Below are 114,489 nucleotides of genomic sequence, written 5' to 3'. Positions count from 1 at the left end.
GGAGAAGCTGCGCGACGGTCACGCGACCACGCTCGGCGTCGCCTCCGGCGCGGTGGCCGGTCTGGTCGCCATCACGCCCGCCTGTGGTTTCGTCGACCCGTGGGCGGCCGTGGTCATCGGCCTGCTCGCCGGTGTGGGCTGCGCCTACGCCGTCGGCCTGAAGTACAAGCTCGGCTTCGACGACTCCCTCGACGTGGTCGGCGTGCACCTGGTCGGCGGTGTGATCGGCGCCGTCGCGCTGGGCTTCGTCGCGGCCTACCCGTTCCTGCCCGGCCAGAACAAGGGCATCCTGATCGAGGGCGGGCAGATCAGCCAGCTCGGCCTCCAGGTGCTCGGCCCGGTCGCCGTCGGCGGCTACTCCTTCGTGATGTCCTGGGTCATCGGTAAGATCATCGACAAGACCATGGGCTTCCGCATCCCGCAGGAGGCCGAGGTCACCGGCGTGGACGTCTCCACCCACGCCGAGACCGGCTACGACCTCGGCACCGTTTACGCCTCGGGCGTGAGCTCCCCCAACGGTCCCACCACCCCGGCTCCCAAGAAGGTGGACGCATGAGGCTCATCACGGCGATCATCAAGCCCTTCAAGCTCGATGACGTGAAGGCCGCACTCGAACAGTTCGGCATCAAGGGCATGACGGTCAGCGAGGCGAGCGGCTACGGCCGGCAGCGCGGCCACACCGAGGTCTACCGCGGTGCCGAGTACCAGGTGGACCTGGTGCCGAAGGTCCGCCTGGAAGTCCTCGCCGAAGAGGATGACAGCGAGGACGTGATCGACGTCATCGTCAAGGCGGCGCACACCGGCAAGATCGGTGACGGCAAGGTCTGGTCGGTGCCGGTCGACACCGTCATCCGGGTGCGCACTGGGGAGCGGGGTCCGGAGGCCCTGTGATGGATCCGCAGCGAAGCGAGGACATCCGTCACAGGGGGGTGTCCTCGCGGAGCGAGGCCATCAGGTACGGGATGGATCCGCAGCGAAGCGAGGACATCCGTCACAGGGGGGTGTCCTCGCGGAGCGAGGCCATCAGACGCGTGATGAGCTCGGCCGAGGGTGTCCGGGTGAACGGGTTTTCCATGGATCCGCGGCGAAGCCAGGACAACGGTGTCCTGGCGGAGCTCGGCAAGGGGGCACGACAGTGAGGGGAGAGGCCCGTTCGTACGCCGCGGCCCGCAAGGAGCGGACCGCGGACACCGATCGCTGGCTCAAGGATCTCTTCCGCACGGCGAGCGACGGCGACCACGTCTCACTGGTCGCCGTCGGGAGCCTCGGCAGGGGGGAGCCGGCGCCTGGCAGCGACCTCGACCTGGTGCTGCTGCACAACGGCCGGGCCGACGTGGCCAGGATCGCCGACCGGATCTGGTATCCGATCTGGGACTCGGCGGTCAGCCTCGACCACTCCGTACGCACGGTGGAAGAGGCGGTCTCCGTCGCCAGGCAGGACCTCAAGGCCGTGCTGGGCCTCATCCAGGCCAGGCACGTGGCCGGCGACCCCGACCTGACCAGGAAGGCCAGGGAGGCGGTGCTGGCCGAATGGCGGGCCGACTCCCGGCGCAGGCTCGGCGAGCTGCGCGAGGCCGCCGACAAGCGGGCCCAGGCCAGCGGTGAGCTGGCCTTTCTCCTGGAGCCCGATCTCAGGGACGGCCGCGGCGGGCTCCGCGACGTGCAGGCGATGCAGGCCGTGGCCGCCGCCTGGGTCGCCTCGGCGCCGGGGCCGCGGGCGCGGGAGGCGTACGAGTTCATCCTGGACGTGCGGCACGCGCTGCACGTCGTGACCGCCCGCGGCACCGACCGGCTGGTGCTGCAGGAGCAGGACGCGGTGGCCGGGCTGCTCGGCCTGCTGGACGCCGAGGCCCTGATGCGCAGGCTGGCCGAGGCCGGCCGGACCATCTCCCACGCTTTCGACGCCACGTGGCGAACCGTTGACAGGCTGGTGTCAGGGCCCGCTCCGCGAGGGCGCCGCCCGCTGGCCGACGGCGTGGTCGAGCACGGCGGCGAGGTGGTGCTCGCCCGTGGGGTCGACCCGCGCAAGGACCCGGTCCTGGTGCTGCGGGCCGCCGCCGCGGCGGCCGACTCCGGGCTGCCGCTCGCGCCCGCCACGGTGTCCGTCCTGGCCGCTCAGTCGCCTCCGATGCCGGTGCCGTGGCCGGAGGAGGCGCGTGACGCGCTGGTGTCGATCCTCGGCGCCGGGCGCGCCGCCGTGCCCGTGTGGGAGGAGCTCGACCAGGCGGGCATCCTTGTCAAGCTGCTCCCTGACTGGGAGCGGGTGCGCCACCGCCCGCAGCGCAACCCGATTCACCGCTTCACGGTCGACCGCCACCTGATCGAGGCCGCCGCGAACGCCGCCAGCCACACGCGCGAGGTCTCCCGTCCCGACCTCCTGCTCATCGGAGCTCTGCTGCACGACGTGGGCAAGGGCTGGCCGGGCGACCATTCGGCCACCGGCGAGGTCGTCGTGCGCGACATCGCCACCCGCATCGGCCTGCCGCCGCAGGACGTCGAGACGCTGGCCACGGTGGTACGCCATCACCTGCTGCTGCCCGAGACCGCCACGCGCAGGGACCTCGACGACCCCGTCACGATCGAGAAGGTCGCCGCGACCGTCGGCTCGCGGGAGGTGCTCGACCTGCTGGCCGCGCTGGCGGTCGCCGACGGCAACGCGACCGGCCCCGCGGCCTGGAACGGCTGGAAGGCCGGCCTGGTCGCCGACCTCGTGCGCCGGGTCAGGTCCGTGCTGGCGGGCTCGCCGCCGCCCAAGCCCCCGACGCTCTCGCCCGAGCAGGCCGGGCTGGCCCGCCACGGCGGTGGCGCCGTGCGCGTGAACGGGGGAGCGGTCACGGTCGTCGCGCCGGATCGTGTGGGCCTGCTGTGGAGCGCGGCCGGCGTGCTGTCGGCGCACCGGCTCGTCGTGCGCTCGGCCTCCTCCGCCTCCGCCGGATCGACGGCGGTGATCGAGTTCTCGGTCATCCCCGAGTACGGTTCCCCTCCGGACCCCGCGACGCTGGAGTCCGACCTGCGTCTCGTCCTTGCTGGACGTCTTGACATCGAACAACGGCTGGCCCGCCGCACCCGCTCGGTGCGCCCGCCCCGCGTACCAGTGGCTCCACCTCGGGTGACGCTGGTCGACGACGCCTCCGCGACCGCCACCGTGGTGGAAGTCAGGGCCCATGACAGGCCGGGACTTCTGTGGCGCATTGGACGGGCGTTCGGTGAGTGTGGTCTTGACGTGAGAGCCGCCCGCGTAGAGACTCTCGGCGCGGAGGCGGTGGACGTCTTCTATGTTGTGGACCGCGCTGGTCGCCCCCTCAGCGACGAAGCGCAGAGGGCTCAAGTCCGCGATCAAGTCCTTGCCGCGCTGCGATAACCAACAACACACAACTACCGGTCACGTTTGTAACGATTGTGTCCGATATGCCTGTTAAGTCAGATGCTGCGGATACCTTGTGGACGGCTTATGACCCGTTGCGAACGGGACGAATGAGGGGTAGCGGGAGCGGTGACTACGGGGAATTCGGGCGGTGGCCCAGCCTTGCGACAGGACCGCGGCAAGCGGTCGCTGTCGCGGCTCGGCCTGAGAAACTGGCGCGTGAGGTGGCGGCTCACAGCGCTCATCCTGGTGCCGACCATCGCCGCCGTCGTGCTCGGGGGAACACGAGTGGTGGAGTCGGTCCAGAGCATCGACGTCTACGACCGCACCGCCACCGCGGCGGAGCAGGCGGGCCGCATCCGCGACCTCGTACAGGCGATCGGCCTGGAGCGTGACACCGGAGGCTGGATCGGCGCCAACCGCGCGATGCGCAAGGAGCTCGCCGCCGACTACACGCAGCGCAAGGCCGCCGTCGACACGCTGGTCAAGACCGTACGCTCCGACCTCGACGCCATGGACGACTCCTACGGCCCGCGCGTGGTCAGGGCCGCCGCCCAGGCGAGGTACGACCTGAGCCGCCTGCCGAAGATCAGGACCGAGGGTCAGACCGACACCATCCGGTACAACTTCCTCACCGACACCCTGCTCAACCTGCACGACGAGCTGGCCCTGCTGTCGGACGACTCCCAGATCGTCGGCCAGTTCCGCGCCCTGAGCGCGCTGGCGTCGGCCAAGGAGGAGATGTCCCGCCAGCGCGTCCAGCTCATCCAGAACTCCTACAACCCGAACAACGCCGACGCCAAGGACGTCGAGCAGTTCATCGCGTCGAACGCCCGGCAGCAGGCGGACATCGCCTCCGTCGGCGCCGAGGCCGGCGTCGAGTTCGGCATGGAGCTGTCCAAGGCGCTGACCTCCAAGCAGGAGTACGTCAACGTCCAGCTCACCAAGGCGCGCGCCATCGCGCTGGTCAGCGGCAGGGCGCCCGGCGCCCGCATCACCGAGAACCTCATCTCCGCCAGGGCGGAGCGCCTGGACTGGTTCAAGGAGAACACGGCCGCCATCGACGTGCTGCACGGCATCGAGAAGGATCTGGCCGGCGGGGTGGGCCTGCGCAGCCAGGAGCTGCGCTCCGCCGAGACCCGCAACGCGATCCTCGCGGGCTCCCTGATCGTGGCGCTGCTGATCGTCGTCCTGCTCCTCACCGTCGCCATCGCCCGCTCGATGGTCGGCCCGCTGCGCCGGCTGCGTACCGAGGCGCTGGAGGTCGCCGGCTTCCGGCTGCCCGACGTGGTGCGCCAGCTGCGCGTCAGCGGCGACACGAGCGTGCGCGACGTGGCGCCCATCGAGGTCGAGGGCAACGACGAGATCGGCGAGGTGGCCCGGGCCTTCGACCAGGTGCACCGGCAGGCCGTACGCCTGGCGGGCGAGGAGGCCGAGCTGCGCAGCAACATCAGCTCGATGTTCGTCAACCTCTCGCGCCGCACGCAGACGCTGGTCGAGCGGCAGATCTCGCTGATCGACGGCCTGGAGAAGGGCGAGGAGGACGGCCGCAGGCTGTCCGACCTGTTCAAGCTCGACCACCTGGCCACCCGCATGCGCCGCAACTCCGAGAACCTCCTGGTCCTGGCCGGCCACGAGGCCACCCGCCGGCGCAGCCAGCCGGCCAAGCTGGTCGACGTCGTGCGCGCCGCGCTGTCGGAGGTCGAGGGGTACGAGCGCGTCCAGGTGAAGGTGCACCGCGCCACGTCCGTGCTCGGCAGCTGCGCCAACGACCTCGTCCACCTGGTCGCCGAGCTGGTCGAGAACGCCATCCAGTTCTCCCCGAGCAACTCCCAGGTCACGGTCACCAGCGCGCTCATCGAGGGCGGCGGCGCCCTGCTGTCGGTCAGCGACACCGGCATCAGCATGACCGAGGACGAGCTGGCCGAGGCCAACCGCCGCCTGGCCGAGCCGCCCGTGGTCGACGTGTCGGTCTCCCGGCGCATGGGCCTGTTCGTGGTCGGCCGCCTGGCGCTGCGCCACGGCATCCGGGTGCAGCTGCGCAAGGGCGAGGGCGCCGGCCTGATCGCCATGGTGCTGCTGCCGCCCGCGCTGATCGCCGACGGGACGCAGCAGCCGCTGCCGCAGCGGCCCGCGTTCGGCGGCGGCACCGTGCCCAGCCAGCCCGCGGCGCCGCTCGGGCCGCCCTCGCCGAACGGGTCGTTCCGCTCGTTCGCCAGCTTCGACTCCTTCGACGCGGGCCCGGCCAGGCAGGGACCGCCAGAGAACGGCAGGCCGCGGCACGCCGGGCCCCCTTCAGGGGGCTCCCTCGACACCGGCGCGCCCGCGCAGGGCACGGGAGCGTTCGGCGGCGGTGCGCCCGCGCAGGGCGCCGGCACGTTCAGTGGCGGCGGCGCGCCCGGCCAGGGCACCGGCGCGTTCCCCAGCGGGGCCTTCAACAGCGGCTCGTTCGACAGCGGCGCCGCCAGGCGCGGACCGCGCTCGTACGACAGCACGCCCGGGCCGGGTTCGTTCAACTCCGACCCCGGCAGGGCGGGCGTCAACGGCTTCACCGCGGACACCGACGGCGGCTCCTACCGCAGGCAGCCGGCCTCGCAGGACCCCGGGTCGTACCCTTCGTTCCCGAGCGCGCCCTCCTACCCGTCTGGTAATGGCGCGTTCCAGACGCCGCCTCCGGCGTACCCGACGAACGACGTACGGCAGCCGGATCCGGCGCCGTCGGTGGACGTGTCGCCCCTGGAGCAGGAGCAGGAGGAGTTCCTGCCGATCTTCGCCTCGGTGGAGTCGGCATGGTTCCGCAGGCCACAGGGTGAGGCCGGCCGACAGCCGGCGGCCGCGGAGGAGCCCGGTGGTGAGCCCGGCCCCGTACAAGCCGTACCCTCTGGGGAGGAAGCGTGGCGAACGGCCGCGGATGCCGGATGGCAGGCGGCGGCCAAAGCCAGCGAGCCCAGCCTCGGTGGCATCACCGCCGCCGGGCTCCCCAAGCGGACCCCGAAGGCCAACCTGGTGCCGGGCACGGCGAGCCAGCCCGCGCAGCCGCAGCCGCAGCAGCAGCCGCAGCGGCAGGCGCCGATGCCCCCGGTCTCAGCGGACCGGATGCGCAGCAGGATGGCCAGCTATCAGCAGGGTGTCCGACGGGGCCGCCAGGAAGTACGTGGACAGGAGGAACGAAGTGAGTAAGCGTCCCGCCGGGGAGGATGCGTGACAACCCTTAGCCATGAGGCGCACAGGTTCGACTGGCTGATCACCGACTTCGTACGCAACACGCCCGGAGTCGCGCATGCCGTCGTGGTCTCCGCGGACGGGCTCTGCCTGGCCGCCTCGGAGGGCTTCCCTCCGGACCGGGCCGACCAGCTCGCCGCGGTCTCCGCGGGTCTGCTGAGCCTGACCGTGGGTGCGTCCAGGGTGTTCGAGGGCGGTGCGGTGACGCAGACCGTCGTGGAGATGCAGCGCGGCCTGCTGCTGGTCATGGCGATCAGCGACGGCTCCGTGCTGACGGTTCTGGCGGGTCCGGATTGTGACATGGGTCTGGTGGCGTATCAGATGACGTTGCTGGTAGACAGGGCGGGACAGGCGCTCACGCCGGCCCTGCGCGCGGAGCTGCAGGCCGCCAGGACCCGGTGATGTGATGGAACTGATGGGAGAGGGCCGTGTACGGCGCTGACGGAACCGGGGACGAAGAGCCCCTGTTCCGTCCTTACGCGGTGACAGGCGGCAGATCGGAGCCGCGCTACCACCTCGCGATGGAGACGTTGATCTCGTCCATGTCGATCCCGGACGACGAGATGGCCATGCTCACCCCCGAGCAGGAGGCCATCATGCAGCTTTGCAGGTCGTTCCGGTCGGTCGCCGAGATCTCGGCCCTGCTCCGCGTCCCGCTGGGCGTGGCCAGGGTGCTTGTGGCGGACATGTCCGACGAAGGGCTCGTCCGCCTGCACCAGCCACGCCTCAGCCAGGGACAGCCAGACCTCAACATGCTCGAAAGGGTGCTCAGTGGACTACGCAGGCTCTAGCGCCGGGCTGACGTCGACGAAGATCGTCGTCGCCGGCGGCTTCGGCGTCGGGAAGACGACGTTCGTGGGGGCGGTGTCGGAGATTCTCCCGCTCACCACGGAAGCGGTCATGACCGACGCGTCCGCGGGCATCGACGACCTCGGTCTGACGCCGCACAAGCAGACCACGACCGTGGCGATGGACTTCGGCAGGCTGTCGCTCGACCGTGACCTGATCCTGTACCTGTTCGGCACGCCCGGTCAGCACCGGTTCTGGTTCATGTGGGACGACCTGGTGCGGGGGGCGATCGGCGCGGTGGTGCTGCTCGACACGCGCCGCCTGGCCGACAGCTTCCCGGCCATCGACTACTTCGAAGAGGCCAAGCTGCCGTTCGTCATCGGGGTGAACGGCTGGGACGGGCAGTTCCCGCACTCCGACGACGAGGTCAGGGAGGCGCTCGCGCTGTCGCCCGGGGTGCCGATCGTGCGTACGGACGCCCGTAACCGCGAGTCGGTCAAGTCGACGCTGATCTCGCTGGTCGAGCACGTCGTACGCCTGCGCGCCACCGCCGTCCACTAACTTTCCCAGGGCACCTCCTCCAGGGAGTCGAGCACCGGTACGAGTCGCTCCTCCTCGTAGGCGAAGTGAGCCTCCAGCTCCGCGGCGATCCGGTCGAGCGTCGCCGCGTCGGGGGCTCCGCGTAGCTCCTCGACCAGGCGGGCGATCGCGACGTGCTCGTCGCGCAGTCGGTCGAGGGGCTCTTTCAGCTCGGGGAACAGCCGCTCCAGGTGCGGGAACGCCACACGGTCCTCGCCCGAGTGGTGAAAGGTGAGCGCCTCGCAGAAGGCCGCGCAGTGCGCCCGCAGGTCCTCACCGGCGCCCGGCTCGCCGGCGCGCAGCCTGGCCAGCTCGCCCCGCAGGTAGGCGTGGATCCTGACCAGCTCGCCCCCGATCGCCCGCAGCCGCTCCCGCTCCGGGTGCAGCGCGACGACGGGGATGACGCGGGAGGTCCCGGCCTGGTACGCGGCGAAGGCCCGGTCGAGGGCGGCCTGCCGGGCGTACATGCGCTCGCGTTCCGCTCCTTCCAGCGGCACCGCCCTGGCCGTGAACGTCTCCTCCCCGAGCTCGACCGTGACCCTCGGCTGGGCGACGACGTTGTGGTACCAGGCGGGATGCGCGTCGGCGCCCGCGTTGGAGGCGAAGACCAGGATGCGCTCGCCGTCACGCAGGTAGACGGCGGGGTTGGTGCGCCTGCGGCCGGATCTCGCGCCCACGGTGGTCAGCAGCACCAGCGGGGCGCCCTCGAACATGCCGCCCACCTTGCCGCGGTTCGCCCGGAACTCCTCGATCACCTGCTGGTTGAAGTCCGTCAACTCACTGTCCTCTGGCTAAATTAAGTTTGCTTTGCAAGCAAATCTAATTTAGCCAGCAAGCTATCAGGGATGTCAACAGGGTTCAGCGGTCCAGGCGCTGGTAGAGCCGTACCGAGAGCACGAAGAACACGACCGTGATCACGGCCGGCCACGCGACGGCCATCAGCACCGCGTGCTGGGCCACCCACGAGTCACCGCCCCACCCCGGGTTCCCGAAGAGCTGCCTGGCCGCCGCCACCGTGGACGACAGCGGGTTCCACTCCGACAGCGCCCCCAGCCAGCCCGGCATGGTGGAGGGGGCGACGAAGGCGTTGGAGAGGAAGCCGATGGGGAACTCGAGGGTCTGGACGGCCACCACGCCGCCCCGGTCCCTGGTCAGCAGGCCCAGGTAGATCCCGGCCCACAGCAGGGAGAAGCGCAGGAGTAGCAGCAGGCCGACCGCGCCGAGCGCGCCGGAGAGCGTGGCCGGGCGCCAGCCGACCGCCAGGCCGCAGGCCAGCAGGCCGGCCAGGACGAGGATCGAGTTGAGCAGGTCGGCGATGGCGCGGCCGATCAGGACGGCCGAGGGGGCCATGGGCATGGAGCGGAAGCGGTCGGTGACGCCCTTGGAGGCGTCGGTGGTGACGGCGACCATGGTGGCGCTCAGGCCGAACAGCATCGTCATGCCGTACATGCCGGGCATGAGGAAGGCGAAGTAGCCCGCCCCTTCGGGCACCCGCACCGCGCCGCCGAACAGGTAGCCGAAGGCCAGGGTGATGATGACGGGGAAGACGATCCCGAACACCACCGTCATGGGCTGGTTGGCCCAGTGGATCAGGTCGCGGCGGGCGACCGTCCAGCCGTCTGCCAGCGCCCAGCGCAGCCGCGTGAGCGGGCTCTCCGTGAAGGTCACCGCGGTCATCGGGAGCCACCTCCGGCATCGGTCAGGTCGAGGAAGACCTCGTCGAGGGTCGGGCGGCGCACCGCCACGTCCTCGGCCTCGATCCCGGCCGCCGCCAGGGCGGTCAGGACCTCCGTGAGCGCCTGCACGCGCTCGCTCACCGGCGCGCTCACGTGCCGGGTGTCGCGATCGACCTCGGCGGGCCCCGACGCCACCCGGCCGATGAGCTCGGCGGCGGTCGCCAGCAGCTCGGGGTCGTGAACGACCACGTCGAGCCGGTCGCCGCCGAGCTTGGCCTTGAGCTCGTCAGGGGTGCCCTCGGCCACCACCCGGCCGGAGTCGATCACCGAGATGCGGTCGGCGAGCTGGTCGGCCTCCTCCAGGTACTGAGTGGTCAGCAGCACCGTGGTGCCGCCGGACACCAGCTCGCGCACCGCGCGCCAGATCTCCGCCCGGCTGCGCGGGTCGAGGCCCGTCGTCGGCTCGTCGAGGAAGAGCACGGGCGGCGCGAGGATCAGGCCGGCCGCCAGGTCGAGCCGTCGGCGCATGCCTCCCGAGTACTCCTTGGCCGGCCCCTTGTGCTCCAGGCCGAACTGCTCCAGCAGCTCGGCCGCCCGCCTGCGGGCCTCGGCCGCGCTCAGGTGGTAGAGGCGGCCGAACAGCTCCAGGTTCTGCCGCCCTGTCAGCAGCTCGTCCACCGCCGCGTGCTGACCGACCAGGCCGATGGTGCGGCGCACCTGGCGGGGCTGGGTGGTCACGTCGAACCCGCCCACCTCCGCGCGCCCGCCCGACGGCCGCAGCAGCGTGGTCAGGATGCGCACGGCCGTCGTCTTGCCCGCCCCGTTGGGGCCGAGCAGGCCGCAGACCGTGCCACGGCGCACGTCCAGCTCGATGCCGTCCAGCGCCGCCTTCTCGCCGTACGTCTTGCGCAGTCCCTGCGCGAGTACCGCTGTCATGGTGTCACCTCTCGAATCGTACGCTGTACCGTACAGAATACGGATGGCGATGGCAACCGTACGGTGTACCGTACGAGGGTGACAGTTGAGTACTCGGGGAAGGGCGACCCCGCCCGCAGCCTGGCGCTGCTCTGGCGCACCAGCGAGCGCGCCAGCCGCAAGGGCAAGCCGGAGCTGAGCGTGGACCGCATCGTGCGCGCCGCCATCGAGGTGGCCGACGCCGAAGGGCTGCAGGCGCTGTCCATGCGCCGCGTGGCCGAGCGGCTGGGCGTGGGGACGATGTCGCTCTACACGTACGTGCCGGGCAAGCCGGAGCTGTTCGACGTCATGCTCGACACGGTCTACGGCGAGACCGCCAGGCCGGACGACGTGCCGGGCGGCTGGCGGGGCAGGCTGGAGCAGATCGCCAGGGAGAACTGGGCGCTCTACCTGCGCCATCCGTGGCTGCTGCAGGTGGCGGCCAACCGGCCGGTGCTCGGGCCCAACGTCACGGCCAAGTACGACTACGAGCTGCGCGCGGTCGACGGCATCGGCCTGTCGGACCTGGAGATGGACTCGGTGATCACGCTGATCACCGGCTTCGTGCACGGCACCGCCAGGGGCGCGGTGGAGGCCGCGCAGGCGGAGCACGAGACGGGCATCAGCGACGAGCAGTGGTGGGCCGCGCACGCGCCCTTCCTCAGCCGGATCGCCGACGCGACCCGCTACCCCACGGCCTCCCGGGTCGGGCAGGCGGCGGGCGAGGCGCTCAACGCCGCCTACAGCCCGGAGCACGCCTTCGAGTTCGGGCTGCAGCGGGTGCTCGACGGCGTCGAGGTGCTGGTGAACCGGCGCGGCCCGGGCGGCTGACCCTCACTTGTGCCGGTGGAACTCCACCGGCTCGGGCGGCAGCGGAGTGTTGCCGAGGATGAGGTCGGCGGACTTCTCGGCCAGCATCATGACCGGCGCGTAGATGTTGCCGTTCGTCACGTACGGCATCGCCGAGGCGTCCACCACCCGCAGCCCGTCGAGGCCGTGCACCCGCATCGTGTCCGGATCCACCACGGCCATCTCGTCGGTGCCCATCTTGCTGGTGCACGACGGGTGGAGCGCGGTCTCGCCGTCCTTGGCGACCCAGGCCAGGATCTCCTCGTCCGTCCGGACCGACGGGCCGGGGGAGATCTCGCCCCCGTCCAGATCGGCCCAGGCCGGCTGCGACAGGATCCGCCTGGCGTGCCTGATCGCCTCCACCCACTCCCGGCGGTCCTGCTCGGTGGACAGGTAGTTGAAGCGGAGCGCGGGCTTTCGGCGCGGGTCGGCGGAGGTGATGCGGACCGAGCCGCGGGCGTCGGAGTACATCGGCCCGATGTGCACCTGGTAGCCGTGCCCGCCCGCCGGGGCGGAGCCGTCGTAGCGGACGGCGATGGGCAGGAAGTGGAACATCAGGTTCGGGTACGCCACGTCGTCGTTCGAGCGGATGAAGCCTCCGGCCTCGAAGTGGTTGGTGGCCCCGGGGCCGCGGCGCAGGAAGAGCCAGTTCGCGCCGATGAACGGGCGGCGCCACATCGCCAGGGAGGGCTGCTGGGAGACCGGCCGCGTGCAGGCGTGCTGGACGTAGACCTCCAGGTGGTCCTGGAGGTTCTCGCCGACGCCGGGCAGGTCGTGCACGACGTCGATGCCCAGGGGCTCCAGCAGCGCGCGCGGGCCCACGCCGGAGAGCTGGAGGAGCTGCGGGGTGTTGATGGCGCCGCCGCACAGGACGACCTCGCCCGCGTCGATGCGCCGGCCGTCGCAGACCACGCCGACCGCGCGGGTGCCGTCGAAGAGCACCTTCTCCACGAAGGCCCGGGTCCTGACCTTCAGGTTGGGGCGGCGGCGTACGGGGTGGAGGTAGGCGCGGGCGGCGCTGAGGCGGCGGCCGCGGTGGATGGTGCGGTCGAAGGCGGCGAAGCCCTCCTGGCGGTAGCCGTTGACGTCGTCGGTCAGCGGGTGTCCGGCCTGCTGGACCGCCTCGAAGAACGCCTCGAACAGCGGGCCGCGCGCGGGCCCGCGCTCCAGCTTGAGCGGCCCCTCGCCGCCGCGGAAGGCCGTGCCCGGGTCGGCCAGGCAGTTCTCCATGCGCTTGAAGTAGGGCAGGCAGTGCGCGTAGTCCCAGTGCTTCATGCCGGGATCGGCGCCCCAGCGCTCGTAGTCGAGCGGGTTGCCGCGCTGGAAGATCATGCCGTTGATGCTGCTGGAGCCGCCCAGGACCTTGCCCCGGGCGTGGTAGACGCGCCGGCCGTCCAGGTGCGGCTCGGGCTCCGACTCGTACTTCCAGTCGTAGAACCGGCTGCCGATCGGGAACATCAGCGCCGCCGGCATGTGGATGAACACGTCCCACAGGTAGTCGGGCCGCCCCGCCTCCAGCACCAGCACCGACGTCGAAGGGTCGGCGCTCAGCCGGCTGGCCAGGGCACAGCCGGCCGAGCCGCCGCCCACGATGACGTAGTCGAACCTCAACGGGGGATCCAGTCCTTCCACACGATCTTGTTCTCTTCCACCCACCGCTCGGCGGCGTCCTCGGCGCTCATCTTCTCGTTGATCATGTCGCTGGCCACGGCGTTCTGGTCGTCGTTGGTCCAGTTGAAGTTGCGCACCAGCTCGTACGCCTGCCCGCCCCGCTCCGCGAACCGCCGGCTGACGATCTTGTCGAGCAGGTACGGCGGGTAGTCGCAGGCCACCTCGGCCGGCTTGTCGTCGCAGCCCACGGCGTAGGCCGGGAGCGCGACCTTGACGAGCTTGACCTTCGTGAACAGCCATTGCGGCTCGTAGAAATACATGAGCAGCGGTGTCCGATTCTTCGTCGCCGCCTGGGCCGCCTTGATCAGTGCTGCCTCGCTGCCCGAGTAGACGACCTTGTAATTGAGCTTGAGGTTCTTCACGAGGGCCTCGTCATTCGTCACGAATGTCGGGTCCCCGTCCAGGACTTGTCCGGCATTTCCGGTTTTTTCGGTCCGGAAGAGAGGGGCGTACTTATTGAGGTTTCGGTAGTCCGTAATGTCGGGGTACTTTTTGGCCATCCACTCCGGCACGTACCACCCGATCACCCCTTTGTTGCCGGTGAGCCCGGCCGACAGCGCCACCTTCTTCTCTTCGATGTACTCCTTCTTCCAGTCGTTGTGACCCCAGCTTTCGACGATCACATCGACCTTGCCGGACTCGAAATCCCGCCAGGACTGGTCCTCTTTCACGGCCCGCTTGTTGACCTTGTAACCCAGCTCGTGCTCCAGCAGGTACGCCAGCACGGCGGCCTGGGCCTCGTACCCGACCCAGGCGTGGATGTCGATGTTGACCGTGCCCTTGGCCTGGGCCGTGGACTCCGGCTCGCCGCTGGAGCAGGCCGCCAGCAGCAGGCTCACGACGAGCATCCCCGGGAGCGTCTTGGCGCGCGGCCCCGCCGGGCGGGGCCGCGGTAGGCGGGGGGTCACTTCGGGATCCAGGCCTGCCACTTGGCGGTGTTGGCCTCCACCCACTTCTTGGCGGCCTCCTCGCCGGTCATGCCGTTGTTGGTCATGTCGTCGGCGACGGCGTTCTGGTCCTCGTTGGTCCAGCTGAAGTTCTTGACCAGCTCGTACGCCTTGCCCCCGCTCTGCGCGAACTTCGTGCTCACGATCTTGTCGAGGTCCATCTCCGGGTAGTCGCAGGCCACCTTCTTGGGGTCGGCGTCGCAGCCCTCGGTGTAGGCGGGCAGGTTGACCCGGACCAGGTCGGTCTTGCTGAAGAGCCAGTGCGGGTCCCAGAAGTAGAACAGCAGCGCCTTCTTCTGCTCCTGCGCCTGCTGGGCGCCCTTGATCAGGGCCGCCTCGCTGCCGCCGACGACGACCTTGTAGTTCAGCTTGAGGTTCTTGATCAGGGCTTCCTCGTTGCTGACGTACGACGGGTCGCCGAACAGGAGCTGGCCCTTGTCACCCGACTCGGAGGTCTTGAACAGCTCGGCGTACTTGTTGAGGTTCTTGTAGTCGGTGATGCCGGGGTGCTCGTCGGCCATCCACTTGGGGATGTACCAGCCGATGACGCCCTTGTTGCCGGTGGAGCCGGCCACCTGCGCGACCTTCTTCTCGTCGATGAACTGCTTCTTCAGGTCGGGGTGACCCCAGTTCTCGATGATGACGTCGACGTCGCCGGTCTCGAAGCCCTCCCAGGCGAGCTGCTCCTTGATCTCGGGCAGCTCGACGGTGTAGCCGAGCTCGTTCTCCAGCAGGTACGCGACGACGTTCGCGCTGGCCTCGTACCCCACCCAGGGGTTGATCGCGATCTTCACGGTGCCGGCGGAGCCCGACGCGGAGGCGGTGGACCCGGACGCGGGGGCGGAGGTGCCGGAGGTGCTGGTGTCCACCGTGGCCCCGCCGCAGCCCACGGCGGCGAGTCCAAGCGCTACGAGGCCTGCGAGCAGGCGAATCTTCATGTGAACTTCCTCTTTCGGGGGGAAGGACGCCTGTCGGCGCCCTGCGTGATGCGGTCGAGCATGACTCCGAGGAGCACGGTCGCGACGCCCGCGACGAAGCCCATGCCGAAGTCGGTGCGCTGGGAGAACCCCGTGACCACGTCGTAGCCGAGGGCCCCCGCCCCGACCAGGCCGCCGACGACCACCATGGCCAGCGTCATCACGATGCCCTGGTTGGCCGCCAGCAGGATGGCCCGCCGGGCCATCGGGAGTTGCACCTTCCACAGAAGTTGTCCCGGCGTGGAGCCGGCGGAGACGGCCGCCTCGACGACCGTGGCGGGCACGGCCCTGATGCCGTCCTCGACCAGGCGCACCACCGGCGGCACGGCGTAGATGACGGAGGCGAAGATCGCGGTGAACCTGGTCGTCTCGAACAGCGCCAGCGCGGGCAGCAGGTACACGAACGCGGGCATGGTCTGCGCGGCGTCGAGCAGGGGCCGCTGGACGGCCGAGTAACGCGGCGAGCGGGCCGCGGCCACGCCCAGCAGCAGGCCGATGACGAGCGTGACCAGCACCGCGACGGCGACCGTGGTCATCGTCTGCATGGTGTGCTCCCACACGCCGAGCAGCGCGATCGCCAGCAGGCAGGCCAGCGCGGTGAGCGCCGGACGCACGCCGCTGACCCGCCAGGCGACGGCCAGCACGGCCAGCGCGACCAGCCACCACGGCGCCGAGGTGAGCAGCGACTCCAGGGGGTTGAGCAGGAGGTGGGAGGTCGTGTCCTTGATCCACGTGGTCACCGTGAACCAGTTGTCCTCGGCCCACCGCACGGCGTCGTTGACCTCGGCGACCAGGTTGAGCGTCAGGCTCTCCGGCCACAGCCTGGGCAGGACGGGGATGAGCGCCAGCCCCGCGACGGCCAGCGCGCCGGCCGCGGCGAGGTCGGCCCGCCCGAGCCTGGCGTGCGGGTCGCGGCGCGCCACCGCCATCATCATCCGGTCGAGCATCACCGCCATGATCACGACGGCGATGCCGGCCGGCAGCATGATCCCGACCTGCGCCCTGGACAGGCCGCGGATGATGTCGCCGCCCAGCCCGGGCGCCGAGATGAGGTTGGCGATGACGACCATGGACAGCGCCATCATGATCGTCTGATTGATCGCCAGCGCCATCGTGGACCTGGCCAGCGGCAGGTAGACCTTGAACAGCGTCTGCCGCCGCGTGGCCCCCAGCGAGGCGGACGCCTCGACCGCCGTGGGGGAGACCTCCGAGATGGCCAGGGCCGTGATGCGGATGGCCGGCGGGATCGAGTAGATCATCGTCGCGATGGCCCCGGCGGGCGCCCCGATGTGGAAGAACAGGGCGAGCGGCGCCAGGTACGCGAACGTCGGCATGATCTGCATGACGTCCAGCACCGGGGTGACCGCGCGGCGCACGCGGGCGGACAGCCCGGCCCAGACGCCGACCGGGATGCCGATTGCCAGCGACAGCAGCACCGCCACCGCGACCAGGGCCAGCGTGTCCACGCTCGACTCCCACAGCCCCAGCACGCCGAACGCGCTCACCCCGCCGACCGCCAGCAGCGCGATCCGCCAGCCGCCCGCGAGCCAGGCCAGCGCGCCCATGACGCCGGTGATGCCGGGCCAGCCGAGCGCGTACAGGACGGTCTCGAACAGGGTGTAGAGCGAGCCCACGAAGAGCCGGATGTAGTTGAGGAAGTACAGGAAGAGCGGGTTGTCGTTGCGGTGGTCGTCGATCCACTCGCGCAGCTCCGTGACGGCCAGGAACTGCGGCGCCTCCTTGTCGTGCGGCAGCGTCCCCGTGCCCCGGAAAACCAGGTACGCCGCCACGAACAGCACCGCCACCCCCGCCGGCGCCGCCCACCTCGGCAACCCCCCGAGCCGGGAGGGAGACGGCACGGCCGTGCTGCTCATGCGGCGGCCTGTCCCGACAGGAAGGCGAGCAGGTCCACCCGGTCCACCACGCCCACCAGCTCGTCGCCGTCCACCACCCTGATCGGGCGGGACGAGGAGGAGGCCACGCCGATGGCGTCCTTGATCACGGTGGTGGCCGGTAAGGCGGGCCCGTCGAGCGGCTCGCCCGGCTCGGGGTCGCGGCTGATCCAGCGCAGGGTCAGCACGTGACTCCTGGGCACGTCGCGCACGAAGTCGGCCACGTAGTCGTCGGCCGGCGCGCCCACCAGCTCCTCGGCCGTGCCGAGCTGCACGATCGAGCCGGCCCGCATGATCGCGATGCGCTCGCCCAGCTTGAGCGCCTCGGACAGGTCGTGCGTGATGAACACCATCGTCTTGCCGACCTCGCGGTGCAGCCGGATGACCTCGGCCTGCATGTCGCGCCTGATCAGCGGGTCGAGCGCGCTGAACGGCTCGTCGAACAGCATCACCTCGGGCTCCACGGCCAGCGCCCTGGCCAGGCCCACCCGCTGCTGCATGCCGCCGGAGAGCTGGTCGGGGTAGGCGTCGGCGTAGCCGTCGAGGCCGACGAGCGTGAGGATCTCCGCCGCCCGCGCGTGCCTGGCCTGCCTGGCGGTGCCCTGGATCTCCAGCCCGTACGCGACGTTGTCGATGACCTTGCGGTGCGGCAGCAGGCCGAAGTGCTGGAAGACCATGCTGACCTGGTGGCGGCGGATCTCGCGGAGGCGGGCGGGGGAGGCGGCCCGGATGTCCTCGCCGCCGATCCTGATCTCACCGGCGCTGGGCTCGATGAGCCTGGTCAGGCAGCGGACGAGGGTGGACTTGCCGCTGCCGGACAGGCCCATGACGACGAAGACCTCGCCGGGGCGTACCTCGAAGCTGACGTCACGGACGGCGGCGGTGCAGCCGGTCTTCTCCCTCAGCGCGGCGGGATCGAGGTGTCTGTCCTCGCTGTCCAGCACTTTCTGTGGCTTGGAGCCGAAGATCTTCCACAGGCCCGCAACGGTGATTGCCGCGTTGTCGGGAGAAACTCCCACACTCGCCTCCTCGCTTGACGTCGCTCAACATATGTCGCCAATAGCGAGATTCTCAACGTCGTGACTGTCAAGAGATCAGGGAGCGTCAACCGTGTTACTCGATTGGAACGCGCTAAACGCCCATAAGTGGACATTTATTCTGTTAAAGGTTTATTTCGTGCCGGGGATGCTTCCGGCATGGAGCGCCAGGTTCTATCCTCAGGAGTCACGCGAACCATCTTTTGTCGCGTTATGTTCGCTTGGCCACGAGCCATAGCATGTGTTCAAATAACCGGCACTTGCTGATTTCCCCCAGGACACAGACCTCTCAAATACGCCGATTCGGGCGAGGTGCGTTCGGTGAGTACAGAGCTGGGCGTCAAGCAGGCCAGCGAAAGCCGCTGGCGGCTGCGCAATTGGCGTGTCCGGGCGCGGCTCGTCGCCCTCATCATGGTGCCGACCGCGGCGGCCGTGCTGCTCGGCGGGATCCAGGTGCTCGCCTCGACGTCCGCGGCCTCCGACTACGCCCGCACGAACCAGTTCGCGCGGCTCTCCGCCGAGCTGGGCGGCCTGACCCACCTGGTCTCCGGCGAGCGGGCCAGGACCTCCTGGTACATCGCCCGCAACCGGCCGGCCGACGGGCTGTCCGAGGTGCAGGCCCAGATGGACCAGGTGGACCTGGCGGCCAGGACGGTACGCGGCATCGCCGGGCAACTCATGACCGAGTCGAGCGGCCGCACCGCCGACCAGCTCGAGAACCTGCTCAACCGCCTCGACGACCTCACCTCCCTGCGCAAGCAGGCGCTGGAGGCCAATCTGCTGCCCGGCCCCGCCGTCGAGCTCTACACCACCGTGGTCAGCGACCTGCTCTCCGTCCACAACGAGCTGGTCAAGGGCAGCGTGGACGACGAGCTGTTCCGCCAGACGAGCATGCTCGACGGGCTCGCCCGCGCCAAGGAGAGCGTCTCCTACCAGCAGGCGCTGGTCACCGTCGTGCTCGTCGAGGGCGCCTTCGACCAGGACCAGCTCAAGCGCTTCCTCGGCGAGCAGTCCGTGGAGGCCACCGAGCGCAAGGGCTTCGCCGCCGAGGCCACCGCCGACGAGCGCCGCTTCTTCGACGAGACCGTCAACGGCAGATCCGCCGACCGCATGTTGTTCCTGCGCGAGCTGGTGCTGATCAGAGCCACCAAGGGGCTGCCGCTGCGCGGCCTCGACCAGGCCAGGAGGGACGACGCCACGGAGTGGTTCCAGGCGGCGAACGTGGTCGTCGACTCCATGCGCAAGGTCGAGGAGCGCCAGGCCCAGGGCATCGTGACCCGCAGCGAGGCGCTCAGCTCCGACGAGCGCGGCCGGGCGTTCCTGACCGCGGGCGCCGTGCTCGCGCTGCTCGTCGCCATCCTGCTGATCACCACCGGCGTGGCCAGGTCGCTCGTCCGGCCGCTGCGCCGCCTGCGCGGCGAGGCCCTGGAGATCGCGGGCCGCCGGCTGCCCGAGTTCGTGCAGCACCTGCGGGAGTCGCGTGACGGCGAGGTCACCGCGGAGGTGCCGCCCATCGGCATCTTCTCCAAGGACGAGGTGGGCGAGGTCGCCCGCGCCTTCGACGAGGTGCACCGCGAGGCCGTACGGCTGGCGGGCGACGAGGCCACGCTGCGCTCCAACGTCAACGCCATGTTCGTCAACCTGTCCAGGCGCAGCCAGACGCTGGTCGAGCGGCAGCTCACGCTGATCGAGAAGCTGGAGCAGGGCGAGCGCGACGACACCCGGCTCGGCGACCTGTTCAAGCTCGACCACCTGGCCACCCGCATGCGCCGCAACAGCGAGAACCTGCTCGTCCTGGCCGGCCAGGAGGCGGCGCGCAAGTGGAGCGAGCCGGTCGAGCTGATGGACATCGTGCGGGCCGCGCTCGGCGAGGTCGAGAGCTACGACCGGGTCAGCATCCAGGTGCAGTCCGACGTCGCCATCGCCGGGCAGGCCGTCACCGACGTGGTGCACCTGCTGGCCGAGCTGGTCGAGAACGCCGTGTCGTTCTCCTCCCGCGACACCAAGGTGATCATCTCCAGCAGCCGGATCGACGGCGGCAGCCTGATGTTGTCGGTCACCGACCACGGCATCGGCATGGCGCAGGAGGAGCTGGCCGAGGCCAACTGGCGGCTGGCCAACCCGCCCGTCGTGGACGTGTCGGTGTCGCGGCGGATGGGGCTGTTCGTGGTCGGGCGGCTCGCGCTGCGGCACAACATCCGGGTGCAGCTCAGGCGGCAGGACATCGGCGGGCTGACCGCCATGGTGCTGATCCCGCCGATGTTGCTGACCGCGGTGCCGGGGACGAACCAGCGGGTGCAGGTGCCGCGGCAGGGAGGCGGCGGCGCGTACGGGACGCAGGACGGGACACCGGACGGGCCGCTGGACGTGCCGCGCCCGGGCTCCGTGCTGCGGCCACCGCTGGGGACGCCATCCGTGCCGCTGCCGGGGCCGCCGTCGGGACCGCTGTCAGGGCCGCTGTCGGGGCCGCCGTCGGGGCCGCCGTCGGGGCCGCCGTCTTTCGAGCCCAGCGGATATCCGTCCTTCGCCACCGGCGGCGGGTCGTCCTCCGGTCACCCGTCGTTCGACACCGTGCCGCCGGCCCCCGAACCGTCGTCCTGGTTCGGCCCGTCCCGCATGTCCCTGACCGAGCAGCCGCCCGCGGGCGCGCCGCGGGATCCGGGGACGCCGTTCTCCGACCAGGCGACGCCCGGCACGTCGTTCCCCGCCCCTCCCGCCGGCGAGGAGTACCTGCCGATCTTCGCCTCGGTCGAGGAGAGCAGCTGGTTCAGCAAGCCCGCGCCCACCGCCGACCACCGCGACACCGCCTGGACCACCCCGTCCGACCAGGCCTGGCAGGCCGCCGACGCGACGGCGGAGCCCGCCAGGAACGGCACCACGAGCTCGGGCTTGCCCAAGCGCACTCCGCGAGCGAACCTGGTACCGGGGACCGCGAGCCCGCAGCCGCCGCCGCCCGTTCCCGGGCCTCCGGTGTCCCCCGACCGTCTCCGCAGCAGGCTGGCCAGCTACCAGCAGGGCGTGCGCAAGGGACGCGCCGAGCTCGAGGAGGACTCATGAAGGAGCTGAGCCAGGCCGCCAGGGACGTCAACTGGCTGGTCAGCGGCTTCGTCGAGGAGGTTCCCGGCGTGGCGCACGCCGTCGTCGTCTCCGCCGACGGCCTGCCCATGGCGTACTCCAGAGGCTTCCCCAAGGACCGCGCCGACCAGCTCGCCGCCATCGCGGCCGGCCTGGTGAGCCTGACCGGCGGCGCGGCACGGGTCTTCGAGGGCGGAGGGGTCACCCAGACCCTCATCGAGATGGAGCGCGGCCTGCTGCTGGTGATGTCGATCAGCGACGGGTCCTGCCTCGCGGTGCTGGCCGCGCCCGACTGCGACATGGGCCTGGTCGCGTACCAGATGACGATCCTGGTCGAGCGCGCGGGGCAGGTGCTCACACCTGCCGTACGGGCGGAGCTCTCCGCCACGCGCCCGTGGTGAGTGGGGAGTGAACCATGGCATCGTGGCACAACGGGGAACAGGAGCCCGAGCGAAGTTCGCTCGTCCGGATGTACGCCGTCACCGGCGGCCGCACCACCCCGCGTACGGACCTGGCCATGGAGGCCCTGGTGTCGTCGGCGACCTCGGCGCAGCTCGGCACCACGTACGCGCGCGAGTACCGGGCGATCAGCGAGCTGTGCCGGCAGGTGCGCTCGGTGGCGGAGATCTCCGCGCTGCTCAGCGTCCCGCTCGGCGTGGCGCGGGTGCTGGTCGCCGACATGGAGGCGGACGGGCTGGTCAAGGTGTACCAGCCGCAGCTCGAAGCGGGGCTGCCCGACAGGGGACTGCTCGAAAGGGTGCTGAGTGGACTTCGCAGGCTCTAGCCGGCTCACCTCCACGAAAATCGTCGTGGCGGGCGGATTCGGCGTGGGGAAGACCACGTTCGTGGGCTCGGTCTCCGAGATCATGCCGCTGACCACCGAGGCGGTGATGACCGACGCCTCGCACGGCATCGACGACCTCGGGCACACCCCCGGCAAGACCACCACCACCGTGGCCATGGACTTCGGCCGGCTCTCGCTCGACCAGGACCTGATCCTCTACCTGTTCGGCACGCCCGGGCAGCAGCGGTTCTGGTTCATGTGGGACGACATCGTGCGCGGGGCCATCGGGGCCGTGGTGCTGGTGGACTCGCGGCGGCTGGCCGACAGCTTCCCCGCCGTCGACTACTTCGAGGACTCCAAGATCCCGTTCGTGATCGGGCTGAACGGCTGGGACGGCGAGTTCCCGCACATCGAGAGCGAGGTGCGGGAGGCGCTCACGCTCTCACCGCACGTGCCGATCGTCCGCACGGACGCGCGTGCGCGGCAGGCCGTCAAGAACACCCTGATCACGCTGGTCGAGCACGCGCTGACCGTGCGGTCGTACTGAACTGTCGTAGCGCTACTGGCCCGCCCACCAGTAGGCGGCCACCAGCTCCGCCACCAGCGTCTCCGTGAGCAGGGCGACGTCCGGGTCGTCGTCGCCCGCGTACCGGATCGCGGCCGTGGCGTCCCGCACCTCGGCGCCGACGGTGATCACCGTCGAGCCGCGCTGCCGCACCCAGTCCATGGCCTGGTCGTCGTAGCGGGAGCCGGGGAAGAGCAGCGCGCGGTAGTCGAGCGTCTTGGTGAGATACACGTCCACGTGCGACCAGTCGCCGCTCTCGCAGGCGTCGGCCGGGCGGCGCGGGCCCTCGCGGAACATCAGCGCCGACTGCTCAGCCGACGACAGCCGCTCGGCGGGCGCGATCGTGTAGACGCCGTTCGGGCCGTCGAGCAGCTCCATCGCGAGGGGCAGCCACTCGTCTCGGCGGTCCAGCAGGTCGGCCGAGGCCTTGGCGGCCCGTTCGAGCAGGGCGGGCAGGTCGCCCGTGCGGCCCGTCAGCCTGGACTCGAGGGCCAGGAGCAGGGCCAGCGTGTGCTGGAACGTCCGGCACGCGACGCCGCCGCGCTCCTCGCCCGCCCGCATGTCGATCACCAGGTCGGCGGCCCCGGCGAGCGGGGAGCCCGGCTGGTTGGTGAGCGCCGCCAGGTACGCGGGGCCGCCCGCGTACCTGGCCGTGGCGTCGAGGGTCTCCCGGCTGGAGCCGGTGGCGGAGATCGGGACGACCAGGGTGCCTTCCCTGTTCGGGAGGCTCGCGGCGGCGGAGGCGTACTCGGCGTGCGCGTCGACTCCGGCGGTGCGCAGCCGCAGGGCCGCCACGCCGGCGGCGTAGCGGGAGCTGCCCATGCCGAGGAACAGGACCCGGTCGACGCGCTCCGGGAGCTCGCGGAACGGGTCCTCGGCGCGCAGCGCGTCGGCCAGGGCCGCGAGGCGCTCCGGCTTGGACTCCAGGTCGGAGAGGTAGAGCTCGGAATTCACGCGTTGTTCTCCTTGCGAGGTTCGTCTTCTCCGTACCAGGTGCGCAGCACGCCCATGGGGGCGTAGCGCCACCGGGGCAGGTGGCGGGCGGCGTAGATCAGCTCGCGGCACTCCTGCTCCACCTCGAACGGGCGGATCAGGGTCTCGTCCAGCAGGTCCGGTCTGTTCCCGGCTGCCAGGCGCGACCTGTACGCGGCCAGGAAGGCTTGACGGGCCATTGTCGCCCATTGGGCGGCGTGGGCCGGCGGGGTGCCCCTCCTCCTGATCGCCACCTGGGCGACGTGGTCGAGGCTGGTGGTGAGCTGGGCGACGTCACGGGCCGCCGGCTGGCGGAGGTCGGCGTCGGCGACCGTGGGGTTGCCGTCGAAGTCGATGACGGCGTAGCCGTGCCGCCACCGGAGGATCTGGCCCACGTGGAGGTCGCCGTGGATCCGGATCAGGGGAGTGGCGATGCCGTTCTCCAGGGGCGCCAGCTCCTGGCGCATGGTGTCCGCCCTGGCGGCCAGCCACTCGCCGTCGTCGCCGCCGGTCAGCGCCAGCGCCTCGGCCAGCGCCCCGTACGCCCGGGCCGCCGCACCGCCGGCCGCGCTCACGACGGGGCTCGCGGCGGGGCTCGCGGCGGGGCTCGCGGCGGGGCTCGCGGCGGGGCTCGCGGCGGGGCTTGCGGCGGGGCTTGCGACGGGGCTCACGGGAGGGCTCGCGGCAGGGAAGGTGGCCAGGGCGAGGTGAAGGTCGGCGGCGAGGCGGCCGAGCTCCGCCGCGAAGGAGGAGGAGCCGGCCACGGCCTCGTCCACGCACCACTCCCAGCCGTCCCTGGCCTCCGGCAGATAGCCCGTGATCAAGGCGAGGAGGTGCTCGCGGCCCTCCAACACGCCTGTCAGGGCCGCGTAAGGCGGCGCTGTGTCGTTGAATCCTGAATCAACGAGGTGCGCGAAGATCTCCGGGGTGGGATGGGGAAGCGGGACGGGCGGGGTGAGCCACTTGACCACGACGCTCTCGCCGACCACCACCGAGTAGTTCGTCTGGTCGACGTGCGATCCGAAATCCCGTTCACCTGGGGCCCCAGTGTGGAGATCTCCAGGGCCGTGCGAGAAGGTGGGCAGCGCGCGGAAGCGTCGTACGGCGAAGGGCGGCGGCACGTCGTCCGCCAACCGCGCCAGAAGCGCGGCTGTGAACCCTCGATCTCGTGCGGTGAGGGGCCTCTCACCGAGAGAGATCAAGCGACGACTTATTGAATCCCAATTCAACAGGTGGACCAAACTTCCAGGTAGCAATGTCATCAAAAGTCTTGCTCATGTTGATTTCTGCTGCAACACTCCTGGTCTGGTCCGCTGTGTCCGGTAAGGTCGCGCGACCCCTCAAACAGCCAAATTTCAGAAGGAGTAGCGGCCGTGTCCCGTACCCGGTTCACCCGTCGTCTCCCGGCCGCCGCCGCGGCGGCCGGACTCGCGCTTGCCGTCGCGGCGTGCGGGGGTGGGTCGTCAAGCACAGATGAGGCGGCGCCGGCGGCGGCCGACCAGCTCAAGCCCAACGCGGACCTGTCGCAGCAGACCTTGGACATCACCGTCTGGGACGGTTACACGCCCAAGGAGCTTCCCGAGAAGGCGAAGGCCGAGCTCAAGATCAAGGACGTGCAGATCCAGACGCACGACACCAACGAGACGGCGATGACCAAGCTCACCGCGCCCGGTGACAGCGGTATCGACGTGGCGTTCGTGTCGGGCCAGTACGCCCAGGCGCTCAACGAGCAGGGCCTGCTGGAGCCGATCCACCACGAGCTCATCCCCAACCTGGCCAACCTCTACCCCGAGGCCACCCAGCTGTCCTACGACAAGGGCAACAAGTACTCCGTGCCCTACACCTGGGGCACGACGGGCATCTGCTATCGCAGCGACCTGGTGAAGAACGAGCCCACCAGTTGGAACGATCTGCTGAAGCCGCCGGCCTGGGCCGACAAGAAGGTCACCATGCTCGCCACCGAGCGCTGGCTGGCCCTGCCCGCGCTCAAGTCGCTCGGCTACTCGATCAACACCGACAAGGACGAGGAGCTCGAGAAGGCCAAGGAGCTGCTCATGTCGCAGAAGCAGCACCTGCTGCGCTACGACGACACCACCTTCGGTGACCGGCTCATCTCCGGCGAGGCCGTGATGGCCGAGGCGTGGGACGGCTGGTGCCCGACCACCGACCCCAAGGGCAACATCAAGTTCGCGGTGCCGAAGGAGGGCAGCGACCTCTGGGTGGACACCATGGTGATCATGAAGTCCTCCAAGAACAAGGAGGCCGCGCACGCCCTGCTCAACTACATCCTCAGCCCCGAGATCCACTCCTGGGCCGCCGAGAACATCAACTACAAGGTGCCGAACAAGGCCGCCATGGAGAAGGTGACGATCGCCAAGGGCTCGCTGCTCGGCATCACGCCGGCCGAGCTGCTCAACGGCGAGGCGGCCATCGACCTGGGCCAGGCGTCGACGAAGTACAGCCGGCTCCAGCAGGACGTCACGGCCAGCTGAGCCTTTCGCAGTGAAGTCCGAAGTCAAGACCCAGCCAGTGTCCCGCTCGCGCGGGCGCTGGCTGGGCGCGTTCGTTTTCCTGTCGCCAGGGCTCGCGTACCTGGTCGTGCTCATGCTGGTGCCGCTGGCACTGGTGTTCAGCTACACCGTCTTCCAGCGCGGCCGCTTCGGCGGGGTGGTGTACGAGTTCACCACCGAGAACTTCGAGCGGCTGTTCGACCCGCTCTATCTCAGCGTGCTGGGCGACTCGCTGAAGATCGCGGCGCTCACGACGCTGATCGCGCTGCTCGTCGGCTACCCGACGGCCTACCTGATCGCGCAGCTGCCGAAGAAGTGGAAGACGCTGGCACTGGTGGCGGTCGTGCTGCCGTTCTGGACGAACTTCATCATCCGGGTCTACGCCTGGACGATCCTGCTCAGCGGGCCGGGGCTGGTGAACTCGGCGCTGGCCAAGATCGGGCTGGGGCCGTACGAGCTGCTCTACAACCAGGGCACGATCGTGGCCGGGCTGCTGTACTCGTACCTGCCGCTGATGGTGCTGCCGCTGTACGCGGCGATCGAGAAGCTCGACCCGCAGCTGCGTGAGGCGTCGGCCAACCTGGGGGCGTCGGGGTTCACCACGTTCCGCAAGGTCACGCTGCCGCTGACGGTGCCGGGCGTGCTGACCGGGAGCCTGTTCGTGTTCGTGCCGAGCTTCGGCAACTTCGTCATCCCCGAGATGCTGGGCGGCAACAAGTCGATCATGGTGGGCAACCTGATCAGGAACCAGTTCCTGTCGGCGCGCGACTGGCCCTTCGGGGCCACGCTGTCGCTGGCGCTCATCGCGGTGCTGGTCGTGCTGCTCATCGTGCAGGCCTGGGCGGCGCGCCGTGCGTAGACCGAAGCTGCTGTACGTGCCGTTCTGGCTCACGTACGTCTTCCTGTACCTGCCGATCGTCGTGCTCGTCGTCATGTCGTTCAACTCCGGCGAGTCGGCGTACAGCTTCGACGGCTTCAGCCTCAAGTGGTACGGCGTGCTGGCCGAGGACGAGCGGATCAGGGACGGCCTGGTCAACACGCTGATCGTGGCCACCGGCTCCACCGTGATCGCCACCGTGCTCGGCACGATGATGGCCGTCGGCCTGGCCCGGTACACCAAGTCCAAGGTCATGGACGCGCTGACGCTGATGCCGGCCGTGCTGCCCGACCTGGTGCTGGCCATCGGGCTGCTGGTCTTCTACGGGACCATCCAGCTCACGCTCGGCCTGTACTCTGTGGTGCTGGCCCACGGCTTGTTCGCGATGGCGTTCGTCGCGGCGGTGGTGCGCACCCGGCTGACCGGCGCCGACACCTCGCTGGAGGAGGCGTCGCGCGACCTGGGCGCGGGGCCGGTGACGACCTTCATGAAGGTCACGCTGCCGCAGCTGATGCCGGGCATCGTGGCCGGGGCGATGCTGGCGTTCACGCTGTCGCTGGACGAGTTCGTGATCGCGTTCTTCACGATCGGCAACAACGACCAGACGCTGCCGATCGTCATCTACTCAATGATCCGTTTCGGGGTCACCCCGAAGATCAATGCGCTGGCCGCGATCCTGCTCCTCGTGAGCTTCACGGCGGTGATCGCCGGGCAGCGCCTGACCAAGATCGGGGAGACGCGTGCTCAGAATTGACGGGATCTCCCGCAGGTTCGGGGACGTCACCGCGCTCGACGACGTCTCGCTGGAGATCGGCCAGGGCGAGTTCTTCGCCCTGCTCGGCCCCTCCGGCTGCGGCAAGACCACACTGCTGCGCATCATCGCCGGGTTCGAGACGCCGGACCAGGGCAAGGTCACGCTCGACGGCGAGGACCTGCTGTCCCGGCCGCCGAACCGGCGGCCGATCAGCCTCATGTTCCAGTCCTACGCCCTGTTCCCGCACATGACCGTGGCCAAGAACGTGGCCTACGGCCTGGAGCGCGAGCGGCTGCCCCGCCAGGAGATCAAGCAGCGCGTGGGCGAGGTGCTGGAGACGGTCGGGTTGTCCGCGCACGCCTCCCGCAGGCCCGCCCAGCTCTCGGGCGGCCAGCGGCAGCGGGTGGCGCTGGCGCGTTCCATCGTCAAGCGGCCCCGGCTGCTGCTGCTCGACGAGCCGCTGTCGGCCCTGGACAAGAAGGTCCGCGCCGACATGCAGCTCGAGCTCAAGCGGCTGCAGAACGAGGTGGGCATCACGTTCGTGGTCGTCACGCACGACCAGGAGGAGGCCATGTCGCTGGCCGACCGGATCGCGGTCTTCGACAGCGGCTCCGTACGCCAGGTGGACGAGCCGATCTCGTTGTACGAGCGGCCGCGCTCGCCGTTCGTGGCCGACTTCGTCGGGGCGAACAACCTCTTCCGCGGCGAGGCCAGCGGCCTCGACGGCATCAAGAGCGAGCAGTTCGGCATGCTGGCCGGCGCCCCGCTGGCGGAGCTGGAGGCCGGCGCCGGGGCGCTGCTCGCGGTGCGGCCCGAGAAGATCGAGCTGGCCGACGGGACCGCGACCAGGGGCCTGGCCGGCGAGGTTCTCGACGTGAGCTTCTACGGCGGCGTCTCGCACGTCTCCGTGGACGTGCCCGGCCACTCCAAGCCGGTGCTCGTGGCCGTGCAGGGGGCCGCCTCCGTGCGTCCCGGCGTCAAGGTGAAGGTGCGCTGGAACGCCGAGGACGCCGTCATCATGGCGGACGATCAGTGATTCAGGTCGTTGCCCGTGGCGGCGCGGGCGTAGGACAGGATGAGCTCGGCCGCCTCGTCCGGGCCGATCAGGGGGTGCCTGGCCGTGATGCGGTAGCCGTACGCGTCCTCCAGGGCCACCAGGTTGCGCGCGATCGTCAGCGAGCCGGCGCTCAGCCTGAACACCCCCAGCGCCGCCCCGGTGTCCAGGATCGCCTGGTACATCGAGACCTGCCGGTCGTAGAGCGAGGTGAGCAGCACGCCGTACACGCGGATGCGACCGGCGGCGCCGCCCAGCTCGTTGAGCAGGCGTACGTCGGGGTCGAGCGGCCCGGTCGGCAGGCCCGACCTGATCGTGACGACCAGCTTCTCGACGGGGTCGGTGAGCGTGGCGAGCTGGCGCAGCCGCTGCTCGTAGAAACGTTCCATGCCCGCGTGCTGCGCCTCGACGAGCAGCTCGCTCAGATCGGGGTAGTGGTAGAGCACGGCGCCCGAGGTCAGGCCAGCCTCCTCGGCGACGTGCGAGAGCTGTACACCGTCGATGCCATGGCGGATGATGGCCCTGCGTGCGGCCTCGATCAGGTCGAGCCGCCGGTCGCTGCGGCTTTTGCGCTGAGCCACCCTCACCACCTTCACTCGTTTGGCTGCTGTTCAGTTAGCCGTGACCATAGTGCCCTTAAGTTGACCTTCACGCTAGATCCCGTTTTGAATTCCTCTTCAAATTGACGAGTTCCCCCGGAGTCGCGATGTCTCTCACATTCCTGTTCATGCCGGAAAGCGCCTACGGCCCCACCAACAACTCGATCGGCATCGGCGACATCCTGCGCCGCCGCGGCCACCGTGTCGTCTTCGCCGCCGAGGCGTCGTGGAAGGGCAAGCTCGAAGCGCTCGGCTTCGAGGAGGACCTGGTCGACCTGGCCCCGCCCGCCGAGGAGGAGCAGGAGCAGGACCCCGGCCAGTTCTGGAAGGACTTCATCCGCGAGACCGCGCCGGAGTACCGCAAGTCCACGCTGGAGCAGCAGGAGACCGTCACCAAGCCGATCTGGGACAGCCTGATCGACGGCGCGAAGTACTGCGAGCCGCAGCTCAAGGCCATCATCGAGCGGGTGAACCCGGACGTGATCGTCGAGGACAACGTGATCACGTTCCCGGCGCTGCTCACCGCGGGCAAGAAGTTCGTCCGCATCGTCTCCTGCCAGCCGCTGGAGATGCGCGGCGAGAACGTCCCGCCGGTCTTCTCCGGCCTGCCCGCCGGCGACCGCTCCGAGTGGGACGCCTTCCGCGCCGAGTACGAGCGCACCCACCGCGAGGTGTGGGCCGCCTTCAACGAGTGGTGCGTCGAGCAGGGCACCGAGCCGCTGCCCGACCTCGACTTCATCCACGAGGGCGACCTGAACCTCTACGTCTACCCCGAGATCCTCGACTACACGGCCGAGCGCCCGCTGGGCCCGACGTGGCACCGCCTCGACTCCTCGGTGCGCGAGACGGAGGAGGACTTCACGCTGCCCTTCGAGCGCAACGACGGCGCGCTGGTCTACTTCTCGCTCGGCTCGCTGGGCTCCTCCGACGTGGAGCTGATGCAGCGGGTGATCGACGTGCTGGCCACGACCCCGCACCAGTACATCGTCTCCAAGGGCCCGCTGCACGAGGAGATCAAGCTCGCCGACAACATGTGGGGCGCGGAGTTCGTTCCGCAGACTAAGATCATCCCACTGTGTGACTTGGTCATCACCCATGGCGGCAACAACACGACCACCGAGGCGCTGCACTTCGGCAAGCCGATGATCCTGCTGCCGCTGTTCTGGGACCAGTACGACAACGCCCAGAGGGTCGATGAACTCGGCTATGGTGTCAGGCTCTCGACCTACACCTTCACCGACGAGGAACTCAAGGGGGCGGTCGCGAAGCTGCTCGGTGACACCGAGCTGCGCGCGCGACTCGCCGCCGCGGGCGAGGAGATCCGGCGCCGTGACGGCCTGCGCAAGGCCGCCGACCTGATCGAGCAGCTCGGCCAGTAGCCACTCAGTCAGTAGGCAAACAGTCAGTAGCACGACCCCCTGAAAGATGAAGTCTTCCTGATGCGCGAACTGATCAACCCCGCCACTGGCCTTCCCTGTGCCGAAATTCCGGATACGTCGGTGGAGGGCGTGGCGTCGGCCGTCCGGGCCGCCCGTGCGGCCTTCGAGGAGTGGTCGCAGACCACGCCCGCCGAGCGCCAGCGGCTGCTGCTGCGCGTGGCCGACCTGGTGGAGGCCGACGCCGAAGAGCTGACCAGGCTCGAAGTGGAGGAGACCGGCAAGCCGGCCGCGGTGTTCAGGGACGGCGAGCTGCCGTTCGCCGTGGACAACCTGCGCTTCTTCGCCGGGGCCGCCCGCTCGCTGGAGGGCACCGGCGCCGGTGTCTTCAGCCCCGGTTACACCTCGGTCATGCAGCGCCGTCCCGTCGGGGTGGTGGGGTCGATCGCGCCGTGGAACTTCCCGTTCGTCATGGCCGTCTGGAAGGTCGGCCCGGCCGTGGCCGCGGGCAACGCCGTGGTGATCAAGCCCGCGCCCCAGACGCCGCGTACGACGCTGCGGCTGGCCGAGCTGTTCGCCAAGGCGGGCGCCCCCGGCAACCTCGTGCAGGCGATCACCGGCGACGCCGAGGCGGGCCAGGCGCTGGTCACCGACCCCGGCGTGGACATGGTGAGCGTCACCGGCTCCACCGAGACCGGCCGCGCCGTGATGAGCGGCGCGGCGGCCACGCTCAAGCGGGTCCACCTCGAACTCGGCGGGAAGGCGCCGGCGCTGGTGTTCGAGGACGCCGACCTGGCGGAGATGGCCCACGGGGTGGCGATGGGGGCGACGTACAACACCGGACAGGACTGCACGGCGGCCACCCGCGTCTACGTCGCCCGCGAGATCTACGCGGAAGCCGTGGAGGCGCTTCGGGCAACTCTTGCCGAAATCTCGGTCGGCGACCCCTGGGACCCGGCCACGGACATCGGCCCGCTGATCTCCTCGGCCCACCGGGACCGGGTGCACGGGTTCGTCTCCCGGGCGGTCTCCGGGGCCGGCGGACGGGTGCTGCACGGCGGCTCCCCAATTGGGGGCCCCGGCTTTTTCTACCCGCCCACCCTTGTGACCGATGTCGCACAGACCAGCGAGATCGTGCAGGGAGAGCTGTTCGGACCGGTCCTGGTAGCGCTCCCATTCGATGGCGAGGACGAAGCGGTGCGGCTGGCCAACGACACTAGATATGGCCTGGCCTCCTCGGTGTGGTCGCGTGACGTGGGGCGGGCCATGCGCGTCTCGCATCGGCTCGACGTAGGTGTGACCTGGGTCAACGATCACCTGCCCATCGCCAGCGAGGCGCCGCACGGCGGGGTGAAGGGCAGCGGGTTCGGCAAGGACATGAGCCAGGAAGCGGTGCAGGAGTACTCAGTGACGCGGCACCTGATGATCAAGCACGCGGCGCCGGCTGAGCGGGATTCTTTCCGGCCGGCCTGAAAACACGTACGGCGATATGCACCCAAAGTCCATCTTTGGGCGCGTGTGATGGGATATGTTCGGTTGGCCGATCTGGTACGGGTTGTGTTCCAATTACCCAGCCGGACAGAATCCCATGCGCCCCACGCGTGTCTGATTTTCTTCGAGCACGTACCGGCGAGAGGTTGCGAGACTCAGTGAGGACGAAAGACCCCAGGCACACGAGGTCAGGGGAGTACACAGGCGGACGGTTCCGGCTGGCGAACTGGCGTGTGCGCTCCCGGCTGGTCGCGCTGATCCTCATCCCCACGGTCGTGGGTGTGCTGCTCGCCGGCATCCAGCTGGCCGACGCCATCGGCACCAGTGCCGAATACCGCCGGCTCACGCAGGTGGCGGAGCTGGTGCAGCGCATCGGCGCGCTCAACCACGAGCTCGCCAAGGAGCGCACGCTCACCGCCTGGTATGTCGCCGACCGCCGCCGGGGCGGGCGTTTCGTCCAGCTCAAGACCCAGCGGCAGGCCACCGACAAGACCAAGCAGGACGTGCTCACCGCGGCCAACGCCATCGACGCCGCGCACTCCGCCCGTGTGCGCGACGGCGTCGACAACACCCGCCGCTGGCTGGACGGCCTCGACAGCCTGCGCGACTCCATGGTCGACAACGTGCCGGCGCGAGCCTCGATCAGCACGTACACCACGATGATCGAGATCTTCTCGGGCATCCAGGCCGACCTGGGCGACGGCGTCAGCGACGACGGCCTCCAGGGTGACGTGGCCGCGCTCGGCTCGCTCCAGCGCATGAAGGAGGAGGTCTCGCGGCAGCAGATCATCCTCATCGTCACGCTCCTGCAGCCCAACCGCCGCGTCGACAGCGCCGACTGGTCCGAGTTCCTTGGCTCCTGGGACAAGCAGCAGGCCGAGCTCGCCTCCTTCGAGGCCGAGGCCGGCAAGACCGACCTCGACGCCTACCAGAAGGGCGTGCGCGGCCTCCAGGTCGACCTCGCCGACGCCATGCGCCAGCGCGCGCTGGCCCAGGTGCGCCAGAACAACAGGATCGACGACCTCGACGTCACCACGCCGACCCTGACCCGTGACCTGAACAACTGGTTCGAGAGCACGACGGTGACGGTCAACGCGATGCGCAAGGTCGAGGGCAACCTGGCCGGCAAGATCGTGACCACCACCACCGACCTGAGCAACACCGAGCAGCGCGACGCCATCATCTCCGGCGCGCTGATCCTCGTCCTGCTGCTCCTGGTCCTGATCATCACCACCCGCGTGGCCGGTTCGCTGGTCCGGCCGCTGCGCCGGCTGCGGGCCGAGGCGCTCCAGGTCGCCACGACCCGGCTGCCCGACACCGTCCGCGTGCTGCGCGAGTCCGGTGAAGGCGCCCAGGTGCCCGAGGTGCCGTCGATCGGCATCAACACCCGTGACGAGATCGGTGAAGTGGCCCGGGCCTTCGACGAGGTCCACCGCGAGGCGATCCGGCTGGCCGGTGACGAGGCCAAGCTGCGGGCCAACGTCAACTCGATGTTCGTCAACCTCTCCCGCCGCAGCCAGACGCTGGTCGAGCGGCAGCTCCAGCTCATCGAAGGCCTGGAGCAGGGTGAAGAGGACGAGCAGCGGCTCGCGAACCTCTTCCGCCTCGACCACCTGGCCACCCGCATGCGCCGCAACAGCGAGAACCTCCTGGTCCTCGCCGGCACCGAGGCCGCGCGCAAGTGGAGCGAGCCGGTGCCGCTGGTCGACATCGCCCGCGCCTCGCTGTCGGAGGTCGAGAACTACGAGCGGGTCCAGATCCAGATCCCGTCCGGCACCCTCATCGTCGGCCCCGCCGTCACCGACGCCGTCCACCTGCTCGCCGAGCTGATCGAGAACGCCATCTCCTTCTCCCCGCGCGAGAGCAAGGTCACCGTCACCAGCACCCCCGCCGAGGGCGGCGTCCTGGTGACGATCAACGACCTGGGCATCGGCATGAGCCAGGAGGAGCTGGCCGAGGCCAACTGGCGCCTGGCCAACCCCCCCGTCGTGGACGTGTCCGTCTCGCGGCGCATGGGCCTGTTCGTGGTCGGCCGCCTGGCCCTGCGCCACGGCGTGCGCGTCCAGCTCAGCATGCGCGAGACCGGCGGCCTGAGCGCCCTGGTGTTCATGCCCGACATGCTCATCAGCAACGGGCAGGGCCTGCCGCAGCAGGGCGGGCAGTACGAGGCGTTCACCTCGTTCGACCCGAGCATGTTCCAGCAGCAGCCGCCGTCCCGCAACGGCTCGCACCCCTCCTTCGACGACGTTCCCGGCCAGGTCGTCGACACCCAGTGGCCCGGCTCGCTGCCGGCGCCCGGCACGGGCAACTGGCCCTCGTTCGGCGAGCAGCCCGCCGCCGCCGAGCCGCAGCCGTCGTCCTTCGGCGACCAGCCGTCGGTGTTCGGCGACCAGCCCTCGCCCGGCTTCGGCGACCAGCCGTCGCCCGCCTTCGGCGACCCCTTCGGCGACCGGCAGCCGCAGGCCGACGAGCCCCGCTGGCCGTCGTTCGCCGAGGAGCCGCCCGCCGCCGCGCCGCAGCAGCCCGCCGCCTTCGGCGAGCCGCGCTGGCCGTCGTTCACGGAGGAGCCGCCCGCTCCGTCCGCCCCGGCCGCTCCCGCCGCCGAGCCGTCGCCGTTCGCCGACAACAGGTGGCCGTCCTTCGCCGAGCAGCCGCCGCCCATGCAGCAGGACGACGAGCCGCGCTGGCCGTCCTTCGCGACCGAGCCTCCCCCGCCGCAGCCGCAGCAGGAGGAGCCGCGCTGGTCGTCGTTCTCCGAGCCGCTGCCCCGCAGGTCTCTGTTCGAGGCAGAGGAGCGGCAGCAGCCGCAGTTCGGCGACTCCTACCGCTCTCCGTTCGCCGAGGAGCCCAAGCCCGCCGACCAGTTCGAGCAGAACGGTCACTCCGCCTACAACCCGTTCGGCCCCGGCGAGTACTCCTCGCAGGACATGACCGGGCCGCTCCCCGTCGTGCGCAGCTCGCCGCTCGACGAGCAGGGCGACGAGTTCCTGCCGATCTTCTCGTCGGTCGGGTCCGACTGGTTCCGCCGGCCGGACCCCGAGGTCCTGGAGCCGCGCTCCGAGCACGAGACCGCGCACGAGCCCGCGCACGAGCCCGCGCACGAGACCACCGCCGTGCACCCGGCCGTGCCCGCCGAGCCGCAGCCGCTCGCCCCGCCCTCCGGCGGCGTGGGCACTCCGGGCAGGTCGGCGCTCCCGCAGCGCAAGCCCGGGCAGTCGGGCGTCAGCGCCCCCTCCTGGTCCTCGCCCGCCGACCCCGGCTTCCAGGCCGCGCAGGCAGCCGCCCAGCCGCAGCAGGCCGGCACGACGCCGTCGGGCCTGCCCCGCCGCGTCCCCAAGGCGAACCTGGTGCCCGGCACGGCCAGCCTCGCGGAGCCGCAGCCCACGTCACCGGCGCCGCAGATCTCGCCCGAGCGGTTGCGCAGCCGGCTCTCCAGCTTCCAGCAGGGTGTCCGGCAAGGCCGGGCGTTCACCCGCGGAGAAGAGAATCAGCAGGAGGACAAATGAGAGAAATGAGCCAGGGAGCGCGCGGCATAAGCTGGTTGATCACGGACTTCGTGAACAACGTGCCGGGCGTCGCCCACACGGTCGTGGTGTCGTCCGACGGGTTGCCGCTGGCCTACTCTGAGGGCTTCCCCAAGGACCGGGCCGACCAGCTCGCGGCGGTCGCCTCCGGCGTGATCTCCTTGACCCAGGGCGCTGCGCGGGTCTTCGAGGGCGGTATGGTGACGCAGACCGTTATCGAAATGCAGCGTGGGCTCTTGATGATCATGTCGATCAGTGATGGATCCTGTTTGGCGGTCCTGGCTGCTCCCGACTGTGACATGGGTCTGGTCGCGTACCAGATGACCTTGCTGGTCGAGCGGGCGGGTCAGGTACTGACTCCGGCCGTACGCGCTGAGCTGCAAGCGGCCCGCCCCCGATAGCGGGGCGGTGAAGGAGAAGAATGGTGTCAGGTCAGCAGGGTTGGGCTGGTGATAGCACTCCGCCGCATCCGGCGGCTCCCCGTCCGCAGAAGCCGAGCTCCCTGGTACGGCCCTATGCCGTGACCGGGGGGCGCACCGCGCCGCGGATGAAGTTCGCCATGGAGGCACTCGTGTCCTCTGTGACGTCGGAATACCAAGACATTTCCCTACTAAGTCCGGAGTATCAGGCGATCATTAACCTGACCCGGAACGTCCGGTCGGTTGCCGAGATCTCCGCGCTCTTACGCCAGCCTCTGGGTGTGGTCCGGGTGCTGATCGCCGACATGGCGTCGGAGGGCCTGATCCGCGTGCACCAGCCTGCGCTGGACGCGGGAAAGCCGGACCTCAACTTGCTCGAAAGGGTTCTCAGTGGACTTCGCAGGCTCTAGCCCCGGCCTAACCTCGACGAAGATCGTCGTGGCCGGGGGCTTCGGCGTGGGCAAGACGACGTTCGTGGGAGCGGTCTCGGAGATCCTCCCGCTCACCACGGAAGCGGTCATGACGGACGCCTCCGCCCACGTCGACGACGTCTCGCTCACGCCGAACAAGACGACCACGACCGTGGCCATGGACTTCGGCCGGGTCTCCCTCGACCGTGACCTGATCCTGTACCTGTTCGGCACGCCCGGGCAGCACCGGTTCTGGTTCATGTGGGACGACCTCGTACGGGGCGCGATCGGCGCGGTCGTCCTCGTCGACACCCGCCGCCTGGCCGACAGCTTCCCGGCCATCGACTACTTCGAAGAGGCGAAACTCCCGTTCGTCATCGGCATCAACGGCTGGGACGGCCACTTCGCGCACGCGGAGGACGAGCTCAGGGAAGCCCTGTCGATCGGCGACCACATCCCGATCGTCCGCCTGGACGCCAGGCAGCGCGAGTCAGTCAAATCCACCCTGATCACCTTGGTGGAACACGCCCTGACCCGCCACATGCACACCCCGGTCTAACCACCACGGTACGGGTGCCGCCTCCTACCTCCTCTCCGGAGCAGGTGGCCAGGCGGCGCCCACCCGTGGCCCGTGAAGACGGCCGGCCCCTGGAGCCCGCCGCGATCGGCCCTCGCTCCACTCGGGCGCCTCCCCTTTGACGCTTCGCGACGCACCCTCCGCGCTTCGCGACGCACCCTCCGCGCTTCGCGACGCACCCTCCGCGCCTCGCGGCGCCCCGCCCCCGCGCCTCGCGGTGCCCCGCCCCCGCGCCTCGCGGTGCCCGGGAGAGCCTGTCGCTTGCCCCTCGCCGTTGTGATCCCCTGCACCCGGACGTCGGTCTTCCCCGCGACAGCGATGATCCCCGAGGGCCGCGAGCTCGGCCTTTGACCGCATCGGACTGCGGGCAGAGTAACCCCTGAGACCTGTGGATCGGGCCGTGAGGGAGGGGCGACAATGAACCAAGGCACCCGCGGCGAGCTCATCAGCCGGCTGGCCGAGGCGATCGACTCCGTCACGCCCACGCCCACGCACCCGCTGCGAGTCGCCATCGACGGCCCGCCCGCCGCCGGCAAGACCACCCTGGCCGACGAGCTCGCCGCCGTCCTCCGCACCCAGGACCGCGACGTCATCCGCGCGTCCATCGACGACTTCCTCGTCCCCCGCGCACAGCGTTACCGGCGCGGCCGGTACTCGGCCGAGGGCTGCTACTTCGACGCCCACGACCACGCCGCGCTGTGCCGGGTCCTGCTCGATCCGCTGGGCCCGGGCGGAGACCGCAGGTTCCGGCACGCGGTCTACGACAGCGACACCGACACCGCGTCGTCCCCGCCGGCCACGACCGCCCCCGCGGACGCCGTCCTGCTCTTCGACGGTGTCTTCCTCCTGCGCCCAGAGCTCGTCGCCCGGTGGGACCTGCGCATCTTCGTGTCCGTCCCCTTCGAGCAGACGATAGATCGCGCCCGGGACCGAAACGCGGCGCTGGCCGGATCCGCCGCCGGCACCGCCCAGATCGAACGGTCCTGGCGCAACCGCTACATCCCCTCCCAGCAGCTCTACTTCGCCACGGCCCGCCCGGCCGACCACGCCGACATCGTCGTGTACAACGATCGGCTCCAACGGCCGGCCTGGGAAGTCCGGCCGTCGACGCACCCGCGCTGACCAAGGCCCGGAGGCGGCCTCCGCACCCAGAAGGGCAGGGGCGAGGCGACTCGGCCCCGCGGTGATCAGGACCTGCCGTACCTCCGCAGGCGTCTCCTGGGCCGGCGAAAGGCTCAGCCGGGCTCAGGAACGTGCCGCTCTTGTCTTCAAGCCGACTTGAAGGTGTTGACTGCGGGCTCATGGACACACGACCAGCGAGCCCGCCATGGCACCAGTGAAACAACGCATGATCAAGACCCTCATCGGACAGTTCGGCCACCCCAGGGGCGTGGCGGGGCGCGTCGTCGGCTGGGTGATGGCGCACCGCTCCTCCAACCGCCGCCGCAACCTCTGGGTCGCTGATCGCCTCGGCGTGCGCCCCACCGACCGGATCCTCGAAGTCGGATTCGGCCCGGGCGTCGCGATCGCCGAGCTGGCCCGCCGGATCGGTGACGAGGGCCACGTCCACGGCGTCGACCACTCCGAGGTGATGCTCCGGCAGGCGAGCCGCCGCAACGCCGCCGCCATCAGGGCCGGCCGGGTCACGCTGACCCGCGCCGCCGTCGATGAGCTCCCGTCCGCCCTGAGCGGCCCCTTCGACGTGATCCTCGCCGTCAACTCCCTGGGCCACTGGCCCGCTCCCGCCGAGCGGCTGGGAGAGCTGGGCGGACGGCTCGTTCCCGGTGGCCGCCTCGCCATCGTCTCCCAGCCGCGCTGTCCCGGGGCCACGGCGAGGACCCCGGTCAAGGCGGCCCGCGAGATCCAGGACCTCCTCGAAGGCGCGGGCCTGATCCACGAGAGGACCGAGACCCTCGATCTCGATCCTCCCGTCGTGTGCGTCCTGGCCAGGCGGCCCGCCGCCGGGGTGGGCTGACCTGGTCAGGGCGCGCGGTCCGTCACTCCGTGGGCGGGGTGTCGCCGGTGGAGGCGGGCTTGTGGGCAGAGAACGTCAGGCCGTCGCCCACGCCGAGCGTGATGTCGACGTACCCGAGGGTCTGGAGCCGCACGAGAAAGGAGGCCGGCTCCACCGGGTTGTAGGTGTCGGCCTCGTGGAACCGGTGCAGCCCATCGCTGGGCAGGCTGTCGGCCCCGACGAGCACGCCGCCGGGGCGCAGGACGCGCAGGATCTCCGCCAGCAGGCGATTCTGCAGCGCCACCGTCGGCACGTGGTGCAACATCGTGAAGGCCGCCGCGGAGTCGAACGAGCCGTCGGGGAACTCCAGCGAGGCCCCGCTGCCCTGGCGGACCTCGACGTTGGTGCCGGCGTAGCGCTCGGCCAGCAGCGATGCCGCCTCCGCCTCGATCTCCACGGCCACCAGGCGCTCGACCCTGGTGCGCAGCCACTCGGTGGCCGCGCCCGGCCCGGGGCCGACCTCCAGCAGCTCCTTGCCGAGCTCGGCCTGGGCGATGGCCTTCGGCAGCACGTTGTCCTGAAGGTGGGCGGCCCACTGCGGGCTCGCGCACAACCGTGCGTGGTCGTCGTTCATGACCGTCACGTTAGGCACCGGCCAGGGACGTCCGGAAGGACGTAGGCTTCCACATCATGTCGCTGAACGGACATGGCATCGCGCTCGTGCTCATCGGCAGGTTCGCGATGCCGGCGCGGACGCGCTTCGCCCGGCACACGCACGAGGTGCACCAGCTCGCGTGGGCCTCCAGCGGCACGCTCACGGTCGCCGCGGACGCCAGGACGTGGGTGCTGCCGACCACGCGGGCGTTGTGGATCCCGGCCGGGGTGCCGCACGAGGTGATCGCGGCGAGCCACAGCACGATGACGTCCCTGTACGTGTCCGCTCCGCCGCCGGGCACCGCGGCGCGGCGATGGGCCGAGCCTCAGGCGGTGGAGGTCACGCGGCTGATCGCGGAGCTCGTCCTCTTCCTGGACGACCCCGGCCTCGACGCCGGGCGCCGGGCGCACGGCGAGACGTTGCTCCTCGACCTGCTGGAGCCGGTGCCGATGACCACCCTCGGGGCGCCGCTGCCGGCCGACCCGCGGGCCCGCGCGGTGGCGCAGGCGCTCGTCGAGGCGCCCGAGACCGCGCTGTCGCTCGACGAATGGGGCCGCCGGGTCGGCGCCTCGGGGCGCACGCTGGCCCGGCTGTTCCTGTCCGGCGCGGGCATGACGTTCGGCCGGTGGCGTACACTCGTCCGCCTCAACGCGGCCCTGCCCGCCCTGGCCGCCGGTGAGCCGTTGAGCCGGGTGTCGCGGGCCGTCGGGTACGAGACGGTCAGCGCGTTCGTGGCGGCGTTCCGGCGCGAGACGGGCGTCACGCCGGGGGCGTACTTCCGGACCCGCCGGCCGCCGGCGGGCCGAGAGGCTCCGTGACCCGGTTCGAGGCCCGGCGAGCGCGGACGCCGCCGGCCGGCGGCACGGCCGCGCAGCCGGGTGTGGTGGGCGTTCAGCCGGTGGGGAGAACCCGCACGAGATAGTCGGCCAGCTCGCCCGGCCGCGACAACATCACCATGTGGCTCCCCGCGATCTCATCCGGGGTGATGCCCAGCCGCTCCTCGACATGGCGGCGCGCGAACTCCGGAGTGAAGAACCGGTCGTCGCGGCAGAGCAGAAATCTCGTCGGGACGTCCGGCCAGGCGGCCAGCGGCCATGGCTGGTAGTAGGCGCGGTCCATGTCCATCTTCTCGGCCAGGGCGCGATCGTGGGCCAGCACCCGCTCGCCCAGCTCGCGCGGGACGTCGTGCAGGTAGAGCTCGTACTCGTCCTCGATGCCGGACGCGGCGTGGCCGGTGCGCCCCCACCAGTCCGCCGGGGTCTCGCCCGGGCTGGGGATCATGGCGGTGACCATGACGAGCGCGTCGGCCTTGGCACGCTCGGCGACGAGGGGGCCGACGAAGCCGCCCCACGAGTGGGCCACCACCACGAGGGGCCGGCGCGCGCCGGCCGCCTGGACGACGGCGTCGGCGTAGTCCCAGAGCCCTGCCTGGGGGTCGGACGTCGGCAGGTCCACCGCGACCGTGTCGTGCCCGCGGTCGCGGAGCTCCGCCTCGACCAGGTGCCAGTCGAAGGCGCTTCCGCCGCCGCCGTGAATGAGCGCGAAGGTTGTCATGAAGGTGATGACCGGCGACGGCGCCGAAACTCATCGGCACTGCCCGCCCGCGTTCGGGTGAAGGTGCTCACGCAGGTGCTCCCACCTTTCCGCAGGCGGCTTCGGCGACGGCGAACAGCTCCACGACCATCGGCTCCACCGAGCTCTGCACCTGGCCGGCCGGCTCGCCGGCGAGGAGGCGGCGGCGGACCTCCGCGTCCAGCACCCGGTCGACCGCCGAGGCGAAGGCGGCCATCAGAGCGGGGCGCAGCCCCTCGCTCAGCGGCGGCGCGTCCTCGGCCAGCGCGGCGGCCAGCAGGCTCTCGCGTTCCTGGCGCAGCTCCAGCTCCCTGCCGCGCAGGGCTGGGCTGGCGTCCAGGGTGCGCTGATAGTCGATGGACTGCAGGAGCAGGCCGGCGACGTGATAGTCGCCGAGCAGCCGCAGGTAGCCGCGGGCCAGGGCCTGCGCGACCGTTTCGCCCGTGCCCCGGCTCCTGACGGCCCTGCTCGGCAACGACACGTAACCGTCGCGCTCCTGGAAGAAGAGGTCCTCCTTCGAGGGGAAGTGGTTGAAGACCGTCTGGACGGCCACGTCGGCCTCGCGCGCGACGTCGGCGACCGTGACGGCGTCGAAGCCGCGCTGGAGGAAGAGCCGCATCGCCGCTTCACCGATGGCCTGCCGCGTCTGCTGCTTCTTGCGATCTCGTCGCGTCGGGGTCGTCGCCTGGCTCATGGGTCAAGCGTACGGCTCGCTACAGGTTTGTCATCACACCATCGCTGTATTGACTCTATCAATGTAGTCACTATAGTCATTGCGACTACACCGAACCGATGTGAGGTACGCATGACACGGCACTGGACCCTGCCCAGAGCTCTGGTCGCTCTGGCGGCGGCCGAGACCGCCCTCGGGGCCCTCCTGTTCGACCTGGTCCTGCACGACACCGCTCACGAGCACATGTTCAACCCGGCCTGGTCCCCGCACGCGAAGTTCCACGACGCGCAGTACATCGTCACGTCGCTGGCTCTCGGGCTGCTCGCCCTCGCCCTGCTGGCCGGGCGTCGCGGGGACACGCATGCCCGCCTGCTGTGGGCCGCGGGGATCGTGGCCGTGCCGTGGGCGAGCATGTTCCCCGCGTTGTTGTTCCCCGGCACCGCCACCTACGACCCGGAGTTCGGCGACGAGACGCAGTTCGTCCTGGGCCTGCACGGCCAGATGTTCATGGCGCTGGTCACGCTGGCGATGCTCGCCGTCGCGACGTTCCTCGCGACGGCTCGGCGCAGGCGGGGGGTGAGCGCGTGAGGCTGTTCGTCCTCGGCGGGAGCGGCGGCACCGGCGCCCACCTCGTCGCGCAGGCGCTCGACGCCGGTCATCGCGTCACCGCCCTGGCCCGCAGGCCCGAGTCGGTGCCGCGCCATGCCCGCCTGACGGTCGTGCGGGGCGACGTGCTGCGGCCGGGCGGCTGGCGGCACGAGGTCGCGGAGCACGATGCCGTGCTGTCCTGCCTCGGAGGCGCGGGCCGACGGCCGACGACCGTCTACTCGCAGGGCATGACCGGCATCATCGCGGCCATGCGGGAGTGCGGGGTGCGGCGGTTGTCCTGTCTCACCTCGGCCGCCCTGGAGCTGTCCCCGGCCGCGCCGCTGGGCCGGCGGTTGCTGATCGGCGGGATGGTGCGGCCGCTGTATCGGCACCTGTACGCCGACATGGCGGAGATGGAGCGCATCGTCGCCGCCGCGGGCGACCTGGACTGGACGATCGTCCGGCCGCCGAGGCTCACCGACGGGGCGCTGACCGGCGACTACGTGACGGCGGCGGATCGGCCGTTGCCGCGCTCCCGTTCGTTGTCGCGCGCCGACCTGGCGCACTACCTGCTCGGCCACCTCGACGATCCGCAGAGCAGGCGGGCCGTGATCGAGATCTCCCGCCGCTGAAGGACGAGGTGCGTGACAGGACCGGGTGACGCTCGTCGCCGGCCGGAGTGCTCGGCGGCGCCCTGCCGGGTTAGGGGCCACCGGCGACGGGAGGCCCCTTGCCCGGGGAGGCTAGACGGTGGCGTGGCCGCGGACGAGCCGCCCCACCTCGGCGCGCAGGTGCACGAAGTCGGGGTGCTCCCGCGTCGAGATCTGGTCGCGCGGCGCGGGCAGGTCCACCTTCAGGTCGCCCACCACGTGCGCGGGCGCCTTGGACAGCACGACCACGCGGTCGCCGACGTAGACGCTCTCGTCGATGTCGTGGGTGATGAGCACGATCGTCATCTGGTGGTGGCCGCGGACCTTGAGCACCAGGTCCTCCAGGTCCTCCCTGGTCTGCGCGTCCACCGAGCCGAACGGCTCGTCCATGAGCATCAGCGTCGGCCGGTACGCCAGCGCCCGCGCGATCGCGACGCGCTGCTGCATGCCGCCGGAGAGCTGGAACGGGTACTTGCGGCCCGCGTTCGCCAGGCCCACCGACTCCAGCGCCTCGGCGGCGGCGTCGCGGCGCTGCTTCTTGTCCATGTTCCTGCGGCGCAGCGGCAGCGCCACGTTGTCGGCGACCGACATCCACGGGAACAGGGAGCGGCTGTAGTCCTGGAAGACCACGGCGAGGTTGTCCGGCGTCTGGCGGACGAGCTCGCCCTCCACCCTGACCTGGCCGCCCGTCGGCTGGATCAGGCCGGCGATGGAGCGGAGCAGCGTCGACTTGCCGCAGCCCGAGGGCCCCACGATGCAGAGCAGCTCGCCGGCGGCGACGCTCAGGTTGAGACCTTCGATGGCGTGGTGTGCGTTGGGAGTACCGCCGCCGTACACATGGGAAAGGTTGTCTATCTCGAGCAATGGAATTCCTAGGGGGGCGAGACCGCGGTCAGCACGGCAACTCTTTCGGAGTCTGAATTGACTCTAGCGGAGCGGTAAATGCTGGACATGTCAGTCAGGTAAACCTAATCTGGCGCGATCTTACTCTCGCACGAACCGGCCTGTCATGGGAGTCACAGGCTCAAACACTCCACGACTCCCTTTCGTTCAGCGTCCGCACGTCGGCGTCGGAGATGGCGCGCTGGGCGGCCTCCATGGCGGCCAGTTCCTGCGCCGTGAGCACCTCGCCGACGTGGCCGAACCCGCCGGGCGCGCGCTCGGCGACCAGCGCGATCGTCTTCTCGATGGGCAGGGACCGGCTCGCGAGCACGAGCGCCGACGTCGGCGGGCGCCGCTCCGCCTCGTACGCCGCCAGCGCGACCGCCGGGTCGTCGTGCGTGGCCAGGCAGCGGGCCAGGAACCGGGCGTCGAGCACGGCCTGGGAGCCGCCGTTCGAGCCGATGGGGTATATGGGGTGGGCGGCGTCGCCGAGCAGGGTCACGCGGCCCTTGCTCCAGCGGGGGAGGGGGTCGCGGTCCACCATGGGGTATTCGAGTATCCGCTTCGTGGCGGCGAGTAATGCCGGGATGTCGACGAGCGGGTACTTCCATGACGCGAAATATCCGGACACGTCGGCGTGGGTGCCCTCGCGGGACCAATCGGCGTCCGGCACGATCCCGGGCTCGGCCACCTTTGCCTCGGCCACCCAATTGAGCAGCCGCGGATTGCGCGCCGAGATGTGATAAGTCACGAATTTCGCGGCGGAGTTCGAGCCGCCGGCCAGCACCGTGGCACCGTCGAGCACCCGGTCGCTCTCCGCCACCCCGCGCCACATCCTGATCCCGCCCCACCGCAGCGGATCGCCGGACGGCCACAGCCGCGCCCGTACGGAGGACTGCACCCCGTCGGCCCCGACCAGCACGTCCACCCGCTCCCGAGAGACCCGATCGCCTTGCCGCAGCGTGACGAGCACCCCGTCGCCGTCCTGCTCGAAGCCCTCGAAGGCGACCCCGGTGCGCACCGGCCCGATCCGCTCCTCGACCGCTGCCAGCAGCGCCATCTGCAGCTCGCCCCGGTGCACGCTGTACTGCGGCCAGCGGTAGCCGGCCGACCGGCCCCGGGGTAAGGCCATGATGATGTTGCCGTGCCGGTCGGCGACCGTCATGAAGCTCGTCTCCACGCCCATGTCCGCCAGCACGGGGCCGAGCCCGAGCTCGGTCAGCTCGCGTACGGCGTGCGGCTGCATGTTGATGCCCACCCCGAGCGGCCGCAACGTGCGCGCCGCCTCCACCACCACGCAGCCGAGCCCGGCCGCGTGCAGGCTCAGCGCCGTGCTGAGCCCCCCGATGCCCCCGCCAACGATCATCGTCCTCATGTGCGCCCCCAGACGCGACGACGTCCCCGTGGCACGGACTCTAATCGACGAGCTGCTGCGCGGCGTGGTGCCAGCCGAGCACGCGGCGCTCGACGACCAGGAACAGCTCGTTGAGCAGGTAACCCAGCACGCCGAGCAGCACGATCCCGGCCCACATGGCGGGCAGGTCGAAGGTCGAGTACGCGTCGGTGATCTGGAAGCCGATGCCGTTGGTGGTGCCCGGCAGCAGCTCGGAGAAGACCATGACGATCAGGGAGAGCGACAGGGCCAGCCGCAGCCCGGCGAACATCTTGGGCAGCGCGGAGGGCAGGACCACGCGCAGGAGCCGCTCGCCGCGCGACAGCCGGAACGCCTGGCAGGTGTCCAGGTGCAGCGGCTCCACCGAGCGGGCCCCGTCGGCGGTGTTGAGCAGCACCGGCCACACGATGCTGAACATGATGAACGCGAGCTGCATCCGCAGCCCGAACCCGAACAGCACCAGGAAGACGGTCACCAGCGCGGGCGGCGGGATGGCGCGCAGGAACTGCAGCACCCCGTCGAGATAGTCGTAGACCCGCGCCGACAGCCCCACCGCCAGCCCGAGCACGACCCCGGCCAGCGCGCCCCCGGCGAACCCGAGCGCCATCCGGCCCAGGCTGGGCAGGATGTTGCCGATGGCCAGGTCGGTGAGGAACGCCCGCTCGACGGGGCCCGAGAACCACATTGCGTGCATCCGGCTCACGATCGTGCTGGGCGGTGGGAAGAACGGGCCGGCCGCCAGCCGGGTGGCGGCCTCCCAGAGCAGGACGAGCACGACCAGCACCAGCGTCCGGAACAAGGCGGTCCGCATCCCCCGCCTCCTCATGAGCGCTCTCCCAGCTGCGCGTGGTGCCAGCGGAACGCCCGCCGCTCGGCGGCCACCAGCAGCGCGTTCACCGCGACGCCGAACAGCCCCACCCAGAACACCCCGGCCAGGATGTCGGTCATGCGCGCGGGCACGGCGATGCCGGCGAAGAAGATGAACACGCCGATGCCCTCGCCGCGCCCGGCGACGATCTCCGTGCTGACGGTGAGGATGAGCGCCACGCCGGCGGCCAGCCGGACGCCGGTGGTGATGAAGGGCGCCGACGACGGCAGCGAGACCCGCAGCAGCACCGACAGGGGGCCGAAGCCGTAGGCGCGCAGCGACTCCTTGGCCAGGGGGTCGACGCCGCGCAGGCCGTACATCGTGTTGTAGAGGATGGGCCAGAGCGAGGCGTAGACGACCAGCGCGATCCGGTGCTGCAGCCCCGTGCCGATCACCAGGGCGACCAGCGGGATCAGCGCCACGGAGGGGATCGGCCGCAGGAACTCCACGACCGAGCGCATGGCCGCGTCGATGATCGGCACGCTGCCGAGCAGCAGGCCGAGCGGCACGGCCAGCAGGGCCGCCACGCACAAGCCGATCGCCCAGGCGAGCGCGCTGGTCAGGGCGTGCGCGCGGAAGGCCGGATCGAGCAGCAGCGCGCCGGCCCGCCCGACGATCTCGGAGGCGGGCGGCAGGAACTCGGGGTCGGCCAGCCCTGTCCTGCTGACCAGCTCGATCAGGGCGGCGAAGGCGAGAGCCCCGGCCGCCCGGCGGTACCAGCGGGACGCGGAGGACGCCGGACGGGCGCGGGGCAGGGTCTGAGTGCTCACCCGGACGTGGTGGGCGACATGAGCGACTTGACGTCGATCTCCTTCGTCAGCCACTTCGCTTCCCACATCCAGTCGGCCACCCGCTGCAGCCGGACCGGGTTGTCGTTGCTGGAGAAGTAGGGGAAGGTCACGGTGGCCGCGGTGGCGGCGTCGATCTGCGTGAAGTTCGGCAGCACCTTGGCCACCACCTCGCGGTTGTTCTCCATGAGCTTGGCCGCGTTGTGGATGGCCCGCTGGAAGGCGGCCGCCGTCTTCGGGTTCTTGTCGTACCACTCCTGCGTGCCGACGTAGCCGGAGATGGGGAACTCGGCGGCGGGGCCGGAGGCCGGGTCGAGGATCTTGCGGGCTCCCATGGTGGAGGTGGCGGCGGTGACCATGGGCTCGCCCAGGTAGGCGGCGTCGATCTGGCCGCCCTTCCACGAGGGCATGATGTTCTGGAACGTCACCTGGACGTACTTGATGGTGGCCGGATCGACGTTGTTGGCCTTCAGCACCTGCGTGAGCGCCAGCTCCTGGAAGTTGTGCAGGACGTTGACGTTGATCGTCTTGCCTTCCAGGTCCTTCGGCGTCTTGATGGGGGAGCCGGGCAGGGCCATGATGCTCAGCGAGTCGGGGGCCGCGCGAGAGCCCTCGGCCAGGATGCGCAGCTTGAGCGCCTGCTTGTCGTGTGCGGCGAACATCGACACGTAGTTGCCGAACATGGCGTCGATCTCACCCTTGACCATCATGGGGATGGCCTCGGGCGCGGCCTGGACCACCTCGGGGGTGACGTCCAGGCCCTCCTGCTCGAACAGTCCCTGGTCGATGGCGACGTAGATGGCGGCACTGTCGATGGCGGGCAGGGTTGCGATCTTGAGCTTCGTCTTCTCCAGGCCGGCTGCCGCGGCGGCGGAAGGCGGCGCGCTGGCGGTCGTTTCGGTGCCCGTGCTGCACGCCGCGGCGCCGAGTGTCAAAGCGAACCCGATGATGGCGGCTCTGGCGGAACGGCCAAGCCTCATGTCAGGGACTCCCTTCGGGTGGAGCCAGGGGGGGACCGGGTGGCTTCTGCTCCCGGGGGCTGTGTGCCTGACGCACAACAGGGATTGACCGTAGCACCAAATGGGTGGTCATTATCGCGAAGATATCACTTGTGGTTGCAATGTCCGATTGCCGCTATATCGTGAAAATTTGACGACCTGCAAGAAAGCTGATGTTTGTCCGGTTTGGGAAAGGGGGTGGCTCGCGGGGCATCGGTTGCTGGTGTGGCGTCCGCTCGGTCCTTTCCGTGAGTCAGGATGAGGCTCGCGGAATGATCAGTTGTTGCCATATTTCCCCTGGTAGAAGCCATCTTACCGATTCTGTCGGATTTTCTGGACATCTAGGGATAAACACCTCATCGGGGCACTAGTAGTGGTTGGCCCTGGTCGACCCGTGTGCTCAAATGGCGCTTATCTCGATGGACACAATTGCCCGACGTGAAACCCCGCATGTCACCGAGAATTCCCTCAAGGGCGAGAGGTTGCGAAGGCAAGTGAGAACGCAGAGCGCTGAAGCTTCCGCTGACCGCGAGCCGCACGGCCATCAGAAGCGACGGCCGCCCAATCCGCCTTCAAAGCGATTCGGATTGGGCAACTGGCACGTGCGATCGCGCCTCATCGCGCTGATCGTCGTTCCGACGGCCGTCGCCGTGGGCCTGGGCGGGCTGAACGTCGTCACCTCACTCAGTGACGCCAACACGTACCAGACCCTCAGAGAGGTCGCCGAGCTCAGCGAGCAGCTCGGGGCCGTCACGCACGAGCTGTCCTTCGAACGTGACGAGACCGCGCTCTTCATCGCCCAAGGGCGGCCGCAGGACCGCGAGGGGCAGCTCGGCACCACCCACAGCCAGGTGAACAACCTCATCGAGGACGCCGAGCAGCGCGCGCTCGCGCTCTCCGACACCCACGCCGAGGCCGTGCGGCCGGTGCTGCGCCGGCTGGAAGAGGTCCCGACGCTGAGAGAGACCGCCGTCAACGGCAAGATCCAGCCGCTGCCGATGATCCAGAAGTACTCCCAGATCATCGCGCGGCTGCTGCAGTTCCACGACCAGGTCGGCCAGGTGGCGGTGGACGACCAGGTGGCCGACAGCGCCAGCGCCATGGCCGCCATCTCGCGGGCCAAGGAGCAGGCCTCCAAGCAGCGCGGCATCCTGGCCAGCGCGCTGGACAAGAAGGGCTTCGACAGCGGCGAGCTCGACGCGCTCACCGACGCCAAGTCGCGGGAGGAGAGCGAGGAGACGCTGTTCGGCGTCCTGGCCGACCTCGACCAGCTCGAGCTCTACCGCAACACCGTCGTGGGCCGGGACGTCGACCAGACCGACCTGTTCCGGCTGCGGGCCATGGCCCAGTCGGCCGAGGGCAAGGAGCTGAGCATCGGCGTGCGGCCGGACCGGGACGTGGTCACCTGGTTCGAGGTCAGCACCGGCAAGATCGACGCGCTGCGTACCGTGGAGAAGGAGCTGTCCTCCTCCGTGATCCTGCGCGCCCGCGCCCTGGAGGAGGCCGCCAACCGCTCGGCGCTGATCTCCGGCGTGCTCATCCTGATCCTGCTGATCGTGGTGATCGCGATCATCTCGCTCATCGCCCGCTCGCTCATCAGGCCGCTGCGCCGGCTGCGCCGCGAGGCGCTCGACATCGCCGGGCAGCGCCTGCCGGAGACCGTGCAGCAGCTTCGCGAGAGCGGTGACGGCACCGTCGGCCCCGTGGTGCCGATAGGCGTGGACACTCACGACGAGATCGGCGAGGTGGCGCGGGCCTTCGACGAGGTGCACCGCGAGGCCGTGCGGCTGGCGGGCGAGGAGGCGCGGCTGCGCTCCAACGTCAACGCGATGTTCGTGAACCTGTCGCGGCGCAGCCAGACGCTGGTGGAGCGGCAGATCACCCTGATCGACGGGCTGGAGCAGGGTGAGCAGGACGAGCAGCGGCTGGGCAACCTGTTCAAGCTGGACCACCTGGCCACCCGCATGCGCCGCAACAGCGAGAACCTGCTGGTCCTGGCCGGGCAGGACCCGCCGCGCCGGTGGAGCCAGCCGGTCAAGCTGGTCGACGTGGCCCGCGCCTCGCTGTCGGAGGTCGAGAGCTACGAGCGGGTCGTGCTCCAGGTGCCCGACGGGGTGTCGGTGGCCGGGCAGGCCGTCAACGACGTCATCCACCTGCTCGCCGAGCTGGTGGAGAACGCGCTGTCGTTCTCGCCGCGCGAGACCAGGGTGACGGTGTCCGGCAGCCGGATCGACGGCGGCGGCGTGATGTTGTCCATCACCGACTCCGGCATCGGCATGACACAGGAAGAGCTGGTCCAGGCCAACGAGCGGCTGATGGAGGCGCCCAGCGTGGACGTGTCGGTGTCGCGGCGGATGGGCCTGTTCGTGGTCGCCAGGCTGGCGCACCGGCACGGCATCCGCGTGCAGCTCCGTCCGCACGCCTCCGGCGGGCTGACCGCGATGGTGCTGATCCCGGAGAGCATGCTGGGCTCCCAGGCTCCGAACTTCGCCGGGATGCCGTCGTTCTCGGGCAACCAGCCCCCGTCGTTCTCCGGCAACCAGCCGCCGTCCTTCGGCGACCAGCCGCCGTCCTTCGCCGGTGACCAGCCTCCGGCCTTCTCCGGCAACCCGACCTCGTCCTTCTCCGGTGACCAGCCGCCGGCCTTCGCGGGCGCGGCGGCGGGCGGGCCGGGCGGCGAGCCGTACTCGGGGCCGCATCCCGCCCCACCGGCCACCGACTGGCCGCAGTCCACGTTCCAGCTGGGCCCGGGACACCCGTCGTTCCCGTCCAACCCGGAGGCGGGCGGCAACTGGGGCAACCCCGACCCGCCGTGGCAGCCGGACCCGTCCGCCTGGCCGCCCGAGCCGCGCAGCGGCTTCCAGAGCGGCGACGTCTGGAGCCCGCCCCGCGGCCCGGCCTGGAACGGTGACCGCGGCCTGCCCAAACGACCCGTCCCCACGCCGCCCCCCGGCGGCTGGAGCCAGGACACCAACCCGCCGCAGCGACCCGGGTTCGACTTCCAGGACTCCGGGTCCGAGCCGGGCAACCCCATGCCGGCGGCACCGCCCGCGTCCGCCGGTGACGACTACCTGCCGATCTTCGCCGCCGTGGAGTCCGCCTGGTTCGGCCGCGACACGAACGGCGCGAGCTGGGGCTCCTCGAAGTCGGACGCGGGCTGGAGCGCGGCGGAGGCAGCGGTGGAACCGGTACGTGACGGCGCGACGGCGGCGGGCCTGCCCAAGCGGGTGCCCAAGGCCAACCTGGTGCCCGGCTCGGCCGACGCCTCCCCCTCCCCGCAAGGGGTGTCGCCGCTGCCGTCGGTCTCCCCCGACCGGGTGCGCAACCGGCTCTCCAGCTTCCAGCAGGGCTTCCGGGCGGCCCGCGACGACATCAGCGAGGGCAGGGCGCTCCCGCCTTCCGGTCCGAGACAGAGTGAGAGAGAGGAGGACATATGAACGACCTCAGCCACGCGGCACGCGGCGTCGACTGGCTGATCACGGACTTCGTCAGCACGGTCCCGGGCGTGGCGCACGCGGTGGTCGTCTCGTCCGACGGTTTGCCGCTGGCGGCGTCGGCGGGCTTTCCGGCCGATCGGGCCGATCAGCTGGCCGCCATCGCGTCGGGTCTGGTCTCGCTGACGCAGGGCGCGGCCAGGGTGTTCGAGGGCGGCGCGGTCAATCAGACGATCGTGGAGATGCAGCGCGGTCTGATGTTGATCATGTCGATCAGTGATGGTTCGTGCTTGGCGGTGCTGGCGGCGCCGGACTGTGACATGGGTCTGGTGGCGTATCAGATGACGCTGATGGTCGATCGCGCCGGTCAGGTGCTGACTCCGGCTGTGCGCGCCGAGCTGCGTGCCAGCCAGACCAGGTGATGTACGTGACAGACCCGAGATGGAACAGCGGCGGTTGGGCCCCTCCGCCTCAGCCCCAGTCCCAGTCGCAGCTGAATCCCGACCCCGCTTCGCCCGTCCGCCCGTACGCGGTGACAGGTGGACGGACGGCGCCGCGGGTCAAGCTGGCGATGGAGGCCCTGGTGTCCTCGGCGACCGCCGAGCAGCGGGAGTTCTCCCACATCACGCCGGAGTACCAGGCGATCAGCCAACTGTGCCGGCAGGTCCGGTCCGTGGCCGAGGTGTCGGCCCTGCTGCGGATCCCGCTCGGCGTGGTGCGCGTGCTGATCGCTGACATGGCCGCCGAAGGTCTGGTCCGCGTGCATCAGCCACAGCTGGACGCCGGTAGGCCGGACGTCAATCTGCTCGAAAGGGTGCTCAGTGGACTTCGCAGGCTCTAGCCCCGGACTCACCTCGACGAAAATCGTGGTGGCTGGAGGTTTCGGGGTGGGCAAGACGACGTTCGTGGGAGCGGTGTCGGAGATCATGCCGTTGACGACGGAGGCCGTCATGACGGACGCCTCCGCCGGGATCGACGACCTCGGCATGACACCGCTGAAGTCGACCACGACCGTCGCCATGGACTTCGGCCGGGTCTCCCTCGACCGTGACCTGATCCTGTACCTGTTCGGCACGCCCGGGCAGCACCGGTTCTGGTTCATGTGGGACGACCTGGTGCGCGGAGCCATCGGCGCGGTCGTGCTGGTCGACACCCGTCGTCTGGCCGACAGTTTTCCGGCGATCGACTACTTCGAGGAGGCGCAGCTGCCGTTCGTGGTGGGCATCAACGGCTGGGACGGGCAGTATCCCCACAGCGACTCCGAGGTGCGCGACGCCCTGACGCTGGCGCCGCACATCCCGATGGTCCGGCTCGACGCCCGCAAGAAGGACTCGGTCAAGAACGCGCTGATCCAGCTCGTCGAGCACGCGCTGACGGTACGGATGGCGGTCCCCGGCTGGGGCGGCTGACCCGTGGCGGGCCCCGGGTGCGTTGACGCGGGGCCGATCACATGATCACAATGGCTCCCGCCGAGCATCGCAGGAGCCCGCACCGCATGAACGTGAGGAACCCGATCACCGGGCAATCCGACAGACCGCTCGCTCCGATCCCGCCCGACCGGCTGGCCGCCGTCGCGGCCGGGCTGCGCGAGCGGGCCCCCGCGTGGCAGCACGCCGATCGCGGCGCGGTCCTGGCCCGCTTCGGGGCCGCGCTGGCCGACGACGACGCCCTGCTCTCCGCCCTGGTGGCCGACACCGGCCGGGTGGGGGAGTCGCTCCTGGAACGCCGGCTCGTGGCCGGGCTGATCGACCGGTGGGTACGCCAGGCGCCCGCGCTGCTCGCCCCGCCCGCCGAACGCCCCGCCTCCCTGCCCGGGGTGTCCGTGGCCGGTGACGTGGTGCCGTACGAGCTGGCCGGGATGATCACCCCGTGGAACCTCCCGCTCCTGCTGGGCCTCATCGACGCCGTCCCCGCGCTGGCCGCGGGCTGCACGGTGCTGGTCAAGCCGAGCGAGGTGACACCCCGTTTCATCGAGCCGCTGATGCGGCTCGTCCCCGGCGACCTGCCGCTGCGGGTGGTCGAGGGCGACGGGGCCACGGGCGCCGCGCTCGTGGACCTGGTGGACACCGTCGTGTTCACCGGCAGCGTCACGACGGGACGGCAGGTGGCGCAGGCGGCGGCCCGCGCGTTCGTGCCGGCGTTCCTGGAGCTGGGCGGCAAGGACCCGGCGATCGTGCTGGCCGGAGCCGACCTCGGCCGCGCCGCGTCGGCGATCCTGTGGGGCGGCACCGCGAACGCCGGGCAGTCCTGCCAGTCCATCGAGCGCGTCTACGTGGCCAGGGAGGTGCACGACGAGTTCCTCGACCGGCTGGTGGCCGAGGCCGGCCAGGTCGGCCTGACCTGCGAGGGCGGCCCGATCGGCCCCATCATCAAGCCGGGCCAGGAGGACCTGATCGCCGCCCACGTCGCCGACGCCGTGGCCAAGGGCGCGACCGTGCACACCGGCGGCCGGATCGAGCGGCACGGCGGCGGGCACTGGTGCCGCCCGACCGTGCTGTCCGGGGTCGATCACGGCATGCTGATCATGACGGAGGAGACGTTCGGGCCGGTGCTGCCGGTGATGGCGGTCTCCGGGCCCGACGAGGCGGTCGCTCTGGCCAACGACTCGGTGTACGGGCTGTCGGCCGCCGTCTTCGCGGCCGGCGAGGAGCAGGCCCGCGCCGTCGCGGCCCGTCTCCAGGCCGGCGCGGTGAGCATCAACGACGCCGGGCTGACCGCGCTCGTGCACGAGGGGGAGAAGAACTCCTTCCGCCTGTCGGGCCTGGGCGGCTCGCGCATGGGCCCCGCCTCCATCGGCCGGTTCCTGCGCCGCCGGGCCTTCCTGGTCAACCGATCCGACGCCGCCGACCCCTGGTGGCACAGCACGAAGGAGTAACCGGATGGGACTGCGCGCGGACATGCCGCTGCTGGCCCGGCACGAGGGCGAATGGGAGGGCGAGTACCGCCACGTCGGCCCCGGCGGCGAGCTGCTCGACCGGCACCGGGTGCGGATGACCTGCGAGATCCGCGACGACGCCGTCTACCACCAGACCAACCGCTACACCTGGGACGACGGCCGCACGGAGGTGCACGAGTTCCCCGGCGCCTACCTCGGCGGCGGCCGGTGCGGCTTCGACACCGAGCGGCTCAAGGGCGAGTTCTGGGAGCTGGACGCCAGCACGATCTACCTGAACTGGCAGTTCAAGGGGCAGGACCTGCGCCTGTTCGAGCTCATCGTGCTGAGCGAGGACGGGCGCTCCCGCAGCCGGGTGTGGCAGTGGCTGCGCGACGGCGTGTGCGTGAAGCGGACGCTGATCGACGAGCGGCGGGTCGCGTGACCGCGTACACCGCGCTGGCCCTGCAGGTCGAGACCCGTGCCGGAGCCGGGATCGGGGCCGCGATCGACCGGATCGCCGCCCAGGTGGGCGGCTCGAAGGCGTGGCTCGGGCCGGAGCTGCGCCTGGTCGTGCTGCCCGAATACGTGCTGACCGGCTTCCCCGTGCGGGAGAGCCCGGCGCAGTGGCGGGACCGCGCCGCGCTCGACCCCGGCGGCCCCGAGTACCGCGCGCTCGGCGCCGTCGCCGCCGACCACGACGTCTTCCTGTGCGTCAACGCCTACGAGCGCGATGAGCACTTCCCCGACCTGTTCTTCCAGGCCACGGTCATCCTCTCCCCGGCGGGCGAGGCCGTGCTGCGCTACCGCAGGCTGCACTCGCTGTTCTCGCCCACCCCCTACGACGTGTGGGAGCGCTACCTGGAGATCTACGGCATCGACGGCGTGCTCCCGGTGGCCCGCACCGAGCTGGGCAACCTCGCCGCGGTGGCCTCCGAGGAGATCCTCATGCCGGAGCTGGCCCGGGCGCTGGCGTTGCGCGGCGCCGAGGTGCTCTGCAACCCCACCTCGGAGGCGTCGTCCCCGGCGCTCACCCCCAAGGCCGTCGCCCGCCGCGCCCGTGCGGTGGAGAACCTGGCCTACGTGGTGTCGGCCAACAGCGGCGGCCTGACCGGCATCGCGATCCCCGGCGACTCCACCAACGGCGGCTCCGAGGTGATCGACCACCAGGGGCGGGTGCTCGCGCAGGCCGGGCCGGGGGAGACGCTGGTCGCCGCGGCCGAGCTGGACCTCGCCGCGCTGCGCCGGGCCCGGCTGCGGCCCGGCATGGCCAACCTGCTCAGCCGGGTCAAGACCGGGCTGTGGGCCGAGGAGTACGCCAGGCACGACGTCGAACGGCCCGCGAAAGGCGTGCCCGATCGGGCGGAGCTCCGGGCGAGGCAACTGGCGGCCATCGCCCGGCTGTACGGCTGACTCCGGCCTCACGCGTCGCCGGTGCGCGCGCTCGTGTGCCAGCCCAGCACCGCCCGCTCCACTGCCAGGAACGCCGCGTTGAGCCCGATGCCGAGCAGCCCCAGCAGCACGATCCCGGCCCACATGGCCGGGATGTCGAACTGGCTCTGCGCCTCCAGCATGCGGTGCCCGATCCCCTCGCTGCTGCCCACCAGCTCGGAGATGACCATCATGATCAACGCCAGCGACACGCTCAGCCGCAGCCCCGCGAAGATCTTCGGGGCGGCGGCGGGCAGGATGATCCTGGTGAGCCGCTGCCACGAGCTCAGCCGGTAGACCGCGCCCGTCTCGATGTACTGGCGGTCGACGTGGCGGGCGCCGTCCATGCTGTTGATCAGCACGGGCCAGACGACGCCGTACACGATCGAGGCCAGCTGCATCGGCGTGCCCACCTTGAACAGCACCAGGAACACCGGCAGCAGCGCGGCGGGCGGGACCGACCGGCCGAAGTGCACCAGCGGCTCCACCAGGCCGGACAGCCACGCCGAGCGGCCGAGCACCACCCCGAGCAGCACTCCCGCCGCGCACGCGATCGACCACCCGGCGAACAGCCTGGACAGGCTCGGCACCAGGTCCGCCACCGCCTCGTCGGTCAGGAAGACCCGCGACGGCGGCCCGGAGAACCACAGCTCGTGCAGCCGCGCCACGATCTGCGACGGTGGCGGGAAGTACGTCGCCTGCAGCGCCCGCGTCACGAGCTCCCAGGCCGCCACCGCCACGGGCAGCAGCCAGTACCACGCCACCCGCCGCACGACGCTCACGTGCCCTCCCCCGTCCGCGCGTGGTGCCACCGGAACAGCCGCCGCTCACCCGCCGTGAACAGCAGGTTCGCCGCCAGCCCGAGCACGCCGGCCCACACCGTGGCCGCCAGCACCCGGTCCAGCCGGTTGGCGCTGCCCGCCAGCGACTGGAACGCCCCGATCCCGCCGCCGCCGGGCGCCAGCAGCTCCACGCTCACGGCCACGATCAGGGTGACCGCCACCGCGATCCGCACCCCCGTCGCGATGAACGGCGCCGCGCTCGGCAGGCTCACCCGCAGCGCCACCGCCAGCGGGCCGAAGCCGAAGCTGCGCAGCGTCTCCTTGGCCAGCGGATCGACGTCGCTCAGGCCGTACATGGTGTTGATGAGCAGCGGCCACGAGCAGGTGTAGACGACCAGCGCGGTCTTGGCGTCGTGCCCCTCGGGGAACAGGAACACCGCCAGCGGGATCAGCGCCACCGACGGGATCGGCCGCAGGAACTCCACCAGCGGCCGCGCCGAGCGCTCCAGGAACGGCACCGTCCCGAACAGCAGTCCCGCGGGCACGGCGACCGCGATCGCGATCACCAGCCCCAGCAGGCACGGGCCGAGCGTGGCCAGCACGTCGGTCCTGAACTGCGCGTCCAGCGGCAGCGTGGCCGCCGTGGCGAGCACGTGCGACACGTACGGCAGGAAGTCCGGGATCAGTCCCGTCCGCCCGGCCACCTCGGCGGCGGCGAGAAACCCCATCACCCCCGCGAAGCCGAGCACCCCGCGCCCGGGCCCGGAGCCGAGCACCCCGCGCCCGGGCCGGGCGCCGAGCACCCCTCGCCGGGGCCCGGCGCCGATGACGCCGCGCCCGGTCCGAGGGGTCATCCGCCGACCGACGCGAAGAGCTGGCCCACGTCCACCTTGGTCTTCAGGTAGCCGTAGCCGTGCATGAGGTCGGCCAGCTTCTGCACGCTGGCCTTGTCGGGCTCCATGGTGAACGTCCCGAGCGTCATCGCCGCCGCCGTGTCCGCGGGGATCTGCGTGTACGTCGGCACGACCTCGTCGATGGCCCTGCGATCGGCGCCGGCGACCTCCTGCGCCTTGGCCAGCGCCCGGTGGAAGGCCGCGGCCGTCTTCGGGTACTTGGTCAGCCACTGCTCGGTGACGCCCCAGCCGTCGATCGGCACGCCCTCGGTGACGCCGCTCGTGGTGTCGATGATCTGGGTGGCGCCGCCCTTCTTGGCCGCGCTCAGGAACGGCTCCACCAGCCACGCCGCGTCCACCTTGCCCGTGGACAGCGCGCCGAGCTGGTCGGCGAACGGCACGGGGACGAACTTGACGTCCTCCGGCCTGACCCCGCCCTCCTGCAGGTGGGCGTTGGTCACCGTCTGCCCCAGGGCCTTCAGCACGTTGACCCCGACCGTCTTGCCCTTCAGGTCGGCGACCGCCTTGATCGGCGAGCCCTTGGCCACGACCACGCCGGAGACGTTCGGGGCCCCGCCCATGGTGTGCTGGAACAGCTTCAGCTTGGCCGCGCCCGAGTCGTTGATGGTCATGAGCACCACGTAACTCGTCATGAACGCGTCCATGCTGCCGTTAACGATCTTCGGCATGACCGCCGTCGGCGCCTGGATGATCTCGGTCTTGACCGTCAGGCCCTCCTCCTTGAAGAAGCCCCGTTTCTCGGCGATGAACAGCGACGCCGAGGACGGCACCGGCACCACGCCCACCAGGAGCTGGGTCTTCTCCAGCCCGCCGGAGGACGCGGCGCCGGTCGTGCCGGTCTGCCCCTCTCCTCCTCCGCCTCCGCACGCGCTGAGTGCCAGCGCCACTGCCATACCCGCGACTACGATCCTGGTCAGTTGCATCGCCACTGCCTTTCTGAGTCCGGTGGTCCGGCGGAGGCTGGGAAGGGGTCAGCGGCGCCTGGCCTCTATGAGGTTGGCGCCGGCTCCGAGCTCGATGACATCGCTGAGAACCAGCCCCGCCTGGTCGAGCACGGCGGCGTACTCGTCGCGGCTGCGCTCGGTGCCGCCATTGAAGATCGCCAGCATCCGCATGTCAATGTCCTTGCCGAGGTGCGGCTCCTCGCTGTCGGGAAGCACCACCTCGAGGATGAGGACGCGCCCTTCGTGGTTCATCGCCTCGCGGACGTTGCGCAGAATCCTGACCGCATCGTCATCGTCCCAGTTGTGCAGGACGCTGGCCAGCAAATAGACGTCACCGCCCGCCGGCACCCCGGCGAACATGTCGCCGGGGACCACCTGCGCCCGGTCGGCCAGCCCCTCGGCCGCCAGCGTCTGCCTGGCGTGCCCGGTCACGTACTCCAGGTCGAACAGCACGCCGCGCATCTGCGGGTTGGCGTGCAGGACGGTGGCCAGGATGTGGCCCTTGCCGCCGGCCACGTCCACCATCGTCGCGGTGGCGGGGAAGTCGTACCGCTTGGCCAGGCCCTCGGTGAGGGGGATGGCCCTGGCCGTCATGTAGTCGTCGAACATCCGGCTCACGTCCGGGTTCGCGGCCAGGTGGTCGTACAGGGGCCCGTAGCGCTCGATGAACGCCGAGCCGCCGGCGCGGACGGTGGCGGGCAGCATGCCCATGGCGTACCAGAAGCTCTCCTCGCCGAGCATGCGGATCGACGAGCGGACCGAGTCGGGCACGTCCGAGCGCAGCGGCGTGCCCTTCTCGGTCAGGTCGTACGTGTCGGGCCCGGCCACCCGCACCACGCCCATGCTCGCCAGCTCACGCAGGACCCTGCGCAGCGACGGGGCGTGCGCGCCACAGCGCCCGGCCAGCTCGGCGCCGGCCAGCGGCCCCTGTGCGAGGTGGTCGGCCAGGCCCAGCTCCGCCATGGTCAGCAGAGCCGCGAAACGGGAGATGTCTCCTATGGCTCCCCATAAGAGGTCATCGGAATGCGGCATGTGTCCTTCCAGGGGATCACGGGTTGCGGTTGGCCTGCCGGTGCCAGACGAGTACGCGCCGCTCGGCCAGCACGAACAGGGAGTTCACGACGTAGCCGAGGATGCCCAGCAGCGCGATCGCCGCCCACACCCCCGCGCCGTCGAAGCTGCGCTGGGCCTGCAGCAGCTGGTACCCGATGCCGTCGGAGCCGCCGAGCAGCTCGCTGATCACCATCATGATCAGGGCCAGCGACAGGCTCAGCCGCAGCCCGGCGAAGATCTTCGGCGAGGCGGCGGGCAGCAGCACCACGCGCAGGTACTGCAGCTTGGTCAGGTTGAAGACGGTCGCCGTCTCCGTGTACGTGCGGTCCACGGCCCTGACGCCGTCGATGGAGTTGAGCAGCACCGGCCAGATCACGCCGAACACGATCGTCGAGAGCTGGGTGATCAGGACACCGCTCACGAGCTCGGAGGACAGCCCGGCCGTGAGGACGAGGAACACCGGGATCAGCAGCGGCGGCGGGAGCGCGCGGCCGAACTCGATCAGCGGATCCACGTAGTCGGTGGCCGCGCGCGAGCGTCCGAGCAGGATGCCCGCGAGAATTCCGATCACGGAGGCCAGGATCCAGCCGCCGAACATGCGCCCGAGGCTCGGCAGGATGTTGGCGATCGCGTCCTCGGTGAGGAACACCTGGCCGACGGGGCCGGAGAACCACAGCTCGTACATGCGGGTGACGATCGTCGTGGGCGGCGGGAAATCGGTGTCCCCGATCGCGCGGGTGATCAGCTCCCACACGACGAGCACCAGCGGGACCGCCAGGAATCTGGTGAGGGTCTTCACGAGTCCGCCGCTCCCGTCCGCATCCGGTGCCAGTGGAAGAGCCGGCGCTCGCCGGCCAGCAGCAGCACGTTCGCGAGCACACCGATGACACCGGCCCAGAACGTGGCCGCCATCATGAGGTCCGTCCTGTTGCCGCTGCCTGCGACGGCCACGTAGACGCCGATCCCGTTGAAGCCTCCGGCCAGCAACTCGGCGCTGACGGCCAGGACGAGCGCGATGCCCGCGGCGATCCTGATGCCCGTCGCGACGAACGGGGCCGCGCTGGGCAGGCTCACCCTGGCCAGCACGGCCAGCCGGCCGAAGCCGAAGCTGCGCAGCGACTCCTTGGCGAGCGGGTCGACGTCGTGCATGCCGTACAGGGTGTTGATGAGGATCGGCCAGACCGAGGCGTACACGATGACCGAGATCTTCATCAGCTCGTCCACCGGGATCAGCAGGATCGCCAGCGGGATGATCGCCACGGAGGGGATCGGGCGCATGAACTCGAGCACCGGCCGGATGGCGCTCTCCAGCGGCGTCAGCGCGCCGAGCAGCACGCCCACCGGCACGGCGATGACGGTCGCCAGGAGCAGGCCGAGCACCCAGTTCGTGAGGGTCGTGCCGACGCCGGCCAGGAACTCGGGGTCGGCCAGCAGGCGCCCGGCCTCGATCAGGATGGTCGAGGGGGCGGGGAAGTCGAGCTGGTCGCCGATGCCGAAGCGGATGACCAGCTCCCCCAGAACGAGGAACCCCGCGGCGCCGATGGCGCCGCGGAGCAGGCGTGCACTGGTCATCCGTTTGAGGCGGGCGCCGCGATGACCGACTTCACGTCGATCGGGCTCTTCAGGTAGCCGTACTCGAGCATGAGGTCGGCGACCTTCTGCAGGCGGTTGGCGTTCAGCTCACTGGGGTACGCGCCCAGCGTGATCACGGAGGCCGTCTTGGCGTCGATCTGCGTGTACTTCGGCAGCATGGCCTCGATCTCCTTGCGGTCGGTCGAGGCGACCTGCTGCGCCTTGGCGATGGCGCGCTGGAAGGCGGCCAGCGTCTTCGGGTACTTCGAGGCCCACTCGTCGGTGGCCATCCAGCCGGCGATGGGCAGGTCGGCGGTCTGGCCGGTCATCGTGTCGACCAGCTTGCGGAAGCCGTGCTTGCTCTGGTTGGCCGTGATGAACGGCTCGGTGATCCAGCCCGCGTCGGCCTGGCCGCTCACGATCGTGTTGCCCATTTCGGGGAACGGCTTCTCGACGAACTTGACGTCGGTCTCCGCGAGGCCGGCCACCTTGAGCTGCGAGGTCACCGCGAGCTGGGCGATGTTCTTCAGGTTGTTGACCAGAACCGTCTTGCCCTTGAGGTCCGCCACGGTTTTGATCGGCGAGTCCTTCGGGACCATGATGTTGAAGGTGTTCGGGGCGGCCTGGTACATGTCCGCGACCAGCTTGATCTTCTTGCCCTGGCTGACGGCCATGAACGTCGAGACGTAGTTGGTCTGCGAGATGTCGAGAGAGCCGTTCTCGATCGCCGGAATGGCCGCGGCGCCACCGGTGATGATCTTCGGCGTGACGGTCAGGCCCTCTTCCTTGAAGAAGCCCTTGGCGTTGGCGATGTAGAGGGATACCGGGTCCGGAATGGGGAGCGCCCCGACCGTGATGGTGGTTTTCTCCAAGCCGTTGCTGTTGGCGGAGGTCTCCGGAGTGTCGGAGCCGCCGCAGCCGGCAAGGGTGAGAGCGACTGTGACGCCGAGAACAATGGCGTGACAGCGCAGTTTGCGTGTCATCGGGGGGTTCTCCTACCAGGGGGAAGTCTTCTGGAGATCGGCACGGGATGCCGGGCGTGAAGCGTACCGGAGGGGAGATCTCAACGGGAGCACTATGCCACGTTTATGCCGTTTATCTGCAAAATATGACTGTGCACCGCTATAGATGTAAATAGAGGTGTATATGGCGTTTAGTGACTGTATGTCCGGATTGGCGCGTTGGTTGCGCTCCGTGTCCAGGGGTTTGCCACGTGAACAATGTGTGAGTTGGAACGGTTGAAAACCGTCGAGACGTTGGCCTAAGTATGAGGTTTGTGCTCAAATTGGGCCTCGAACTTGCCTGCGATCACTCGTCCGTGTGACGAAGCCGCTGAGACCCCCCTAGAGCAGGCCATGGCGAGAGGTTGCCACCAGTGAGGACAACAACGACCGGCTCCGGTCGTGGTAGCGCTCCGGACGTTCCGGAAGAGTCTGCAGGCGGTGCGGCGCCGCCGCAGCCGCCCCGCTCGGGCAGCTCGTTCGCCCTGCGCAACTGGCGTGTGCGCACCCGCCTCATCGCTCTCATCGCCATCCCCACGATCGTGGCCGTGATCCTGGGCGCGCTGCGCGTCACCACCTCCATCAGCAGCGCGCAGCAGTACCAGCTCATCAGCGACTCGGGAAAGCTGGTCGCCCAGCTCGGCGAGCTCGCCCGCGACCTCGGCATGGAGCGTGACCTGGCCGGCCGCTTCGTCGCCGAAGGCCGGCGGGACGAGGAGAAGCTGAAGAGCCAGCAGGGCGTCGTGGACGCCAACGTCACCCGCACGCTGGCCTTCGCCAAGACCGTCGAATCGTCGCTGTCGGACCTGGGCCGCAGGACCTTCGACCGGATCGAGGTCCGGCTCAGCCAGCTTCCCTCACTGCGCCAGACGGTCGTCGGCTCGGAGCTCCCGCCGCTGCCGACCGTGGAGAAGTACTCCGAGACCATCGCCGACATGCTGCAGATCTATGACGAGCTCGGACAGGGCTCCACGGACGAGCAGCTCATCGCGACCGCCTCCGCGCTGCGGGCCATCGCCCGCGCGCAGGAACAGGCCTCCAAGCAGCGCGCGCTGCTGACGATCGCGCTGGTCCGGGGCGAGTTCGAGGAGCCGGAGTTCAACGCCTTCCTCGACGCTCGCTCCCGCCGCGAGAGCGAGCGGAGCGCGTTCATCACGGCCGCCACCTCCGCGCAGCGCCAGAACTTCGACAACACGGTCGCCAGCCGCAAGATCGGTCTCGCCGAGCTCTACATCAGCCGCGCCGTGCTGCTGAACAACAACGGCCAGTCCCTGCGCCGGCTCGACAACAAGACCGTGAACGACACCGACAGCTGGTTCGACGCCATCTCCGAGACCGTCGACCGGCACCACCAGGTGCAGAAGTCGCTGTCGGAGCAGGTGGCCACCCGAAGCGCCGACGTCGCCAGCGCCGACAGGCAGCTCGCCGCGATCAACATCGGCATCGTCATCGCGCTGCTGGTCCTGGTCCTCGCGATCACCGCCCTCATGGCCGGCTCGCTGGTACGCCCGCTGCGCCGCCTGCGCGGCGACGCCCTGAAGATCGCCGGGCACACGCTGCCCGACCTGGTCCGCCAGCTCCGCAACACCGACGTCGACCCCGACCAGCTACGGGTCCCGCCCATCGAGATCAACTCCAGGGACGAGATCGGTGAAGTCGCCCGGGCCTTCGACGAGGTCCACCGCGAAGCGGTCCGCCTGGCCGGCGAGGAGTCCAAGCTCCGCTCCAACGTCAACGCGATGTTCGTGAACCTGTCGCGGCGCAGCCAGACGCTGGTGGAGCGGCAGATCACCCTGATCGACGGGCTGGAGCAGGGTGAGCAGGACGAGCAGCGGCTGGGCAACCTGTTCAAGCTGGACCACCTGGCCACCCGCATGCGCCGCAACAGCGAGAACCTGCTGGTCCTGGCCGGGCAGGAGCCGCCGCGCCGGTGGAGCCAGCCGGTCAAGCTGGTCGACGTGGCCCGCGCCTCGCTGTCGGAGGTCGAGAACTACGAGCGGGTCGTGCTGGAGGTGCCGGAAGGCGTCTCCATCGCCGGCCAGGCCGTCAACGACGTCATCCACCTGCGCGCCGAGCTGATCGAGAACGCCCTGTCGTTCTCGCCCCGCGAGACCCGCGTCCCCGTCTCCGGCAGCCGGATCGACGGCGGCGGCATCATGCTCTCCATCAGCGACTCCGGCATCGGCATGACCGGCGAGGAGCTGGCCCAGGCCAACGAGCGGCTGACCGACGCGCCCACCGTGGACGTCTCCGTCTCACGCCGCATGGGCCTGTTCGTGGTCGCCAGGCTGGCGCACCGGCACGGCATCCGCGTGCAGCTGCGCCCGCACGGCTCCGGCGGCCTGACCGCCATGGTGCTCATCCCCGAGTCGTTGCTCGGCGCCCAGGCCCTCCAGGTCGGCACGCCCGCCGCGGCGGGCGGCGCCTCCAGGGAGGCCTTCCACACGCCGCAGCCCGCGGCCGCCAGCCCCTGGCCCGCCTCGTCGTTCCAGCTCGGCCCGGGACACCCGTCCTATCCGTCGTACCCGTCGGAGCCCGTCCCGCAGGGCGGCGGCAGCGGCTCCTGGGCGTCGGGCCCGGCCTTCCCCGCCGAGGCCGGCGGCTGGATGTCGGCCGACTCCTCCAACGACGTCTGGGTCAGCTCGCGCGGCCCCATGACCGGCGACAGCGGCCTGCCGCAGCGGGAGAGCAGCCTGCCCCAGCGCGGCGTGCTGCCCGACGAGACCCGCCCGTGGACGCGCGGTCCCGAGCAGCCGCTGCCCGCCAAGGGCAGCTTCAACAGCTTCCCCGAGACCGAGTCGGCCGCGACCGGCCCCATGCCCGCCGTCAAACCGGCCTCGGCAGGGGACGAGTACCTGCCGATCTTCGCCTCGGTGGAGTCGGCCTGGTTCGACCACAACGCGGCCGACGCCAACGGCACGTGGGGCTCGGCCAACGCCGACGCCGGCTGGAGCAGGGCGGAGGCCGTACGCGAGCCGGTGCGCGACGGCGCGACGGCGGCGGGCCTGCCCAAGCGGGTGCCCAAGGCCAACCTGGTGCCGGGCTCCGCCGACACGGTCTCGGCGCCCAAGGGCGTCGCGCCCATGCCGGCGGTCTCGCCCGATCGCGTGCGCAGCCGGCTGTCGAGCTTCCAGCAAGGCTTCAGGGCCGCGCGCGACGACATCAGCGAGGGCAGGACGTACGGGTCCGGGCCCAGGAATGACAGTAGGGATGAGGGCGCATGAGCGAGTGCACCGAGCGGCCAGTCAGACACAGCCGACTGTCGTTCATGCGATCGACGAAGGAGAGCGAATGAACGACCTGAGCCACGCGGCACGCGGGGTCGACTGGTTAATCACCGACTTCGTCAGCACCGTTCCGGGTGTCGCGCACGCGGTGGTCGTCTCGTCCGACGGTTTGCCGCTGGCGGCGTCGTCGGGTTTCCCGGCCGATCGGGCCGATCAGCTCGCGGCCATCGCGTCGGGTCTGGTCTCGCTGACGCAGGGCGCGGCCAGGGTGTTCGAGGGCGGCGCGGTCAATCAGACGATCGTGGAGATGCAGCGCGGTCTGATGTTGATCATGTCGATCAGTGACGGCTCCTGTTTGGCGGTGCTGGCGGCGCCGGACTGTGACATGGGTCTGGTGGCGTATCAGATGACGCTGATGGTCGATCGCGCCGGTCAGGTGCTGACTCCGGCTGTGCGCGCCGAGCTGCGTGCCAGCCAGACCAGGTGATGTAGGTGACGAATTCGTGGAACAGCGGCGGCTGGGAGCCCCCGCCCCCGCCCGCCAGCTCTGACCCCGCCTCCCCGGTGCGGCCGTACGCCGTGACGGGCGGGCGGACCGCGCCCAAGGTCAAGCTGGCGATGGAGGCCCTGGTGTCCTCGGCGACCGCCGAGCACCGGGAGTTCTCCCACATCACGCCCGAGTACAAGGCGATCAGCCAGCTCTGCCTGCAGGTCAGATCGGTGGCCGAGGTGTCGGCGCTGCTGCGGATCCCGCTCGGCGTGGTGCGTGTTCTGATCGCGGACATGGCGGCGGAAGGCCTGGTTCGGGTACACCAGCCGCAGCTCGAGGCAGGTAGGCCGGACGTCAACCTGCTGGAAAGGGTGCTCAGTGGACTACGCAGGCTCTAGCCCCGGCCTCACCTCGACGAAGATCGTCGTCGCCGGTGGGTTCGGGGTGGGCAAGACGACGTTCGTCGGCGCGGTGTCGGAGATCATGCCGTTGACGACGGAGGCCGTCATGACGGACGCCTCCGCCGGGATCGACGACCTCGGCATGACACCGCTGAAGTCGACCACGACCGTCGCCATGGACTTCGGCCGCGTGTCCCTGGACCGTGACCTGATCCTGTACCTGTTCGGCACGCCCGGGCAGCACCGGTTCTGGTTCATGTGGGACGACCTCGTACGGGGCGCGATCGGCGCGGTCGTCCTCGTGGACACCCGCCGCCTGGCCGACAGCTTCCCCGCCATCGACTACTTCGAAGAGGCGCAGCTGCCGTTCGTGGTGGGCATCAACGGCTGGGACGGCTCCTACCCGCACAGCGACACCGAGGTGCGCGACGCCCTCACCCTGTCGCCGCACATCCCGATGGTCCGGCTCGACGCCCGCAAGAAGGATTCGGTGAAAACCGTCCTGATCCAGCTGGTCGAGCATGCGCTGACGGTCAGGATGGCCGTGCCAGGCTGGAGCGGCTAGCGGAGCGGATAGGCTGGAGTCTTAGACGTACATTCGCTTCGAGGACTGGCCAACCACGTGTTCGAGACGCTATCCGACCGGCTGACATCGGTCTTCTCCTCCCTCCGTTCCAAGGGGCGGCTGTCCGATGCCGACATCGACGCCACCACCCGCGAGATCCGCATCGCCCTGCTAGAGGCCGATGTCGCGCTGCCGGTGGTCAAGGCGTTCGTCGCCCAGGTCAAGGAGCGTGCCCGCGGTTCCGAGGTCTCCCAGGCGCTGAACCCGGCGCAGCAGGTCGTCAAGATCGTCAATGACGAGCTGATCGGGATCCTCGGCGGCGAGACCCGCAGGCTCCGCTTCGCAAAGACGCCGCCGACCGTCATCATGCTGGCGGGCCTCCAGGGCGCGGGCAAGACGACGCTGGCGGGCAAGCTGGCCAGGTGGCTGCGGGAGCAGGGGCACGCGCCCATGCTCGTCGCCGCCGACCTGCAGCGGCCCAACGCCGTCCAGCAGCTCCAGGTCGTGGGCGAGCGCGCCCAGGTCGCCGTCTTCGCGCCCGAGCCGGGCAGCGGCGTGGGCGACCCGGTCGCGGTCGCGCGCAGGTCGCTCGACGAGGCCAGGCGCCTCAACCACGACATCGTCATCATCGACACCGCCGGCCGCCTGGGCATCGACCAGGAGATGATGCGGCAGGCCGCCGACATCCGCGACGCGGTCACGCCCGACGAGACCCTGTTCGTGGTCGACGCCATGATCGGCCAGGACGCCGTCACCACGGCGCAGGCGTTCATGGAGGGCGTCGGCTTCGACGGCGTGGTGCTGACCAAGCTCGACGGTGACGCCCGCGGTGGTGCGGCGCTCTCGGTGCGGCACATCACCGGCCGGCCGATCATGTTCGCGTCCACGGGTGAGAAGCTCGAGGACTTCGACGCCTTCCACCCCGACCGGATGGCCTCGCGCATCCTCGACATGGGTGACATCCTCACCCTGATCGAGCAGGCGCAGAAGACGTTCGACGAGGAGCAGGCGGCCAAGATGGCCGGCAAGCTCACCTCGGGCGAGAACTTCACGCTCGAGGACTTCCTCGAGCAGATGATGATGGTCCAGAAGATGGGCCCCATCAAGAACCTGCTCGGCATGATGCCCGGCATGGGGCAGATGCGCGACCAGATCAACTCCATCGACGATCGCGACCTCGACCGCATCGCGGCCATCATCCGCTCGATGACCCCGGCCGAGCGGCAGGACCCCAAGATCATCAATGGCTCGCGCCGCGCCCGCATCGCCGCCGGTTCCGGCGTGACGGTGAGCGCGGTGAGCAGCCTCGTCACCCGCTTCTTCGACGCCCAGAAGATGATGAAGCGGATGGCCGGCGGCATGGGCATTCCCGGCATGCCAGGCGGGAAGGGCAAGGCCGCCAAGGCGCAGAAGAAGGCCAAGAAGGGGCGGCGCGTCAGCGGCGACCCGCGCAAGGCCGCGCTGGGCAAGGCGTCGTCGGAGCCGGAGTCGGCTCCCTCGGCGCCCCAGCAGGGCGGCGTGCTGGGCAACCTCGGCGGGAAGCTGCCTCCGGGGATGGAGCTTCCGCCCGGCTTCGACCCGTCCAAGCTGCGCCTGCCCGGGCAGAAGTAGGACGTCGGCGGCGGGGTGGGCGTGTCCACCCCTTGCCGGACCTTTGCGGTGTGCTGTCGTGACAGGTCGTAGGCAGTGCCGTCGATCTGGCACAATGGCATGTTGGAACACCGTGGCCATGCGGGTGCCCTCTCACCTCCCGCCGGCTACGCCTGTCCCTGGAGCGTCATCCCGTCGTGCCCCACTCGGCGAGGTGCCGTTCACCCACGCTCGAATGCAGGAGAGACCACACCCGTGGCAGTCAAGATCAAGCTCAAGCGGCTCGGCATGATCCGCAACGCTCAGTACCGTATCGTCGTCGCCGACAGCCGCACCAAGCGTGACGGCCGGGCGATCGAGGAGATCGGCCTGTACCACCCGAAGGAGAACCCTTCGCGCATCGAGGTCAACGCCGAGCGTGCGGCTTACTGGCTGGGGGTCGGCGCGCAGCCGACCGAGCCGGTGCTCAAGCTGCTCAAGCTCACCGGTGACTGGCAGAAGTTCAAGGGCGAGCCCGCTCCGGCACCGCTGCTGGTGGCCGAGCCCGCGCCCGACCGCCACGCCGTCTACGAGGCCGCGGCCAAGGAGGCGCTGTCCGGTGGCGACACCGGCACGGCCGCCACCACGCCCAGGAAGGGCAAGAAGAAGGACGAGGCCGAGGCCGTCGCCGAGACCCCGTCCGAGGGCGAGGCCTGACGTGCTCGAGGAGGCTCTCGAGCACCTCGTTAAGGGCATCGTCGAACATCCCGACGATGTCCGGGTCCGCGCACGCCGCATTCGCAGCGGGCGCGTCCTGGAGGTCCGGGTGCACCCCGAGGACCTGGGCAAGGTCATCGGACGCGGCGGGCGCACCGCCAAGGCGCTGCGCACGGTCGTGAACGCCCTGGCCGACGGGAAGTACGTGCGGGTCGATCTGCTCGATCTGCACGAAGCGGTCCGTTAGCGTCAGGTTTGTGCGCCCTCATCGGTCTCGTTCCGATGGGGGCGCTCCGCGTTGAGAGAGAAGGCAGGTTCACGTGCAGCTGGTCGTCGGCCGGATAGGCCGCCCGCACGGGGTACGCGGTGACGTGACCGTGGAGGTGCGCACCGACGATCCCGAGCTGCGTTTCGCCGCCGGCAAGCCGATCGCGACCGACCCCGCCGACCGGGGGCCGCTCGTCGTCGCCGGGCGCCGGTGGCACAAGGGCGTGCTGCTGCTGGCGTTCGAGGGGGTCACCGACCGCGACGCCGCCGAGGAGCTGCGCGGCACCATGCTGGTCATCGACTCCTCCGAGGTGACGCCGTCCGACGACCCCGACGAGTTCCACGACCACCAGCTCATCGGGCTGAGCGTGCGGACCGTCGCCGGCGAGCCCGTCGGTGAGGTGGAGGACGTGCTCCACCACGGCCAGGACCTCCTCGTGGTGCGCCGCCAGGGTCAGGAGGACGCGCTCATCCCGTTCGTGCGGGAGCTGGTGCCCGAGGTCGACCTGGAGGCGGGCCGGCTGGTCGTCGATCCTCCGGAAGGGCTGCTGTGATGCGGCTCGACATCATCTCGATCTTCCCCGAGTACTTCGCGCCGCTCGACGTCTCGCTGATCGGCAAGGCCCGTGAGCGCGGCACCCTCGACGTACGGCTGCACCAGCTGCGCGAGTGGGCCCACGACGTGCACAAGACCGTGGACGACACCCCCTACGGCGGGGGCCCCGGCATGGTCATGAAGCCCGAGGTGTGGGGCGAGGCCATCGACACCGTCGCCGAGGGAGGCTCGCCGCGGCTGATCGTGCCGACACCGAGCGGGCGGCCGTTCGACCAGGAGCTGGCGCAGGAGCTGGCGCAGGAGCCGTGGCTGCTGTTCGCGTGCGGCCGTTACGAGGGCATCGACTCCAGGGTCATGGCCGAATACTCGTCGCGGATGCGCGTGGACGAGGTCAGCATCGGCGACTACGTGCTGGCCGGCGGCGAGGTGGCGGTGCTGGTCATGGTGGAGGCCGTCGGCAGGCTGCTGCCCGGAGTGCTGGGCAACGCCCAGTCGGCCGTGGACGACTCGTTCGCGCCCGGGTCGATGCAGAACCTGGTCGAGGGGCCCGTCTACACCAAGCCGCCCGTGTGGCGCGGGCACGAGGTGCCCGCGGTGCTGCTGTCCGGGCACCACGGGAAGGTCGCCCGCTGGCGGCGCGACGAGGCGATCAGGCGCACCGTGCGGAACCGGCCCGAGCTGGCGGCGGCGCTCGACCCCGAGACGCTCGACAAGCACGACAGGAAGCTGCTCGAAGAGCTCGCGTTTCGCCTCCAGCCGGAAGATGTGGCAAACTGAATCGCTGCCAACCTCCTGTGGGTTGGTCTGGCATGCCCGGGTAACGGTCCCGGGTTCATCACATCAGCAAGCGCGTCCGCCGCGAGCTCCGGCCGGGTGGACCTCCGCGTGCTCGCGAGGACTTGAGGACAGCTCTCATGCACACGAAGATCCAGGAGCTCGAGAAGGCGACCCTGCGCGGCGACGTGCCGGCGTTCCGCCCCGGTGACACGCTCGAGGTTCACGTCCGCGTCGTCGAAGGAAACCGCTCCCGCATCCAGGTCTTCAAGGGCTTCGTGCTGCGCCGCCAGGGCAGCGGTGCCCGCGAGACCTTCACGGTCCGCAAGGTCAGCTACGGTGTCGGCGTCGAGCGCACCTTCCCGGTGCACAGCCCGGTCATCGAGAAGATCGTGCTCGTGACCCGCGGTGACGTGCGTCGCGCCAAGCTCTACTACATGCGCGACCTGCGCGGCAAGGCCGCCCGCATCCGCGAGAAGCGCGAGACGGCGGCCGCCAAGTAACACAGGTGGACTTTCGAATGGCCCGCGCGTCGCGCGGGCCATTCGGCTTTACAGGGCCGTTTCCTTTATGTGGAGCGACTCGTGCACGGTGTAACGTCGGTCGAGGCTTGTCGGGCCGAAGCATCATCTAGGCTCGTCAGCGATGACTAGCGAAAGCCAGGAGCACGGCGCGGCGCGCCGCCCTGTCGAGGACGAGGTGGACGTGGTCGCCGAAGAGACTCAGAAGCCTGCCAAGGGCGAAAAACAGGAGAAGAAGGGGTCGTTCTGGAAAGAGCTTCCCGTCCTCATCGTCGTAGCCCTGGCGCTGGCCCTGCTGATCAAGACGTTCGTGGTCCAGGCGTTCTACATTCCGTCGGAATCGATGGAGAACACCCTGCTGACCAACGACAGGGTCCTGGTCAACAAGCTCGTCTACCACACCCGTGACATCGAGCGCGGCGACGTCGTGGTCTTCTCGGGCGTTGACTCCTGGGACGGCGAGTTCCAGATGGAGGAGCCGTCCAACGTGGTCGAGGGCTTCTTCCGGTGGGTCGGCACGGCGTTCGGCATCATCCCCGGCGAGAAGGACTACATCAAGCGGGTCATCGGCGTGGGCGGTGACCACGTCAAGTGCTGCGACTCCAAGGGGCGCATCACGGTCAACGGCACGCCCATCGACGAGGAGAGCTATCTCTACCCGGGTGACCGGCCCTCCGACGAGTTCTTCGACGTCACGGTGCCGCCGGAGCGGCTGTGGGTGATGGGCGACCACCGCTCGGTCTCGCTCGACTCCCGCTCGCACACCGGCGACCCGGGTGGCGGCTCCATCCCCGTAGGCCAGGTCATCGGGCGGGCCTTCGTGATCGTCTGGCCGTTCAACAGGTTCGACACGATCGACATCCCTGACACGTTCGCCCAGCCCGCCCTGCAGGCGCTGGGCGGATCGGTGCCGCTGGTCGCCGGGTTCGGCATGGCCGTACCCTTGGTGCTGGTCCGTCGCCGCCTCTGGAGGAGGCGCTGATGGCCGACACCGAAAAGGCGGAGGGCGTGGGGAAACAGAAGAAGAAGGGCGGTTTCCGCGAAACCGTGCTGCTGCTCGTCATGGGCGTCGGCATCGCGCTGCTGCTGCAGGCGTTCGTGGTCGGGTCGTTCTACATCCCGTCGGTGTCGATGGAGAACACTCTGCTCGTCAACGACCGGGTGTTCGTCAACAAGCTGGCGGGCAAGCCCGAGCGCGGCGACATCGTGGTCTTCAAGGGCTGGAACGGCGAGGACACGATCAAGCGGGTCATCGGCATCGGCGGCGACAAGGTGGTGTGCTGCGACAAGCAGAAGCGCATCACGGTCAACGGCACGCCGCTGGACGAGAAGTCCTACCTCTACCCGGACGATTTCGCTTCCGGCGATGAGTTCGACGTCACCGTGCCCGCCGGGAAGCTCTGGCTGATGGGCGACCACCGCAGCGCCTCGGCCGACTCCCGGGCCCACATGGAGGAGCCCGGAGGCGGTTTCATCTCGGAGGACGCGGTGGTGGGCAAGGCCGTGCTGCGCTATTGGCCGCTGTCGCGGGGCTATCTCTTCTCCCGTCCCGACATTTTCGACAAGGTCAAGTAGAGGCGTCTTCCAGTCGCGGTATGCGGCGAATGGGGCGTACGCTGCCTGTGTCATGACAGTTGCGTTCCGCCCTCGACCGAGCGTCGTCCGGCGCGATTCCGGACTCTACGCCTATGAGCGGGCGCTGGCCCGCCGCGGCCTCACCCCCATCGCGGGCGTCGACGAGGCCGGTCGCGGCGCGTGCGCCGGCCCCCTGGTGGTCGCGGCCGTCGTCCTGCGCAGGCAGATCGACGGCCTGGGCGACTCCAAGCTGCTGACCCCGCAGGTGCGCGAGCGCCTGTACGACCAGATCATGCGTCTGGCGCACGTGGGCATAGTGATCATCCCACCGGGGGAGATCGACGCCAAAGGTCTGCACAAGTGCAACGTCTCGGGAATGCGGCGAGCCGTCGCGCAGTTGCCCTGTGACCCGGAGTACATCCTGACGGACGGCTTCCCGGTCCCGGGGCTCCCGGCGCCGTCGCTGGCCGTGTGGAAGGGGGACCAGGTGGCCGCGTGCGTGGCGGCCGCGTCGATCGTGGCCAAGGTGACCAGGGACCGGTTGATGGTCGCGCTCGACGAGCGCTACCCGCAGTACGGCTTCGCCGAGCACAAGGGGTATGTCACACCAGGACACCGGCTGGCGCTGCAAGCGCACGGGCCGTGTCCTGATCACCGTTACTCCTTCGTCACGGTGGCGAGGGGGATGGGTGAAAATGAAATGGGGGCCGGGGTTGCCTGAGCAGGCGAACCGGGGGACCGGTACGACAGGAGGACCGCGATGAGCGCAGAGGATCTCGAAAAGTACGAAACCGAGATGGAGCTGCAGCTTTACCGCGAATACCGTGATGTCGTCGGTTTGTTCACGTACGTGGTGGAGACTGAGCGGCGGTTCTATCTGACCAACTCGGTCGATCTCGACGTCCGTACCGCCGAGAACGGCGACGTCTTCTTCGATGTGAAGATGCAGGACGCGTGGGTTTGGGACATGTATCGGCCGGCGCGGTTCGTCAAGAACGTGCGGGTGGTCACGTTCAAGGATGTGAACGTGGAGGAGCTGGCCAAGGCGGATCTGGAGATGCCCAAGGAAGGGTTCTCCGGGTAGGTGACGGTGGTGGGCCCGGGGGTGAGCGAGGGCGGGTTCTCGTGCCCCGGGGCCGTTGGAGCGTCCTTGGCGCGTTCACCTGTGCGTGGGCGTGCGGGGGGCCTGGGTGTGCGCGCCTGCGCATGTCCGGCGCTGGACCCTGGGTCAGTGCTCATCCTCGGCCTGGGCCGGTGCCGTGCTCGGCGTGAGCCTGAGCCTCATCCGTCTGAGCCTCATCCGTCTGAGCCTCATCCGCCTGAGCCATGCCGAGGCCCGAGCCGTCCCCAAGCCTGAGCCGTCCCTAAGCCTGAGCTTGGCCCAGTGCCAGACCTGCTCTGAGTCGGCGCGCTCAAGCCTCTCACCACGCGTGTGAGCCGCTGTCAGGCCCAGCGCCTCACCGGTGCCGTGCCACGGTGGTGCGTGCGTGATCCCGTCCGTGCCCGTGAGCCCTTCTCCTGCCACGGTCCTGGCGTTTGCCATGCGCGCCCACCCGCCCGTCGCCGGCCTCCGTGCCCCCTCAGCACTTCCAGACGGGTATCACCAACTCGTCGTTCAGGTGGCCACGGCAGCACATCTGTGCACTCAGGCCCGCCCAGCCACTGACACCCCGGGTTATCCACCACCCCGTCGGCCCCGGCACCTCTGTATCCACAGAACCCCGTTCGGCCCTTCACCACCACCCCACCTCCGCGAAGGTGATCCCCGGAACCGCACCGGACCGACACGACGGAGGTGGCACATGGCCAAGGAAAGCAGACTCGAGCTCGGCAAACGCGGCGAAGAGGCAGCCGTGACCTACCTTGAGGCCTCGGGCATGAGAGTGGTCGACCGCAACTGGCGCTGCCGCCACGGCGAGATCGACATCATCGCGGAGGACGGCCCCACCCTCGTCGTGGTCGAGGTCAAGACCCGTTCGGGCAGATCCCACGGCACGGCACTGGAGTCGGTCAGCCCCGCCAAGCTGGCCAGGCTGCGCATGCTCGCGGCCAAGTGGCTCTCCACGCAGCCCCGCACGTTCGAGTCCGTGCGCGTGGACGTGATCGCCCTGGAGCGCTTCGCCGGAGATCTCGCCCTCCGTCACGTACGGGGGGCGATCTAGATGGCCGTGGCCCGCACGCGCAGCGTGGCCCTGGTGGGGGTCGCGGGCCGCACGGTCGAGGTCGAGGCCGACGTGGGGAACGGCCTGGCCGGCATCCACCTCATCGGCCTGCCCGACACAGCGCTCAGCGAGGCCCGCGACCGCGTCAGATCGGCGATGGTCAACAGCAACTACCCCTGGCCCGACGCCCGCATCATCGTCAGCCTCTTCCCGGCCAGCCTGCCGAAGCGCGGCTCCCAGTTCGATCTGGCGATCGCCGTGGCGATCCTGGGCGCGGCGGGCGTGGTGCCGGCCGAGCGCATCGCGGAGCCGTTCTTCCTGGGGGAGCTCGGCCTCGACGGCCGCATCAGAGCCGTGCGCGGCGTGCTCCCCTCCGTCCTGGGCGCGGCCAAGCACGGTGACGTCACGGTCGTGGTCCCCTCGGCGAACTCCGCGGAGGCCGTCCTCGTGCCCGACGTGAAGGTGATCCCCGTGGCGGACCTGCGCCAGCTCGTGGAGTGGCTGCGCAAGGGCGACGACCCGCCCAGGCCCGAGTTCGAGGAGTACGCCGAGCCGCCCAAGACGACCGGCGCCCCCGACGTCGACCTGGCGGACGTCGTCGGCCAGCCGGTCGCCCGCCGAGCCCTCGCGGTGTGCGCGGCCGGCGGCCACAACCTGTGGATGCTCGGCCCGCCGGGCACGGGCAAGACCATGCTGGCCGAACGCCTCCCCACCCTCCTGCCGGACCTGGAGCTCGACCACGCGCTGGAGGTCACCGCCATCCACTCGGTCGCGGGCGTCCTGCCGGCCAACGCGCCGATGATGAGCCGCCCTCCGTTCGTCAGCCCGCATCACACGGCGACCGCCGCCGCGATCATCGGCGGCGGCAGTACGGTCGTCCGCCCCGGAGCCGTCTCCCTGGCCCATCGGGGTGTTCTGTTCATGGACGAGGCTCCGGAGTTCCCGCGGCATGTCCTGGACGCGCTGAGACAGCCTGTCGAGTCCGGCCGCGTGACGGTGTCGAGGTCGGCGGGCTCGGTGACGTTCCCGGCCAGGTTCATGCTCGTCCTGGCGGCGAACCCCTGTCCCTGCGCCCAGGCGGAGGACCAGACCGAGACCTGCAAGTGCTCTCCCACGATCAGACGCCGCTACCTGGGCCGCCTCTCCGGCCCGCTCCTCGACCGCATCGACATGAAGGTCACCGTCGCCCGCTCCTCGCGCCGCGAGCTCCTGGCCGACCGCCAGTTCGTGGAATCCAGCGAGACGGTGGCCGAACGCGTCCTGGCGGCCCGCGAACGAGCCGCCAAGCGCCTGGCGGGCACGCAGTGGCGCTCCAACGCCGAGATCCCCTCCTCCGTCCTCCACGCCGACTACCGCCCCTCCGACGAGGCCATGCGCCCCATGACGGCCTGCCTGGACACGGGCACCCTCACAGCCCGCGGCCTCGACCGAGTCGTACGAGTGGCCTGGACCCTCGCCGACCTGGCCGACAAGGACACCCCAGGACAGGACGAGACCAACGCGGCCCTCAGCTTCTGGCTCGGCGTGAGATGACCCGGCCCAGCCGCCGAACCCGGGCCTCGCAGCGCCGGGCCCCACTCCCAGCAGTCGTCCACGTCGTCGCAGCCCGAGCCTCGGGCACCGTCCTGGTCCACCGGGCGCAGGAAGAACACCCCCTCTCATCGCGTGCTTGATCACCGCCCTCGGTGGCGAACCGCCATCGCCCCACCCCATCGGGAGGAACTCCTTGACCACCACGCCTTCCGCATCCGCAGGAGCCGGCAGGCCCGTCATCGCCGCGATGACCTGCGCCGGCGAAACCTCAAGAGCTCTCATGCCCGATGCCTGGCCCATCGCGACCGCACTCCCCGCAGGGCCTGTGACCAGAGCGGGTCCCATGAACGGCCACCCTGATCAGGGTCTCCCGGCAACGAGAGGGCGACCGGAGACCAGTCCCCGAGCTGATGCTCACAAGGAGATCGAGGCGAGGGCCGCTCTCATGCGAGCCGCCGACGTCGGAGACGTCACGATGGGCAGTCTCGTGGCCGCGTACGGCGCCCCACAGGCGGTGGAAGCCATCCGCGCCCGCACCCTGCCCCCGGAGTTCGTAGCCGGCCAAGCCCGGCACGAACGCCCGCCCAACCTCACAGCCTGCCTGAACGCCTGGTACACCCGCATGGCGGCCGCCAATCCCGCAGCCGACATCGAAGCCGGCCAGAGATCCGGTGCCAGGCTGATCATCCCCGGCAGCCCGGAATGGCCGACCCAGCTCGACCAGCTGGGCCGCAGCCGTCCCCTCGGCCTGTGGGTGCACGGCAACGCGGACCTCCGCTTCTCCTGCCTCAGATCCGTCGCGGTGGTCGGAGCTCGGGCCGCCACCTCCTACGGCTCGCACACCGCGGCCGAGTTCGGCGTCGGTCTCAGCGAGTCAGGATGGACCGTCGTGTCGGGCGGCGCGTTCGGCGTGGACGGGGCAGCCCACAAGGGCGCCCTGGCCGCCGGCGCACCGACGGTCGTGGTCCTGGCCTGCGGGGTCGACGTCTGCTATCCGAGCGCCCACGAGCCCTTGTTCGCCGAGATCAAGGAGAAGGGCGTGCTCATCAGCGAGTGCCCGCCCGGCGTACACCCGACCAGGGCCCGCTTCCTCATCCGCAACCGTCTGATAGCCGCCCTCTCGCGAGGAACGGTGGTGGTGGAGGCCGCGCTCCGCAGCGGCGCCCTCAACACGGCCACCCACGCCCTGTCCCTCAACAGACACCTGGGAGCGGTCCCGGGCCCCATCACGTCCGCGATGTCAGCCGGATGCCACAGACTCCTCCGGGAACGCAAGGCCGTCTGCATCACCTCGCCGGAAGACATGATCGACCTCGTAGGCGTGCTCGGCGACGACCTCGCCCCGCAGATCCGCGCCCCGGCCGTCCCCCGGGACAGGCTCAACGAACCGACCAAGAGAGTGCTGGACGCGGTCCCGTCCAGAGGCGGCGCGGGCCCGGCCTCGATCGCGGTGGCAGCCGGGATGAGCCTGGACGCGACGCTGAGCGCGCTGGGCGGCCTGGCGGCCGCAGGCTACATCGAACGCATCCCGAAGGGCTGGCGCCTGCGCAAGCAGACGGCCTCCTACCGCAAGGCCCCCGACTCCACGGCCCTCGAACCCCCACCCGCCCCAGAGCCGGACCCCGCCGAAGTCCCACCACCCCCGGACGATTTCCCGGACCCGGAGGACGTTCCTCCCGCGTAGACGGCAGTCCGTCCCAGCTCAAGATCGCCGCAACGTGGACCCAGCACGAGGCCGGCACCTGACGCGCACGCGGCAGCCCGGATTCTCGACGCCCAGAAGAACAGGAGTGGAAGGACGCTCATGCGTGCACGGTGGTGGTTTGGTCGGCTCGACGCATATCGCGATCACAGCGCTCTGGAAGCGATCGGAGAAAGTAGGGGTCACCGGTGCACGATCCGCCTCACCGCCGACTGCCACCCCGCCAAACTGTGGTCTGCGGCCATCGTTCTGCTGTCCTCGGTTTCGATACAGGCCCTCCAAGGATCAAGCGATGGCCGTCACCATGCTCGGGAGTCGTGGCCTGCGGGCCAGGCCACGCCCCGCATCCCCCGCCCCCGCCCCCGCACCCTGTCCGGGCGCGGCGTCAGTGACCGGTTGCCTCGGGGACAGGAAGCCGGAGAGCGTCCGTGACACCTGTCTGGGAAGCGCCGGCGATGGGCGCGGCAACGTCCGCCCAGTTGAGCTGCCGAGCAGGCTGTAGTACTGCGACCTTGGATGCCGCCGTTCACCTTGCTCGGCTCCGCCGGCGAGGTGGGTGCCTGGGTGGCGATCTCGCGCAGGGTCGCGTCGTGGCGGCGGGCTGGCGGACACCGGGTGCAAGGACGAGACGTTGGTCAGTCGGTGTCGGTTGTTGCTTCCGTGCCGTCAGTGGAGGGCGACGGCGGCGCCTCGATCGGGAACAGGATCGGACTGAGCAGGTATTGAGTGCGGTCGGGGGCTGAGGGGTTGGCGAGTCGGGGTGCGATGGCGGCGCGTAGCTCGCTGATCAGCTCATGCAGCTCGTCGTGGCTGAGCCAGACGGCATGCTGCCGGTAGCCGACGAGGTCCGCTACCGGGTCGGCCTCGTCCCGGTCCAGGTAGGCGTTGAACTCGGCGAGCAGGATGGCCATAGCCGTGGCGAAACCGCGCCGATGGTCGTCGCGCGACAGAGACTCGATCATGGCGGGGTCGATCACCGCCAGGTCCTGGCGTAGGCGGTATCGGCGCTCCACCGCCCCCCGTACTCTCCGCTCCTCGGCCACCTCAAGGACACCCTCGCTCGCCAGCAGATCGATGTGCCGGTAGAGCGTGGCTTTGGAGACGTCGGTGATCCGCGCGCACAACTGCGAGGTCGTCAGCATGCGACCACCGCGCATCGCATGAACGACGCGCAGCCGCACGGGGTGAGCCAGGAGCTCCAAGGTGTCCATGGGCTTATGATCTCATATCTGCTACCTTTCTCATGTATGAGAAAGGTGCGGAGGAAGAGCATGGGAACAGCAGGTGAGCCGGCCGCGGTCGCTGTCTCGGTCGTCGAGATGGCAGTTGAGGGGCGGTTCGGGGAGATCGAGGAGCTGTTCGCGCCCTCGTTGCGGGCGGTCGTGTCGGCGCGGCTGTTGCAGACTGCCTGGCTCGGCGAGATCGGTAAGCGAGGCGGAGTGTCCGTCGTCGGGCAGCCGGTGAGTGAGGCGGCCGGTGCGGGGCTGGTGCGGGTGAGCGTTCCGGTCGGGTGTCAGCAAGGCGGGATCGCCCTGGTCGTGGTGGTCGATGAGGTCGGCATGCTGCACGGGCTGCAACTGGCGCCCGCGACGACGGTCCCGTGGGAACCGCCGTCCTACGCCGAGCCCGAACGCTTCTCCGAGCAGGATGTCACCCTTGCGGCCGGCGCCGATGCGGTGCCGGGCACGCTGAGCCTGCCGCACGGTAGGGGGCCATGGCCCGGGGTCGTACTGCTCAGCGGAGGAGGGCCGTTCGACCGTGACGAGACGAGCGGGCCCAACAAACCGCTCAAGGATCTCGCCTGGGGGCTGGCCAGTCGTGGTGTGGCCGTGCTGCGGTTCGACAAGGTGACGTACGCGGATCACGAGAGGATGGCCTCGTCCGGGTTCACGATGACCGGTGAGTACGTTCCGTTCGCGGTGGCTGCTGTACGCCTGCTGCGAGGACGGCCCGAAGTGGACCCTGCACGGGTGTTCGTCGTGGGCCACAGCATGGGCGGGAAGGTCGCACCGCGCGTGGCCGTCGCCGAGGAGTCGGTGGCCGGGCTGGTGATCATGGCGGGTGACACACAGCCGATGCACCGCTCGGCTGTGCGGGTTGCACGCCATCTCGCGTCGGTGCATCCCGATGCAATCCCGGAGGGCGCGGTGGAGAGCTTCATCGAGCAGGCCTCGATGGTCGACAGCCCTGACCTCTCGCCCTCGACACCGGCCACGGCGCTGCCCTTCGGCCTTCCGGCTTCGTACTGGCTGGATCTGCGCGACTACGACCCGGTCGCGACCGCGGCGGCGCTGGGCAAGCCGATACTCATCCTCCAGGGAGGCAGGGACTATCAAGTCACCGTCGCGGACGACCTCTCTGGGTGGCGGGCGGGTCTCGCACACCGTCCCGACGTCACGATCCGGGTGTACGACGCCGACAACCACCTCTTCTTTCCTGGTGAGGGTGTCTCCACGCCTGAGGAGTACGAGGTTGCGCAACATGTCGATCCCGCTGTTGTCGAGGACATCGCGAAGTGGTTGGTCGCCGAGCGGGGCGCGTCGTCGTCGTTGGAGGGCGGCTGTTGAGATGGCTCGGATCAGAGCGCGGTGAACGGTCTAGGGGTGCACGGTGGGGGAGGTGAAGGGCGGACGGTGAGGTGGGAGGGGCAGACAGGGCTGGTCGAGGTGGAAGTTCGGGTGGAGAACTCTGGCGGAGGGGGCGGCCGTGAATAGGCGGAGGTTCGAGCTTGGCCTGGGCTGGGAAGCGGTGACAGTTCGAGGCTGACCTGGAAGCGGGGTGCGTGTGAACGGCCTGGCCGTGGTGCTGCGCGGTTACGACTCGATGGTGGGCGAAGTTCGCGGCGACGACGATGATGCTGATGGCGGAGGTCAGCCGGGTGGGCCGCGGTGGGGACGCGTTCGGGTGTTGGCCGGTTGCGGTGGAACGCATGCGGGCTGCGGTGGGCGTGGTGGGGAGGCATGCGAGCTGCGAGAGGCGTGACGGTGACGGGGTGACGGGCATGTGGTCGGGCTGCGGTGGGTCGGGTGCGCTGCGGTGGGGACGTGGTCGGGCCGGGGTGGGCTGCGGTGCGGACGTGGTCGCGTCGCGGTGAGGCGTGGTGCGCGGTCGGGCTGCGGTGGGTCGGGTGCGCTGCGGTGGGGACGTGGTCAGGTGGTGGTGCGATGTGGTGGGGATGTGGTTGGCCACGCCCGGGTCGCGGTGGGATGCGGTGGGATGCGGTCGGCCGGGTTGGACGCGATGGGACGCGGTCGGGGCGCGCTGGGATGCCGTTAGGTCCCGGTGGGGACGTAGGCGAGGTTGGGGTCTGGGGTGGAGTGGGAAGTCGTGAAAGTTTGGAAGTGGGTGGAGATGCGGAGGAGGTCCGGGCGTGGATAGGGAAGAGGTTGTGAGTGAGTTCGGGCGGTATCTGCGGCTTGAGCGGGATCTTTCGCCGCATACGGTTCGGGCGTACCTGACTGACGTCAATTCTCTGCTCGATCACACGGGTGGAAAAGTTGAGAGCCTGGATATCGGGGTGCTCAGGGAGTGGTTGGCGGGACAGCACGCGGCGGGGAAGGCACGGGCCACACTGGCGCGTCGGACGGCCTGCGCTCGGACCTTCACCGCTTACTGCCATCGCCGGGGTTGGCTGCAGGCAGATCCGGGGTTGCTGCTCGGCAGTGCCAAGTCGCCTCGCACATTGCCCTCCGTGCTTGATCAGCGGCAGGCCGAGGCCGTGCTGGCCGCACCTGCGACTGCGGAGCCCAAGGAGTTGCGGGATCAAGCGCTTCTTGAGTTGTTGTACGCGACCGGAGTGCGGGTGAGTGAGCTTTGCGCGCTTGATGTCGATGATGTGGACCGGGAGCGGAACGTCATCAGGGTGCTGGGTAAGGGGCGCAAGGAGCGGACGGTGCCGTTCGGGGGGCCTGCGTTGCGGGCGTTGGATCGGTGGTGCATTCATGGGCGGCCGCGATGGATGCGGGCCGGGACGGGAGCGGCGCTGTTCCTCGGGGTGCGGGGTGGGCGGATTGATGCGGGGACCGTGCGGCGGGTGGTGCATGCGCGGTTGGAGCAGGTGGAGGGGGCGCCGGATATGGGGCCGCATGGGTTGCGGCATAGTGCGGCCACGCATTTGCTAGAGGGTGGGGCAGATCTTCGCAGCGTTCAGGAGTTGCTCGGGCATGCGTCTTTGAACACCACGCAGATTTATACACACGTGTCGATTGAGCGGTTGCGGGCGGCTTATCGGCAGGCGCATCCGAGGGCTTGACTGAAGGTGGTTCTGGCCTTTCGTGGGTTGGGCGGTGCGATCCGGGGGCGCGGTTTGAGGGGCGCGGGCGGGTTGGTGATCGGGGTTGTGTTGGCCGGTCACCGCTCGGGTGCCCTGGTTGGTGGGTGCTGTTGTCGGGGGCGTAGGGGTGCGCGGAGGGGTTAGCGCAGCCTTGGTGAGGTTGGTGGGTGGTGTTTCTGGTTTCTGCTTCTGCGTCCTCGTTGCTTGCGGTGCTGGCCTCTCACGCGACTGTGCGGGTGGGTTGTGGCATGGCGTTTGCGGCGAGTGCGGCACAGGGCGGTGAACAGGAGGAGGGCTGTCATCAAGGCGCTGAGGCCGATGACGGTGACGGCGAGATGGGATGAGGCCGTTCTTCGGAGCGCCTGAACTGCTCCTGCCCAGCGGGGGAGGGCGACGGTGCATGACGAGGGTGGCGGTGGAGGCACGTTGCTTGAGCTGGAGATCGTACAGGTGCTGGAGCTCGTACGGGTGCTGGAGCTCGTACGGGTGCTGGGGATCGAATCGGGGCTTGGGGCGGTGGGTCGGGAGTTGGGACGGGGAGTGCGGTTCTGCCCGGTGCGCGGGCTGTAGGGGATGCGCGAGGTGGTGGGGAAGGCGTTGCCAGGGTTGATGGTGGCGGAGGTCGGGAGGGGTGTGGTGACGGCGGGGGGTGTGGCGGTTTTGTCAGTGGGGGTTCGGGCTGCGGTTCTCGCGGGGGTGCGTGGTGGTGAGGGCCAGAAGGGGAGGAGACGGGTGGGGGCCTGGCCGAGGAGTTGCAGCGGGTTCAGGTAGTGGGTGTCGCGGCGGAGGCCCCAGTGGAGGCATGACTCCGGGCAATGGTGGGTGGAGGGCTCGAGGGTGCCGAGCTGGGATCCCGATGTGATGGGTTGTCCGCGGCGTACCGAGGCTGTGACCGGGAGGTAGGTCGTGCGCAGGCCGCCTTCGTGATCGATGGTGATCACGCCCTTGCCGGCTACGGGGCCGGCGAAGCGGATCGTGCCTGGGCCTGCTGCCAGGACTGGGGTGTCCGCCGGGGCGGCGAGGTCGATGCCACGGTGGCCGGCGAGCCAGGGCTCGGGGGGTGGCGTGAAGGGGCGGAGGATCCTGGGGGTTCCGTCGAGTGGCCAGCGCCATGCCGGGGGAGAGGCTCTTGCCGGGGGAGCGGGGGCGGTGGACAGCATCAGGGTCGTGGAGATGAGCGGTGTGGAGATGGCCGAGGCGACTCTTCGCAGGGCTCGGGCCTTCGGGGATCGGTGCTGGGCTGGGGATGGGGGGTGGGTGCAGGAGGACTGGGCGTTCATGGTGGGAGCTTGTCCGGGGTGGGGAGGGCCGCGAGAGGGTGAACGCCGTTCTGTGGATAGTGGGGGAAGGGCTGTGGGTCACGGGATGGGGCGGCGCTTGTCGATCGCGGGATGGAGGCGGGGCTGCCGAGGCAGGGGGGAGGCCGGTCTGCGGAGGCCGGTCTGCGGAGGCGGGGCTGCTGAGGTGGGATGGGGGCGGTGGGTGTGGAGAAGGGGATTGAAGGTGATGTGGTGGCGAGGTGGGCGGGGGCGCGTTCGTGGAGGAGGGAGCGGACGTCAGCGCGGGGAATGGCGCTTGGTTTCGATCAGGTGGGTGGTGGACTGGGCGGGTGAGGGGACCGGGGTGTGGGGCGCGGGGGTGCGGCGGTGATGGGGGCGGAGCGGGGACGTCCAGATCCAGATGGTGCTGAGGGCTATGCCTGCCGCGCAGATGAGGATGACGGGGCGTAGGCCCAGCAGTTCGGCGAGGAAGCCGCCGGCGAGGCCGCCGAGGGCCAGGACGCCCTGGACCGCGAAGGTGGTCGTGGCGTTCACTCGGCCGCGGAGCTCCGGAGAGGTCTCCCGGAGGATGATCGCGCCCATGCAGGTGGCGAAGGCGACGACGATGCCGCCGGTCATCGTGCTGGTGAGGGCCAGGAGCGAGAGCTTCCACCACAGCGGGCCGTTCAGGAGACCCACCGCCAGGATCTCGATGGGGAAGAAGATCACTGAGACGAGCAGGACGCGGTTCTCGCCGTAGCGCTTCGACAAGCGGGTGGTCAGCCAGGCGCCGAGCAGGCCGCCGGCGCCGCTCAGGGCGATGAGTACGCCGATCAGGGCCTTGGGGATGCCGAGGGTGTTCAGCATGTAGAGCATGTAGACGGCTGTGTACGCCATGGCGAAGAAGTTGATCGTGACGCCGGCCCCGAGGAGTGCGCGCAGCACCGGATGGGTGACGCTGGTCTTCAGACCTTCCACGACGTCGCGCCACATGCTCTTGGAGGCCGCGGGAGTGTTGTTCTCGGGGGTTCTGATGGTGCGCAGCAAGAGGGCCGAGGTCAGGAACGCGAACGCCTCAGCCAGGACGGCCAGCGGAGCCGTGAGGAGTTGCACCAGGAGACCCGCCAGGCCGGGGCCGCTGACCGACGCCACCGAGTAGGAGGCGTGGAAGCCGGCCATGGCCTCCGTGCGCTGGGACGGGTCCACCACTGCTGCGAGGTGGGGGAAGTTGGCGGCCTTGAAGAGCACGCCGGCGGTGCCGATCACCAGGGCCACCGCGATCAGCCAGACGACGTTCAGCACGCCGAGCAGCCACGCGACGGGGATCGTGGCCGCGGCCGCGCAGGAGACGAGCTCGCAGGCGATCATCAGCGGGCGGTGGCGGGTGAGCCGGTCGGCGATGGCGCCCGACTGGAGGCCGAACAGGAGGACCGGGACCGAGGCGGCGGCGGTCAGGATGCCCATCTGGGCGGGGGAGGCGGTCAGCAGGGTGACCGCGGTCAGCGGGATGGCCAGCTTGGAGACCTCTGAGCCGGTGACGGAGATGGTGCGGGCCGTCCAGAGCAGGCGGTAGTCACGCTGTCTCCGGAGGGGAGGAGCGGTCGGGGCTGAGAGGGAGGGGGCGATGGCGTCGCCCGCAGGTGGGGTGGGTGGATCGGCGGCGAGGTTCGTGGGTGGTTGGGCCGCGGCGCCACCGGTGCCGGCGCTGGCTGCGGACGGATGGGGGGTGGATGACTGGGAGGTGGGCGCGGGTGTAGGGGAGTTTTCGCTGGTGGGGAAGGAGGTGGACGGTTCAGGGGAGTTGTGAAGGGAAGGCTTCATAAATATGAAGGTAACGCTTCATAGTTATGAAGGCAATACTTCACGTCTGGGGATGGGTACGTTTGGCGCATGACGCAGGACAGAGAGGGGCTGAGCGATCCCAAGGCGATGCGGGCGCTGGCTCATCCGGCGAGGTTGATGATCCTCAACAGGCTTCGGGTGGGGGGCAGCGCGACCGCCACCGAAGTGGCGGAGATCGCGGGGATCACGCCCAGCGCCGCCAGTTATCACCTGCGGATGCTGGCCAAGTACGGGTTCGTCGAGGACGCGCCGCCACGGGGGGACGGCAGGGAGCGGCTGTGGCGGGGGGTGGACCGGCCGCTGAGCGTCGGGATCCGGCCCGATGACCAGCCGGAGGTGCGGGCGGCCAAGTCGGTGCTGATCGCGGCGTTCCGGCGGGACGCCAACGACGAGGCGGATCGGGCTCTGGCCGGCTCCGATCTCGAGCCCGAGGAGTGGCAGGAGGTGACGATGTTCAACCGGCACCGCCTCCGGGTGGACGCCGAGGAGCTCGCGGAGCTGAACCGTCAGATCGAGAAGGTGCTCGAGCCGTACTTCGCCCGGGATCGGAATGAGCAGGCGGCGCCGGAGGGGGCGAGGCTCGTGGAAGCGCAGGTGAATCTGTTCCCGATCGCGGCGAGGGTGGTGCCCGGGCTGCCTACCGAGGACCACGATGCGCGCCTGGCCACTGAAGACTGAAATGTCGCTGGGACGGATGTGCCGGTGACGGGTGTTGTGGGTGGTGTTCGAGTGGGGTATGTCCGTTCGCGGGGATGGTCGCCGATTCGGCGTGGTCGTCCTGGCAGTAAGGCGTGATGGAGAGACTCGGGGGCGGGGGATGAGCGGGCGGTGGTGTCGGCGTAGGGGCGGATGTCCGTTTGACCGTGGACGGTCAGCCTGGGGTGGTGTGGGAGGTAGACTTTTCGATGGCCTGTGACACAGGCCGACTTCGCATGCCCCATTGCGGACCGCGCCATCGGTCCGGGCCACGTGCCCGGCGGGAGCGGGTTCGGGGCATCAGGGCGGCAGACAACGCGCTGCCGCGGCACAACCGAGAACCGCGCCCATCCGCAGGGCGCCCAGACCTGGAGGACCAGCACATGGCCCCCGTCGTCACCATGCGACAGCTGCTCGAGAGTGGCGTTCACTTCGGTCACCAGACTCGGCGCTGGAACCCGAAGATGAAGCGCTTCATCTTCACCGAGCGCAACGGCATCTACATCATCGACCTGCAGAAGTCGCTGTCGTACATCGACCGCGCCTATGACTTCGTGAAGGAGACCGTCGCCCACGGCGGCACGATCCTGTTCATCGGCACGAAGAAGCAGGCTCAGGAGGCCATCTCCGAGCAGGCCGCGCGGGTCGGCATGCCGTACGTCAACCAGCGCTGGCTGGGTGGCATGCTCACCAACTTCTCCACCGTGCACAAGAGGCTGCAGCGTCTGAAGGAGCTCGAGGAGCTCGACTTCGACAACGTCGCGGGCTCGGGGCTCACCAAGAAGGAGCTCCTCATGCGCCGCCGCGAGAAGGACAAGCTCGAGCGCACGCTCGGCGGTATCCGCGACATGGGCCGCGTGCCCAGCGCCGTGTGGGTCGTCGACACCAAGAAGGAGCACATCGCGATCAGCGAGGCCAAGAAGCTTGGCATCCCGGTCGTCGCGATCCTCGACACCAACTGCGACCCCGACGAGGTCGACTACCCGATCCCGGGCAACGACGACGCCATCCGCGCCGTCGGCCTGCTGACCCGGGTGGTCGCCGACGGTGTCGCCGCCGGTCTGATGGCGCGTTCCGGCGCCGCCCGCGGTGACGAGAAGCCGGCCGCCGCCGAGCCGCTGGCCGAGTGGGAGCGCGAGCTCATCGAGCAGGGCACCGGCGAGCGTGCGGCCGACGAGGCCGCCGCCGCCCCGGAGGCCGCTGCTGAGGCCCCTGCCGAGGCCGCTGCCGAGGCCCCTGCCGCTCCTGAGGCTGCCGCCGAGGAGAGCGCTGCCGCCGAGGCCGCTCCGGCCGAGGCTGCTGCTCCGGCCGAGGCCGAGACCGCTGGTGAGGGCGAGACCGAGCAGCAGGCCTGACGTCCGCGCGTACGGGGGCGCCCCGGGTCTTCCCGCTGAGGGTGGGTCCGAGGTCCCCCGGAGCGATGGCGAAGGTCGTCGCCGCCGGATCCGGCTGATCTGCCGGTCGGGCGAGCGAGCAGGCAAGGCGAGTCAGCGGTAAGGCCCGGCGACTCGGCGGGCGAGGTCCGGTGAGTCAGCGGGCAAGGCCTGGCGAGCGAGCGGGTAAGGCTCAGACTCGGCGGGCGGAACTCGGTGAGTCAGTGGGCAAGCTCAGGGACTCGGCGGGCGAGGCTCGGTGAGTCAGCGGGCAAGGCAACGTACAGCTGAATAAGGCAAACCACCGGGTGGCTGCAGAGCCCCGGATGGGCGGTCAGGCAAGGTGGGCGTCCCGGCTCGGCAAACGGCTGAGCCAGGACGGCACGCCGCGCGGGCCGCTCCCGGGCCTCGGACGGTAGGCCAGGGCGAGGTGGCGGCGAGGTCAGGATCCTGGCTCCGCGCGCCGAGCCCGGCCTCCTGGCCTCCGGCACGCTGGAAGGCGGGAGGCGCGGTCTCCTCGCCGCCAGGGTGCAGGCCTCTCGCCGCGGCGAAGCGGGCGCTGGGCCGGGCCGGGACGATGTCGCGGCGCGGCGCTGCGAGCGCTACACCGGGGCGGGGGCCGGACGGGCCGAAGGTGGTACGCCGAGGCGAGGCTGGGCAGTATGCCGAGCGAAGCAGCAGCGAAGCCGGGCCGGCCCGAGCCCCGAGCAAGACAAGGCTCCTGTACGGCGGGCGCCCGCCGTACGAACCCAGGGTGGGTGGCCGGATCCCGGCTCCCGCCCCGACCACGATGACGACGACGAAATCCCACAAGGAAAAAGAGCAATGGCTTCCGTGAACATGGCCGACGTCAAGCGGCTTCGCGAGATCACCGCTGCCGGCATGATGGACTGCAAGAAGGCGCTGGAGGAGTCCGAGGGCGACTTCGACCGCGCGATCGAGCTGCTGCGCCTCAAGGGTGCCAAGGACGTGGGCAAGCGCGAGGCCCGCACGGCCTCCAACGGCCTGGTCGCGCTCAAGCAGGACGGCGACTCCGCCGCCGCGCTGGTCGAGATCAACTGCGAGACCGACTTCGTGGCCAAGGGCGAGCGCTTCCAGGAGCTGGCCGGCCAGGTCGTCGCGCACGTGCTGGCGACCAAGCCCGCCGACGTGGCGACGCTGCTCGAGTCCTCCTTCGACGGCAAGACCGTCAAGGAGCACCTCGACATCGCCAACGCCGCGCTCGGCGAGAAGATCGAGATCCGGCGCTTCGCGGTGCTGGAGGGTGGCTACATCGGTGCGTACATGCACAAGACCGACCCGGCGCTGCCGCCGGCCGTCGGCGTGCTGGTGCAGCTCGACAAGCCGAACGCCGAGATCGCCAAGGACATCGCGCAGCACGCCGCCGCGATGGCGCCGCAGTACCTCAAGGCCGAGTCCGTTCCCGCCGAGGTCGTCGAGAAGGAGCGCAAGCTCTTCGAGGAGATGACCCGCGAGGAGGGCAAGCCCGAGGCCGCCATCGGCAAGATCGTCGAGGGTCGCGTGAACGGCTGGTACAAGGACTTCACGCTGCTGCAGCAGGCCTTCGTCAAGGACAACAAGAAGAGCGTCGGCAAGTACGCCGAGGAGAACGGCGTCGAGGTCCTCGGCTTTGTCCGCTTCAAGGTCGGTCAGGCTTAGGCTTAGGCAAGCCGCCAGCTCAACGATCCACCGAATGAAGGAGGCCGCCGCCGTGCAGGACCACCGGGAGTCAGCCCACGAATCCACACGGACGGCGGCTTCCTCATCTCAAGATCCACAAAACCCGCACAACCACCTCAGGTGGAAGCGGGTGATGCTGAAGCTTTCGGGAGAGGCGTTCGCCGGGAGCGAGCCACTGGGCATCGACCCGGTGGTCGTCGATCACCTGGCCGACTCGATCACTGAGGCGGTCAAGGAAGGCGTGCAGGTCGCGGTCGTGGTCGGCGGCGGCAACATGTTCCGCGGCGCGACCCTGTCGCAGGGGGGCATCGACCGGGCCAGGGCCGACTACATGGGCATGCTCGGCACGGTCATCAACTGCCTGGCGCTGCAGGACTTCCTGGAGCGGCGGGGCGTGGAGACGCGCGTGCAGACCGCCATCACGATGCAGCAGGTGGCGGAGCCGTTCCTGCCGCGCCGCGCGATCAGGCACCTCGAGAAGGGCCGCGTGGTGATCTTCGGGGCCGGGCTCGGCTCGCCGTTCTTCTCCACCGACACCGCGGCGTCCCAGCGGGCTCTGGAGATCGGCGCCGAGGCGCTGCTCAAGGGCACGCAGGTGGACGGGATCTACGACTCCGATCCACGCAAGAACCCGGACGCGGTCCGGTTCGACCACCTCGACTACGGCGAGGTGCTCCTGCGCGACCTCGCGGTCATGGACGCCACCGCGATCAGCCTGTGCAAGGACAACGATCTGCCGATCGTGGTCTTCGACCTGATGGGCGAGGGCAACATCCTGCGAGCGGTACGCGGTGAGAAAATCGGCACGCTGGTGAGTCCCGCAGGCAAATGACGGAGCGAGCCCGACGACGCCAGCTAGTAGACAGGGAGCCGCTGTGATCGACGAAACCCTCCTCGAAGCCGAGGAAAAGATGGACAAGGCCGTTTCGGTCGCGAAGGAGGACTTCGCGAGCATCCGTACGGGCCGCGTCACCCCCTCGATGTTCAACAAGATCAACGCCGAGTACTACGGCACGCCGACGCCGATCCAGCAGCTGGCGTCCTTCCACGTGCCCGAGGCGCGCATGGTCCTCATCCAGCCCTTCGACAAGAGCTCGATGGGCGCGATCGAGAAGGCCATCCGCGACTCCGACCTCGGCGTGAACCCCACCGACGACGGTCAGGTCATCCGCGTGACGTTCCCGGAGCTGTCCGAGGAGCGCCGCAAGGAGTACATCAAGGTCGCCAGGAACAAGGGTGAGCACGCCAAGGTGTCGGTGCGCAACATCCGCCGCTCCGCCAAGGAGACCCTCGACAAGATGAGCAAGGACGGCGAGGCGGGCGAGGACGAGGTCAGGCGGGCCGAGAAGGAGCTCGACGACCTCACGCAGAAGCACGTCGCGAAGATCGACGAGCTGCTCAAGCACAAGGAAGCCGAGCTGCTCGAGGTCTGAGCGGCGCGCCGCACGGCGGGTCGCTCCGAGCGCTCCGCCGCAGGTAGCGGGTCACCTACGGCCCTCGCCCCGACGGCGGGGGCCGTGGCTCTTGGAGAAGTCTGTGGAAGAACGTACGGCTGGCACCAGCTCGAGCGGCGGCAGCCGTACCGGAAGGAACCTGCCCGCCGCCATCGCGGTCGGCCTGGTCCTGGCCGGGCTGGTCATCGGCACCGTCTACACCATCAAGGAGCTGTTCCTCCTGGTCGTGACGGGCGCTGTCGGCGTCGGCGTGCTGGAGCTGGTCAAGGCCTTCGCCACCCGTGACATCAAGGTCCCCGCCGTGCCCGTGCTGGCGGGTCTGGTGGCGATGCAGGCAGGCGCGTACTGGGGCGGGCCGCGGTGGTTGCTGGCCACGTTCGCGATCTTCGCGTTCGTGCTGCTGATCTGGCGGATGTTCAGCGACGGGACGGCCGGATACGTGCGTGACGCCTCGGCGTCGGTGTTCACGCTGTTCTATCCCGCGATGCTGAGCGCGTTCGTGGCGCTGATGCTGTTCCCGGACGACGGCGACCACCGGGTGCTGATCTTCATCGCGGTGACCGTGGCGAGCGACATCGGGGGTTACGTCGCGGGCGTGCTGTTCGGCAGGCACCAGCTCACGGTGATCAGCCCGAAGAAGACCTGGGAGGGGCTGGCCGGGTCGGTCGTGGCGTGCACGGCGGTCGGGGCCTGGCTGGTGACGTGGCTGCTGGACGGGCAGCTCTGGCAGGGCGCGCTGATCGGGGCGCTGGCGGCGCTGCTGGCGACCGTGGGCGACCTGATCGAGTCGATGATCAAGCGGGATCTCGGCATCAAGGACATGGGGACGATCCTGCCGGGGCACGGCGGGCTGATGGACCGGCTGGACTCGCTGGTGACCACGCTGGTGCCCGTCTGGCTGCTGATGACGCTGTTCTTCTGACCTAGTGGGACTGCAGGGCCTGCGTGGTGACGGGCGAGAGCCAGAGCCACCGGACGATCTCGCCGCCAAACGCGAATCCTGACATGTCGGGCATATGGGCCGGGTTGGCCTGCATCAGGACACCCGAGTACTGCGGGCCCAGCGGGAACGTCGAAGGCTCGTGATACCACTTCGCCGTGTGCCCGTGACCGAGCCACGTCACCGAGTGCCACGGATACTGCGACAACCACACCAGCAGCAGCGCCGCGTCCTTGGGGTCGTCGCGGGTGGCCACGGCCAGCTCGATCCTGGCGTACGCGCCGGGCTTGTCGATCCACTGCTCCACCGTCGGCATGCGCTGGCAGCTCATCCCCACCGTGGACAGCACGGTGAAGCCGCGCTCGCCGTGCGGCGGGCGCTCGGTGATGCCGACCGTCGGCAGCCGCTCGCCGCTGGCGTCCCAGTAGCGGCCCGCCGGCCCCAGCACCTCGTCCAGATGGCCCATCACGAACTGCTGGAACGACGGCCACGAGCCCTCGCCGTGCCGCCAGCGCCAGTAGGACCTGGCGTTCGAGATGCGCGGGCGCAGCCCTTCCAGCGCCTCCGACAGGGCCCAGGCGAACGGCGACTCGCCCACCGCGTCGCGCGCGTAGCCCGGCATGCCCCTGCTCATGTCGGCCCAGCCGGGGATGACCGCGAGCAGCTCGTCGTCCTCGTACAGCGCCACGCCGTCGCCCTCCTCGAACCACAGCGGGCTGAGCTGCCCGAGCGGCCGCCGGCCGTCGGGGTGCAGCGTGCTGGCCCTCGGCATGAGCGGCGGCAGGCCGGCGTTGATGCGGGCCAGGTCGACGACGGCGGGGGCGGGGCGATGGTTGGCCAGCCAGACGGCTCCGTGGACCGTGCCGTCGGGCGAGCACAGGTAAGCTACCGAGGAGTCCTCGTCCCGCTCGACCACGAGCGTCCGGCTCCCGTACGGGTTGCCGGCGGCGAGCACGACCTCGGTGCCACCCTCGCCAGATGCCGACCGGAAAATCGCCATACGAGATGACTGTAGATCGGGCGGAGACCAAGACGCGAGCCGTAGCGAGACCAGGAATGTCACCTCCGATCCGAACGTTGATTACCCTGGTCGCAAACCCCTCAAGCTAGCAAAGGCAGCACAGTGTCCCAGCCTCCAGGTCAGCTCACCTTCGTCGCACCGCGGCGGGCCAAGCCCGCACGGCACCTGGCCGACCTGTCGATGGCCGAGCGGCGGGCCGCCGTGACGGAGCTGGGCGAGAAGGCCTTCCGCGCCGACCAGCTCTCCCGCCACTACTTCGAGCGGCACACCACCGACGTGCAGGCCATGACCGACCTGCCCGCGGCGGCCAGGGAGAAGCTGTCGGCCCTGCTGCCGGCGCTGCTCACGCCCGTCAGGGAGCAGACCACCGACCGCGGCACCACCCGCAAGACGTTGTGGAAGCTGTTCGACGGGGCGCTGGTGGAGTCGGTGCTCATGCGCTACACCGACCGCGTCACGATGTGCGTGTCGTCGCAGGCCGGATGCGGCATGAACTGCCCGTTCTGCGCCACCGGGCAGGCCGGCCTGACCCGGAACATGTCCACCGCCGAGATCGTCGAGCAGGTCGTGGCGGGAGCCCGCGCGCTGGCCGCCGGCGAGGTGCCCGGCGGGCCCGGGCGGGTCAGCAACGTCGTGTTCATGGGCATGGGCGAGCCGCTGGCCAACTACAAGCAGGTGATCGGGGCGGTGCGCCGCCTGGTGGAGCCGGCGCCGCACGGGCTCGGCATCTCCGCGCGCGGCGTCACGGTCTCCACCGTGGGGCTGGTGCCCGCCATCGGCAAGCTCGCCGACGAGGGCCTGCCGGTCACGCTGGCGCTGTCGCTGCACGCGCCGGACGACGAGCTGCGCGACACGCTGGTGCCGATCAACACGCGCTGGAAGGTCGGCGAGGTGCTCGACGCCGCCTGGGCGTACGCGGCGAGGACCAAGCGGCGGGTGTCGATCGAGTACGCGCTGATCAAGGACGTCAACGACCAGGAGTGGCGCGCCGACCTGCTCGGCAAGCTGGTCAAGAACAAGCTCGTGCACGTGAACCTGATCCCGCTCAACCCGACGCCCGGCTCCAAGTGGACGGCCTCGCGGCCGGAGGACGAGCGGGCGTTCGTGCGGCGGCTGGAGTTCCACGGCGTGCCGGTGACGGTGCGCGACACGCGCGGGCGCGAGATCGACGGCGCCTGCGGGCAGCTCGCCGCCGCCGAGTAACGGCGCCGCGTACGGCCGGCCCGGAGGTCACGCCCGGAGGTCACGCCCGGAAGTCACGACCGGAGGTCACGCCCGGCGGCGGAGCCAGCCGTACGCTGCCAGGCCGATCAGGCACCACGCCAGCGAGATCGCGGTCAGCTCCGGGAAGGAGCCGAGCAGCTCGCCGGAGTTGGCGGCCTTCATCCACGGGATGAGCGGCACCGTGAGCCAGTACAGCGACGTCGAGCTCAGCAGCAGCATCGCCAGGAAGCCGAGCAGCAGGCTCATGATCGAGATGGCCGGTGACGGCAGGACGGCGCGGCTGGTGAGGGCGCCGAGGGCGGTGCCTGCCAGGGCGGAGAGCACGTACAGGACGAGTGCGGCCAGAAGCAGGCCGGACGACGGCGACCCGGAGACCCCCGCCAGCAGCGCCCAGAACAGCCCGAGCGCCGCGAACACCGCGCACGCCGTGAACGCCGCCAGCAGCCCCGCCGCCACCTCCTTGCCCCGGCCGCCGACCTGGATCGCCGACATCTCGCGCTGCCGGTCGGGCTCGGTGTCGAGCAGGCTCCTGGCCGCCCACGCCAGGATGGGGACGAGCAGGATGGCGCCGTCCACGAGAACGGTGGCCTCGGCGCCCCTCGGCGCCCGGCTGCCGTGGACGATGGCCAGCAGGGCGAGGGTGAGCAGGAACGCCTGGTACACCCGGTGCGAGCGCACGTAGGCGGCCAGACGGAAGACGGCCAGGGCGATCAACGGGTCTCCTCGTTCTGCGCGGCCGCGGTCTCGACCTCGCGGGCCTGGAAGCCTTCCTCGCGCATCCTGGCCAGGAAGCCTCGCAGCTCGCGGGCGGGCAGCGTGACGGCCACGGTGGCGTGTGCGGCGGTCGCGGTGGCCTGGGCGGTGGCCTGGGTGGTGGCCTGGGCTGTGGCCGCGGGCAGGGGCGCCGCGGTGCCCTCCTTGAGGTGGCCGTCCACCATCGACCAGTGACGCAGCCCCGGCAGCCCTCGCATGCCGCCCTGGTGATCGCTGGCGATGACGACTCCGCCCCGCCCCGCCACCTCGGTCGCGATCGAGGGCAGCGCCTCCCGCGTGTCGGCGTCGAGGCCGGCGAACGGCTCGTCCAGGATCAGCAGCCCCGGCTCGGCCATCAGCGCCTGGGCCAGGCCGACCTTGTGCGCGCTGCCCTTCGACAGGTCGGCGAGCGGGGTGGCGAGCAGGTGCCCCATGTTCAGGCGCTCGATCCACGGCTCCCAGCGGCCGCCGCCGCGTACGCGGGACATGTGCCGCAGGTACGCCGTGACCGTGAACGGCTGGCTCGCGGGAAACCGGTCGGGCGCGAAGCCGACCACCGGCGGGCGATCGGCGATCGTGCCCGTGGTCGGCCGGGCCAGGCCGGCCAGGAGGCGGAGCAGGGTGGACTTGCCCGCTCCGTTCACGCCGGTCAGCTCGATCACGTCGCCGGGGGCGAGGCGGGCGTCGGCGTCTTCGATGACGAGAGGATCACGTCTTCGGTAACGGAAGGAGACCTTGGACAGACGCATGATCCTGTAACGGTATATGTCGGGTCGCAGGGTCGGCGTAAAGGTCCGACAATGGAGGGACCCCAGCACGAAGTACCCCAGAGGAGTGAGGGCTTGAACCGCTTTCCGCGCGTCATGGGTATGCGTTCAGGCTATGACCCCGTCGAAGTCGACGCCCTGATCGGGCGGATCGAATCGACCCTTGGCCGAGGCTCGCACCTGTTGGAGCCCGTCACCGCGGACGAGGTCCGCACGGCCACGTTCCGCGCGAAACGCGGCGGTTACCAGGAGACCGCGGTGGACTTCGCGCTGGAGGCGTTCGTGGTGGCGCTGGAGGCCCAGGCCAAGCGGCCCATCCGCCTGGCCATGGCCGAGCCCACCGGCGAGATGCTGCGCGAGCAGTGGTTCGAGACGCAGGCGGCGCGGGTCGAGCGGGTCGCGTTCCGGCCCGGCCGCATGGGCACCGGTTACAACGAGGACGAGATCGACGCCTTCCTCGACCGCATCGTGGCCACGCTGCGCGGCACGACCGACTACCCGGTGACGGCCAAGGAGGTGCGGGAGGCGAAGTTCTCGACCGTGATGTTCCGGGCCGGATACCTCATCGCGGACGTGGACTCGTTCCTCGCGGGCATCGCCGACGTCCTGGAGCAGCGGGCTCTCTAGGAGTCCAAGGCGGCCTCGGCCGCCGCGTGCAGCCCGCGCAGGTCGGGCTGCACGTGCGGGACGATCGACGGGTCGGCCGGTCGCGCGCCGTGACGGTTGATCCACACGCGGGGCAGGCCCAGCCGGTGGGCGGGCTCCATGTCGTGGAAGTAGCTCTGGGCCGCGTGCACCCACACCTCCGGCTCGAAGGAGCTCCTGAACAGCTCGAAGTGCGCGTGCGACGGCTTGTACGCGCCCGCGTCCTCGGAGGTGACCACCGCGTCGAACGGCACGGGCAGCCGCCGCCGCGTCCCGGCGATGAGGTCGCGGTCGCAGTTGGTCAGCAGCGCCAGCCGCCACCCCGCCTCGCGCAGCGCCGACAGCTCGGCGCCCACCTCGGGGAAGACCGGCCAGTACGGCAGCGTCCGCGCCAGCACCGTGGCGTCGTCCGCGCCGAGCTCGACCTTCTCCTCCTCGCACGCCCTGCGCAGCGACTCGGCCAGCACGCCGCGGTAGCGCATCGTCGGCGACTCGGCCTGGACGACGTGCTCGTGCCGGTTGTACGCCTCCAGCAGCCGCGCCCCCTGCCCGGGCACGATCAGCTCGGCGCTGGTGCGGATGCCGTGCCGCCAGTCGACCAGGGTCCCGAAACAGTCGAACGTGATCCATCGCATGGCTCTCATAATGACGGTCATGGACATTTCCGTGCGTGACATCGGTCCCGGCGACCTGCCGGTGGTCACCCGGGTCATCACCGAGAGCTGGGGCGGCACCACGCTGATGGTCCTGGGCGGCGGCAAGGAGGTGGACGTGGTGGAACTGCCCGGCTTCATCGCCGAGGCGGAGGGGGAGGTGGCGGGCATCCTCACGTACGTGGAGGAAGGCGGCGAGGTGGAGGTCGCCTCGCTGAACGCCGTGCTGCCCGGCCGGGGGGCCGGCAGGGCGCTGCTGGACGCGGTGCGCGCGGTCGCGGCCGGGCGGGGCATGACCCGGCTCTGGCTGGTCACCACGAACGACAACACGCATGCCCTGCGCTTCTACCAGCGCTACGGCTTCGATCTGGTCGCCCTGCACAGGAACGCCATGGACCGGGTGCGTGCCGTCAAACCCGACATCCCGGCCGAGTCCGACGGGATCCCGATCAGGCACGAGCTGGAGCTCGAACTACGCCTGTAGAGGAGTGGGGGTGGCGCAGCAGCGCGACGATGACCGAGGTCACCGGGGCGGCCAGGAAGGCGCCCGCGATCCCGGCGATCACGCTGCCCACCGTGATCGCCACCAGGATGACGGCGCCCGGCAGGTCGAGGGCCTTGCCGTAGATCTGCGGCGCCAGCACGTGCCCCTCGATCTGCTGCACCGCCAGGGTCACCGCCACCACGATCAGCGCCACCAGCCACCCCTTGGCCACGAGCGCCACCACGGCCGCCAGCAGCCCCGCGAAGAACGCCCCCACCACCGGCAGGAACGCCCCCACGAACGTCAGCACCGCCAGCGGCAGCGCCACCGGCACGCCGAGGATCCACAGCGCCATCCCGATGAAGAACGCGTCCACCAGCCCCACGATCGCGACCCCGTGGATGTAGCGGCCGATCACCGAGAAGATCAGGCCGCCGGTCTCGGTCACGCGCGCCCTGGCGGTGGCCGGCAGGAGCTCCACCAGCCACCGGAAGAGCCGGTCGCCGCCGTGCACGAAGTACACCGACAGGATGATCGCCAGGACCGCCCCGACCACGATCTCGCCGACCGTCCTGACCCCGGCCAGCGCCCCGGTGGTGATCTGGCGGCTCTGGCCCGACAGGTAGTCCCGGGCCTGGGTGAGGAGCTCCCGGTCGTCGAGCCCGAACCTGGCCGTCAGGTCGTGCAGGTCGTCGAGCACCTTGCCGACGCTGGCCCGCAGCTCCGACACGCTGGCCACGGTGGGCGGGACCACCAGCGCCATCACCGCGCCGGCCACCAGCAGCCCGCCGGCGAAGACGATCGTGGTGGCCGCCGCCCTGCCCAGCCCGCGTGACCTGAGCCAGCGGGCCGGGGGCAGCAGCAGCGCGGTCAGGAAGACGCCGATGATGATCGAGATGGCCACCGTGCGCACGTGGTAGAGGCAGAAGCAGGCCACCGCGATGACCGCGAACCACCCCAGCAGCCGCCACGGCCTCATCCCGATCCCCCCGATCATGCCTGGTCAGAGGCGTTCCCCGGGGTGATCGCGGGCAACCCTGCTCAGCCGGGCGGGGTCAGGTGGTGGCGCTGGGAGCGTTTGTTCGCCTCGTACGTCTCCCTCGCCGCGTACGTGGCGCTCGTCGTCGCCACCTGCGCCACGGGCACGTCCCACCACGCCTCGGAGGAGGGCGCCTCGTCGGCCAGCCTGTCGGTGCGCACGTAGATCACCGTGGTCTCGGCGGACGAGCGGGCCGTGTCGAGCGCCTTGCGCAGGTCGGCGACCGTCTCGGGGCGCAGCACGGTGGCGCCGAGGCTGGCGGCGTTGGCGGCCAGGTCCACCGGCAGCGGCCCGCCGTCGCGGCGCTGGTAGGCGGTGCCGAGCCGCTCGGCGCCGACGCTCTCCGACAGCCGCCCGATCGAGGCGAACCCGGAGTTGTCCACCAGCACCACGACCAGCTTGACGCCCTCGGAGACGGCCGTGACCAGCTCCTGGGCCATCATCAGGTACGAGCCGTCGCCCACCAGCACGAACACCTCGCGCTCCGGCGCCGCCAGCTTGACCCCCAGGCCGCCGGCGATCTCGTAGCCCATGCAGGAGTAGCCGTACTCGACGTGGTAGCTGCCGGGGCCGCTGGGCCGCCAGAGCTTGTGCAGGTCGCCGGGCATCGATCCGGCCGCGCAGACCACCACGCCGTCGTCGCCCGCCGCCGCGTTGACCGCCCCGATGACGGCGGCCTGCGGCAGCGGCGAGCCCTCCAGCGCGTACGCCGCGTCGACCGCCGTGTCCCAGGCCCGGGTCAGCTCGGCGGCGCGCTCACGATAGGCGGCGGGTGTGCTCCAGCCCGCGCACGCCTCGGCCAGGTCGCTCAGCCCCTCGCGGGCGTCGGCGACCAGTTGCAGGCCGGAGAGCTTGGCGGCGTCGAAGCCGGTGATGTTGAGGTTCAGGAACGCGGCGTCGGGGGCGAAGATCGTGCGGGAGGCGGTGGTGAAGTCGCTGTAGCGGGTGCCGACGCCGATGACCAGGTCGGCCTCGCGGGCCAGCGCGTTGGCGGCCGTGGTGCCCGTGGCGCCGATCGCGCCGAGCGCGAGCGGGTGACCGTAGGGGAGCGCGCCCTTGCCTGCCTGCGTCTCGGCCACCGGGATGCCGAACGTCTCGGCGAACGCCTGGAGCTGCGCGGTGGCCTCGCTGTAGATCGCGCCGCCGCCGGCCACGACGATCGGGCGGGCGGCCGACCTGATCAGGTCGGCGGCGCGGGCCAGCGCCGCGCGTTCGGGGCGCGGCCTGGGGATGTGCCAGACGCGGGGGGCGAACAGCTCGTCGGGCCAGTCGAACGCCTCCGCCTGCACGTCCTGCGGCAGCGCCAGCGTCACCGCGCCGGTCTCGGCCGGGTCGGTGAGCACCCGCATGGCGGCCAGCAGCGCGCTCGGGAGCTGCTCGGGGCGGTTGATCCGGTCCCAGTAGCGGGAGACCGGCTTGAAGCAGTCGTTGACCGAGATGTCGTAGGAGCGCTGGTCCTCCAGCTCCTGGAGCACCGGGCTCGCGGCGCGGGTGGAGAAGATGTCGCCGGGCAGCAGCAGGACGGGCAGGCGGTTGATGGTCGCGCCGGCCGCGCCGGTGATCATGTTCGTGGCGCCGGGGCCGATCGAGGTGGTGCAGGCGAGCGTGGCCAGCCGGTTGCTGGCGCGGGCGTAGGCGGCGGCGGTGTGCACCATGGCCTGCTCGTTGCGGCTGAGGCGGTAGGGCAGGTCCTCGGCGGAGGTGGCCAGCGCCTGGCCGAGCCCGGCCACGTTGCCGTGGCCGAAGATGCCGACGCAACCGCCGAAGAAGCGGCGCTCCACTCCGTCGCGCTCGCTCCACTGGCGTGCCAGGAAGTGCACGACCGCCTGCGCGACGGTCAACCGGATCACGAAGTCCTCCCGAACGGCAGTCTGTTGTCGATGAACTGGGCGTCCCAGGAGGAGCGGATCCAGGCGTGGCGGGGGTCGTCGCAGAACGCCATCGAACGTTGCTCCGCCGGGCCCGCCAGCACGTTCAGGTAGTACAGGTCGTAGCCGGGGGCGGCCATGGAGGGGCCGTGGTAGCCGTAGGGGACGAGCACCACGTCGCCCGAGGAGACCTCGGCCAGGGTGTCGATGTGGCCGCGCTCGGAGGAGTAGACGCGCTGGTAGCCGATGCCCTGGTCGGCGACCTCGAAGTAGTAGATCTCCTCCAGGACCGCCTCGTTCTCGCCCGGGGTGTCGTGCTTGTGGGGCGGATAGGACGACCAGTTGCCCGAGGGGGTGAGCACCTCGACGGCCATGAGCTTGTCGCAAGCCTCGTAGGCGTCGGGGGAGCAGAAGTTGTTCACCTGGCGGGTGGCCTGGCCGGCGCCTCTGATCTCGACGGACACCTCCGCGGCGGCCACGTAGCGCGGGGGCATCGCGCGGGTGGCGCGGGCCGAGGGGAACGCGATGCGGCCCGCCCCCTCGATGGTCACATGCGTAGAAATCGGGATATAGGCGAAATCGGAGGGGCCGTCGAAGACCGAGGGCCGGCCTGCCAGCACGAACGTCTCGCCGGGGATCGTGACCGTGCAGGAGCCTGCGAGGGGGAGGACGAGCATCTCCTCCTCGCCCGTGTCGAAGGTCAGCGGGGCGTTCGTCAGGTCCGCGATGCGCAGACCCGAGTACGTCCAGCCGGCCACGGAAGGGGTGATCTCGACCGACCAGGGGCCGCTGGCGGTCTTGCCGTACGGCAGGTGAGTCATGCGCGGGCCTCTCGTACCAGTGCGGCGGCGCCGTCCACCGCGGTTGCCACGTCGTCGTCCGGAGGGTAGAGCAGGGCGCGGCCGACGACGAGGCCGCGCACGCCGGGCAGGCTCAGGGCGCGGTGCCAGTCGGCGTAGGCGGCGTCGATGTCGGGCGGGTCGCCCCCGAGGAGCAGGGCGGGCAGCGTGGTGGCGGCCATCACCCGCTCCATCTCCGCCACCGCCGGGATCTTCAGCCAGGTGTAGGCCGAGGTGACGCCGAGCGCCTGGGCGACGCTGATCGCGCGGATCACGGCGTCGGGCGACAGGTCGTTGCGCAGGGCGCCCGACTCCGAGCGCAGCGACCAGAACGGCTCCACCATGGCCAGCAGCCGCCTGCGCGCCAGCTCGGTGACCGCGCGGGCGCAGGACTCCAGCGTGGTCACGGTGGCGTGGTCGGACGGGTCGATGCGGCAGAGCATCTTGCCGCCGTCGAGCCGCATGGCGTCGATGGAGGCGGCGTCGAAGCCGGTGAAGCGGTCGTCCACCTCGAAGACCGAGCCCTGCAGGCCGCCGCGGTTCATCGAGCCGAAGGCGAGCTTGCCCTCCAGGGCGCCGAGCAGCAGCAGGTCCTCCAGGACGTCGGGGGAGGCCAGGATGCCGCCGACGCCGGGCCTGGACAGCGCCAGCCGCAGGCGGTCGAGCAGGTCGACGCGGCTGGCCATGGCCAGGGGGCGGCCGCGTACGCCGAGGGCGCCGCGGGCCGCGTGGTCGGCGGCGATGATCAGCAGCCGCTCGCCCTCGGCAGGCAGGCCACGACGCTGCCGGCGGGCCGCGGACGCGGCGATCTCCTCGGGCTGGGTGGCGCGGATGCGGGTGAGCCGCTCGTAGTCCGCCGAGCTGGACAGCGTGGTGTCGCTCAAGAGCGCGCCCCGTTCAGCAGCTCCTCCACCTCGGAGGTGGACGGCATCGCGTCGGCGCAGGCCAGGCGGGCGGCCACGAAGGCGCCCGCCGCGTTGGCGAAGCGCAGCGTGCGCTCCAGCGGCCAGCCGCGCAGCAGGCCGAGGCACAGGGCGCCGCCGAACGCGTCTCCCGCGCCGATCCCGTTGACCACCTTCACCTCCATGGGCTCCACCAGAGCGCTCTCCCCTGAGGTACGCGCGAAAACCCCTTCCGGGCCCATTTTCACGATCGCCAGCCGTACGCCGGCGTCGAGCAGGGCCTGGGCGGCGGCCTCCGGATCGCGTACGCCGACCGCGACCTCCACCTCCTCCAGGTTGCCCACGGCCACGTCGGCCAGTGGCAGGCTGCGGCGCGCCGCCTCGTGGGCGGCCTCGCGCGACTCCCACAACACGGCCCGGTAGTCGAGGTCGAACACGGTCGGCCCGGACGTGCGCGCCGTGAGCGCGGCGGCGTGGGCGGCCGCGCTCGGCTCCTGGCTCAGCCCGGTCAGCGAGAACCAGAACAGCCCCGCGCCGGCGATCGCGGGGAGGTCGAGCATGGACGGCGTGAGCTGCAGGTCGGGCGGGCGCTCGCCGCGGTAGAAGTAGATCGGGAAGTGGTCGGGAGGGAAGATCTCGCAGAACGTCACAGGCGTCGGCCGGCCCTCGACGGTGCGCACGAAGGCGTCGTCCACGCCGAAGCCGCGGATCGCCCGCCGCACGTAGTCACCGAACGGGTCGGCTCCCACGCCGGTGATCACGGCGGAGCGCAGCCCGTGGCGCGCCGCGGCCACGGCGACGTTGGTGGGGCTGCCGCCGAGGAACTTGCCGAAGGTCTCGACGTCGGCCAGGCCGACACCGGTCTGCAGCGGGTAGACGTCGACGCCGGAGCGGCCGATCGTGATCAGGTCGTACAACAGCACCTCCAGGGACGGAGCTCACCTCGTCACTATGGCATATTGTCATGACATTCGGATGTCCGCTATGTTGCGAATAGCGGCCCCGTCCGAAACCTGGTCGTTCACTACCCGGCATCCCGGGTAGTGAAGATCGCCCCGCGCGGGCAAAGGCGCAGCATGTGGGCACGTCCTCGAATAACGGCCAGGTCTTTACGTCATATGAATGTCATGACATATTGGCCCATGGCCTCCTCCCTTAAGGACACGTCGGAGGGTTTGCATGGCATTGCGGAAACGGTCGATAGGTGTCGTCGCGGTCATCACCGCCGCCGGTCTGGGGCTCGCCGCCTGCGGCCAGTCCTCCGGCGGGGGCGGTGAGACCATCGAGCTGACGATCGCCCAGAACGCCATCGCCGGCGGCAAGAACGCGGCCGCGGCGCAGTACATCGCCGACTGGGTGATCCCCAAGTTCGAGGCGGCGCAGAAGGCGAAGGGCAAGGACGTCACGGTCAAGTTCGTTCCCAGCGGCGTCGACGACGAGCAGTACAAGACCAAGCTCTCCCTCGACCTCAAGTCAGGCAAGGGCGCGGACGTGATCGACATCGACGGCATCTGGGCCGGCGAGTTCGCCGAGGCCGGCTACATCAAGCCGCTGTCGGAGCTGGTCGGGGCCGAGGCCGACAGCTGGGACGGCTGGGCCCAGATCCCCGAGGCCGTGCAGGCCATGGCCGAGTTCAACGGCAAGAAGTACGCCCTGCCCGTCGGCACCGACGGCCGCGTGCTCTACTTCAACAAGAACCTGTTCGCCAAGGCCGGGCTGCCGGCCGACTGGCAGCCCAAGAGCTGGCAGGAGATCCTCGACACCGGCGCCAAGCTCAAGTCCTCCGGCGTGCCCGTGCCCATCCAGATCAACGCCGGCACCGCGATGGGTGAGGCCACCTCCATGCAGGGCGTGCTGCCGCTGCTCGCGGGCGCGGGCGGCGAGGTGCAGAAGGACGGCAAGTGGACCGGTGCCTCCCAGCCGCTGAAGGACGCGCTCGGCCTCTACCAGAAGATCTACGGCGGCGGCCTCGGCGATCCCAAGCTCCAGCAGGAGGCCAAGGGCCGCGACAAGTCGTTCCAGCAGTTCGCCGAGGGCAAGATCGGCATCCTGATGGAGGGCGACTACTTCTGGCGTGGCGTGGTCAACCCCAAGACGGGCGTGGCCAAGATGGCCGACCGCGACCAGACCGTCGGGTACGCCATGATCCCCGCCATCGAGCCCGGCAAGGGCATCAAAGGCCAGGACTTCGTCAGCATGTCCGGCGGCGCCCTGCGCACGGTGAACCCCAACAGCAAGCACCCGAAGGAGGCGTTCGAGCTGCTGGCCTTCACGCTCTCCCCGGAGGCGCTGAAGGAGGAGACCAAGGACGGCAACGTCCGCATCACCCCGCGCACGGACGTCAACAAGGAGATCCTGGCGGGCGAGCCGCTGCTGACCTTCATCTCGGAGAAGGTGCTGCCGGTGACGGCCTACCGCCCGCCGGTCGCGCTCTACCCGCAGGTGTCGGTGGCGTTGCAGGAGGCCACCGCCGCGGTCGCCGGCGGCACGGCTCCGGACCAGGCCGCGGCCGACTACCAGAAGAAGCTTGAGGGAATCGTCGGTGGCGCAGGCAATATCGCCTCCTGAGGCTCCTGAGGCGGCCCCCGGCACGAGGGAGCCCTCCCGCTACAGCTCGGACGCGGCGGGCCTGGGCAAGGCGCGGGCAGGGGTCTTCATGGCCCCCGCCCTGCTGCTGATCGCCGCCTTCCTCGTCTTCCCCGCGCTCTGGGTGCTCTACCTTGGCCTGACGAACTACCGCCTGACGGGCATCGCCGCCGCCGAGCCGCAGTTCGTCGGCCTCGACAACCTCCTCGACGCGGTCGCGAACCCGACGTTCTGGAGCTCCACCTGGCTGACCGCGCAGTTCGTGCTGGGCTCGGCCGTCATCGGGCAGGTGGGGCTGGGCTTCACCATCGCGTGGCTGCTGCGTGACCGGCGCGGCCCGCTCAAGCGGATGGTCGAGGGCCTGGTCATCCTGGCCTGGATCCTGCCCAGCGCCATCGTGTCGTTCCTGTGGGTGGCGCTGCTCGACCGCGACGGCGGCACGCTCAACGCGCTGCTCGGCATCCCCGGCACCGCCTGGCTGCTGGACCATCCGATGTTGTCGATCATCGTGTTCAACACCTGGCGCGGCACCGCGTTCTCGATGATGTTGTACGGCGCCGCGCTCGCCAACGTGCCGCCCTCGCACCTGGAGAGCGCCCGCCTGGCCGGCGCCTCCGGCTGGCAGCAGCTCAGGGACGTCGTGTTCCCGCACATCAGAGGGCACATCCTGACGAACCTGCTGCTGATCAGCCTGTGGACGTTCAACGACTTCACCCCGTTCCTGCTCACCGCCGGCGGCCCCGACGGCAAGTCGGAGATCCTGGCCGTGCACGTGTACAAGGTGGCACTCCAGGGCGGCGAGCTGGGCTACGGCGCCGCCGTCTCGACGATCATCCTGCTGATCAACCTGGTCGTGGCGGTGTTCTACCTGCGGCTGTTGCGGAGCAAGAAATGACGCGATTCGTCCTGGGCCGGATCGGGTTCTACACGCTGATCGCCGTGCTGCTGGCGTTCTTCACGATCCCGCTGCTGTGGCTGGTGACCGCGCCCTTCACCTCCGACCCCACGTACGAGGTGTCGGTGCCCGACTTCACCTGGGACAACTTCCGGGCGGTCGTGGAGCACCCGTACGCGCTGCCGTCGTTGTGGAACTCGGTCGTGCTGTCGGTGGGCACCGCCGTGCTGGTCGTCCTGCTCTCCGCGCTGGCCGCCTACGCGCTCAGCCGGGTGCGGCTGCCCGGCCGCGACGCCCTGCTGTACACGCTGCTGCTGCTGTCGTCGATCATCACCGGCACGGCGGCCATGGTGCCGCTGTTCCAGCTCGCGGTGGAGCTGAACCTCATCGACTCGCAGCTCGGGCTGATCCTCATCCTGAGCGGCGGCCTGCTGCCCGCGGCGATCTTCATGCTGAAGGACTTCATGGACGCCACGCCCAAGTCGTACGAGGAGTCGGCGCGCGTCTTCGGCGCCACGCCGCTGCAGATCGTGCGGCACGTGGTGGTCCCCCTGGTGCGGCCGGGGCTGGCGACCATCGCGGTGTGGGCCGTGGCCAACGTGTGGGGGAACTTCCTGATGCCGTACCTGCTGCTGAGCGACGTGGAGAAACAACCGGCGGCGGTGATCACGTACACGCTGTACACCGAGGGCGGGCAGGCCAACCTCAGCATGTTGTCCACGTTCGGGTTGCTTTACTCCATCCCGGTGGTGCTCATGTACCTGTTCGTCAGCAAGAAGTACGGCTTCCGCTTCCACGGAGGGATCAAGCGTTAATGGCCGCCATCGAACTACGCGGGCTGACCAAGGTCTACCCCGGCGGGGTGAAAGCGCTCGACGCGCTCGACCTGGCCATCCCCGACGGTGAGTTCTTCGCCCTGCTCGGGCCCTCCGGCTGCGGCAAGACCACGCTGCTGCGCACGATCGCCGGGCTGGAGACCGCCAGCGGCGGCGCCGTGGTCATCGGCGGGCGCGACGTGACGGGCGTGCAGCCGGGCGGCCGGGACGTGGCCATGGTGTTCCAGGACTACGCGCTGTTCCCGCACATGGACGTCACGGACAACATCGCCTACCCGCTGCGCATCAAGAAGGTCGCCAAGGGCGCGCGCCGCGACAAGGCCGCCGAGGTGGGCGCCCGGCTCGGGCTCGACCACCTCATGGACCGGCGGCCCGGGCAGCTCTCCGGCGGGCAGCAGCAGCGGGTCGCGCTGGCCAGGGTGATGGCCACGCAGGCGCAGGCGTACCTGTTCGACGAGCCGCTGTCCAACCTGGACGCCCGGCTGCGGCTGGAGGCCCGCACGTTCCTCAAGAAGCTCCAGCGCGAGCTCGGGGTCACCACCGTCTTCGTCACCCACGACCAGGCCGAGGCGCTGGCGATGGCCGACCGGATGGCGGTCATGGAGGCCGGGCACATCCGGCAGATCGGCACGCCGGCCGAGGTCTTCCAGCGGCCCGCCAACACCTTCGTGGCCGGGTTCATCGGCTCCACGCCCATGAACCTGCTGGACGGCACCGTACGAGGTGACACGCTGGAGGTGGCAGGGTGCAAGATCGCGGTCCCCGCCTCCGCCGGGGGGCCGCTGTCCGACGGGGAGAAGATCGTGTACGGCGTACGGCCCGAATACCTGACCTACTCGGCCGGGCCTGCTGAGGGCGCGTTCGGCGGGCAGGTGGCCATCGTGGAGAACCTGGGCGCCTCCCACCTGGCGACCCTCGACGTCAACGACGTGAGCGTGCAGGTCGTGGTGCCCGAGGGCAGCGAGCCCGCGGTGGGCGACGACGGCTACGCGGTGCCCCGGCGCGACCGGGCGCTGGTCTACCGGAACGGAGAGCTCGTGTGAGAGGGCACTGGTCGCTGGACGACCGGCTGGAGCGGATCCTGCGGGAGGCGCCGTTCGAGGTGCCTCCGGGGACGGCCGCGGTGCACGTGAAGCTCTCCTACGACAGGTCGCAGGGGGTGATCGACCTCGGCTGCGGGGCCCCCGGCGGCTTCCGCGGCTGGTCGGGCGGCGCGCGCGACGAGTACACGATCACCCGCGACTGGGCCACCCCGGGCTACCTGCCGGGCGAGCCCGAGCCCGGCACCTGGAACGTGTGGCTGCGGCTGCACCGCGTCCCGCCGCAGGGCCTCGACTACACGCTGGACATCTCCTGCGAGCCGGTCGCCCCGCCCGAGCCGGTGGCCGAGGAGCCGCCGCACGGCGCACGGCCGCCGCGCCGTGACATCCCGGACGTGGACGGCCTGCGCTGGTACGCCGGCGACTTCCACGCCCACACCGTCCACAGCGACGGCAGCCTGACCATCGCCGAGCTGGCCGAGCTCGCCCACGGGCGCGGGCTCGACTTCCTGGCCGTCACCGACCACAACACGGTCAGCCACCACCCCTGGCTGAGCAAGATCGACCGCGGCGTCACGCTCGTCCCCGGCCAGGAGGTCACCACCGACCGGGGGCACGCGAACGTGTTCGGCGACGTCGGCTGGGTGGACTTCCGCGAGCCCGCCGACTCCTGGGTCGAGCACGCCGAGAGCGCGGGCGGGCTCATCTCGATCAACCACCCGCTCGGCGGCGACTGCGCCTGGCTGCTGCCCATCGACCGCCGGCCGCGCGTGGCCGAGGTGTGGAGCTCCGGCTGGTGGGACCGCCGCTGGGGCGCGCCGCTGGCCTGGGCCGACGCCTGGCGCGACGACGTGATCGCCATCGGCGGCAGCGACTTCCACCGGCCGGGCTCCGACGGGCTGCCCGGCGCGCCCACGACCTGGGTGCTGGCCGAGGACCCCGCCGCCGTCCTCGACGGCGTGCGCGCCGGGCGCACCGCCGTGTCCACCGGCCCTGACGGGCCGCTGCTGCTCAGGCTGGGCGACGAGCTGCTCGTGCTGGACGCCGACGGTCTGGTCCTGGTACGCCCCGGCGGCGCCCGGCAGGTGGTCCGCGGCGAGCGGGTGCTGCTGCCGGCCGCCGGCGGGCCCCACCGGCTGGAGACCTACGAGAACGAGGTGATCGCCCTATGCGCGTGAGGAAAGTCGCCAACGCCCCCGTGAGCTTCGGCGTGTTCGAGCTGAGCGACGGCCCGCCGCCGCTGACCCCCGACGAGATGGTCCGCGCGCTGGCCGAGGCCGGTTACGAGGGCATCGACTCCGGGCCGATCGGCTACCTGGGCACCGGCCCCGAGCTGGCCGAGCGGCTCGGCGGGGCCGGGCTGCTGCTCTGCGGCGGCTGGGTGGACCTGCCCTTCCACGACGCGGACGGGTACGACAAGGCGCTGCCCGCGCTGACGGAGGCGCTGGACGTGTTCGCCGCCGCGCCGCCAGGTGACCTCCCGCCGCGGCCCACGATCGCCTGCCCCGGCACGCCGGAACGGTTCGCCCGGCCCGGCGGGACCGCTCCAGGGCTGCCGGCCGCCGAGTGGCCCGCGTTCGCCGCCCGGATCCAGGACACGACCGAGCGGTGCCGCGCACGCGGCTTCGAGCCGGTCTTCCACCACCACCTCGGCACCCACGTCGAGACGCCCGAGGACGTCGAGCGGCTGCTGGAGCTGACCGACGTGCAGCTCTGCCTGGACACCGGGCACCTGCTGCTGGCCGGCGGCGACCCGGTCGCGGCGCTGCGCGCGTGGGCCGACCGTGTCGGGCACGTGCACATCAAGGACGGCGACACCGCGATCCTCGCCCAGGCGCTGGCCGACGGCGTGGACCTGCGCGAGCTCATGGGCCGCGGCGGGTTCGCCCCGCTCGGCGAGGGGGAGCTGGACCTGCCGGCCGTGGTGCGCACGCTGGACGAGATCGACTACGAGGGCTGGATCGTGATCGAGCAGGACACCCTGCCCGGGCGGCGCACGGTCGCCCAGAACATCGCCGACCAGGCGGCCAACCGCCGGAAACTGAAGGACTTGGGGCTTTGAGAATCGCGCTGGTGGGTTGCGGGGCCGTGACGCAGGCGGTCTACGTGCCGCTGCTGTCGCGGCGCCGGGACCTGTTCGAGGTGAGCGCCGTCTGCGACCTGTCGCGCACGCTCGCCGACGCCGTGGGCGAGCGGCTGGGGGCCGCGCGGCGGTACACGGCGGTGGCGGACATGCTGGCCGACGGCGATTTCGAGGCCGTCGTCGTCCTGGCGTCCGGCTCGCACGGGGAGACCGTGCGGCAGGCGCTGGCCGCCGGGTACGCCGTGCTCTGCGAGAAGCCGCTCGCGCTCACCAGGGCCGAGGTGGCGGCGCTGCCCGAGGGGCGGCTGATGGTCGCCTACATGAAGCAGTACGACCCCGCCGTGCGCCGGGCCGAGGAGGTGCTGGCCGAGCTGGGCGGGCCCGAGGTGATCAGGGCGGTCGAGGTGACCGTGCTGCATCCGAGCGGGGAGTCGCAGCTCGCGTTCGCGAACCTGACGCAGGCGGGCGACGTGGACGCCGGGCTGCTGGCCTCGTTGCGGGCGGCCGAGCGCGACCTGGTGTCGCGGGCGCTGGGGGAGGAGGCTCCGGAGCAGGTACGGAACCTGTACGGGGTGGCGCTCGGCTCCATCTGCCACGACCTGTCGCTCATGAGGCGCTTCACCGGCTCTCCTGCGGAGATCTCGCACGTTGAGATGTGGGGGCCCGGGCCCGGCTCCATCGAGATCTCCGGCGCCCTGCCGGTACGGGGCCGCTTCTCCATCCGGTGGCACTACCTGGAGGACTACCCCGCCTACCGCGAGACCGTGGCCATCCACCACGACAAGGGCTCGCTGGAGCTCGTCTTCCCCTCGCCCTACCTGATGAACGCCCCGACCACGCTCACCGTGGTGTCCGGAGGCGAGAGCCGTACGCACTGGCGCGAGGTGACCGAGGCGTTCGAGATACAACTGGCGGCCTTTCATGCTTACGTGAACGATGGCAAGCCACCGCTCACCGACGCGGGCGGCGGCCTTGAGGACATCGTCACGGCGCAGCGCATCGCGGCACGCTATGCCGTACAGCATGGTCTGCCCTTGGGAGGGGAGTCAGCGTGAGCACGGAGATCGTCGTCGTACCGCACACGCACTGGGACAGGGAGTGGTACGAGCCCTTCCAGCGCTTCAGGCTGCGCCTGGTGGCGCTGCTCGACGAGGTGCTCGACACGATGGAGCGCGAGCCGGCCTACCACTTCACCCTCGACGGGCAGCTCGCCTGCGTGGACGACTACCTCGAGGTGCGCCCGGAGAACCGCGACCGCGTGGCGGCGCTGGTGGAGTCGGGGCGGCTGGCGGTGGGGCCGTGGCAGATCCTGCTGGACGAGTTCCTCTGCTCCGGCGAGAACATCGTCCGCAACCTGGAGCTGGGCATGGCCCGGTCGGACAAGCTGGGCGGCGCCATGCCGGTCGGCTACCTGCCCGACATGTTCGGCCACACGGCGCAGATGCCGCAGATCCTGCGCAAGGCCGGGCTGCTGCACGCCTGCGTCTACCGCGGCGTGCCGGCCTCCGTCACCACCGACGCCTTCGCCTGGGTGGCGCCCGACGGCACGGCGCTGCGGACGCAGTACCTGCCGGCGGGCGGCTACGGGAACGGGGCGTACCTGTTCCAGGACGGGGAGGGGCTCAAGGAGCGGGCGGCGGGGTTCGTGCGCACCATGCGGGAGTGGCACGGGCCCGAGGGGTCGCTGCTGGCGATGTACGGCACCGACCACTCCGCGCCGGTGCGCGGGTTGCCGGAGATGGTGACCGAGATCGGCGCCCGCATGGACACCTTGTCTGGATATATCGGCGCTTATTCGGGTGAGGTGGAGGGCCTGCCGCAGGTGCACGGCGAGCTGCGCTCCCACGCCCGCGCCAACATCCTGCCCGGCGTCATCTCCGTCCGCGCGCACGTCAAGCAGGCCATGAGCCGCGCCGAGCGGATGGTCGAGCGGTACGCCGAGCCGCTGGCCGCGCTCTGGGGCGAGGAGTGGCCCGGCCGCTTCCTCGACATGGCGTGGTGGCGGCTGGTGGACGCCAGCGGCCACGACTCGGTGACCGGCTGCGGCGTCGACGACACCGCCCAGCAGGTCGCCGCCCGCATCGCCGAGGCCGAGCAGCTCGGGCAGGCCGTCCGCGACATGGTCACCGCCCGCCTGGCCCAGACGGTGCCGTCCGACGGCGTGCTGGTCGTCAACCCCACCCCCGGCGCCCGCCGCGGCGTCGTGGTCGTGGACGTGGCCGGCACCGACCCGCTGGTGGGCCCGTCGGGCGAGCCGGTGCCGGCGCAGCCGCTGGAGTACGCGGCCACGCTGCTGCTCGACGAGGAGATGGACCCGGCCACGGCGCTGAGCTTCGTGCACGGCACCGAGCTCTACGGGCAGCACATCACCGGCTGGACGGTCGAGGACACGACTCTCACGTTCACCGTGGCCAGGGAGACCGCCACGGTGACCGACATGGACGACCTGCGCGCCGCCATCGGCGGCGTGACCCGCGTCCGCATCCTCGCCGAGCCCCGCCGCACGGTGGCCGCCCTGGTGGAGGTCCCGCCCCTCGGCCACACGAGCCTGCGTCCCGCGCCGCGCGACCACGTCTACGGCGACGCGCGGCCCCTTCCCGGCACGCACCACCCGTCCTGCTGGCTCAGCTCCGACTCGGCTCCCCTGCCGGTCCGGGGCGACGAGGAGGTGCTGGACAACGGGCTGCTGCGGGTCACCATCGCGCCCGACGGCACCCTGACCCTGGCCGGCCAGGACGGCACCACCGTCACCGGCGCGGGCCGCGTCGTCGACGGCGGCGACGTGGGCGACACCTACAATCACGCGCCGCCGGCGGCCGACGTGACCGTCTCGGAGCCGGTGGACGTGGAGTCCGAGCTCATCTGCTCGGGGCCGCTGGTGGCGATGGTGGACGTGCGGCGTACGTACCTGTGGCCCGCCTCGGGCGAGGGCGTCGAGGGCGCTCCCGAGCTGCCCGCCCCGGCGCGCGCCGCCAGGATGGAGGAGATCGCCGTCACCACCCGGGTCGAGCTGCGGGCGGGCGAGCCGTTCGTGCGGCTGCGGGTCGAGTTCGACAACCGCTGCGCCGACCACCGGGTGCGCCTGCACGTCCCGCTGCCGGAGCGGGCCACGCAGTCGTACGCCGAGGGGCAGTTCGCGGTCGTCACCCGCGGGCTCACCGCGGAGGGCGGCTGCGGCGAGACCCCGCTGCCCACCTTCCCCGCCTCCTCCTGGGTGGCCGCCGGCGGCGTGGCGGCGCTGCTGGAGCACGTGACGGAGTACGAGCTGGCGGACGGGGAGCTGGCGCTCACGCTGCTGCGCTCGGTCGGTTACCTCTCCCGCAACCGCAACGCCCTGCGCCCGGAGCCGGCCGGCCCGCAACTGCCCACTCCCGCGGCCCAGTCGCGCGGGGTGCGCTCGGTGAGCCTGGCGCTGATGCCGTACCAGGGGTCGTGGGGCGAGGTGGTGCCGCAGGCGGAGGCCTTCCGGCATGACCTGCTGGTGGTGCCGGGGCTCGGCGAGCGGTTCCTGCCGCTGCCCGAGCCCGCGGCGGGGCTGTCGGTGAGCGGCGACGGGGTCGTGATGACCTCGCTGCGCGAGCGCGACGGGTGGCGGGAGCTGCGGGTCGTGGCGCTCACCGCCGAGGACACCGAGGCCGTGATCGGCGGCGGCTTCACCCGGGCGCGCCGCGCCGACCTGCGGGGACGTCCGGGGGAGCCGCTCGACGTGACGGACGGGACGCTCCGGCTGCCGCTGGGAGGCTGGGAGATCGCGACGGTACAACTGTCGGACTGACCCAGGAACGCGAGCGGGTCGAGGAGGAGGCGCGCCGGGGCCGGTCAGAGACCGAGGCGGCGGTGGGCCTCCTCCCTGGCGGCCCGGGCGCGGTCCTCCTCCGAGCGGGGCAGGCCGAGCGCCAGCGCCCGGTCCAGGTCCGCCAGCGCGCCGCGGAAGTCGCGCAGCGCGATGCGGACCCGGCCCCGCCCGTAGAGCGCGCGGGCGGCGTTGCGGTCGAGGTCGAGGGCGTCGTTGTAGGCCGCTTCCGCGTCCGCCGGCGAGCCCGCCCGCCACAGGGCGTAGGCCAGGAGCGTGCGGGCGCTCACGTCGCCGGGCATCCTGGCCACCGCCTGCCGGCCCAGCTCGACCGCCTCCTCGGCGTCGCTCATCGACAGCGACACCTCGGCCAGCGCGGTCAGCACCTGCACGGTGGACAGCGTGTCCTGCTGGCTCTCGAACTGCGAGCGGGCCTCGTTCAGCGTCTGCTTGGCCGCCTCCAGGTCGCCCTCGATCCTGGACACCTCGGCCTGGAACGCCAGCAGGTTCGCGAACTGCCGCTCGTCGCCCTGCTCCAGCGATCGCCTGGCCGCCACGGAGGCGAAGCGGTGGGCCGAGATGAAGTTGCCCTCCCCGAGCGCGGCCTCGGCGGCGGCGCGGAAGTCGGCGGGCGTGTGCTCCTGCGGCCTGCCGCGGGCGGGCACGACGTGGTGCGCGCGGTTCGCGGTGCGCACGGCCTCGACCAGCCGCTCCTGCCCGAGCTGGTACCAGAGGCTGCGCGCCCGCTGCTCCTCGGTCAGGACGTGCCGGGCCACCAGCGCGTCCACCACGGGGTTGGGCATGTCGGCGGTCTGCGTCAGGCCGCGGTAGGCGGTGCCGCGCGTGCCCCGCTCGGTGATGAACGTCGTCTCGATCCAGTCGCGCAGCTCCGGCTCCGGCACGCCGGTCTCCACGCTCACGTCGCGCACCGTCCGGTCGAAGTACCCCGCGAGGATCCCGGCGAGATCGCCGAGCCGGGCCAGCCGGTCGGGGGTGATCGCGTCGTCGCGATCGTCCTCGCCCTCGACCGCAACGCGGACGGCGACAAGGACGCCGCGGCGCGGTTGCGGGAGGAGGCGCTGGACCGCTACCGGCACTCGTTGCTGCCGGATCATCCGCACGCCCGGCTGGCCGCGCAGTTCGGGCGCATCAACATGGGCATCGAGCCGATGAACGACTGACCTCACGCCTTCCCGCCGTGGTTCCGGTGCGGAGCGTTTCCCGCCGTGGTCGCGGTGCCGAGTGTCAGACGGAGTGGCCGGGGTTGGCGGCCAGCCAGCGCGCCCGATGGGCGGCCCGCAGCTCGTCCGCGCGGCGCTCGGCCGCGGCGGGGAGGGGCTCGCGCAGCCACGGGGCGAGCCGCCGCAGCAGGCCGTCCACCAGGCGCGAGCCCGCCGTCGTCAGGCCGCCCGAATCCGCCGCCCGGCTGAGCGCCTCGAAGGTGGTGGCCCGGCGGTGGGCGAACTCGGTCTCCGCCCGGCCCGGCTCCCGCGGAGACGGCACGCCGCACTCGGTGC

At 70.4% G+C, this 114,489-nt stretch carries 110 protein-coding genes and 1 pseudogene (2 of these 111 cut by a window edge); 71 read left to right on the top strand and 40 right to left on the bottom strand.

Annotated elements, in window-relative coordinates; translation table 11 throughout:
- From HD597_RS41110 to HD597_RS41080, 7 genes are all read left to right on the top strand, one after another.
- Positions 1-556, top strand: partial view of an ammonium transporter gene (locus HD597_RS41110; RefSeq protein ID WP_253750006.1) — the end only. 797 nt of this gene lie to the left of the window's left edge; 556 of the gene's 1,353 nt are visible here — the last part of the coding sequence; its start codon lies off the left edge, out of view; the stop codon is at positions 554-556.
- Positions 553-891, top strand: coding sequence for a P-II family nitrogen regulator (locus tag HD597_RS41105; protein ID WP_103955876.1), 339 nt, complete (start codon positions 553-555; stop codon positions 889-891). Before HD597_RS41110 ends, HD597_RS41105 begins: the two co-directional genes overlap by 4 nt.
- 244 nt (positions 892-1,135) lie before the next feature.
- Entirely contained in the window at positions 1,136-3,361 is a 2,226-nt protein-coding gene (locus tag HD597_RS41100) for a [protein-PII] uridylyltransferase (RefSeq protein WP_253750004.1), read from the top strand.
- Between the two features lie 165 nt (positions 3,362-3,526).
- Positions 3,527-6,544: a sensor histidine kinase gene (locus tag HD597_RS41095; protein ID WP_253750001.1), complete on the top strand. Its 3,018-nt coding sequence runs from the start codon at positions 3,527-3,529 to the stop codon at positions 6,542-6,544.
- Between the two features lie 21 nt (positions 6,545-6,565).
- Positions 6,566-6,988 carry a roadblock/LC7 domain-containing protein gene (locus HD597_RS41090; RefSeq protein WP_043616017.1) on the top strand — a complete coding sequence of 141 codons (423 nt, stop codon included), beginning with the start codon at positions 6,566-6,568 and terminating at the stop codon, positions 6,986-6,988.
- 26 nt (positions 6,989-7,014) lie between these two features.
- A complete protein-coding gene (locus tag HD597_RS41085) occupies positions 7,015-7,377 on the top strand; it encodes a DUF742 domain-containing protein (RefSeq protein WP_148435086.1) in 363 nt (120 codons plus the stop codon).
- Positions 7,378-7,384: 7 nt separating this feature from the next.
- Positions 7,385-7,936: a GTP-binding protein gene (locus tag HD597_RS41080; protein ID WP_253759684.1), complete on the top strand. Its 552-nt coding sequence runs from the start codon at positions 7,385-7,387 to the stop codon at positions 7,934-7,936.
- Here the strand turns inward: HD597_RS41080 and HD597_RS41075 are convergent.
- The 3 genes from HD597_RS41075 to HD597_RS41065 form a co-directional block, all read right to left on the bottom strand.
- Entirely contained in the window at positions 7,933-8,730 is a 798-nt protein-coding gene (locus HD597_RS41075) for a nitroreductase/quinone reductase family protein (RefSeq protein WP_253749998.1), read from the bottom strand. The two genes, HD597_RS41080 and HD597_RS41075, sit on opposite strands and share 4 nt — an antisense overlap.
- 82 nt (positions 8,731-8,812) lie before the next feature.
- On the bottom strand, positions 8,813-9,631 hold the full coding sequence (locus HD597_RS41070) for an ABC transporter permease (protein WP_253749995.1): 819 nt from the start codon (positions 9,629-9,631) through the stop codon (positions 8,813-8,815).
- On the bottom strand, positions 9,628-10,566 hold the full coding sequence (locus HD597_RS41065; protein WP_253749992.1) for an ATP-binding cassette domain-containing protein: 939 nt from the start codon (positions 10,564-10,566) through the stop codon (positions 9,628-9,630). The genes HD597_RS41070 and HD597_RS41065 overlap by 4 nt, the downstream gene beginning before the upstream one ends.
- A gap of 78 nt (positions 10,567-10,644) precedes the next feature.
- Here HD597_RS41065 and HD597_RS41060 point away from each other — a divergent pair, with 78 nt between their 5' ends.
- Positions 10,645-11,415: a TetR/AcrR family transcriptional regulator gene (locus HD597_RS41060; protein WP_253749989.1), complete on the top strand. Its 771-nt coding sequence runs from the start codon at positions 10,645-10,647 to the stop codon at positions 11,413-11,415.
- Positions 11,416-11,418: 3 nt separating this feature from the next.
- On the opposite strand, the gene betA is transcribed toward HD597_RS41060, so the two are convergent.
- The 5 genes from betA to HD597_RS41035 are packed head-to-tail and all read right to left on the bottom strand — an operon-like array spanning position 11,419 to position 17,939.
- A complete protein-coding gene (gene betA, locus HD597_RS41055) occupies positions 11,419-13,044 on the bottom strand; it encodes a choline dehydrogenase (protein WP_253749986.1) in 1,626 nt (541 codons plus the stop codon).
- Positions 13,041-13,952, bottom strand: a complete 912-nt coding sequence (locus tag HD597_RS41050) for an ABC transporter substrate-binding protein (protein ID WP_253749967.1) — start codon at positions 13,950-13,952, stop codon at positions 13,041-13,043. Before HD597_RS41050 ends, betA begins: the two co-directional genes overlap by 4 nt.
- A 56-nt stretch (positions 13,953-14,008) precedes the next feature.
- Positions 14,009-14,989 (bottom strand): ABC transporter substrate-binding protein, encoded by a 981-nt coding sequence (locus HD597_RS41045; protein ID WP_253749963.1) that lies wholly within the window; start codon positions 14,987-14,989, stop codon positions 14,009-14,011.
- Positions 14,986-16,902, bottom strand: coding sequence for an ABC transporter permease (locus HD597_RS41040; protein ID WP_253749960.1), 1,917 nt, complete (start codon positions 16,900-16,902; stop codon positions 14,986-14,988). Before HD597_RS41040 ends, HD597_RS41045 begins: the two co-directional genes overlap by 4 nt.
- The gene (locus HD597_RS41035; RefSeq protein ID WP_253749957.1) at positions 16,899-17,939 is read right to left on the bottom strand and encodes a quaternary amine ABC transporter ATP-binding protein; all 1,041 of its coding nucleotides are present in this window, start codon (positions 17,937-17,939) and stop codon (positions 16,899-16,901) included. Before HD597_RS41035 ends, HD597_RS41040 begins: the two co-directional genes overlap by 4 nt.
- A gap of 339 nt (positions 17,940-18,278) precedes the next feature.
- Between HD597_RS41035 and HD597_RS41030 the strand changes: the two genes are divergently transcribed.
- From HD597_RS41030 to HD597_RS41015, 4 genes are read left to right on the top strand one after another with little or no spacing between them, the layout of a single operon-like run.
- Positions 18,279-21,014: a sensor histidine kinase gene (locus tag HD597_RS41030; protein WP_253749954.1), complete on the top strand. Its 2,736-nt coding sequence runs from the start codon at positions 18,279-18,281 to the stop codon at positions 21,012-21,014.
- Positions 21,011-21,433 carry a roadblock/LC7 domain-containing protein gene (locus HD597_RS41025; protein WP_253749952.1) on the top strand — a complete coding sequence of 141 codons (423 nt, stop codon included), beginning with the start codon at positions 21,011-21,013 and terminating at the stop codon, positions 21,431-21,433. Before HD597_RS41030 ends, HD597_RS41025 begins: the two co-directional genes overlap by 4 nt.
- A 14-nt stretch (positions 21,434-21,447) precedes the next feature.
- The gene (locus HD597_RS41020) at positions 21,448-21,816 is read left to right on the top strand and encodes a DUF742 domain-containing protein (protein ID WP_148435098.1); all 369 of its coding nucleotides are present in this window, start codon (positions 21,448-21,450) and stop codon (positions 21,814-21,816) included.
- Positions 21,797-22,363: a GTP-binding protein gene (locus HD597_RS41015; RefSeq protein ID WP_253749949.1), complete on the top strand. Its 567-nt coding sequence runs from the start codon at positions 21,797-21,799 to the stop codon at positions 22,361-22,363. The genes HD597_RS41020 and HD597_RS41015 overlap by 20 nt, the downstream gene beginning before the upstream one ends.
- Before the next feature lie 12 nt (positions 22,364-22,375).
- Here the strand turns inward: HD597_RS41015 and HD597_RS41010 are convergent, their stop codons facing one another.
- Both HD597_RS41010 and HD597_RS41005 read right to left on the bottom strand, forming a co-directional pair.
- Positions 22,376-23,335, bottom strand: a complete 960-nt coding sequence (locus HD597_RS41010) for an SIS domain-containing protein (protein WP_253749946.1) — start codon at positions 23,333-23,335, stop codon at positions 22,376-22,378.
- Complete coding sequence (locus HD597_RS41005) at positions 23,332-24,345, bottom strand: hypothetical protein (protein WP_253749943.1); 1,014 nt, start codon at positions 24,343-24,345, stop codon at positions 23,332-23,334. The genes HD597_RS41010 and HD597_RS41005 overlap by 4 nt, the downstream gene beginning before the upstream one ends.
- Positions 24,346-24,726: 381 nt before the next feature.
- Here HD597_RS41005 and HD597_RS41000 point away from each other — a divergent pair, with 381 nt between their 5' ends.
- Genes HD597_RS41000 through HD597_RS40985 form a run of 4 tightly spaced genes read left to right on the top strand, consistent with a single transcriptional unit; the run spans position 24,727 to position 28,530 of the window.
- Positions 24,727-25,845, top strand: coding sequence for a polyamine ABC transporter substrate-binding protein (locus HD597_RS41000; RefSeq protein ID WP_253749940.1), 1,119 nt, complete (start codon positions 24,727-24,729; stop codon positions 25,843-25,845).
- A gap of 10 nt (positions 25,846-25,855) precedes the next feature.
- Complete coding sequence (locus tag HD597_RS40995) at positions 25,856-26,722, top strand: ABC transporter permease (RefSeq protein ID WP_253749937.1); 867 nt, start codon at positions 25,856-25,858, stop codon at positions 26,720-26,722.
- Complete coding sequence (locus HD597_RS40990) at positions 26,715-27,494, top strand: ABC transporter permease (RefSeq protein WP_253749935.1); 780 nt, start codon at positions 26,715-26,717, stop codon at positions 27,492-27,494. Before HD597_RS40995 ends, HD597_RS40990 begins: the two co-directional genes overlap by 8 nt.
- Positions 27,481-28,530: an ABC transporter ATP-binding protein gene (locus HD597_RS40985; protein WP_253749932.1), complete on the top strand. Its 1,050-nt coding sequence runs from the start codon at positions 27,481-27,483 to the stop codon at positions 28,528-28,530. The genes HD597_RS40990 and HD597_RS40985 overlap by 14 nt, the downstream gene beginning before the upstream one ends.
- On the opposite strand, the gene HD597_RS40980 is transcribed toward HD597_RS40985, so the two are convergent.
- On the bottom strand, positions 28,524-29,129 hold the full coding sequence (locus HD597_RS40980) for a TetR/AcrR family transcriptional regulator (RefSeq protein WP_225272256.1): 606 nt from the start codon (positions 29,127-29,129) through the stop codon (positions 28,524-28,526). The two genes, HD597_RS40985 and HD597_RS40980, sit on opposite strands and share 7 nt — an antisense overlap.
- Positions 29,130-29,254: 125 nt before the next feature.
- Between HD597_RS40980 and HD597_RS40975 the strand changes: the two genes are divergently transcribed.
- The 8 genes from HD597_RS40975 to HD597_RS40940 all read left to right on the top strand — a co-directional run bounded on the left by HD597_RS40975 (position 29,255) and on the right by HD597_RS40940 (position 38,919).
- A complete protein-coding gene (locus HD597_RS40975; RefSeq protein ID WP_253749929.1) occupies positions 29,255-30,526 on the top strand; it encodes a glycosyltransferase in 1,272 nt (423 codons plus the stop codon).
- A gap of 60 nt (positions 30,527-30,586) precedes the next feature.
- The gene (locus HD597_RS40970) at positions 30,587-31,996 is read left to right on the top strand and encodes an aminobutyraldehyde dehydrogenase (protein ID WP_253749926.1); all 1,410 of its coding nucleotides are present in this window, start codon (positions 30,587-30,589) and stop codon (positions 31,994-31,996) included.
- A 176-nt stretch (positions 31,997-32,172) separates the two neighbouring features.
- Entirely contained in the window at positions 32,173-35,520 is a 3,348-nt protein-coding gene (locus HD597_RS40965; RefSeq protein WP_253749923.1) for a sensor histidine kinase, read from the top strand.
- On the top strand, positions 35,517-35,939 hold the full coding sequence (locus tag HD597_RS40960) for a roadblock/LC7 domain-containing protein (protein WP_020546551.1): 423 nt from the start codon (positions 35,517-35,519) through the stop codon (positions 35,937-35,939). The genes HD597_RS40965 and HD597_RS40960 overlap by 4 nt, the downstream gene beginning before the upstream one ends.
- 20 nt (positions 35,940-35,959) lie before the next feature.
- Positions 35,960-36,367, top strand: coding sequence for a DUF742 domain-containing protein (locus HD597_RS40955; RefSeq protein ID WP_225272260.1), 408 nt, complete (start codon positions 35,960-35,962; stop codon positions 36,365-36,367).
- 28 nt (positions 36,368-36,395) lie between these two features.
- Entirely contained in the window at positions 36,396-36,926 is a 531-nt protein-coding gene (locus HD597_RS40950; RefSeq protein WP_253749920.1) for a GTP-binding protein, read from the top strand.
- A gap of 435 nt (positions 36,927-37,361) precedes the next feature.
- Positions 37,362-38,066 (top strand): cytidylate kinase family protein, encoded by a 705-nt coding sequence (locus HD597_RS40945; RefSeq protein ID WP_253749903.1) that lies wholly within the window; start codon positions 37,362-37,364, stop codon positions 38,064-38,066.
- A gap of 226 nt (positions 38,067-38,292) precedes the next feature.
- Positions 38,293-38,919: a class I SAM-dependent methyltransferase gene (locus HD597_RS40940; protein ID WP_253749900.1), complete on the top strand. Its 627-nt coding sequence runs from the start codon at positions 38,293-38,295 to the stop codon at positions 38,917-38,919.
- A 22-nt stretch (positions 38,920-38,941) separates the two neighbouring features.
- Here the strand turns inward: HD597_RS40940 and HD597_RS40935 are convergent, their stop codons facing one another.
- Positions 38,942-39,532 (bottom strand): class I SAM-dependent methyltransferase, encoded by a 591-nt coding sequence (locus HD597_RS40935; protein ID WP_253749897.1) that lies wholly within the window; start codon positions 39,530-39,532, stop codon positions 38,942-38,944.
- Positions 39,533-39,588: 56 nt separating this feature from the next.
- On the opposite strand from HD597_RS40935, the gene HD597_RS40930 reads away from it, so the two are divergent.
- On the top strand, positions 39,589-40,371 hold the full coding sequence (locus HD597_RS40930; RefSeq protein ID WP_253749894.1) for an AraC family transcriptional regulator: 783 nt from the start codon (positions 39,589-39,591) through the stop codon (positions 40,369-40,371).
- 73 nt (positions 40,372-40,444) lie between these two features.
- On the opposite strand, the gene HD597_RS40925 is transcribed toward HD597_RS40930, so the two are convergent.
- The gene (locus HD597_RS40925) at positions 40,445-41,107 is read right to left on the bottom strand and encodes an alpha/beta fold hydrolase (protein ID WP_253749891.1); all 663 of its coding nucleotides are present in this window, start codon (positions 41,105-41,107) and stop codon (positions 40,445-40,447) included.
- A 67-nt stretch (positions 41,108-41,174) separates the two neighbouring features.
- Entirely contained in the window at positions 41,175-41,819 is a 645-nt protein-coding gene (locus HD597_RS40920; RefSeq protein ID WP_253749888.1) for a TetR/AcrR family transcriptional regulator, read from the bottom strand.
- Positions 41,820-41,930: 111 nt separating this feature from the next.
- Between HD597_RS40920 and HD597_RS40915 the strand changes: the two genes are divergently transcribed.
- Together HD597_RS40915 and HD597_RS40910 are read left to right on the top strand one after the other, a co-directional pair.
- On the top strand, positions 41,931-42,386 hold the full coding sequence (locus HD597_RS40915; protein ID WP_253749885.1) for a DUF6640 family protein: 456 nt from the start codon (positions 41,931-41,933) through the stop codon (positions 42,384-42,386).
- A complete protein-coding gene (locus HD597_RS40910) occupies positions 42,383-43,018 on the top strand; it encodes an NAD(P)-dependent oxidoreductase (protein WP_253749883.1) in 636 nt (211 codons plus the stop codon). The genes HD597_RS40915 and HD597_RS40910 overlap by 4 nt, the downstream gene beginning before the upstream one ends.
- A gap of 111 nt (positions 43,019-43,129) precedes the next feature.
- On the opposite strand, the gene HD597_RS40905 is transcribed toward HD597_RS40910, so the two are convergent.
- The 5 genes from HD597_RS40905 to HD597_RS40885 form a co-directional block, all read right to left on the bottom strand.
- Positions 43,130-43,900, bottom strand: a complete 771-nt coding sequence (locus HD597_RS40905; RefSeq protein ID WP_253749880.1) for an ABC transporter ATP-binding protein — start codon at positions 43,898-43,900, stop codon at positions 43,130-43,132.
- 160 nt (positions 43,901-44,060) lie between these two features.
- Entirely contained in the window at positions 44,061-45,284 is a 1,224-nt protein-coding gene (locus HD597_RS40900) for a flavin-dependent oxidoreductase (RefSeq protein WP_253749877.1), read from the bottom strand.
- A gap of 49 nt (positions 45,285-45,333) precedes the next feature.
- The gene (locus HD597_RS40895) at positions 45,334-46,122 is read right to left on the bottom strand and encodes an ABC transporter permease (RefSeq protein WP_253749874.1); all 789 of its coding nucleotides are present in this window, start codon (positions 46,120-46,122) and stop codon (positions 45,334-45,336) included.
- Between the two features lie 11 nt (positions 46,123-46,133).
- Positions 46,134-46,949: an ABC transporter permease gene (locus tag HD597_RS40890; RefSeq protein ID WP_253749870.1), complete on the bottom strand. Its 816-nt coding sequence runs from the start codon at positions 46,947-46,949 to the stop codon at positions 46,134-46,136.
- Positions 46,946-47,947: an ABC transporter substrate-binding protein gene (locus HD597_RS40885; RefSeq protein WP_253749867.1), complete on the bottom strand. Its 1,002-nt coding sequence runs from the start codon at positions 47,945-47,947 to the stop codon at positions 46,946-46,948. The genes HD597_RS40890 and HD597_RS40885 overlap by 4 nt, the downstream gene beginning before the upstream one ends.
- 620 nt (positions 47,948-48,567) lie before the next feature.
- On the opposite strand from HD597_RS40885, the gene HD597_RS40880 reads away from it, so the two are divergent.
- The 7 genes from HD597_RS40880 to HD597_RS40850 all read left to right on the top strand — a co-directional run bounded on the left by HD597_RS40880 (position 48,568) and on the right by HD597_RS40850 (position 55,684).
- Entirely contained in the window at positions 48,568-51,402 is a 2,835-nt protein-coding gene (locus HD597_RS40880) for a sensor histidine kinase (protein WP_253749864.1), read from the top strand.
- Positions 51,399-51,821 (top strand): roadblock/LC7 domain-containing protein, encoded by a 423-nt coding sequence (locus HD597_RS40875; RefSeq protein WP_080042345.1) that lies wholly within the window; start codon positions 51,399-51,401, stop codon positions 51,819-51,821. The genes HD597_RS40880 and HD597_RS40875 overlap by 4 nt, the downstream gene beginning before the upstream one ends.
- Entirely contained in the window at positions 51,821-52,240 is a 420-nt protein-coding gene (locus tag HD597_RS40870; protein WP_372513467.1) for a DUF742 domain-containing protein, read from the top strand. Before HD597_RS40875 ends, HD597_RS40870 begins: the two co-directional genes overlap by 1 nt.
- On the top strand, positions 52,221-52,808 hold the full coding sequence (locus HD597_RS40865; RefSeq protein ID WP_148435115.1) for a GTP-binding protein: 588 nt from the start codon (positions 52,221-52,223) through the stop codon (positions 52,806-52,808). The genes HD597_RS40870 and HD597_RS40865 overlap by 20 nt, the downstream gene beginning before the upstream one ends.
- A gap of 86 nt (positions 52,809-52,894) precedes the next feature.
- Positions 52,895-54,274 (top strand): aldehyde dehydrogenase family protein, encoded by a 1,380-nt coding sequence (locus HD597_RS40860; RefSeq protein ID WP_253749861.1) that lies wholly within the window; start codon positions 52,895-52,897, stop codon positions 54,272-54,274.
- A 4-nt stretch (positions 54,275-54,278) separates the two neighbouring features.
- Entirely contained in the window at positions 54,279-54,716 is a 438-nt protein-coding gene (locus HD597_RS40855) for a DUF3598 family protein (RefSeq protein ID WP_253749859.1), read from the top strand.
- Complete coding sequence (locus tag HD597_RS40850) at positions 54,713-55,684, top strand: nitrilase-related carbon-nitrogen hydrolase (protein WP_253749855.1); 972 nt, start codon at positions 54,713-54,715, stop codon at positions 55,682-55,684. The genes HD597_RS40855 and HD597_RS40850 overlap by 4 nt, the downstream gene beginning before the upstream one ends.
- Positions 55,685-55,692: 8 nt before the next feature.
- Here HD597_RS40850 and HD597_RS40845 read toward each other — a convergent pair whose 3' ends face one another.
- The 7 genes from HD597_RS40845 to HD597_RS40815 all read right to left on the bottom strand — a co-directional run bounded on the left by HD597_RS40845 (position 55,693) and on the right by HD597_RS40815 (position 61,950).
- Positions 55,693-56,484, bottom strand: coding sequence for an ABC transporter permease (locus tag HD597_RS40845; protein ID WP_253749852.1), 792 nt, complete (start codon positions 56,482-56,484; stop codon positions 55,693-55,695).
- Entirely contained in the window at positions 56,481-57,338 is an 858-nt protein-coding gene (locus HD597_RS40840) for an ABC transporter permease (RefSeq protein WP_253749849.1), read from the bottom strand. The genes HD597_RS40845 and HD597_RS40840 overlap by 4 nt, the downstream gene beginning before the upstream one ends.
- On the bottom strand, positions 57,335-58,291 hold the full coding sequence (locus HD597_RS40835; RefSeq protein ID WP_253749845.1) for an ABC transporter substrate-binding protein: 957 nt from the start codon (positions 58,289-58,291) through the stop codon (positions 57,335-57,337). Before HD597_RS40835 ends, HD597_RS40840 begins: the two co-directional genes overlap by 4 nt.
- 78 nt (positions 58,292-58,369) lie before the next feature.
- Complete coding sequence (locus HD597_RS40830) at positions 58,370-59,374, bottom strand: methyltransferase (protein WP_253749841.1); 1,005 nt, start codon at positions 59,372-59,374, stop codon at positions 58,370-58,372.
- 16 nt (positions 59,375-59,390) lie between these two features.
- A complete protein-coding gene (locus HD597_RS40825) occupies positions 59,391-60,194 on the bottom strand; it encodes an ABC transporter permease (RefSeq protein WP_253749839.1) in 804 nt (267 codons plus the stop codon).
- Positions 60,191-60,967, bottom strand: a complete 777-nt coding sequence (locus tag HD597_RS40820; protein WP_253749836.1) for an ABC transporter permease — start codon at positions 60,965-60,967, stop codon at positions 60,191-60,193. The genes HD597_RS40825 and HD597_RS40820 overlap by 4 nt, the downstream gene beginning before the upstream one ends.
- Entirely contained in the window at positions 60,964-61,950 is a 987-nt protein-coding gene (locus HD597_RS40815; protein WP_253749833.1) for an ABC transporter substrate-binding protein, read from the bottom strand. The genes HD597_RS40820 and HD597_RS40815 overlap by 4 nt, the downstream gene beginning before the upstream one ends.
- 518 nt (positions 61,951-62,468) lie before the next feature.
- On the opposite strand from HD597_RS40815, the gene HD597_RS40810 reads away from it, so the two are divergent.
- From HD597_RS40810 to dprA, 17 genes are all read left to right on the top strand, one after another.
- Positions 62,469-65,192 (top strand): sensor histidine kinase, encoded by a 2,724-nt coding sequence (locus tag HD597_RS40810; RefSeq protein WP_253749830.1) that lies wholly within the window; start codon positions 62,469-62,471, stop codon positions 65,190-65,192.
- A 67-nt stretch (positions 65,193-65,259) separates the two neighbouring features.
- Complete coding sequence (locus HD597_RS40805) at positions 65,260-65,682, top strand: roadblock/LC7 domain-containing protein (protein ID WP_020546542.1); 423 nt, start codon at positions 65,260-65,262, stop codon at positions 65,680-65,682.
- A gap of 5 nt (positions 65,683-65,687) precedes the next feature.
- A complete protein-coding gene (locus HD597_RS40800; protein WP_253749827.1) occupies positions 65,688-66,083 on the top strand; it encodes a DUF742 domain-containing protein in 396 nt (131 codons plus the stop codon).
- Positions 66,064-66,651, top strand: coding sequence for a GTP-binding protein (locus HD597_RS40795; protein WP_148435125.1), 588 nt, complete (start codon positions 66,064-66,066; stop codon positions 66,649-66,651). Before HD597_RS40800 ends, HD597_RS40795 begins: the two co-directional genes overlap by 20 nt.
- A 57-nt stretch (positions 66,652-66,708) precedes the next feature.
- Positions 66,709-68,262, top strand: a complete 1,554-nt coding sequence (gene ffh / locus HD597_RS40790) for a signal recognition particle protein (protein ID WP_253749824.1) — start codon at positions 66,709-66,711, stop codon at positions 68,260-68,262.
- Between the two features lie 234 nt (positions 68,263-68,496).
- A complete protein-coding gene (gene rpsP, locus HD597_RS40785) occupies positions 68,497-68,937 on the top strand; it encodes a 30S ribosomal protein S16 (RefSeq protein WP_253749821.1) in 441 nt (146 codons plus the stop codon).
- Position 68,938: 1 nt separating this feature from the next.
- A complete protein-coding gene (locus tag HD597_RS40780) occupies positions 68,939-69,184 on the top strand; it encodes an RNA-binding protein (RefSeq protein ID WP_043634919.1) in 246 nt (81 codons plus the stop codon).
- Positions 69,185-69,257: 73 nt separating this feature from the next.
- Positions 69,258-69,758 (top strand): ribosome maturation factor RimM, encoded by a 501-nt coding sequence (gene rimM, locus HD597_RS40775; RefSeq protein ID WP_253749818.1) that lies wholly within the window; start codon positions 69,258-69,260, stop codon positions 69,756-69,758.
- On the top strand, positions 69,758-70,537 hold the full coding sequence (gene trmD, locus HD597_RS40770) for a tRNA (guanosine(37)-N1)-methyltransferase TrmD (RefSeq protein ID WP_253749815.1): 780 nt from the start codon (positions 69,758-69,760) through the stop codon (positions 70,535-70,537). The genes rimM and trmD overlap by 1 nt, the downstream gene beginning before the upstream one ends.
- Positions 70,538-70,674: 137 nt before the next feature.
- Positions 70,675-71,037, top strand: a complete 363-nt coding sequence (rplS, locus tag HD597_RS40765; RefSeq protein WP_185109464.1) for a 50S ribosomal protein L19 — start codon at positions 70,675-70,677, stop codon at positions 71,035-71,037.
- Positions 71,038-71,179: 142 nt separating this feature from the next.
- Positions 71,180-72,037: a signal peptidase I gene (gene lepB / locus HD597_RS40760; protein WP_253749812.1), complete on the top strand. Its 858-nt coding sequence runs from the start codon at positions 71,180-71,182 to the stop codon at positions 72,035-72,037.
- A complete protein-coding gene (gene lepB / locus HD597_RS40755; RefSeq protein ID WP_253749809.1) occupies positions 72,037-72,630 on the top strand; it encodes a signal peptidase I in 594 nt (197 codons plus the stop codon). The genes lepB (HD597_RS40760) and lepB (HD597_RS40755) overlap by 1 nt, the downstream gene beginning before the upstream one ends.
- A gap of 52 nt (positions 72,631-72,682) precedes the next feature.
- The gene (locus tag HD597_RS40750) at positions 72,683-73,351 is read left to right on the top strand and encodes a ribonuclease HII (protein ID WP_253749806.1); all 669 of its coding nucleotides are present in this window, start codon (positions 72,683-72,685) and stop codon (positions 73,349-73,351) included.
- 39 nt (positions 73,352-73,390) lie between these two features.
- Positions 73,391-73,714, top strand: a complete 324-nt coding sequence (locus tag HD597_RS40745) for a DUF2469 domain-containing protein (protein WP_026215037.1) — start codon at positions 73,391-73,393, stop codon at positions 73,712-73,714.
- Positions 73,715-74,432: 718 nt separating this feature from the next.
- Positions 74,433-74,792, top strand: a complete 360-nt coding sequence (locus tag HD597_RS40740) for a YraN family protein (protein WP_276083146.1) — start codon at positions 74,433-74,435, stop codon at positions 74,790-74,792.
- Positions 74,793-76,325: a YifB family Mg chelatase-like AAA ATPase gene (locus tag HD597_RS40735; protein WP_253749800.1), complete on the top strand. Its 1,533-nt coding sequence runs from the start codon at positions 74,793-74,795 to the stop codon at positions 76,323-76,325.
- Between the two features lie 445 nt (positions 76,326-76,770).
- A complete protein-coding gene (gene dprA / locus HD597_RS40730; RefSeq protein ID WP_253749796.1) occupies positions 76,771-78,009 on the top strand; it encodes a DNA-processing protein DprA in 1,239 nt (412 codons plus the stop codon).
- A gap of 653 nt (positions 78,010-78,662) precedes the next feature.
- Here dprA and HD597_RS40725 read toward each other — a convergent pair.
- A complete protein-coding gene (locus HD597_RS40725; RefSeq protein ID WP_253749793.1) occupies positions 78,663-79,238 on the bottom strand; it encodes a helix-turn-helix domain-containing protein in 576 nt (191 codons plus the stop codon).
- A 36-nt stretch (positions 79,239-79,274) separates the two neighbouring features.
- Between HD597_RS40725 and HD597_RS40720 the strand changes: the two genes are divergently transcribed.
- The 3 genes from HD597_RS40720 to HD597_RS40710 all read left to right on the top strand — a co-directional run bounded on the left by HD597_RS40720 (position 79,275) and on the right by HD597_RS40710 (position 82,870).
- The gene (locus HD597_RS40720) at positions 79,275-80,594 is read left to right on the top strand and encodes an alpha/beta hydrolase family protein (RefSeq protein ID WP_253749790.1); all 1,320 of its coding nucleotides are present in this window, start codon (positions 79,275-79,277) and stop codon (positions 80,592-80,594) included.
- Positions 80,595-81,397: 803 nt separating this feature from the next.
- Positions 81,398-82,279 (top strand): tyrosine recombinase XerC, encoded by an 882-nt coding sequence (locus HD597_RS40715; protein ID WP_253749787.1) that lies wholly within the window; start codon positions 81,398-81,400, stop codon positions 82,277-82,279.
- Between the two features lie 417 nt (positions 82,280-82,696).
- Positions 82,697-82,870 carry a hypothetical protein gene (locus HD597_RS40710; RefSeq protein ID WP_253749784.1) on the top strand — a complete coding sequence of 58 codons (174 nt, stop codon included), beginning with the start codon at positions 82,697-82,699 and terminating at the stop codon, positions 82,868-82,870.
- A 200-nt stretch (positions 82,871-83,070) separates the two neighbouring features.
- Here the strand turns inward: HD597_RS40710 and HD597_RS67050 are convergent.
- A pseudogene (locus tag HD597_RS67050) lies at positions 83,071-83,460 on the bottom strand (M23 family metallopeptidase); the annotation flags it as partial.
- Between the two features lie 396 nt (positions 83,461-83,856).
- Positions 83,857-85,380: an MFS transporter gene (locus HD597_RS40705; protein WP_253749781.1), complete on the bottom strand. Its 1,524-nt coding sequence runs from the start codon at positions 85,378-85,380 to the stop codon at positions 83,857-83,859.
- 69 nt (positions 85,381-85,449) lie between these two features.
- Here HD597_RS40705 and HD597_RS40700 point away from each other — a divergent pair, with 69 nt between their 5' ends.
- The 6 genes from HD597_RS40700 to HD597_RS40675 all read left to right on the top strand — a co-directional run bounded on the left by HD597_RS40700 (position 85,450) and on the right by HD597_RS40675 (position 91,526).
- Positions 85,450-86,079: an ArsR/SmtB family transcription factor gene (locus tag HD597_RS40700; protein WP_253749778.1), complete on the top strand. Its 630-nt coding sequence runs from the start codon at positions 85,450-85,452 to the stop codon at positions 86,077-86,079.
- Between the two features lie 401 nt (positions 86,080-86,480).
- Positions 86,481-87,452, top strand: coding sequence for a 30S ribosomal protein S2 (gene rpsB / locus HD597_RS40695; protein ID WP_253749775.1), 972 nt, complete (start codon positions 86,481-86,483; stop codon positions 87,450-87,452).
- A gap of 843 nt (positions 87,453-88,295) precedes the next feature.
- Entirely contained in the window at positions 88,296-89,129 is an 834-nt protein-coding gene (gene tsf, locus HD597_RS40690; protein WP_253749772.1) for a translation elongation factor Ts, read from the top strand.
- Between the two features lie 154 nt (positions 89,130-89,283).
- Positions 89,284-89,982, top strand: a complete 699-nt coding sequence (pyrH, locus tag HD597_RS40685) for a UMP kinase (protein WP_253749769.1) — start codon at positions 89,284-89,286, stop codon at positions 89,980-89,982.
- A 43-nt stretch (positions 89,983-90,025) separates the two neighbouring features.
- Positions 90,026-90,583, top strand: coding sequence for a ribosome recycling factor (frr, locus tag HD597_RS40680; RefSeq protein ID WP_253749766.1), 558 nt, complete (start codon positions 90,026-90,028; stop codon positions 90,581-90,583).
- A 103-nt stretch (positions 90,584-90,686) separates the two neighbouring features.
- On the top strand, positions 90,687-91,526 hold the full coding sequence (locus tag HD597_RS40675) for a phosphatidate cytidylyltransferase (protein WP_253749762.1): 840 nt from the start codon (positions 90,687-90,689) through the stop codon (positions 91,524-91,526).
- Position 91,527: 1 nt separating this feature from the next.
- Here the strand turns inward: HD597_RS40675 and HD597_RS40670 are convergent, their stop codons facing one another.
- A complete protein-coding gene (locus HD597_RS40670; RefSeq protein ID WP_253749759.1) occupies positions 91,528-92,544 on the bottom strand; it encodes a suppressor of fused domain protein in 1,017 nt (338 codons plus the stop codon).
- A 123-nt stretch (positions 92,545-92,667) separates the two neighbouring features.
- Here HD597_RS40670 and rlmN point away from each other — a divergent pair, with 123 nt between their 5' ends.
- The gene (rlmN, locus tag HD597_RS40665; protein ID WP_253749756.1) at positions 92,668-93,768 is read left to right on the top strand and encodes a dual-specificity RNA methyltransferase RlmN; all 1,101 of its coding nucleotides are present in this window, start codon (positions 92,668-92,670) and stop codon (positions 93,766-93,768) included.
- A gap of 66 nt (positions 93,769-93,834) precedes the next feature.
- Here rlmN and HD597_RS40660 read toward each other — a convergent pair whose 3' ends face one another.
- Entirely contained in the window at positions 93,835-94,503 is a 669-nt protein-coding gene (locus tag HD597_RS40660) for a hypothetical protein (protein ID WP_253749753.1), read from the bottom strand.
- A complete protein-coding gene (locus HD597_RS40655; RefSeq protein ID WP_253749750.1) occupies positions 94,500-95,291 on the bottom strand; it encodes an ABC transporter ATP-binding protein in 792 nt (263 codons plus the stop codon). Before HD597_RS40655 ends, HD597_RS40660 begins: the two co-directional genes overlap by 4 nt.
- 201 nt (positions 95,292-95,492) lie before the next feature.
- On the opposite strand from HD597_RS40655, the gene HD597_RS40650 reads away from it, so the two are divergent.
- Positions 95,493-95,936: a DivIVA domain-containing protein gene (locus HD597_RS40650; protein WP_253749748.1), complete on the top strand. Its 444-nt coding sequence runs from the start codon at positions 95,493-95,495 to the stop codon at positions 95,934-95,936.
- Here HD597_RS40650 and HD597_RS40645 read toward each other — a convergent pair.
- Positions 95,933-96,589 carry an HAD family hydrolase gene (locus HD597_RS40645; RefSeq protein ID WP_253749745.1) on the bottom strand — a complete coding sequence of 219 codons (657 nt, stop codon included), beginning with the start codon at positions 96,587-96,589 and terminating at the stop codon, positions 95,933-95,935. The genes HD597_RS40650 and HD597_RS40645 overlap by 4 nt on opposite strands.
- A 19-nt stretch (positions 96,590-96,608) precedes the next feature.
- Between HD597_RS40645 and HD597_RS40640 the strand changes: the two genes are divergently transcribed.
- A complete protein-coding gene (locus tag HD597_RS40640) occupies positions 96,609-97,091 on the top strand; it encodes a GNAT family N-acetyltransferase (RefSeq protein WP_253749742.1) in 483 nt (160 codons plus the stop codon).
- Here HD597_RS40640 and HD597_RS40635 read toward each other — a convergent pair.
- The 5 genes from HD597_RS40635 to iolC all read right to left on the bottom strand — a co-directional run bounded on the left by HD597_RS40635 (position 97,057) and on the right by iolC (position 102,656).
- Positions 97,057-98,070 (bottom strand): AI-2E family transporter, encoded by a 1,014-nt coding sequence (locus HD597_RS40635; protein ID WP_253749739.1) that lies wholly within the window; start codon positions 98,068-98,070, stop codon positions 97,057-97,059. The two genes, HD597_RS40640 and HD597_RS40635, sit on opposite strands and share 35 nt — an antisense overlap.
- Before the next feature lie 62 nt (positions 98,071-98,132).
- Positions 98,133-99,977, bottom strand: a complete 1,845-nt coding sequence (iolD, locus tag HD597_RS40630; RefSeq protein ID WP_253759682.1) for a 3D-(3,5/4)-trihydroxycyclohexane-1,2-dione acylhydrolase (decyclizing) — start codon at positions 99,975-99,977, stop codon at positions 98,133-98,135.
- Positions 99,977-100,819, bottom strand: coding sequence for a 5-deoxy-glucuronate isomerase (gene iolB, locus HD597_RS40625; RefSeq protein WP_253749736.1), 843 nt, complete (start codon positions 100,817-100,819; stop codon positions 99,977-99,979). The genes iolD and iolB overlap by 1 nt, the downstream gene beginning before the upstream one ends.
- A complete protein-coding gene (locus tag HD597_RS40620) occupies positions 100,816-101,721 on the bottom strand; it encodes a Cgl0159 family (beta/alpha)8-fold protein (protein WP_253749733.1) in 906 nt (301 codons plus the stop codon). Before HD597_RS40620 ends, iolB begins: the two co-directional genes overlap by 4 nt.
- Positions 101,718-102,656 carry a 5-dehydro-2-deoxygluconokinase gene (iolC, locus tag HD597_RS40615; RefSeq protein ID WP_253749731.1) on the bottom strand — a complete coding sequence of 313 codons (939 nt, stop codon included), beginning with the start codon at positions 102,654-102,656 and terminating at the stop codon, positions 101,718-101,720. The genes HD597_RS40620 and iolC overlap by 4 nt, the downstream gene beginning before the upstream one ends.
- A gap of 262 nt (positions 102,657-102,918) precedes the next feature.
- Between iolC and HD597_RS40610 the strand changes: the two genes are divergently transcribed.
- Genes HD597_RS40610 through HD597_RS66180 form a run of 8 tightly spaced genes read left to right on the top strand, consistent with a single transcriptional unit; the run spans position 102,919 to position 112,954 of the window.
- The gene (locus HD597_RS40610) at positions 102,919-104,307 is read left to right on the top strand and encodes an extracellular solute-binding protein (RefSeq protein ID WP_253749729.1); all 1,389 of its coding nucleotides are present in this window, start codon (positions 102,919-102,921) and stop codon (positions 104,305-104,307) included.
- Positions 104,282-105,220, top strand: coding sequence for a carbohydrate ABC transporter permease (locus tag HD597_RS40605; RefSeq protein WP_253749727.1), 939 nt, complete (start codon positions 104,282-104,284; stop codon positions 105,218-105,220). Before HD597_RS40610 ends, HD597_RS40605 begins: the two co-directional genes overlap by 26 nt.
- A complete protein-coding gene (locus HD597_RS40600; protein ID WP_253749724.1) occupies positions 105,217-106,035 on the top strand; it encodes a carbohydrate ABC transporter permease in 819 nt (272 codons plus the stop codon). The genes HD597_RS40605 and HD597_RS40600 overlap by 4 nt, the downstream gene beginning before the upstream one ends.
- The gene (locus HD597_RS40595) at positions 106,035-107,099 is read left to right on the top strand and encodes an ABC transporter ATP-binding protein (RefSeq protein ID WP_253749721.1); all 1,065 of its coding nucleotides are present in this window, start codon (positions 106,035-106,037) and stop codon (positions 107,097-107,099) included. The genes HD597_RS40600 and HD597_RS40595 overlap by 1 nt, the downstream gene beginning before the upstream one ends.
- Entirely contained in the window at positions 107,096-108,274 is a 1,179-nt protein-coding gene (locus HD597_RS40590) for a CehA/McbA family metallohydrolase (protein ID WP_253749718.1), read from the top strand. Before HD597_RS40595 ends, HD597_RS40590 begins: the two co-directional genes overlap by 4 nt.
- Positions 108,265-109,158, top strand: coding sequence for a TIM barrel protein (locus tag HD597_RS40585; RefSeq protein WP_253749715.1), 894 nt, complete (start codon positions 108,265-108,267; stop codon positions 109,156-109,158). The genes HD597_RS40590 and HD597_RS40585 overlap by 10 nt, the downstream gene beginning before the upstream one ends.
- Positions 109,155-110,234, top strand: coding sequence for a Gfo/Idh/MocA family protein (locus tag HD597_RS40580; protein ID WP_253749713.1), 1,080 nt, complete (start codon positions 109,155-109,157; stop codon positions 110,232-110,234). Before HD597_RS40585 ends, HD597_RS40580 begins: the two co-directional genes overlap by 4 nt.
- Positions 110,231-112,954, top strand: a complete 2,724-nt coding sequence (locus HD597_RS66180; RefSeq protein ID WP_253749711.1) for a glycoside hydrolase family 38 N-terminal domain-containing protein — start codon at positions 110,231-110,233, stop codon at positions 112,952-112,954. Before HD597_RS40580 ends, HD597_RS66180 begins: the two co-directional genes overlap by 4 nt.
- 44 nt (positions 112,955-112,998) lie before the next feature.
- Here HD597_RS66180 and HD597_RS40570 read toward each other — a convergent pair whose 3' ends face one another.
- The gene (locus tag HD597_RS40570) at positions 112,999-114,069 is read right to left on the bottom strand and encodes a tetratricopeptide repeat protein (RefSeq protein WP_253749709.1); all 1,071 of its coding nucleotides are present in this window, start codon (positions 114,067-114,069) and stop codon (positions 112,999-113,001) included.
- 148 nt (positions 114,070-114,217) lie between these two features.
- On the bottom strand, positions 114,218-114,489 hold the end of the coding sequence (locus HD597_RS40565) for an aKG-HExxH-type peptide beta-hydroxylase (protein ID WP_253749708.1). It continues 877 nt past the right edge of the window; 272 of the gene's 1,149 nt are visible here — the last part of the coding sequence; the start codon falls outside the window, past its right edge; it ends in the stop codon at positions 114,218-114,220.

It is taken from the genome of Nonomuraea thailandensis, from assembly GCF_024172165.1.
GTDB classification, from domain to species: Bacteria; Actinomycetota; Actinomycetes; order Streptosporangiales; family Streptosporangiaceae; genus Nonomuraea; species Nonomuraea thailandensis.
This window is presented reverse-complemented; position numbering and strand designations above follow the sequence as displayed.

Excerpts from the sequence above, each read along its gene's own strand:
- HD597_RS40900 (WP_253749877.1), bottom strand. The coding sequence starts at position 45,284 with ATGATCGTTGGCGGGGGCATCGGGGGGCTCAGCACGGCGCTGAGCCTG.
- HD597_RS40640 (WP_253749742.1), top strand. The coding sequence starts at position 96,609 with ATGGACATTTCCGTGCGTGACATCGGTCCCGGCGACCTGCCGGTGGTC.
- HD597_RS40935 (WP_253749897.1), bottom strand. The coding sequence starts at position 39,532 with ATGAACGACGACCACGCACGGTTGTGCGCGAGCCCGCAGTGGGCCGCC.
- HD597_RS40655 (WP_253749750.1), bottom strand. The coding sequence starts at position 95,291 with ATGCGTCTGTCCAAGGTCTCCTTCCGTTACCGAAGACGTGATCCTCTC.
- HD597_RS40970 (WP_253749926.1), top strand. The coding sequence starts at position 30,587 with ATGCGCGAACTGATCAACCCCGCCACTGGCCTTCCCTGTGCCGAAATT.
- HD597_RS40735 (WP_253749800.1), top strand. The coding sequence starts at position 74,793 with ATGGCCGTGGCCCGCACGCGCAGCGTGGCCCTGGTGGGGGTCGCGGGC.
- HD597_RS40720 (WP_253749790.1), top strand. The coding sequence starts at position 79,275 with ATGAGAAAGGTGCGGAGGAAGAGCATGGGAACAGCAGGTGAGCCGGCC.
- HD597_RS40645 (WP_253749745.1), bottom strand. The coding sequence starts at position 96,589 with ATGCGATGGATCACGTTCGACTGTTTCGGGACCCTGGTCGACTGGCGG.
- HD597_RS41050 (WP_253749967.1), bottom strand. The coding sequence starts at position 13,952 with ATGCTCGTCGTGAGCCTGCTGCTGGCGGCCTGCTCCAGCGGCGAGCCG.
- HD597_RS40840 (WP_253749849.1), bottom strand. The coding sequence starts at position 57,338 with ATGACCCCTCGGACCGGGCGCGGCGTCATCGGCGCCGGGCCCCGGCGA.
- HD597_RS40700 (WP_253749778.1), top strand. The coding sequence starts at position 85,450 with ATGACGCAGGACAGAGAGGGGCTGAGCGATCCCAAGGCGATGCGGGCG.
- HD597_RS40750 (WP_253749806.1), top strand. The coding sequence starts at position 72,683 with ATGACAGTTGCGTTCCGCCCTCGACCGAGCGTCGTCCGGCGCGATTCC.
- HD597_RS40585 (WP_253749715.1), top strand. The coding sequence starts at position 108,265 with ATGCGCGTGAGGAAAGTCGCCAACGCCCCCGTGAGCTTCGGCGTGTTC.
- HD597_RS40610 (WP_253749729.1), top strand. The coding sequence starts at position 102,919 with ATGGCATTGCGGAAACGGTCGATAGGTGTCGTCGCGGTCATCACCGCC.
- HD597_RS40870 (WP_372513467.1), top strand. The coding sequence starts at position 51,821 with ATGTACGTGACAGACCCGAGATGGAACAGCGGCGGTTGGGCCCCTCCG.
- HD597_RS40835 (WP_253749845.1), bottom strand. The coding sequence starts at position 58,291 with ATGGCAGTGGCGCTGGCACTCAGCGCGTGCGGAGGCGGAGGAGGAGAG.
- HD597_RS40885 (WP_253749867.1), bottom strand. The coding sequence starts at position 47,947 with ATGAGGCTTGGCCGTTCCGCCAGAGCCGCCATCATCGGGTTCGCTTTG.
- HD597_RS40830 (WP_253749841.1), bottom strand. The coding sequence starts at position 59,374 with ATGCCGCATTCCGATGACCTCTTATGGGGAGCCATAGGAGACATCTCC.
- HD597_RS40960 (WP_020546551.1), top strand. The coding sequence starts at position 35,517 with ATGAGAGAAATGAGCCAGGGAGCGCGCGGCATAAGCTGGTTGATCACG.
- HD597_RS40930 (WP_253749894.1), top strand. The coding sequence starts at position 39,589 with ATGTCGCTGAACGGACATGGCATCGCGCTCGTGCTCATCGGCAGGTTC.
- HD597_RS41105 (WP_103955876.1), top strand. The coding sequence starts at position 553 with ATGAGGCTCATCACGGCGATCATCAAGCCCTTCAAGCTCGATGACGTG.
- HD597_RS40895 (WP_253749874.1), bottom strand. The coding sequence starts at position 46,122 with ATGCGGACCGCCTTGTTCCGGACGCTGGTGCTGGTCGTGCTCGTCCTG.
- HD597_RS41045 (WP_253749963.1), bottom strand. The coding sequence starts at position 14,989 with ATGAAGATTCGCCTGCTCGCAGGCCTCGTAGCGCTTGGACTCGCCGCC.
- HD597_RS40705 (WP_253749781.1), bottom strand. The coding sequence starts at position 85,380 with ATGAAGCCTTCCCTTCACAACTCCCCTGAACCGTCCACCTCCTTCCCC.
- HD597_RS41025 (WP_253749952.1), top strand. The coding sequence starts at position 21,011 with ATGAAGGAGCTGAGCCAGGCCGCCAGGGACGTCAACTGGCTGGTCAGC.
- HD597_RS40725 (WP_253749793.1), bottom strand. The coding sequence starts at position 79,238 with ATGGACACCTTGGAGCTCCTGGCTCACCCCGTGCGGCTGCGCGTCGTT.
- HD597_RS41065 (WP_253749992.1), bottom strand. The coding sequence starts at position 10,566 with ATGACAGCGGTACTCGCGCAGGGACTGCGCAAGACGTACGGCGAGAAG.
- HD597_RS40805 (WP_020546542.1), top strand. The coding sequence starts at position 65,260 with ATGAACGACCTGAGCCACGCGGCACGCGGGGTCGACTGGTTAATCACC.
- HD597_RS41070 (WP_253749995.1), bottom strand. The coding sequence starts at position 9,631 with ATGACCGCGGTGACCTTCACGGAGAGCCCGCTCACGCGGCTGCGCTGG.
- HD597_RS40855 (WP_253749859.1), top strand. The coding sequence starts at position 54,279 with ATGGGACTGCGCGCGGACATGCCGCTGCTGGCCCGGCACGAGGGCGAA.
- HD597_RS40600 (WP_253749724.1), top strand. The coding sequence starts at position 105,217 with ATGACGCGATTCGTCCTGGGCCGGATCGGGTTCTACACGCTGATCGCC.
- HD597_RS40595 (WP_253749721.1), top strand. The coding sequence starts at position 106,035 with ATGGCCGCCATCGAACTACGCGGGCTGACCAAGGTCTACCCCGGCGGG.
- HD597_RS40670 (WP_253749759.1), bottom strand. The coding sequence starts at position 92,544 with ATGGCGATTTTCCGGTCGGCATCTGGCGAGGGTGGCACCGAGGTCGTG.
- rpsB (WP_253749775.1), top strand. The coding sequence starts at position 86,481 with ATGGCCCCCGTCGTCACCATGCGACAGCTGCTCGAGAGTGGCGTTCAC.
- HD597_RS40920 (WP_253749888.1), bottom strand. The coding sequence starts at position 41,819 with ATGAGCCAGGCGACGACCCCGACGCGACGAGATCGCAAGAAGCAGCAG.
- HD597_RS40820 (WP_253749836.1), bottom strand. The coding sequence starts at position 60,967 with ATGACCAGTGCACGCCTGCTCCGCGGCGCCATCGGCGCCGCGGGGTTC.
- HD597_RS40975 (WP_253749929.1), top strand. The coding sequence starts at position 29,255 with ATGTCTCTCACATTCCTGTTCATGCCGGAAAGCGCCTACGGCCCCACC.
- HD597_RS40925 (WP_253749891.1), bottom strand. The coding sequence starts at position 41,107 with ATGACAACCTTCGCGCTCATTCACGGCGGCGGCGGAAGCGCCTTCGAC.
- lepB (WP_253749809.1), top strand. The coding sequence starts at position 72,037 with ATGGCCGACACCGAAAAGGCGGAGGGCGTGGGGAAACAGAAGAAGAAG.
- HD597_RS40940 (WP_253749900.1), top strand. The coding sequence starts at position 38,293 with ATGATCAAGACCCTCATCGGACAGTTCGGCCACCCCAGGGGCGTGGCG.
- lepB (WP_253749812.1), top strand. The coding sequence starts at position 71,180 with ATGACTAGCGAAAGCCAGGAGCACGGCGCGGCGCGCCGCCCTGTCGAG.
- iolB (WP_253749736.1), bottom strand. The coding sequence starts at position 100,819 with ATGACTCACCTGCCGTACGGCAAGACCGCCAGCGGCCCCTGGTCGGTC.
- HD597_RS40915 (WP_253749885.1), top strand. The coding sequence starts at position 41,931 with ATGACACGGCACTGGACCCTGCCCAGAGCTCTGGTCGCTCTGGCGGCG.
- HD597_RS40945 (WP_253749903.1), top strand. The coding sequence starts at position 37,362 with ATGAACCAAGGCACCCGCGGCGAGCTCATCAGCCGGCTGGCCGAGGCG.
- dprA (WP_253749796.1), top strand. The coding sequence starts at position 76,771 with ATGCGAGCCGCCGACGTCGGAGACGTCACGATGGGCAGTCTCGTGGCC.
- HD597_RS40815 (WP_253749833.1), bottom strand. The coding sequence starts at position 61,950 with ATGACACGCAAACTGCGCTGTCACGCCATTGTTCTCGGCGTCACAGTC.
- pyrH (WP_253749769.1), top strand. The coding sequence starts at position 89,284 with ATGCTGAAGCTTTCGGGAGAGGCGTTCGCCGGGAGCGAGCCACTGGGC.
- tsf (WP_253749772.1), top strand. The coding sequence starts at position 88,296 with ATGGCTTCCGTGAACATGGCCGACGTCAAGCGGCTTCGCGAGATCACC.
- HD597_RS41020 (WP_148435098.1), top strand. The coding sequence starts at position 21,448 with ATGGCATCGTGGCACAACGGGGAACAGGAGCCCGAGCGAAGTTCGCTC.
- HD597_RS41040 (WP_253749960.1), bottom strand. The coding sequence starts at position 16,902 with ATGAGCAGCACGGCCGTGCCGTCTCCCTCCCGGCTCGGGGGGTTGCCG.
- HD597_RS40860 (WP_253749861.1), top strand. The coding sequence starts at position 52,895 with ATGAACGTGAGGAACCCGATCACCGGGCAATCCGACAGACCGCTCGCT.
- HD597_RS40740 (WP_276083146.1), top strand. The coding sequence starts at position 74,433 with ATGGCCAAGGAAAGCAGACTCGAGCTCGGCAAACGCGGCGAAGAGGCA.
- HD597_RS40955 (WP_225272260.1), top strand. The coding sequence starts at position 35,960 with ATGGTGTCAGGTCAGCAGGGTTGGGCTGGTGATAGCACTCCGCCGCAT.
- HD597_RS40875 (WP_080042345.1), top strand. The coding sequence starts at position 51,399 with ATGAACGACCTCAGCCACGCGGCACGCGGCGTCGACTGGCTGATCACG.
- rplS (WP_185109464.1), top strand. The coding sequence starts at position 70,675 with ATGCACACGAAGATCCAGGAGCTCGAGAAGGCGACCCTGCGCGGCGAC.
- HD597_RS40745 (WP_026215037.1), top strand. The coding sequence starts at position 73,391 with ATGAGCGCAGAGGATCTCGAAAAGTACGAAACCGAGATGGAGCTGCAG.
- trmD (WP_253749815.1), top strand. The coding sequence starts at position 69,758 with ATGCGGCTCGACATCATCTCGATCTTCCCCGAGTACTTCGCGCCGCTC.
- HD597_RS40635 (WP_253749739.1), bottom strand. The coding sequence starts at position 98,070 with ATGAGGCCGTGGCGGCTGCTGGGGTGGTTCGCGGTCATCGCGGTGGCC.